The sequence below is a fragment of the Paraburkholderia sp. A1RI_3L genome (genome assembly GCF_048957895.1).
Classification (GTDB): Bacteria; Pseudomonadota; Gammaproteobacteria; order Burkholderiales; family Burkholderiaceae; genus Paraburkholderia; species Paraburkholderia kururiensis.
On the sequence record NZ_JARCHA010000001.1, the window covers coordinates 225405 to 340747 of the forward strand.

At 65.2% G+C, this 115343-nt stretch carries 101 protein-coding genes, 2 tRNA genes, 2 rRNA genes, 1 pseudogene and 1 riboswitch (2 of these 107 cut by a window edge); of the genes and pseudogenes, 47 read left to right on the forward strand and 59 right to left on the reverse strand.

The window, feature by feature from the left end; genetic code table 11:
- The 5 genes from PXJ20_RS01130 to PXJ20_RS01150 all read right to left on the reverse strand — a co-directional run.
- Positions 1-1699 (reverse strand): 23S ribosomal RNA (locus tag PXJ20_RS01130) (it extends 1182 nt beyond the left edge of the window).
- 292 nt (positions 1700-1991) lie between these two features.
- Positions 1992-2067: transfer RNA gene (locus PXJ20_RS01135), tRNA-Ala, on the reverse strand.
- Between the two features lie 41 nt (positions 2068-2108).
- Positions 2109-2185: transfer RNA gene (locus tag PXJ20_RS01140), tRNA-Ile, on the reverse strand.
- Positions 2186-2248: 63 nt separating this feature from the next.
- Positions 2249-3779, reverse strand: a 16S ribosomal RNA gene (locus tag PXJ20_RS01145).
- The 16S and 23S rRNA genes sit together here with 2 tRNA genes alongside, the layout of an rRNA operon.
- A gap of 447 nt (positions 3780-4226) precedes the next feature.
- On the reverse strand, positions 4227-5510 hold the full coding sequence (locus PXJ20_RS01150; protein WP_421029973.1) for an SGNH/GDSL hydrolase family protein: 1284 nt from the start codon (positions 5508-5510) through the stop codon (positions 4227-4229).
- A 241-nt stretch (positions 5511-5751) separates the two neighbouring features.
- Here PXJ20_RS01150 and paaA point away from each other — a divergent pair.
- The 7 genes and pseudogenes from paaA to PXJ20_RS01185 all read left to right on the forward strand — a co-directional run bounded on the left by paaA (position 5752) and on the right by PXJ20_RS01185 (position 11345).
- Positions 5752-6749: pseudogene (paaA, locus tag PXJ20_RS01155) on the forward strand (1,2-phenylacetyl-CoA epoxidase subunit PaaA).
- A gap of 120 nt (positions 6750-6869) precedes the next feature.
- Entirely contained in the window at positions 6870-7154 is a 285-nt protein-coding gene (gene paaB, locus PXJ20_RS01160) for a 1,2-phenylacetyl-CoA epoxidase subunit PaaB (protein WP_017772033.1), read from the forward strand.
- 8 nt (positions 7155-7162) lie between these two features.
- The gene (gene paaC / locus PXJ20_RS01165) at positions 7163-7966 is read left to right on the forward strand and encodes a 1,2-phenylacetyl-CoA epoxidase subunit PaaC (RefSeq protein ID WP_421029974.1); all 804 of its coding nucleotides are present in this window, start codon (positions 7163-7165) and stop codon (positions 7964-7966) included.
- Positions 7967-8012: 46 nt separating this feature from the next.
- A complete protein-coding gene (paaD, locus tag PXJ20_RS01170; protein ID WP_421029975.1) occupies positions 8013-8597 on the forward strand; it encodes a 1,2-phenylacetyl-CoA epoxidase subunit PaaD in 585 nt (194 codons plus the stop codon).
- A gap of 2 nt (positions 8598-8599) precedes the next feature.
- Positions 8600-9688 (forward strand): 1,2-phenylacetyl-CoA epoxidase subunit PaaE, encoded by a 1089-nt coding sequence (paaE, locus tag PXJ20_RS01175; protein WP_413212650.1) that lies wholly within the window; start codon positions 8600-8602, stop codon positions 9686-9688.
- Between the two features lie 145 nt (positions 9689-9833).
- Positions 9834-10436, forward strand: coding sequence for a TetR/AcrR family transcriptional regulator (locus PXJ20_RS01180; protein WP_126878193.1), 603 nt, complete (start codon positions 9834-9836; stop codon positions 10434-10436).
- Positions 10437-10679: 243 nt separating this feature from the next.
- Complete coding sequence (locus PXJ20_RS01185) at positions 10680-11345, forward strand: GNAT family N-acetyltransferase (protein WP_421029976.1); 666 nt, start codon at positions 10680-10682, stop codon at positions 11343-11345.
- A 166-nt stretch (positions 11346-11511) separates the two neighbouring features.
- Here PXJ20_RS01185 and PXJ20_RS01190 read toward each other — a convergent pair whose 3' ends face one another.
- Complete coding sequence (locus tag PXJ20_RS01190; protein WP_017772039.1) at positions 11512-12039, reverse strand: Lrp/AsnC family transcriptional regulator; 528 nt, start codon at positions 12037-12039, stop codon at positions 11512-11514.
- 159 nt (positions 12040-12198) lie between these two features.
- On the opposite strand from PXJ20_RS01190, the gene hppD reads away from it, so the two are divergent.
- Positions 12199-13296 (forward strand): 4-hydroxyphenylpyruvate dioxygenase, encoded by a 1098-nt coding sequence (hppD, locus tag PXJ20_RS01195; protein ID WP_017772040.1) that lies wholly within the window; start codon positions 12199-12201, stop codon positions 13294-13296.
- A 195-nt stretch (positions 13297-13491) separates the two neighbouring features.
- On the opposite strand, the gene PXJ20_RS01200 is transcribed toward hppD, so the two are convergent.
- On the reverse strand, positions 13492-13707 hold the full coding sequence (locus PXJ20_RS01200; protein ID WP_017772041.1) for a hypothetical protein: 216 nt from the start codon (positions 13705-13707) through the stop codon (positions 13492-13494).
- A 386-nt stretch (positions 13708-14093) separates the two neighbouring features.
- Here PXJ20_RS01200 and PXJ20_RS01205 point away from each other — a divergent pair, with 386 nt between their 5' ends.
- The gene (locus PXJ20_RS01205; protein WP_421029977.1) at positions 14094-17684 is read left to right on the forward strand and encodes an indolepyruvate ferredoxin oxidoreductase family protein; all 3591 of its coding nucleotides are present in this window, start codon (positions 14094-14096) and stop codon (positions 17682-17684) included.
- Between the two features lie 196 nt (positions 17685-17880).
- Here PXJ20_RS01205 and PXJ20_RS01210 read toward each other — a convergent pair whose 3' ends face one another.
- Together PXJ20_RS01210 and PXJ20_RS01215 are read right to left on the reverse strand one after the other, a co-directional pair.
- Positions 17881-20172, reverse strand: a complete 2292-nt coding sequence (locus tag PXJ20_RS01210; RefSeq protein WP_421029978.1) for an NADP-dependent malic enzyme — start codon at positions 20170-20172, stop codon at positions 17881-17883.
- Positions 20173-20445: 273 nt separating this feature from the next.
- Positions 20446-21735 (reverse strand): MFS transporter, encoded by a 1290-nt coding sequence (locus PXJ20_RS01215; protein ID WP_421029979.1) that lies wholly within the window; start codon positions 21733-21735, stop codon positions 20446-20448.
- Positions 21736-22090: 355 nt separating this feature from the next.
- Here PXJ20_RS01215 and PXJ20_RS01220 point away from each other — a divergent pair, with 355 nt between their 5' ends.
- From PXJ20_RS01220 to PXJ20_RS01250, 7 genes are all read left to right on the forward strand, one after another.
- Complete coding sequence (locus PXJ20_RS01220) at positions 22091-22777, forward strand: orotate phosphoribosyltransferase (RefSeq protein ID WP_017772045.1); 687 nt, start codon at positions 22091-22093, stop codon at positions 22775-22777.
- A 229-nt stretch (positions 22778-23006) separates the two neighbouring features.
- Entirely contained in the window at positions 23007-23603 is a 597-nt protein-coding gene (locus tag PXJ20_RS01225; RefSeq protein WP_421029980.1) for a YbhB/YbcL family Raf kinase inhibitor-like protein, read from the forward strand.
- Positions 23604-23834: 231 nt separating this feature from the next.
- Complete coding sequence (locus tag PXJ20_RS01230) at positions 23835-24416, forward strand: flavodoxin family protein (protein ID WP_413212654.1); 582 nt, start codon at positions 23835-23837, stop codon at positions 24414-24416.
- A gap of 360 nt (positions 24417-24776) precedes the next feature.
- Complete coding sequence (gene argC / locus PXJ20_RS01235) at positions 24777-25724, forward strand: N-acetyl-gamma-glutamyl-phosphate reductase (RefSeq protein WP_199544672.1); 948 nt, start codon at positions 24777-24779, stop codon at positions 25722-25724.
- Positions 25725-26250: 526 nt separating this feature from the next.
- Positions 26251-27594: a DUF2957 domain-containing protein gene (locus tag PXJ20_RS01240; RefSeq protein WP_421029981.1), complete on the forward strand. Its 1344-nt coding sequence runs from the start codon at positions 26251-26253 to the stop codon at positions 27592-27594.
- Between the two features lie 193 nt (positions 27595-27787).
- Complete coding sequence (locus PXJ20_RS01245; protein WP_421029982.1) at positions 27788-29035, forward strand: DUF2957 domain-containing protein; 1248 nt, start codon at positions 27788-27790, stop codon at positions 29033-29035.
- A 191-nt stretch (positions 29036-29226) separates the two neighbouring features.
- On the forward strand, positions 29227-30060 hold the full coding sequence (locus PXJ20_RS01250) for an OmpW/AlkL family protein (RefSeq protein ID WP_026120898.1): 834 nt from the start codon (positions 29227-29229) through the stop codon (positions 30058-30060).
- A gap of 300 nt (positions 30061-30360) precedes the next feature.
- On the opposite strand, the gene PXJ20_RS01255 is transcribed toward PXJ20_RS01250, so the two are convergent.
- Positions 30361-31275 carry a LysR family transcriptional regulator gene (locus PXJ20_RS01255; protein WP_421029983.1) on the reverse strand — a complete coding sequence of 305 codons (915 nt, stop codon included), beginning with the start codon at positions 31273-31275 and terminating at the stop codon, positions 30361-30363.
- A gap of 93 nt (positions 31276-31368) precedes the next feature.
- On the opposite strand from PXJ20_RS01255, the gene PXJ20_RS01260 reads away from it, so the two are divergent.
- Positions 31369-32658 carry an MFS transporter gene (locus tag PXJ20_RS01260; protein ID WP_421029984.1) on the forward strand — a complete coding sequence of 430 codons (1290 nt, stop codon included), beginning with the start codon at positions 31369-31371 and terminating at the stop codon, positions 32656-32658.
- A gap of 74 nt (positions 32659-32732) precedes the next feature.
- On the opposite strand, the gene PXJ20_RS01265 is transcribed toward PXJ20_RS01260, so the two are convergent.
- Positions 32733-33377, reverse strand: coding sequence for a LysE family translocator (locus PXJ20_RS01265; protein ID WP_017772054.1), 645 nt, complete (start codon positions 33375-33377; stop codon positions 32733-32735).
- 123 nt (positions 33378-33500) lie between these two features.
- Complete coding sequence (locus PXJ20_RS01270) at positions 33501-34370, reverse strand: NAD(P)-dependent oxidoreductase (protein WP_017772055.1); 870 nt, start codon at positions 34368-34370, stop codon at positions 33501-33503.
- Between the two features lie 91 nt (positions 34371-34461).
- Between PXJ20_RS01270 and PXJ20_RS01275 the strand changes: the two genes are divergently transcribed.
- Entirely contained in the window at positions 34462-35229 is a 768-nt protein-coding gene (locus PXJ20_RS01275) for a Mut7-C RNAse domain-containing protein (protein WP_017772056.1), read from the forward strand.
- Positions 35230-35367: 138 nt separating this feature from the next.
- On the opposite strand, the gene PXJ20_RS01280 is transcribed toward PXJ20_RS01275, so the two are convergent.
- Positions 35368-35580, reverse strand: a complete 213-nt coding sequence (locus PXJ20_RS01280; protein ID WP_017772057.1) for a hypothetical protein — start codon at positions 35578-35580, stop codon at positions 35368-35370.
- A gap of 242 nt (positions 35581-35822) precedes the next feature.
- Here PXJ20_RS01280 and PXJ20_RS01285 point away from each other — a divergent pair, with 242 nt between their 5' ends.
- The 3 genes from PXJ20_RS01285 (at position 35823) to PXJ20_RS01295 (ending at position 38271) form a co-directional block, all read left to right on the forward strand.
- Positions 35823-36776 carry a DMT family transporter gene (locus tag PXJ20_RS01285; protein ID WP_240659074.1) on the forward strand — a complete coding sequence of 318 codons (954 nt, stop codon included), beginning with the start codon at positions 35823-35825 and terminating at the stop codon, positions 36774-36776.
- A 205-nt stretch (positions 36777-36981) separates the two neighbouring features.
- Positions 36982-37470 carry a hypothetical protein gene (locus tag PXJ20_RS01290; protein ID WP_421029985.1) on the forward strand — a complete coding sequence of 163 codons (489 nt, stop codon included), beginning with the start codon at positions 36982-36984 and terminating at the stop codon, positions 37468-37470.
- A 135-nt stretch (positions 37471-37605) separates the two neighbouring features.
- Positions 37606-38271 (forward strand): DnaJ domain-containing protein, encoded by a 666-nt coding sequence (locus tag PXJ20_RS01295; RefSeq protein WP_421029986.1) that lies wholly within the window; start codon positions 37606-37608, stop codon positions 38269-38271.
- A gap of 38 nt (positions 38272-38309) precedes the next feature.
- Here PXJ20_RS01295 and PXJ20_RS01300 read toward each other — a convergent pair whose 3' ends face one another.
- A complete protein-coding gene (locus tag PXJ20_RS01300) occupies positions 38310-38615 on the reverse strand; it encodes a hypothetical protein (protein ID WP_017772061.1) in 306 nt (101 codons plus the stop codon).
- A 312-nt stretch (positions 38616-38927) separates the two neighbouring features.
- Between PXJ20_RS01300 and PXJ20_RS01305 the strand changes: the two genes are divergently transcribed.
- Positions 38928-39056: a hypothetical protein gene (locus tag PXJ20_RS01305; protein WP_017772062.1), complete on the forward strand. Its 129-nt coding sequence runs from the start codon at positions 38928-38930 to the stop codon at positions 39054-39056.
- 81 nt (positions 39057-39137) lie between these two features.
- Complete coding sequence (locus PXJ20_RS01310; RefSeq protein WP_421029987.1) at positions 39138-39485, forward strand: hypothetical protein; 348 nt, start codon at positions 39138-39140, stop codon at positions 39483-39485.
- 116 nt (positions 39486-39601) lie between these two features.
- Here the strand turns inward: PXJ20_RS01310 and PXJ20_RS01315 are convergent, their stop codons facing one another.
- From PXJ20_RS01315 to PXJ20_RS01325, 3 genes are all read right to left on the reverse strand, one after another.
- The gene (locus PXJ20_RS01315) at positions 39602-40021 is read right to left on the reverse strand and encodes a CopM family metallochaperone (protein ID WP_020480651.1); all 420 of its coding nucleotides are present in this window, start codon (positions 40019-40021) and stop codon (positions 39602-39604) included.
- A gap of 141 nt (positions 40022-40162) precedes the next feature.
- Positions 40163-42190, reverse strand: coding sequence for a VTT domain-containing protein (locus tag PXJ20_RS01320; protein WP_421029988.1), 2028 nt, complete (start codon positions 42188-42190; stop codon positions 40163-40165).
- A 90-nt stretch (positions 42191-42280) separates the two neighbouring features.
- Positions 42281-42697 (reverse strand): hypothetical protein, encoded by a 417-nt coding sequence (locus PXJ20_RS01325; protein ID WP_126878177.1) that lies wholly within the window; start codon positions 42695-42697, stop codon positions 42281-42283.
- A 344-nt stretch (positions 42698-43041) separates the two neighbouring features.
- Between PXJ20_RS01325 and PXJ20_RS01330 the strand changes: the two genes are divergently transcribed.
- The 5 genes from PXJ20_RS01330 to PXJ20_RS01350 all read left to right on the forward strand — a co-directional run bounded on the left by PXJ20_RS01330 (position 43042) and on the right by PXJ20_RS01350 (position 50164).
- Complete coding sequence (locus tag PXJ20_RS01330; protein ID WP_421029989.1) at positions 43042-45810, forward strand: type VI secretion system Vgr family protein; 2769 nt, start codon at positions 43042-43044, stop codon at positions 45808-45810.
- A gap of 2 nt (positions 45811-45812) precedes the next feature.
- Entirely contained in the window at positions 45813-47393 is a 1581-nt protein-coding gene (locus PXJ20_RS01335; RefSeq protein WP_421029990.1) for a hypothetical protein, read from the forward strand.
- Entirely contained in the window at positions 47393-48502 is a 1110-nt protein-coding gene (locus PXJ20_RS01340) for an Imm72 family immunity protein (protein ID WP_421030954.1), read from the forward strand. Before PXJ20_RS01335 ends, PXJ20_RS01340 begins: the two co-directional genes overlap by 1 nt.
- A complete protein-coding gene (locus PXJ20_RS01345) occupies positions 48453-49598 on the forward strand; it encodes an Imm72 family immunity protein (protein WP_421057404.1) in 1146 nt (381 codons plus the stop codon). Before PXJ20_RS01340 ends, PXJ20_RS01345 begins: the two co-directional genes overlap by 50 nt.
- Positions 49599-49879: 281 nt before the next feature.
- Entirely contained in the window at positions 49880-50164 is a 285-nt protein-coding gene (locus PXJ20_RS01350) for a PAAR domain-containing protein (RefSeq protein WP_421030955.1), read from the forward strand.
- 50 nt (positions 50165-50214) lie between these two features.
- On the opposite strand, the gene glmS is transcribed toward PXJ20_RS01350, so the two are convergent.
- From glmS to PXJ20_RS01375, 5 genes are all read right to left on the reverse strand, one after another.
- The gene (glmS, locus tag PXJ20_RS01355; RefSeq protein ID WP_421029992.1) at positions 50215-52032 is read right to left on the reverse strand and encodes a glutamine--fructose-6-phosphate transaminase (isomerizing); all 1818 of its coding nucleotides are present in this window, start codon (positions 52030-52032) and stop codon (positions 50215-50217) included.
- Between the two features lie 96 nt (positions 52033-52128).
- Positions 52129-53490, reverse strand: coding sequence for a bifunctional UDP-N-acetylglucosamine diphosphorylase/glucosamine-1-phosphate N-acetyltransferase GlmU (gene glmU / locus PXJ20_RS01360; protein ID WP_277596984.1), 1362 nt, complete (start codon positions 53488-53490; stop codon positions 52129-52131).
- A 168-nt stretch (positions 53491-53658) separates the two neighbouring features.
- On the reverse strand, positions 53659-54717 hold the full coding sequence (gene ttcA, locus PXJ20_RS01365; protein ID WP_421029993.1) for a tRNA 2-thiocytidine(32) synthetase TtcA: 1059 nt from the start codon (positions 54715-54717) through the stop codon (positions 53659-53661).
- 3 nt (positions 54718-54720) lie between these two features.
- Complete coding sequence (locus tag PXJ20_RS01370) at positions 54721-55122, reverse strand: dihydroneopterin aldolase (RefSeq protein ID WP_421029994.1); 402 nt, start codon at positions 55120-55122, stop codon at positions 54721-54723.
- A 110-nt stretch (positions 55123-55232) separates the two neighbouring features.
- Positions 55233-56090: an SDR family oxidoreductase gene (locus tag PXJ20_RS01375; protein WP_421029995.1), complete on the reverse strand. Its 858-nt coding sequence runs from the start codon at positions 56088-56090 to the stop codon at positions 55233-55235.
- A gap of 13 nt (positions 56091-56103) precedes the next feature.
- On the opposite strand from PXJ20_RS01375, the gene PXJ20_RS01380 reads away from it, so the two are divergent.
- Together PXJ20_RS01380 and PXJ20_RS01385 are read left to right on the forward strand one after the other, a co-directional pair.
- The gene (locus PXJ20_RS01380; RefSeq protein ID WP_421029996.1) at positions 56104-57381 is read left to right on the forward strand and encodes a class I SAM-dependent methyltransferase; all 1278 of its coding nucleotides are present in this window, start codon (positions 56104-56106) and stop codon (positions 57379-57381) included.
- Positions 57382-57411: 30 nt separating this feature from the next.
- On the forward strand, positions 57412-57606 hold the full coding sequence (locus tag PXJ20_RS01385; RefSeq protein ID WP_017772079.1) for a DUF2905 domain-containing protein: 195 nt from the start codon (positions 57412-57414) through the stop codon (positions 57604-57606).
- Positions 57607-57698: 92 nt separating this feature from the next.
- Here PXJ20_RS01385 and PXJ20_RS01390 read toward each other — a convergent pair whose 3' ends face one another.
- The 4 genes from PXJ20_RS01390 to PXJ20_RS01405 all read right to left on the reverse strand — a co-directional run bounded on the left by PXJ20_RS01390 (position 57699) and on the right by PXJ20_RS01405 (position 62725).
- On the reverse strand, positions 57699-58952 hold the full coding sequence (locus PXJ20_RS01390) for a multifunctional CCA addition/repair protein (RefSeq protein WP_421029997.1): 1254 nt from the start codon (positions 58950-58952) through the stop codon (positions 57699-57701).
- On the reverse strand, positions 58949-59590 hold the full coding sequence (locus PXJ20_RS01395; protein ID WP_017772081.1) for a glutathione S-transferase family protein: 642 nt from the start codon (positions 59588-59590) through the stop codon (positions 58949-58951). The genes PXJ20_RS01390 and PXJ20_RS01395 overlap by 4 nt, the downstream gene beginning before the upstream one ends.
- A 63-nt stretch (positions 59591-59653) precedes the next feature.
- Positions 59654-60610, reverse strand: a complete 957-nt coding sequence (locus PXJ20_RS01400; protein WP_277596988.1) for a complex I NDUFA9 subunit family protein — start codon at positions 60608-60610, stop codon at positions 59654-59656.
- A 147-nt stretch (positions 60611-60757) separates the two neighbouring features.
- Positions 60758-62725, reverse strand: a complete 1968-nt coding sequence (locus tag PXJ20_RS01405; RefSeq protein WP_421029998.1) for a transglycosylase SLT domain-containing protein — start codon at positions 62723-62725, stop codon at positions 60758-60760.
- 20 nt (positions 62726-62745) lie between these two features.
- On the opposite strand from PXJ20_RS01405, the gene PXJ20_RS01410 reads away from it, so the two are divergent.
- Positions 62746-63390, forward strand: a complete 645-nt coding sequence (locus PXJ20_RS01410; RefSeq protein ID WP_421029999.1) for a 5-formyltetrahydrofolate cyclo-ligase — start codon at positions 62746-62748, stop codon at positions 63388-63390.
- Between the two features lie 59 nt (positions 63391-63449).
- On the opposite strand, the gene PXJ20_RS01415 is transcribed toward PXJ20_RS01410, so the two are convergent.
- Positions 63450-63962 carry a winged helix DNA-binding protein gene (locus PXJ20_RS01415; protein WP_017772085.1) on the reverse strand — a complete coding sequence of 171 codons (513 nt, stop codon included), beginning with the start codon at positions 63960-63962 and terminating at the stop codon, positions 63450-63452.
- 267 nt (positions 63963-64229) lie between these two features.
- Here PXJ20_RS01415 and pxpB point away from each other — a divergent pair, with 267 nt between their 5' ends.
- The 5 genes from pxpB (at position 64230) to PXJ20_RS01440 (ending at position 68869) form a co-directional block, all read left to right on the forward strand.
- Positions 64230-64883 carry a 5-oxoprolinase subunit PxpB gene (pxpB, locus tag PXJ20_RS01420; RefSeq protein WP_421030000.1) on the forward strand — a complete coding sequence of 218 codons (654 nt, stop codon included), beginning with the start codon at positions 64230-64232 and terminating at the stop codon, positions 64881-64883.
- Positions 64880-65929 (forward strand): biotin-dependent carboxyltransferase family protein, encoded by a 1050-nt coding sequence (locus PXJ20_RS01425; protein WP_421030001.1) that lies wholly within the window; start codon positions 64880-64882, stop codon positions 65927-65929. Before pxpB ends, PXJ20_RS01425 begins: the two co-directional genes overlap by 4 nt.
- Before the next feature lie 46 nt (positions 65930-65975).
- Entirely contained in the window at positions 65976-66728 is a 753-nt protein-coding gene (gene pxpA / locus PXJ20_RS01430; RefSeq protein ID WP_017772088.1) for a 5-oxoprolinase subunit PxpA, read from the forward strand.
- Between the two features lie 420 nt (positions 66729-67148).
- On the forward strand, positions 67149-67919 hold the full coding sequence (locus PXJ20_RS01435; RefSeq protein WP_277596992.1) for a DUF969 domain-containing protein: 771 nt from the start codon (positions 67149-67151) through the stop codon (positions 67917-67919).
- Complete coding sequence (locus PXJ20_RS01440) at positions 67916-68869, forward strand: DUF979 domain-containing protein (protein WP_421030002.1); 954 nt, start codon at positions 67916-67918, stop codon at positions 68867-68869. Before PXJ20_RS01435 ends, PXJ20_RS01440 begins: the two co-directional genes overlap by 4 nt.
- A 128-nt stretch (positions 68870-68997) precedes the next feature.
- On the opposite strand, the gene PXJ20_RS01445 is transcribed toward PXJ20_RS01440, so the two are convergent.
- From PXJ20_RS01445 to PXJ20_RS01495, 11 genes are all read right to left on the reverse strand, one after another.
- Complete coding sequence (locus tag PXJ20_RS01445) at positions 68998-70173, reverse strand: TraB/GumN family protein (protein WP_421030003.1); 1176 nt, start codon at positions 70171-70173, stop codon at positions 68998-69000.
- Positions 70166-71191, reverse strand: coding sequence for a peptide ABC transporter ATP-binding protein (locus PXJ20_RS01450; RefSeq protein WP_421030004.1), 1026 nt, complete (start codon positions 71189-71191; stop codon positions 70166-70168). The genes PXJ20_RS01445 and PXJ20_RS01450 overlap by 8 nt, the downstream gene beginning before the upstream one ends.
- A complete protein-coding gene (locus tag PXJ20_RS01455; RefSeq protein WP_421030005.1) occupies positions 71188-72225 on the reverse strand; it encodes an ABC transporter ATP-binding protein in 1038 nt (345 codons plus the stop codon). Before PXJ20_RS01455 ends, PXJ20_RS01450 begins: the two co-directional genes overlap by 4 nt.
- Position 72226: 1 nt before the next feature.
- Positions 72227-73144, reverse strand: coding sequence for an ABC transporter permease subunit (locus PXJ20_RS01460; RefSeq protein ID WP_126878156.1), 918 nt, complete (start codon positions 73142-73144; stop codon positions 72227-72229).
- Positions 73145-73220: 76 nt separating this feature from the next.
- Entirely contained in the window at positions 73221-74231 is a 1011-nt protein-coding gene (locus PXJ20_RS01465; protein WP_421030006.1) for an ABC transporter permease subunit, read from the reverse strand.
- 131 nt (positions 74232-74362) lie between these two features.
- Positions 74363-75994: an ABC transporter substrate-binding protein gene (locus tag PXJ20_RS01470; RefSeq protein WP_421030007.1), complete on the reverse strand. Its 1632-nt coding sequence runs from the start codon at positions 75992-75994 to the stop codon at positions 74363-74365.
- 283 nt (positions 75995-76277) lie between these two features.
- A complete protein-coding gene (metF, locus tag PXJ20_RS01475) occupies positions 76278-77108 on the reverse strand; it encodes a methylenetetrahydrofolate reductase [NAD(P)H] (protein ID WP_017772097.1) in 831 nt (276 codons plus the stop codon).
- 15 nt (positions 77109-77123) lie between these two features.
- Positions 77124-77477 carry a phage holin family protein gene (locus PXJ20_RS01480; protein ID WP_017772098.1) on the reverse strand — a complete coding sequence of 118 codons (354 nt, stop codon included), beginning with the start codon at positions 77475-77477 and terminating at the stop codon, positions 77124-77126.
- Positions 77478-77628: 151 nt separating this feature from the next.
- A complete protein-coding gene (gene ahcY / locus PXJ20_RS01485) occupies positions 77629-79050 on the reverse strand; it encodes an adenosylhomocysteinase (RefSeq protein ID WP_017772099.1) in 1422 nt (473 codons plus the stop codon).
- A 32-nt stretch (positions 79051-79082) separates the two neighbouring features.
- A riboswitch (S-adenosyl-L-homocysteine riboswitch) is annotated at positions 79083-79231 on the reverse strand.
- A 106-nt stretch (positions 79232-79337) separates the two neighbouring features.
- Positions 79338-80072 (reverse strand): LrgB family protein, encoded by a 735-nt coding sequence (locus PXJ20_RS01490; RefSeq protein WP_017772100.1) that lies wholly within the window; start codon positions 80070-80072, stop codon positions 79338-79340.
- 46 nt (positions 80073-80118) lie between these two features.
- The gene (locus PXJ20_RS01495; RefSeq protein WP_026120904.1) at positions 80119-80577 is read right to left on the reverse strand and encodes a CidA/LrgA family protein; all 459 of its coding nucleotides are present in this window, start codon (positions 80575-80577) and stop codon (positions 80119-80121) included.
- A 113-nt stretch (positions 80578-80690) separates the two neighbouring features.
- Here PXJ20_RS01495 and PXJ20_RS01500 point away from each other — a divergent pair, with 113 nt between their 5' ends.
- Positions 80691-81635 (forward strand): LysR family transcriptional regulator, encoded by a 945-nt coding sequence (locus PXJ20_RS01500; protein ID WP_126878153.1) that lies wholly within the window; start codon positions 80691-80693, stop codon positions 81633-81635.
- Positions 81636-81714: 79 nt separating this feature from the next.
- Here the strand turns inward: PXJ20_RS01500 and PXJ20_RS01505 are convergent, their stop codons facing one another.
- Positions 81715-83343 (reverse strand): GMC family oxidoreductase, encoded by a 1629-nt coding sequence (locus tag PXJ20_RS01505; protein WP_421030008.1) that lies wholly within the window; start codon positions 83341-83343, stop codon positions 81715-81717.
- A 427-nt stretch (positions 83344-83770) separates the two neighbouring features.
- On the opposite strand from PXJ20_RS01505, the gene PXJ20_RS01510 reads away from it, so the two are divergent.
- Both PXJ20_RS01510 and PXJ20_RS01515 read left to right on the forward strand, forming a co-directional pair.
- A complete protein-coding gene (locus tag PXJ20_RS01510) occupies positions 83771-85462 on the forward strand; it encodes an isovaleryl-CoA dehydrogenase (RefSeq protein WP_421030009.1) in 1692 nt (563 codons plus the stop codon).
- 171 nt (positions 85463-85633) lie between these two features.
- Entirely contained in the window at positions 85634-87052 is a 1419-nt protein-coding gene (locus tag PXJ20_RS01515) for a coniferyl aldehyde dehydrogenase (RefSeq protein WP_421030010.1), read from the forward strand.
- A gap of 107 nt (positions 87053-87159) precedes the next feature.
- On the opposite strand, the gene PXJ20_RS01520 is transcribed toward PXJ20_RS01515, so the two are convergent.
- The 5 genes from PXJ20_RS01520 to fliE all read right to left on the reverse strand — a co-directional run bounded on the left by PXJ20_RS01520 (position 87160) and on the right by fliE (position 90753).
- The gene (locus tag PXJ20_RS01520; protein ID WP_199544745.1) at positions 87160-87579 is read right to left on the reverse strand and encodes an EscU/YscU/HrcU family type III secretion system export apparatus switch protein; all 420 of its coding nucleotides are present in this window, start codon (positions 87577-87579) and stop codon (positions 87160-87162) included.
- The gene (locus PXJ20_RS01525; protein WP_421030011.1) at positions 87579-89258 is read right to left on the reverse strand and encodes a flagellar hook-length control protein FliK; all 1680 of its coding nucleotides are present in this window, start codon (positions 89256-89258) and stop codon (positions 87579-87581) included. The genes PXJ20_RS01520 and PXJ20_RS01525 overlap by 1 nt, the downstream gene beginning before the upstream one ends.
- Before the next feature lie 166 nt (positions 89259-89424).
- Positions 89425-89757: a flagellar protein FliT gene (locus PXJ20_RS01530; protein ID WP_017772108.1), complete on the reverse strand. Its 333-nt coding sequence runs from the start codon at positions 89755-89757 to the stop codon at positions 89425-89427.
- Complete coding sequence (gene fliS / locus PXJ20_RS01535; protein WP_026120906.1) at positions 89754-90188, reverse strand: flagellar export chaperone FliS; 435 nt, start codon at positions 90186-90188, stop codon at positions 89754-89756. Before fliS ends, PXJ20_RS01530 begins: the two co-directional genes overlap by 4 nt.
- A gap of 229 nt (positions 90189-90417) precedes the next feature.
- Positions 90418-90753 (reverse strand): flagellar hook-basal body complex protein FliE, encoded by a 336-nt coding sequence (gene fliE / locus PXJ20_RS01540; RefSeq protein WP_126878147.1) that lies wholly within the window; start codon positions 90751-90753, stop codon positions 90418-90420.
- Between the two features lie 392 nt (positions 90754-91145).
- Here fliE and fliF point away from each other — a divergent pair, with 392 nt between their 5' ends.
- The 8 genes from fliF (at position 91146) to PXJ20_RS01580 (ending at position 101591) form a co-directional block, all read left to right on the forward strand.
- Complete coding sequence (fliF, locus tag PXJ20_RS01545) at positions 91146-92924, forward strand: flagellar basal-body MS-ring/collar protein FliF (RefSeq protein WP_277597005.1); 1779 nt, start codon at positions 91146-91148, stop codon at positions 92922-92924.
- A gap of 90 nt (positions 92925-93014) precedes the next feature.
- Positions 93015-94010: a flagellar motor switch protein FliG gene (gene fliG, locus PXJ20_RS01550; protein WP_026120907.1), complete on the forward strand. Its 996-nt coding sequence runs from the start codon at positions 93015-93017 to the stop codon at positions 94008-94010.
- Entirely contained in the window at positions 94003-94683 is a 681-nt protein-coding gene (gene fliH, locus PXJ20_RS01555) for a flagellar assembly protein FliH (protein ID WP_017772113.1), read from the forward strand. The genes fliG and fliH overlap by 8 nt, the downstream gene beginning before the upstream one ends.
- Entirely contained in the window at positions 94680-96173 is a 1494-nt protein-coding gene (fliI, locus tag PXJ20_RS01560) for a flagellar protein export ATPase FliI (protein WP_026120908.1), read from the forward strand. Before fliH ends, fliI begins: the two co-directional genes overlap by 4 nt.
- 2 nt (positions 96174-96175) lie before the next feature.
- The gene (gene fliJ, locus PXJ20_RS01565) at positions 96176-96625 is read left to right on the forward strand and encodes a flagellar export protein FliJ (protein ID WP_277597006.1); all 450 of its coding nucleotides are present in this window, start codon (positions 96176-96178) and stop codon (positions 96623-96625) included.
- A gap of 81 nt (positions 96626-96706) precedes the next feature.
- The gene (locus PXJ20_RS01570; protein ID WP_421030012.1) at positions 96707-98326 is read left to right on the forward strand and encodes a flagellar hook-length control protein FliK; all 1620 of its coding nucleotides are present in this window, start codon (positions 96707-96709) and stop codon (positions 98324-98326) included.
- Between the two features lie 394 nt (positions 98327-98720).
- Positions 98721-100970, forward strand: coding sequence for a peptidase M23 (locus PXJ20_RS01575; protein WP_421030013.1), 2250 nt, complete (start codon positions 98721-98723; stop codon positions 100968-100970).
- A gap of 9 nt (positions 100971-100979) precedes the next feature.
- The gene (locus PXJ20_RS01580) at positions 100980-101591 is read left to right on the forward strand and encodes a hypothetical protein (RefSeq protein WP_277597010.1); all 612 of its coding nucleotides are present in this window, start codon (positions 100980-100982) and stop codon (positions 101589-101591) included.
- Positions 101592-101677: 86 nt separating this feature from the next.
- Here PXJ20_RS01580 and fliR read toward each other — a convergent pair whose 3' ends face one another.
- The 15 genes from fliR to flgF form a co-directional block, all read right to left on the reverse strand.
- A complete protein-coding gene (gene fliR, locus PXJ20_RS01585; protein WP_017772119.1) occupies positions 101678-102460 on the reverse strand; it encodes a flagellar biosynthetic protein FliR in 783 nt (260 codons plus the stop codon).
- 78 nt (positions 102461-102538) lie between these two features.
- Entirely contained in the window at positions 102539-102808 is a 270-nt protein-coding gene (fliQ, locus tag PXJ20_RS01590; protein ID WP_017772120.1) for a flagellar biosynthesis protein FliQ, read from the reverse strand.
- A gap of 26 nt (positions 102809-102834) precedes the next feature.
- A complete protein-coding gene (fliP, locus tag PXJ20_RS01595; RefSeq protein WP_017772121.1) occupies positions 102835-103647 on the reverse strand; it encodes a flagellar type III secretion system pore protein FliP in 813 nt (270 codons plus the stop codon).
- Positions 103648-104208, reverse strand: a complete 561-nt coding sequence (fliO, locus tag PXJ20_RS01600) for a flagellar biosynthetic protein FliO (protein ID WP_421030014.1) — start codon at positions 104206-104208, stop codon at positions 103648-103650.
- Positions 104205-104651: a flagellar motor switch protein FliN gene (gene fliN / locus PXJ20_RS01605; RefSeq protein ID WP_017772123.1), complete on the reverse strand. Its 447-nt coding sequence runs from the start codon at positions 104649-104651 to the stop codon at positions 104205-104207. The genes fliO and fliN overlap by 4 nt, the downstream gene beginning before the upstream one ends.
- Positions 104644-105642 carry a flagellar motor switch protein FliM gene (gene fliM, locus PXJ20_RS01610; RefSeq protein ID WP_126878204.1) on the reverse strand — a complete coding sequence of 333 codons (999 nt, stop codon included), beginning with the start codon at positions 105640-105642 and terminating at the stop codon, positions 104644-104646. The genes fliN and fliM overlap by 8 nt, the downstream gene beginning before the upstream one ends.
- Positions 105643-105720: 78 nt before the next feature.
- Positions 105721-106221, reverse strand: coding sequence for a flagellar basal body-associated protein FliL (gene fliL, locus PXJ20_RS01615; RefSeq protein ID WP_026120910.1), 501 nt, complete (start codon positions 106219-106221; stop codon positions 105721-105723).
- A gap of 368 nt (positions 106222-106589) precedes the next feature.
- The gene (gene flgL / locus PXJ20_RS01620) at positions 106590-107810 is read right to left on the reverse strand and encodes a flagellar hook-associated protein FlgL (RefSeq protein ID WP_126878139.1); all 1221 of its coding nucleotides are present in this window, start codon (positions 107808-107810) and stop codon (positions 106590-106592) included.
- A gap of 11 nt (positions 107811-107821) precedes the next feature.
- Positions 107822-109786, reverse strand: coding sequence for a flagellar hook-associated protein FlgK (gene flgK / locus PXJ20_RS01625; RefSeq protein WP_199544500.1), 1965 nt, complete (start codon positions 109784-109786; stop codon positions 107822-107824).
- Between the two features lie 222 nt (positions 109787-110008).
- On the reverse strand, positions 110009-110779 hold the full coding sequence (locus PXJ20_RS01630; protein ID WP_421030015.1) for a flagellar brake protein: 771 nt from the start codon (positions 110777-110779) through the stop codon (positions 110009-110011).
- Positions 110780-111207: 428 nt separating this feature from the next.
- The gene (gene flgJ, locus PXJ20_RS01635) at positions 111208-112140 is read right to left on the reverse strand and encodes a flagellar assembly peptidoglycan hydrolase FlgJ (RefSeq protein ID WP_126878136.1); all 933 of its coding nucleotides are present in this window, start codon (positions 112138-112140) and stop codon (positions 111208-111210) included.
- Positions 112141-112152: 12 nt separating this feature from the next.
- Entirely contained in the window at positions 112153-113343 is a 1191-nt protein-coding gene (locus tag PXJ20_RS01640) for a flagellar basal body P-ring protein FlgI (protein ID WP_421030016.1), read from the reverse strand.
- A 2-nt stretch (positions 113344-113345) separates the two neighbouring features.
- A complete protein-coding gene (gene flgH, locus PXJ20_RS01645; RefSeq protein ID WP_017772132.1) occupies positions 113346-114032 on the reverse strand; it encodes a flagellar basal body L-ring protein FlgH in 687 nt (228 codons plus the stop codon).
- A gap of 71 nt (positions 114033-114103) precedes the next feature.
- Positions 114104-114892: a flagellar basal-body rod protein FlgG gene (gene flgG, locus PXJ20_RS01650; RefSeq protein ID WP_017772133.1), complete on the reverse strand. Its 789-nt coding sequence runs from the start codon at positions 114890-114892 to the stop codon at positions 114104-114106.
- A gap of 40 nt (positions 114893-114932) precedes the next feature.
- Positions 114933-115343, reverse strand: partial view of a flagellar basal-body rod protein FlgF gene (gene flgF, locus PXJ20_RS01655; protein ID WP_017772134.1) — the 3' portion only. The gene runs 348 nt beyond the window's last position; only the last 411 of its 759 coding nucleotides appear in the window; its start codon lies off the right edge, out of view; the stop codon is at positions 114933-114935.

Here is a 115343-nt window from a genome sequence, read left to right on the forward strand (position 1 = left end):
CAGGGCGTACCTTATCCCGAAGTTACGGTACCAGTTTGCCGAGTTCCTTCTCCCGAGTTCTCTCAAGCGCCTTAGAATACTCATCTCGCCCACCTGTGTCGGTTTGCGGTACGGTCAACGTGAAACTGAAGCTTAGAGGCTTTTCCTGGAACCCCTTCCAGTTGCTTCGCTTCCGAAGAAGCTCGCGCCACACCCTTGAATTGCGTGCCCGGATTTGCCAGGGCACCTTCTCCAATGCAGCGACCGGGACTTCCAACACCCGGACAACCTTCCGCGATCCGTCCCCCCATCGCATTTCACGCCGGTGCAGGAATCTTGACCTGCTTCCCATCAGCTACGCATTTCTGCCTCGCCTTAGGGGCCGACTCACCCTACGCCGATGAACGTTGCGTAGGAAACCTTGGGCTTACGGCGAGGGGGCCTTTCACCCCCTTTATCGCTACTCATGTCAGCATTCGCACTTCCGATACCTCCAGCACACCTTCCGGTGCACCTTCGCAGGCTTACGGAACGCTCTCCTACCATGCGAGCAAGCTCGCATCCGCAGCTTCGGTACATGGCTTAGCCCCGTTACATCTTCCGCGCAGGACGACTCGATCAGTGAGCTATTACGCTTTCTTTAAAGGGTGGCTGCTTCTAAGCCAACCTCCTGACTGTTTTAGCCTTCCCACTTCGTTTCCCACTTAGCCATGTTTGGGGACCTTAGCTGGCGGTCTGGGTTGTTTCCCTCTTGACACCGGACGTTAGCACCCGATGTCTGTCTCCCGTGATTGCACTCTTCGGTATTCGGAGTTTGCTATGGCGAGGTAATCCGCAATGGACCCCTCAACCATGACAGTGCTCTACCCCCGAAGGTGATACACGAGGCACTACCTAAATAGTTTTCGGAGAGAACCAGCTATTTCCAGGTTTGTTTAGCCTTTCACCCCTATCCACAGCTCATCCCCTGACTTTTCAACGTCAGTGGGTTCGGCCCTCCAGTACGTGTTACCGCACCTTCAGCCTGGCCATGGATAGATCACCTGGTTTCGGGTCTACACCCAGCGACTGGACGCCCTGTTCGGACTCGCTTTCGCTACGCCTGCCCTATACGGTTAAGCTCGCCACTGAATGTAAGTCGCTGACCCATTATACAAAAGGTACGCCGTCACCCCTTTCGAGGCTCCGACTGTTTGTATGCATGCGGTTTCAGGATCTGTTTCACTCCCCTCCCGGGGTTCTTTTCGCCTTTCCCTCACGGTACTGGTTCACTATCGGTCGATCACGAGTATTTAGCCTTGGAGGATGGTCCCCCCATCTTCAGACAGGATTTCACGTGTCCCGCCCTACTTGTCGTACACCCAGTTCTTCCAACCTGTTTTCGCCTACGGGGCTATCACCCGCTATGGCCGCACTTTCCAGAGCGTTTGGCTAACAGTTCAGATAAAGAGTACAGGCTGCTCCCATTTCGCTCGCCACTACTCTGGGAATCTCGGTTGATTTCTTTTCCTGCGGCTACTTAGATGTTTCAGTTCGCCGCGTTCGCTTCACATGGCCTATGTATTCAGCCACGGATACTCCAGAAGGAGTGGGTTTCCCCATTCGGACATCTCCGGATCAAAGCTTGTTTGCCAGCTCCCCGGAGCTTTTCGCAGGCTACCGCGTCCTTCATCGCCTGTGATCGCCAAGGCATCCACCACATGCACTTGTTCGCTTGACCCTATAACGGGTGTGTCTCTTCCCACACAGGGAACAGACCTCGACCGCTACAGGTTGAGTTTTAGCGTTGTGCCGTATTCCAATGCCATCCTTCGATGGCCCTGAGATACTTTCGATACAATCACAACCCTGACTGACCTACTCACGCCCATCTCACAAGGCGCTTTCGCATCAGTCAAATTACTGCTGCTTCCTGATTGTTAAAGAACGACAGCGACATCAACCTCATGCCGTCTGGCTGGCAGTCGCCAGGGCGCAGTACCCGTGTCTCACCGACACTGCGCGCTGGGGACTGGTGGAGGCAGACGGGATCGAACCGACGACCCCCTGCTTGCAAAGCAGGTGCTCTCCCAGCTGAGCTATGCCCCCCTCACCGACTCCTGCAGGGGACTGCCCGTCACAGACAAAGTTGGTGGGTCTGGTTGGATTCGAACCAACGACCCCCGCCTTATCAAGACGGTGCTCTAACCGACTGAGCTACAGACCCCTGAGTCTGTCATTCATACAGCCGACAAGTGTGAGCGCTCTGACTTTGGACGCGCTGCTCTGGAAAGGAGGTGATCCAGCCGCACCTTCCGATACGGCTACCTTGTTACGACTTCACCCCAGTCATGAATCCTGCCGTGGTGACCGTCCTCCTTGCGGTTAGACTAGCCACTTCTGGCAAAACCCACTCCCATGGTGTGACGGGCGGTGTGTACAAGACCCGGGAACGTATTCACCGCGGCATGCTGATCCGCGATTACTAGCGATTCCAGCTTCATGCAGTCGAGTTGCAGACTGCAATCCGGACTACGATCGGTTTTCTGGGATTGGCTCCACCTCGCGGCTTCGCAACCCTCTGTTCCGACCATTGTATGACGTGTGAAGCCCTACCCATAAGGGCCATGAGGACTTGACGTCATCCCCACCTTCCTCCGGTTTGTCACCGGCAGTCTCCCCGGAGTGCTCTTGCGTAGCAACTGGGGACAAGGGTTGCGCTCGTTGCGGGACTTAACCCAACATCTCACGACACGAGCTGACGACAGCCATGCAGCACCTGTGTTACGGCTCCCTTTCGGGCACCCCCACCTCTCGGCAGGGTTCCGTACATGTCAAGGGTAGGTAAGGTTTTTCGCGTTGCATCGAATTAATCCACATCATCCACCGCTTGTGCGGGTCCCCGTCAATTCCTTTGAGTTTTAATCTTGCGACCGTACTCCCCAGGCGGTCAACTTCACGCGTTAGCTACGTTACTAAGGAAATGAATCCCCAACAACCAGTTGACATCGTTTAGGGCGTGGACTACCAGGGTATCTAATCCTGTTTGCTCCCCACGCTTTCGTGCATGAGCGTCAGTATTGGCCCAGGGGGCTGCCTTCGCCATCGGTGTTCCTCCACATCTCTACGCATTTCACTGCTACACGTGGAATTCCACCCCCCTCTGCCATACTCCAGCGCTGCAGTCACCAATGCAGTTCCCAGGTTAAGCCCGGGGATTTCACATCGGTCTTACAGCACCGCCTGCGCACGCTTTACGCCCAGTAATTCCGATTAACGCTCGCACCCTACGTATTACCGCGGCTGCTGGCACGTAGTTAGCCGGTGCTTATTCTTCCGGTACCGTCATCCACCAGGGGTATTGGCCCCGATGATTTCTTTCCGGACAAAAGTGCTTTACAACCCGAAGGCCTTCTTCACACACGCGGCATTGCTGGATCAGGGTTGCCCCCATTGTCCAAAATTCCCCACTGCTGCCTCCCGTAGGAGTCTGGGCCGTGTCTCAGTCCCAGTGTGGCTGGTCGTCCTCTCAGACCAGCTACGGATCGTCGGCTTGGTAGGCCTTTACCCCACCAACTACCTAATCCGCCATCGGCCGCCCCTTGAGCGCGAGGCCCGAAGGTCCCCCGCTTTCCTCCTCAGAGCGTATGCGGTATTAATCCGGCTTTCGCCGGGCTATCCCCCACTCCAGGATACGTTCCGATGTATTACTCACCCGTTCGCCACTCGCCGCCAGGCCGAAGCCCGCGCTGCCGTCCGACTTGCATGTGTAAGGCATGCCGCCAGCGTTCAATCTGAGCCAGGATCAAACTCTTCAGTTCAAACCTGTTACTGTCTCTGTCCGTCTCCGGACAGGTCGCTCAACTCGGTACTGACAGGTCGTGAATTGCTTCACTTCCTATTCCTTACCGTGTGAGACTCTTGATACCTTTGCTTGCCCGGCAACATAACGTCACCGGGGCACGCCGCCATCAAGCGCCCACACTTATCGGCTGTAAGTTTTTAAAGATCGTTCGCACCGCCACCAGAGTCACTTCCCTCCAGCACCGCCTGCGTCGCTGCATCAGCAGCAGAGAAACGAGATTATGAAGACTCTTTGCCGCTTCGTCAACAGATAATTTCGCATCCGCTTAAAAATCTGCCGGCTTCGCGCCCCGCCGTTTCCCGCAGCGGCCCGTGTTCGCAACGGGGAGGCGAATAGTAGGCCAACACCGCCCACATGACAAGGGGATGACGGGGATTTTTTTCCAGACCCGCCTCCGCCGCGCTCAGTTCCCCGCCGCTGCGGCCACGACAGCATGCGGCACCGCCTGTGCCATAGCCGCGTAGCCTCGGTCGCCCGGATGGACGTGATCGCCGCTGTCGTACGCGGCCCGAAGCCGATCCGGCTGCGCGGGATCGCGGAGGGCGCCATCGAAATCCACTACGCCGTCGAAAGCGCCGCCGGTCCGGATCCAGTTGTTCACGGCAAGCCGGATCGCCTCCCTCTGGGACGGCAATGAGGCCGGCGTCAACGTCGCACCGTAGACTCGCACGCCGCGGCGGTGAGCCTCGGCGATCAGGCGCTTGTAGCCGTCGATCAGCGCTTGCGCCGTAACCTGGGTATGCGGGTAATCACAATCGAGCCCAGCGTGCGGCGGCATTGCGGCGAAATTGATGTCGTTAATGCCGATCAGCAGAACGACCGCCCTCACACCCGGCTGCGCGAGCGCGTCCCGCTCGAAACGTTTCTCGAGCGCTTCGCCGTAGCAGGGCGAGTCACTGAGCAAGCGGTTGCCGCTGATCCCCAGATTCACCACGCCGATCGACTGCTCCCGCTCGCCGGCGAGCCGCCGCGCCAGTTCATCCGGCCAGCGTTGATTGCGATTGATGGTCGAGCGCATACCATCTGTGATCGAGTCGCCGATCGCAACGATCGTCGTCGCGCCCGGCGCTTCCACCGAGAGCCCGCTCACCCACGCATACTGGGTGAACCGCTGGCGCCAGCCTGCGCCCGAAGCATCCGCGACGTGGTCCCCGGGCGACGAGACGTAATTGATCTGGCTGGCCACCCGGTGCCACGCGACCATCGTCTGCTCTTGCCCCATATAGGAGCTGATCGCGTAAGGCGTTCCCGCTGCGATCTCGATCGACACAGGGTCGCTTTCAACATCCGCCCCCGCGGGCACCGACACCCCCAGCTTGCCGCCGAACGTAATCGAAACGTCTCGCGCAGGGTCGATGCTCGCTCCGCCCATCGACCGCGCAATGCGCAGACCACGAATCACGAGCGCCGTCCGTCCATACTCATTGCTGACGCGAATCCGGACGACGTGCCCACTCACGGTTGGATAGACGATCTGCCGAACCGTACGCCCCGGCACCTCGGGCGCCCGATAGAGCGGCGGCAGCTCGGCCCGCTGGGGGATAGGCTGGAGCGCCGTCGCCCAGGCGGCGACCCAGTGCGCCTCGGTATCGGCAGGAGCGGCAGGAGCGGCGAGAGTGGCAGCAAGCGCCGGCGACGCGAGCGGCAACAGCAGTCCGAGCACACCAGCCAGAGTAAGAATTTTCATGCTGAAGCGATGTGGGGAATCTGGAAGAAGGAAGGCGGCCATTGTGCCTGATCGACGGACCGGACGAAGCGAGACAAGACAGGCCTGCGGCAAGCCCGACTCCCCGCGCCCGTGACGCTGCCTGCGCGCGCCGCCCCGCGCCGACCGGCACCTCCGCGCCGCTTTGGAAAATCAAACCAACCGACCGGTCGGTTGGTTTATACTGCGCCCTACGGACAAACTTCGCACGAGAGCGCCCGCCATGTACACGCAATCCCTCGACATTCCCGGCAACGTCGCACCGCTCGATGCCGGCGCCGGCTCGCCCGAGCAGGCCCACTTCGACGCCACGATCGCGGCCGACGGAAAAATCGAGCCACAGGACTGGATGCCCGACGCCTATCGCAAAACACTCGTGCGCCAGATCTCACAGCACGCGCACTCCGAGATCGTCGGCATGCTGCCCGAGGGCAACTGGATCACCCGCGCGCCCAGCCTCAAGCGCAAGGCAATCCTGCTGGCCAAGGTGCAGGACGAAGGCGGCCACGGCCTTTATCTCTATAGCGCCGCGGAAACGCTCGGCGTTTCGCGCGACCAGTTGATCGACGCACTGCACGCCGGCAAGGCCAAGTACTCGAGCATCTTCAATTACCCGACGCCCACCTGGGCCGACGTCGGCGTGATCGGCTGGCTCGTCGACGGCGCGGCGATCATGAACCAGATTCCGCTGTGCCGCTGCTCGTACGGTCCCTACGCGCGCGCCATGATCCGCATCTGCAAGGAAGAGTCGTTTCACCAGCGGCAAGGCTTCGACGCCCTCCTCGCCATGATGAAAGGCACCGAGGCGCAGCGCGAGTTGGTGCAACAGGCGGTGAACCGCTGGTGGTGGCCGGTCCTGATGATGTTCGGCCCGAGCGATGCCGATTCGATCCACAGCAACCAGTCGACGAAATGGGGCATCAAGCGCATTTCGAACGACGATCTGCGGCAGAAATTCGTCGATGCCACGGTCGAACAGGCCAAGGTTCTCGGCGTCACACTGCCCGACTCCGATCTGCGCTGGAACGAAGCGCGCGGCCACTATGACTACGGCGTGATCGACTGGGACGAGTTCTGGCGCGTCGTGAACGGCGACGGCCCGTGCAACCGCGAGCGGCTCGCCACCCGCGTCAAGGCACACGACGATGGCGCCTGGGTGCGCGAAGCCGCCATCGCTCACGCAGAAAAATACGCCTGCGCGCCGCCCAGCAAGCCGCCTGACGCCCACGCCGGCCGCCCGCACAAATCGCTTCACAGCGCCGCGGGCCCAGGAACTACACGGCACAACGGCACAAAACCAGGCCGAACGAACGATCAGCAAGAGACTCCAGGAGATTCACGATGAACAAGGAATGGCCCATCTGGGAAGTGTTCGTGCGCAGCAAGCAAGGGCTCGATCACAAGCATTGCGGCAGCCTGCACGCGGCGGACGCGTCGATGGCGCTGCGCATGGCCCGCGACGTCTACACGCGGCGCCAGGAAGGCGTGAGCATCTGGGTGGTGCCGTCGTCGGCGATCACCGCGTCGGACCCGAACGAGAAGGACGCGCTCTTCGAGCCTGCGGGCGACAAGATCTATCGTCACCCGACGTTCTACACGCTGCCCGACGAAGTCAACCACATGTAACGCGCACCATGACGCCCACGCAAGATCACCTCACCTACGTGCTGCGCCTCGCGGACACGGCGCTGATTCTCGGCCAGCGCAACGCCGAGTGGTGCGGCCACGGCCCGGTGCTCGAAGAGGACATCGCGCTCACCAACATGAGCCTCGACCTCATCGGCCAGGCGCGGCTGCTGTACACGCACGCGGCCACGCTGGAAGCCGCGCTGAACGGACGCTCGCGCACCGAAGACGATTACGCGTACTTCCGCGCCGAGCGCGAATTCGCCAACTACACGCTCGTCGAGCTGCCGCACTACGGCCCGCTCGCCGGCACGGCGCACGCGGAGAAGGACTACGCCGTCACGATCGTGCGCAATTTCCTGTATGCGACGCTAATGGCGCATCTCTGGACCGCGCTCACGGCGTCGTCCGACGAGGTGCTCGCCGCTATCGCCGCGAAGTCGCTCAAGGAAACGCGCTACCACCTGCATCACGCGCGCGATTGGCTGATCCGGTTCGGCGACGGCACAGCCGAATCGCATCGTCGCGCCCAGGCCGCGCTCGACTATCTGATGCCTTACACGCGCGAGCTGTTCGCGTCGGACGCCGTGGAAGACGCGATCGTCGCGGCAGGCATCGGTCCGAAAACGGCCGACCTCGAAGCCGCCTGGAATGAAGACATCCGCGCCGCGTTCGAAGAAGCCACGCTCGCGCTGCCGGTGCCGGTCAAGCACGTGACCACCGGCAAGCACGGCGAGCACTCCGAGCACATGGGCTATTTGCTCGCCGAGATGCAGAGCCTCGCGCGGCAACATCCCGGCGCGACGTGGTAGCCGTCCACCCGCGTCCCGATCACCAAGGCACTTGCGGAACTCAGCAATGACCACAGCTGCAGACACGTCCCGCGCGAGCACCGATTCGAGCGCCGAATCGATGCTCGAACGCGCCTGGGCCGCGCTCGAAGGGGTGCCGGATCCCGAGATCCCGGTCGTATCGATCCGCGAACTGGGCATTCTGCGCGACGTGCGCCGCGCCGCGGACGGCGTGCTCGAAGTCGTCATTACGCCGACGTACTCGGGCTGCCCCGCGATGGCGCAGATCGCGGAAGACATCGCTCACGCGCTCGAAGTCACAGGTCTTGGGCCCTGCCGGATCGAAACCGTACTGGCGCCTGCCTGGACCACTGACTGGATCACCGCCGAAGCGCGCGAAAAGCTGCGTACGTACGGCATCGCACCGCCCACCGGGCAGTGCGGCGGCGATGCCGCGACAGTCGCGGGTCAGAAGACCGCCACCGAAAAAGCGTTGCGCTTCGTGCCGCCTGCTGCGCTCGCGTCGCCTGCGTGCCCGCACTGCGGGTCGCTGCATACCGAGCGTCTCTCGCAATTCGGCTCCACGGCGTGCAAGGCGCTGTACCGCTGCCTCGATTGCCGCGAACCCTTCGACTATTTCAAACCCTATTGACTATGGCCACCCCGGAATTTCACCCGCTGCGCATCCGCGAAGTCCGGCCCGAGACCGCCGACGCCGTCTCAGTCGCGTTCGACGTGCCGCCCGAGCTGCGCGAAGCGTACCGTTTCACGCAAGGGCAATTCGTCACGCTCAAGGCCCACATCGACGGCGAAGAGACGCGCCGCTCGTATTCGATCTGCGTCGGCGTCACCGACTACGATCGCGACGGCGAATTGCGCATCGGCATCAAGCGCGTGCGCGGCGGCCGTTTCTCGAACTTTGCCTTCGACACGCTGCAACCCGGCCACACGATCGACGTGATGACGCCCGACGGCCGCTTCTTCACGCATCTGAACGCCGAGAACGGCAAGCAATACGTGGCGTTCGCCGGCGGCTCCGGCATTACGCCAGTGCTCGCCATCGTCAAGACGACGCTCGAAGCGGAGCCGCGCAGCACGTTTGCGCTGGTCTACGGCAATCGCAGCGTCGATTCGATCATGTTCGCCGAGACGCTCGAAGACCTGAAGAACCGGTTCATGAACCGGTTCGCGCTCTACCACGTGCTCTCCGACGATCTGCAGGAAGTCGAGCTTTTCAACGGCGTGCTCGACGAGGCCAAGTGCGCCGCGTTTCTTGAAACGCTGCTCCCGGCGAACAGCATCGACGAAGCGTTCATCTGCGGCCCCGCGCCGATGATGGACGCCGCCGAGCGCGCGTTGCGCGACGCCGGCCTTGCGCAGGAAAAGATCCATGTGGAACGCTTCGGCTCGCCGCTGCCCCAGGCCGGTGTGCCGCCCGTCGAGATTACCGGGAACACGCCCGCCGCCGACCTCGAAATCGTGCTCGACGGCAAGACGCGCCGGCTGCGTCTGCCGTACGAAGGCGTAAGTCTGCTCGACGTCGGCCTGCGCGCGGGGCTTGCGCTGCCCTACGCGTGCAAAGGCGGCGTTTGCTGCACCTGCCGCGCGAAGGTGCTGGAAGGCGAGGTGAAAATGGACCGCAACTACACGCTCGAAGAGCAGGAAATTCGCGACGGCTTCGTGCTGACGTGCCAGTGCCATCCGGTCAGCGAGCGCGTGGTGGTGAGCTACGACGAGCGCTAGAGCGGCTGGAACGCCGCGCACGATCCGCTTACACTAAGGCCGCTCGCGCGCCCGGTACGCTGGCGCGCGAGCGGCCTTTGCTACGTCATCGCCCGTCGCCGGGCTTGATCGCTTCGCTGTAGACAACCCGACCAGAACAACAACCATGGCCCGCACCCGCGCTCCCGATCACGATACTCAACGCGATCAGATTCTCGAACTCGCAGCCGGCAAGTTCGCGCAGACGAGCTATCCGAGCACGTCGATGGCCGACCTCGCGGCGGCAAGCGGAACCTCCAAGGCGCGGCTCTACCACTACTACGAGAGCAAGGAAGCCATCCTCTTCGACCTGCTCGACCGCTACACCAAGCGGCTGATGCTGATCATCGCGGAGGTGGAGGGCGCAAGCCAGCGGCGCGGCCTCGACGAGCGCGAAACCTTCGCCGAGTTGGTCCGCGCCTTTCTCGCCGAGTACGAGACGTCGCATAGCCGACACGTGGCGCTCCTCAACGACGTCAAATATCTGGAGGATGCGCAGCGCGAAATCATCCTGAACCGCCAGCGCGACGTGGTCGCGGCGTTCGCGCGGCAACTGTCGCGGGCCTATCCCGAACGGGTCACCCGCGAAAACCAGACGGCGCTCACGATGATGGTGTTCGGCATGATCAACTGGACGTTTACCTGGCTGAAGCCGGGCGGGCGCATGGGCTATCGCGATTTCGCGGAACAGGTGGTCGCGGTGATAGACCACGGTCTCATCAGCGCCTGAGCCGCCTGATTTTGCAAAGCAGCATGGGTGCGACGCTTTGTCCGTCGGCATGCCACAACAGTGTCATGCGCGAAGCATCAACAAAAAATCACATAAAAACAACAACTTAAAATTAGCGCCAAATTGCACTAGAGCGCGGACTCAGCCGGGAATCGGGGTTTTCCCTAGTTATTGGCACCCTTCTCCGATAGAATTCGTGTCGCGCCGCATCACGCGGTTGACGAACAGGAAGGAGAACCCGCCATGAACACGCCCACCGCCCTTACCGACGAGCCGATCGAAACGGTCGATCGCCTGTTGCCGGCCGGTCGCGCGCCTGCGCTGGTGCGGGAATTGACCTCCCTCGACCGTGAGCGGTTGCTCGGTCACTTTCTCGCGCTCGGCGAAGACGACCGGCTCCTGCGTTTCGGCCAGGTCGTTCCCGACCACGTGATCGAAAACTACGTTCGCACGCTCGACTTCTCGCGCGACACCGTGTTCGGCGTGTTCGACCAGCAGTTGCAGCTGGTGGGTGTCGGTCACCTCGCCTACCTGCCCGCCGAAGGCGACAAGCGCACAGCCGAGTTCGGCGTGTCCGTGACCGAAAGCGCGCGCGGCCAGGGCATCGGCACGCGCTTGTTCGAGCGCGCGGCCATCCGCAGCCGCAATACCCACGTCACCACGCTCTACATGCACTGCCTGTCGCGCAACAGCACGATGATGCACATCGCCAAGAAGGCCGGCATGAAGATCGAGTACGCCTACGGCGAAGCCGACGCCTACCTCACGCTGCCGCCTGCGGACCAGACGAGCATCATCGCGGAAATGCTTCAGGAACAAGCCGCGGCATTCGATTACGCGCTGAAGCGCCAGGCGCGTCAGGCATCGAAGATCATCGAGTCGATCCTGCCGCACGCTATCGCGGCTTGAGCGAACGCATCGCAGCGCGTGGCGCCGCGATGGCGCCTGTCGTAATGGCAACGACAAACGACGAAGGGCGGCCTTGGCCGCCCTTCTGCTTTTCTGCCCCCTTGCCGGCCTCGATGCCTTTGGCCGCAGCGCCTCACCCGAACATCCCCATTCCTCACCCTGCGCTTCAAGGAATCGGCAACGCCGTGGTCTCTTTGAACGTTTCCAGCGAAAAGCTCGTCTTCACGTCGATCACCGACGGATGATGCAGCAGTTGCTCCTGCATGAAGCGCGAGAAATGCGCCATGTCTTCCACCTGCACGCGCAGTAGATAGTCCATGTCGCCCGTCATCGCGTGGCACGCCACCACTTCGGGCCACGCCTGTACCGCCGCTCGAAACAGTTCCGCGTGGGTCGCGCCGGCGCGCGCCGGTGAACCCGGGCCGCCGGCTGCCGGCATCGACGGTAGCGGGCCGCCTCGCTTCTCCAGCCGCACGCTCACGTACGCAAGCAGATCGAGCCCGAGCTTCTGTGGCGCGAGCAACGCAACGTAGCCACGAATCACGCCGCTTTCCTCGAGCCGGCGAATGCGCCGCAGGCAAGGGCTAGGCGACAGATTCACCCGCTCGGCGATCTCCTGGTTCGAGAGTCGCCCGTTCTCCTGGAGGATGGCGAGAATCCGTCGGTCGATCGCATCAATCTCGATTTTGGTCATTTTCTGCCATATAAGCTGGAATGGGTGGCAATAAATAGCTCGATCGTATTCACTCACAACCCAAATCGCAAGTTTTCGTCTCACCGTCGCGGATAAACTTTTCGCTCATACCGGCCTACGGCCCATCAGCCAAACAGCACCCGCAATCAGGAGAGAGACATGCAGGTTCCCGTCTGGGAGAATCCCGTCGGCACCGACGGCTTCGAGTTCATCGAATACACCGCCCCCGACCCGAAAGCACTCGGCCAGCTGTTCGAGCGCATGGGCTTCACCGCCGTGGCGCGCCACCGCCACAAGGACGTCACGCTCTACCGCCAGGGCGACATCAACTTCATCGTCAACGCCGAGCCGGATTCGTTCGCGCAACGCTTCGCGCGCCTGCACGGCCCGTCTATCTGCGCCATCGCCTTCCGTGTGCAGGACGCCGCGAAGGCCTACCGCCACGCGCTGGAACGCGGTGCCTGGGGCTTCGACAACAAGACCGGCCCAATGGAGCTCAACATTCCGGCCATCAAGGGTATCGGCGACTCGCTCATCTACTTCGTCGACCGCTGGCGCGGCAAGAACGGCGCGGCGCCGGGCAGCATCGGCGACATCAGCATCTACGACGTCGACTTCGAGCCGATTGCGGGCGCGAACCCGAACCCTGCCGGCCACGGCCTCACCTACATCGACCACCTGACCCACAACGTCCACCGCGGACGCATGCGCGAATGGGCCGAGTTCTACGAGCGCCTCTTCAACTTCCGCGAGATCCGCTACTTCGACATCGAGGGCAAGGTGACGGGCGTGAAGTCGAAGGCCATGACGTCGCCGTGCGGCAAGATCCGCATTCCGATCAACGAGGAAGGCTCGGAGACCGCAGGCCAGATCCAGGAGTATCTGGACGCCTACCACGGCGAGGGCATCCAGCACATTGCGCTCGGCACCAACGACATCTATGGCACCGTCGACGGCTTGCGCGCCTCGAACATCGCGCTGCTCGACACGCCGGCCACTTACTACGAACTGGTCGATCGCCGCATTCCCGGCCATGGCGAACCGCTCGATGAACTGAAGAAGCGGAAGATTCTCCTGGACGGCGCACCGGACGACCTGCTGCTGCAGATCTTCACCGAAAACCAGATCGGCCCGATCTTCTTCGAGATCATCCAGCGCAAGGGCAATCAGGGCTTTGGCGAGGGCAACTTCAAGGCGCTGTTCGAATCGATCGAACTCGACCAGATTCGCCGCGGCGTGGTGCAAGACAAGGCGTAAGCGTCGGGCCGCGCCCGGCACAGCCGGGTAGCGGCATAACGCGCGCACAAAAAAGGGCGAGGATCCGCAGATCTTCGCCCTTTGCTCCTTTGGAACCGCCGCGTCCTGACAGGCCGCGGCACTAAAACGGACGATGCCGTATCGCGCTACCCGCTATCTGCCTTCAGGTAGAGGCAAGCGGCGCGCGACGTCGCATCACGATTGCTCGCTCTCGTCGCTGGACTGAGCGGATGCGCCAAAGCGACGCGTACCGACCTGAGCCGGCGCACAGCGGGTTGTCATACGGGCGGTTGCATTGGCAAACGCATTGTTGCCGCCCTCGTTGCTGGATGCGTTCGAACGCAGCGGCGCGCTCATGGCGAAAAATGCGGCCGAGACCATCAGGAAGGTCTGGATGTTTCGATGGTTCATGCGTACTCCTTTTTCTGAACTACCTGCGCGGGAGGTGCCCCACAACGTGCGGGGGAACAGGACGCGGTCCGCACAGGTGGGGGATTAGACCGGCTTTTCAAGAGCGGTTCCCATCCGGAGCAGGCTTTTACAGGCCGTTACATCGCGATTCATTCGGACACATCGCCTGTCATACGCAGGCCACAATGGGCGCGACGATTCGCACCGCAATCACAGCCGAAAGGCCGCTGCAATCGGGATTTCTGGCTTCCTGCGGCGGGTTTTCACCAGTGCTACCATCGCGAAAAAGACGCCAATATGGCGACCCCGGCCGAAGCATTCACGAGATGCCGAGGCACAGCAGTTCTGGCGATCCAAACGGATTGGTAGATGGAGGAGTACACATAATGAATGCCCCGCTAGACGCAGGTCAGCGAGCGTCGCTCGAAGCCGCGCTAACGTCCGTCACACTCGACGACAAATACACCCTCGAACGCGGCCGCGCGTACATGAGCGGCATCCAGGCGCTGGTTCGCCTGCCGATGCTCCAGCAGGAACGCGACAAGACGGCCGGTCTCAATACAGCAGGGTTCATCTCCGGATATCGCGGCTCGCCGCTCGGCGGCCTCGATCAGTCGCTCTGGAAGGCAAAGCAGCATCTCGCCGCGCACCAGATCGTGTTCCAGCCGGGCGTCAACGAAGACCTCGCCGCCACCGCCGTGTGGGGCTCGCAGCAGGTCAACCTGTACCCCAGCGCGAAGTACGACGGCGTGTTTTCCATGTGGTACGGCAAAGGCCCCGGCGTGGACCGTTGTGGCGACGTCTTCAAGCACGGCAACTCGGCCGGCTCGTCGCGTCACGGTGGCGTGCTCGTGCTGGCCGGTGACGATCACGCCGCCAAGTCGTCCACGCTCGCGCATCAATCCGAGCACATCTTCAAGGCGTGCGGCCTGCCGGTGCTGTTCCCCTCGAACGTTCAGGAATATCTCGACTTCGGTCTGCACGGCTGGGCCATGAGCCGCTACTCGGGTCTCTGGGTCGCAATGAAGTGCGTGACGGACGTGGTGGAGTCGTCGGCGTCGGTGGAGATCGATCCGCATCGCGTGAATATCGTGCTGCCTGGCGACTTCGCGATGCCCGAAGGCGGTCTCAACATCCGCTGGCCCGATCCGCCGCTCGTGCAGGAAGCCCGGCTGCTCGACTACAAGTGGTACGCGGCGCTCGCCTACGTGCGCGCCAACAAACTGGACCGCGTCGAGATCGAATCGCCCAATGCGCGCTTCGGCATCATCACCGGCGGCAAGGCGTATCTCGACGTGCGGCAGGCGCTCACCGACCTCGGGCTCGACGACGCCACCTGCGCGCGCATCGGCATTCGCCTGTACAAGGTGGGCTGCGTGTGGCCGCTCGAAGCGCAGGGCGCGCAGGCGTTCGCACGCGGGCTCGAAGAGATTCTGGTGGTGGAAGAGAAGCGCCAGATTCTCGAATACGCCATCAAGGAAGAGCTGTACAACTGGCCCGACGCCCAGCGTCCGCGCGTCTACGGCAAGTTCGACGAGAAGGGCGGCGCCGGCGGCGAATGGTCGGTGCCGATGGGCAACTGGCTCCTGCCCGCGCACTACGAACTTTCGCCCGCCATCATCGCCAAGGCCATCGCCACGCGGCTCGACAAGTTCGACCTGCCCGCCGAGGTGCGCGCGCGCATCGCCACCCGCATCGCGGTAATCGAAGCGAAGGAGAAAGCGCTCGCCAAGCCGCGCGTGCAGGTGGAACGCAAGCCCTGGTTCTGCTCGGGCTGCCCGCACAACACGTCGACCAACGTGCCCGAAGGTTCGCGCGCCATGGCCGGCATCGGCTGCCACTACATGACTGTGTGGATGGACCGCAGCACGAGCACCTTCAGCCAGATGGGCGGCGAAGGCGTGGCGTGGGTCGGCCAGGCACCGTTCACGAACGACCAGCACGTGTTCGCGAATCTGGGCGACGGCACCTACTTCCACTCCGGCCTGATCGCGATTCGCCAGGCGATCGCGTCGAAGGCGAACATCACCTACAAGATTCTCTACAACGACGCGGTCGCGATGACGGGCGGCCAGCCCGTGGACGGCGTGCTCACCGTGCCGCAGATCACGCACCAGCTCGCCGCCGAAGGCGCGAAGAAGATCGTGATCGTCACCGACGAGCCGCAGAAATACGAAGGCCACCCCGGCACGCTGCTCGCGCCGGGCGTGACGATCCATCATCGCGACCAGCTTGACGCCATTCAGCGCGAACTGCGCGAGATCGCCGGCACGACGATCCTGATCTACGACCAGACCTGCGCCACCGAAAAGCGCCGCCGCCGCAAGCGCGGCGCGTACCCCGATCCGGCACGCCGCGTCGTCATCAACGAAGCGGTGTGCGAAGGCTGCGGCGACTGTTCGGTGCAGTCGAACTGCCTTTCCGTCGAGCCGCTCGAAACCGAGTTCGGCACGAAGCGCCAGATCAACCAGTCCACCTGCAACAAGGACTTCTCGTGTCTGAAGGGCTTCTGCCCGAGCTTCGTTTCCGTGGAAGGCGACCAGGTGCGCAAGCCGGCCGTGGCGGGCGTGAAGAACGACGCCATGCCGCCCGTGCCTGCGCCGCAAACGCCCGACATCGCGCAACCCTACGGCGTGCTGGTCACGGGCGTGGGCGGCACCGGCGTGGTGACGATCGGCGCGCTGCTCGGCATGGCTGCGCACCTGGAGAACAAGGGCGTGACGGTGCTCGACGTCACGGGTCTCGCGCAGAAAGGCGGCGCCGTGATGAGCCACGTGCAGATCGCCAACCGCCCCGACGACATCCACGCAACCCGCATCGCGATGGGTGAAGCGAGCCTCGTGATCGGCTGCGACGAGATCGTGACCGCCAGCGACGAGTGCATCTCGCGCATGCAAAACGGCAGCACGCGCGTGGTGCTCAACAGCGCGGCAACACCGACCGCTGAGTTCATCAAGAACCCGAACTGGCGCTTTCCGGGCTCGAGCACGGAAGCGGACGTCCGCGCCGCCGCGGGCGAAGACGGCGTCGCGGTGGTGGATGCGAACCACTATGCGGTGGCCCTGCTGGGTGATGCCATCTACACGAATCCGTTCATGCTGGGCTTTGCGTGGCAGCGCGGGTGGCTGCCGCTCACGCACGAGTCGCTGATTCGCGCCATCGAACTGAACGGCGTGCAGGTCGAGAAGAATCGCGCCGCCTTCGAATGGGGCCGCCTCGCCGCGCACGATCTGGCGACGGTGCGCAAGCTGGCGGGCGAGACAGCGGCAGATGCGTCGGCGGCCAAGGTCGTCACGCTGCACACGCCGAAGTCGCTCGACACGCTGATCGAACGCCGTACCGCGTTCCTCACCGCCTACCAGAACGCCGCTTACGCCGCGCGCTATCGCCGGCTCGTGGACGAAGTGCGCGCCGCGGAAACCACGCTCGACGCGGGCGACGCGCAGATGCCGCTCACCGAGGCCGTCGCGAAGAACCTGCACAAGCTGATGGCCTACAAGGACGAGTACGAGGTCGCACGCCTCTACGCCGACCCCGCGTTCGTCGAGAAGCTGAAGCAAAACTTCGAGGGCGACTGGAAGCTCAACTTCTACCTCGCGCCGCCGTCGTTCTCGAAGAAGGACGCTTCGGGTCATCTCGTGAAGAAGCAGTACGGACCGTGGGTGCTGCCCGCCATGCGCATGCTCGCGAAGCTGCGCGTACTGCGCGGCACGGCGCTCGATCCGTTCGGCCGCACGGAAGAACGCCGCACGGAACGCGCGTTGATCGGCGAATACGAGGCGCTTGTGTGCGAACTGCTGCGCGGGCTGAATGCGCAGAACCGTGCACTCGCCGTGGAACTGGCCAGCCTGCCCGACGGCATTCGTGGCTACGGTCACGTGAAGGAGCACAACCTCAAGGCCGTGCGCACGAAATGGGCGACGCTGCTCGCGAAGTGGCGCGCGCCGCAGGGTGGTGACGCGCGGCACGCGGCTTAAGCGGCACGGCACACCGCAGCCGCTGTTGAACCGCTGTTGCACTGTAAGCGTCGCGCTTTTACGGCGTATCAGCAAAAAAAAGGCGCCCCGTGAAAAACGGGGCGCCCTTTTCATTTGCTTCTTTCGGTCGTGCGAGGTCGTTTCATCAAGGCTCGCGAACCTCGCGAGCCCCGCGCCGACAACGCACGCCGGCGTGTTACCGCGCTGCCTGCTGCGCCTTGCCGACAGCGGCCTTGGCCGACGCCACCGCAGTCATGTTGATGATCCGGCGCACGGTCGCGGCCGGCGTCAGGATGTGCACGGGCCGGTTCGCACCCAGCAGGAACGGCCCCACCGTCACGCCTTCGCCGCCAATCATCTTCAGCAGGTTGTACGTGATGTTCGCGGCTTCCACGTTCGGCATGATGAGCAGGTTCGCCTCGCCGGTGAGCGTCGTGCCCGGGAACGCCTGCTTGCGGATGACTTCGGAGAGCGCCGCGTCACCGTGCATTTCGCCGTCCACCTCCAGTTGCGGCGCCCGCGCGGCGATCAGCTGACGCGCCTTCGCCATACGCTGCGACGACGCCGACGGAATGCTGCCGAAGTTCGAGTTCGAGAGCAGCGCGACCTTCGGCACGATGCCGAACTTTTCGATCTCGCGCGCAGCGAGGATCGTCATGTCGGCGAGCTGTTCCGCGCTCGGCACTTCGTTCACGTAGGTGTCGCAGATGAAGAGGTTGCGGCCCGGCAGCATCAGCAGGTTCATCGCGGCGAAGTTCTCGGCGTCCGTCGCCTTGCCCAGCACCTGGTCGATGTACTTGAGGTGGCTGTCGAAGCTGTCGATCAGGCCGCAGATCATGCCGTCCGCGTCGCCGAGGCGCACCAGCATCGCGCCGATCAGCGTGTTGAACTTGCGCAGCGCAGCCTTGGCGCCTTCGGGCGTCACGCCGTCGCGCGCGCCGATCTCGTGGTAGGCCTGCCAGCACTGCTGGTAGCGCGGATCGTCTTCCGGATTCACGATCTCGAAGTCCTGGCCGGCCTTGAGCTTCGAGCCCATCTTCTGCAGGCGCATCTCCACCACGGCCGGACGGCCGACGATGATCGGCTTCGCGATCTTCTCGGTCAGCGCGAATTGCGCGGCGCGCAACACGCGCTCGTCCTCGCCCTCGGAGAACACGATGCGCGCCTGGCTCGCCTTCGCAGCGGCGAACACGGGGCGCATCACCATGCCCGTGCGGTAGACGGTGGTGCCCAATTCCTCGCGGTAGGCATCCATGTCGGCGATGGGACGCGTCGCCACGCCCGAATCCATCGCGGCCTGTGCCACGGCCGGCGCGATCTTGATGATGAGGCGCGGATCGAACGGCTTCGGAATCAGGTACTCCGGACCGAATTCGAGCGAGTGGCCTTCGTAGGCCTTCGCCACTTCGTCGCCCTGATCGGTCTCTTCGGCCAGTTCCGCGATGGCGCGCACGCACGCCAGCTTCATCTCTTCGGTGATGGTCGTGGCGCCCACGTCCAGCGCACCGCGGAAGATGAACGGGAAGCACAGCACGTTGTTGACCTGGTTCGGATAGTCCGAACGGCCCGTCGCGATGATCGCGTCCGGGCGCACCTTCTTCGCTTCTTCGGGGCGGATTTCCGGCTCGGGGTTCGCGAGCGCGAGAATCAGCGGCTGGTTCGCCATGTCCTTGACCATCTCCGGCTTCAGCACGCCGGCGCTCGAACAGCCGAGGAACACGTCGGCCGACTTGATGGCGTCGGCCAGCGTGCGCGCGTCCGTGGTAGCCGCGTAGCGCGCCTTGGACGGGTCGAGGTTGCCGCGCCCTTCGTAGATCACGCCCTTCGAGTCCGCCACCAGCACGTTCTTCTTCGAAAGACCGAGCTTCACGAGCAGGTCCAGGCACGCAATGGCCGCCGCACCCGCGCCCGAGCACACCAGCTTCACTTCGTCGAGCTTCTTGCCTACCACCTTGAGCCCGTTCAGGATCGCGGCGGACGCGATGATGGCCGTGCCGTGCTGGTCATCGTGGAAGACGGGGATCTTCATGCGCTCGCGCAGCTTCTGCTCGATGTAGAAGCACTCGGGCGCCTTGATGTCTTCGAGGTTGATGCCGCCCAGCGTCGGTTCCAGCATCGCGATGGCCTCAACGAGCTTGTCCGGGTCGGACTCGGAAAGTTCGATGTCGAACACGTCGATGCCGGCGAACTTCTTGAAGAGGCAGCCCTTGCCTTCCATCACCGGCTTCGCGGCGAGCGGTCCGATGTTGCCAAGACCCAGCACGGCCGTGCCGTTCGTGATCACGCCCACCAGATTGCCGCGCGAGGTGTACTTCTGCGCGTCGAGCGGATCGGCGTGGATCGCCTCGCACGCGGCCGCGACACCCGGCGAGTACGCGAGCGAGAGGTCCAGCTGGTTGGACAGCGGCTTCGTCGGCGTGACGGAGATCTTGCCGGGCTTCGGATTCTGGTGGTATGCGAGAGCGCTTTGCTTCAGTTGTTCGTCCATGTTTGACCTGACAGGCATTTTGAATTGGAACCGGCATCACGCGGCGCGTGCGTCTTCGTGGGCGATCGAAGGGTAGATCGATGGCGGCGGTTCTTGCCTGCGCCGGTTAGGCGGGACAACGAACCTCGACGCAAAACAAGGCACCGGGGATTTCAACGGGGCAGTTAGTGTACACCCCGCACGTTGAGCGACGAGGCCCTGCCCAAGCCCCGCAGACGAAGCGCCGCAGCCTTCCGCATGCTGCGGCGCGGCATCCTGCGCACTCGCGCGCGCTCACTCCAGCGCAGCGCCCCGGCGTTCGGGAATCAGGAAAAGCGTGGCGAGAATGTCGAGCACGTAGATGGACGCGAGTACGCCGAGCGCAGCCGTGAACGAATAGCGCGCCGCGAGCGCGCCCACTGTCACGGGACCGAAGCCGCCCACCGCGCGGCCGATGTTGAACAGCACGTTCTGGGCGGTGGCGCGCGCCTCGGTGGGGTACAGCTCGGAAATCAGCGCCCCATAGCCGCCGATCATCCCGTTCACGAACGCGCCCATCACCATGCCGCCGACAAGCAGCGCGAACGGCGTCGCAAGCTGCGAGTAGACGAACACCATCACCACGGCGCCAGCCTGATAGAACAGGAACGCGGGCTTGCGGCCGAAGCGGTCCGCGGCCACGCCGAAGAGCCAGATGCCCGCGGCCATGCCGGCCACCGTCGCCGCGGTCCAGAGGCCGGACTTCGTGAGCGAATAGCCGAACGCTTTCGAGAGATAGCCGGGCAGCCAGATCATGAGCCCGTAGTAACCGAAGTTCTGCACCGAGCAGAGGATCACCACGCCGAGGCTCGTGCGGGCGGTGCGGGCGTCGGCGACGAGACGCCGGATCGGTGCGCGTGGCGCCGAGGCAGCGTCATGTCCGGCACATTCGGCACATTCGGCACCTTTGGCACGTTGAGCATCTTTGGCACGTGCCGCGCGCTCGGTGAAGAGCAGCGGTTCCTCGACACGTCGGCGCACGAAGAACGACACCAGGGCGGGCAACAGGCCGACGGCGAACATCCCGCGCCAGCCGATCACAGGCAAGAGCAGTGGCGTGAGCAGCGCCGCGGCCAGCACGCCAAGCTGCCAGCCCAGCCCCACATACGACGACACGCGCGCCCGCTGTGCGGCAGGCCAGGCCTCGGCGACCAGCGTCATGCCGATACCGAACTCGCCGCCGAGGCCAATGCCGGCCATCGTCCGGTAGACGAGCAGGTCCGCGTAGCCTTGCGCGAGCGCGCACAGCCCCGTGAAGACAGCGAACACGAGGATCGTCCATGCGAGCACGCGCACGCGGCCAAAGTGATCGCCCAGCATGCCGAAGATCACGCCGCCCGCCACTGCGCCTACGAGCGTCCACGTGACAAGCGAGCCGGCCTGGGTCGAACTCAGGTGCAGATCCATGGCGATGGCGGGCAGCATGAAGCCGAGGATCAGCAGGTCGAAGCCGTCCATGGCGTAGCCGAGCACCGAGGCAAGCAGCGCGCGGCCCGCGTAGCCGCGCCGCTGCACGGTTTCGGGAGGAGAGGAAACAGCGTTCATGTTGGCGCGCTCGCGGCGTTCGTTAGAGGGCTTGGCGGGATTTCGCAGGGTTCGGCGGGGCGATCCCGAAATTCGCGTGAGTGTAAGGGCGTAGGGCGAGCGCTACAACGGGCCGCGCTCGTCGGCGCCACCCAAGTCGGGTAAAATGCCGGGCTACGCGCGCAGCAGGCTGGCCGGTGGCTCGCGGCCCCACTGTGCGCTCCGCCGTGGTGCCGGCGAACCCCGTCCTGACGGCAACGTCAGGAACGCCGAAGCCGCCGGAGTCCGCCGCCTGGTGAAGCTCCGCCGCCCGGGTCCCGCTGATCGCCGCCCGGCCACGCGCATCATCTCCCGCTCACACCCAAGGATTCGCCCCATGACAGGCTACGATCGTCAGACGATCTCCGACACGACCGCGAAAATACTGCTCGAAGTGCAGGCCGTGCACTTCAACGCCGAAAAGCCGTTCATCTTCACGTCCGGCTGGGCGAGCCCGGTGTACATCGACTGCCGCAAGCTGATCTCGTATCCGCGCGTGCGCCGTGCCCTCATGGAGATGGCCGAAACCACCATCCTGCGCGACGTTGGCTTCGAGCAGATCGACGCCGTGGCCGGCGGCGAAACCGCCGGCATCCCGTTCGCCGCCTGGATCGCCGACCGCCTGATGCTGCCCATGCAGTACGTGCGCAAGAAGCCGAAGGGCTTCGGGCGCAACGCGCAGATCGAAGGCTTCCTGGAAGAAGGTTCGCGCGTGCTGCTGGTGGAAGACCTGACCACCGACAGCCGCAGCAAGATCAACTTCATCAACGCGCTGCGCACGGCCGGCGCGAAGGTGAATCACTGCTTCGTGCTGTTCCACTACAACATCTTCAAGGAAAGCGTTTCGGTGCTGAAGGACATCGACGTCGACCTGCACGCGCTCGCCACGTGGTGGGACGTGCTGCGCGTCGCGAAGGAGTCCGGCTACTTCGAAACGAAGACGCTCGACGAAGTGGAGAAATTCCTGCACGCGCCGGCCGAGTGGTCGGCGGCGCACGGTGGCGCGACCGCGGCGCCGCAGTAATGCCCGCCACGCCGGGCGCGTGAGGGCCTGAGCGCCTAAGCGCCCCGCCCGTCCGCAGCGTAAAGAAAGCCATCTGTCCGCAGATGGCTTTTTTCTTTGGCCGATCTTCGCCTGAGCATGCCCGGCATATCGAACGGATTTCCCGCTTCGAGCGCAATCAAGCACAATCGGGCACAAAATAGGGAGATAGCGCAGCAGTACCCTCGCCTGTCAAAAGGAGAATCGGCTCATGCGTTGTCCCGACGTGTCGATGGCTTCGTTCCCTGTGCGAATCGCGCGGCATACCATGCTCGCCGCCACCCTCGCGCTCATGGGCGCCGCCGCGCCGCCGCTCCATGCCGCGGGCGCCTTCACCGTGACGAGCACGGACCTGCAGGACGGCGGCAAGGTGAGCGACCCGCAGGTCTACGATCAGGACGACTGCAAGGGCGGCAACCGGTCGCCGCAGCTGTCGTGGCGCAATGCGCCGTCCGGCACGCGCAGCTTCGCCATCACGATGTTCGACGTCGATGCGCCGGGCCGCGGCTGGTGGCATTGGGCGGTGGCCGGCATTCCGGCCGGCATCGACCACGTGCCGGCGAACGCCAGCGCGTCCGGCTATCTGAAGAAGCTGGGCGCCGTCGAGGCGCGCAACGACTACGACACGGACGGCTACGGCGGCCCCTGCCCGCCGGCCGGCAAGCCGCACCGCTACGTGGTGTCGGTCTACGCGCTCGGCACCACGAACCTGCGGCTCGCCACCGGCCGCCCCGCGATCATGTTCGATCACGAGATCGGCACGGCAACGCTGGGAGTGGCGAAGATGACGGTCACCTACGGGCGATAGGGCGTCCACGCCGGCGCGGACAGCAAGCAGGCGCGGCACGTGCGGCACGCCTGCGCCCATTACCCCCTGAACGGAAATTCAGTCCTTCCCGCGCGCACCGTGCATCGTGCACAGCCGCTACACGAGAAAGTGCTTAAATGTCGGCGGCGCCGCAACGCACGATCCACGCGGCAAGCCTTCATCCCCGGACAGCCGGATTCCCCCGTTTCCCTTTGAAAAATGGAGCGCTCCATGTCGAAGATTGTCATCGTTTATCACAGCGGCTACGGCCACACGAAGAAGCTCGCCGAAGCGGTTCTGGCCGGCATGACGGACGCGGGCGCGGACGCGAAGCTGTTCGCGGTCGGCGAGCTGGACGACGCGGCGTGGGGCGAACTGGATGCCGCCGACGCCATCGTCTTCGGCGCGCCCACCTACATGGGCGGCCCCTCGGCGGACTTCAAGAAGTTCGCGGACGCCACGTCGAAGCCGTGGTTCACGCAGAAGTGGAAGGACAAGATCGCCGCCGGCTTCACCAACTCCGCCACGATGAACGGCGACAAGTTCTCGACCATCCAGTACTTCGTCACGCTCGCCATGCAGCACAGCATGATCTGGACGGGCACGGGCATCATGCCGTCGAACACGAAGGCCGCCACGCGCAACGACCTCAACTACGTGGGCGGCTTCACCGGGCTGCTCGGGCAGTCGCCGGCCGACGCGTCGCCCGAAGAGGCACCGCCCCAGGGCGATCTCGAAACGGCGAAGGTGTTCGGCGCCCGCGTGGCCGCCGTGACGGCGCGCTGGAACGCGGGACGCGAAGGGGCGGCGTAAGGTTTTTCCGCTGAGTCTCGCTGTGCCACGCAGCGTCGCGGCGTCTCGCGTCGAAGCGTGAGCGGGGCGTCGGGGTGCCCCACGGCGGGGCGCCCCGCTTTGCCCTCTGAGCCCAGCGCACTCTTCGCGCCCTTGCGCGCCCTCTCCGCCCACCCTCCGCGCCTCGCCCACGTCATCCTCCCGTCACCATCGTCGCGCAAGGTGCGGAAAATGCGGGCTTTTCTCCTGCAACGCCGCACGCTCGCCGCCATGAGGTCTTAAAATGGCGTTCCGGCGCGAAACCGGCGCCGCACCGAACCGGCGCCTTCGGTTCGCGGACCGGCTCCACAGCACCGAATCACCCGTTTCAGCGAGACAGCGATGAGCACCAAAGTTTTTGTCGACGGCCAGGAAGGCACCACCGGCCTGAAGATCTTCGAATACCTGTCGCAACGTAGCGACGTGGAAGTCCTGCGCATCGAAGAAGCGAAGCGCAAAGACGTCGAAGAGCGCCGTCGTCTCATCAATGCCTCGGATGTCACGTTCCTGTGCCTGCCCGACGCGGCCTCGCGCGAGTCGGTCACGCTTGTGGATAACAGCCGCACTGTCGTGATCGACGCGAGCACGGCGTTTCGCACGAGCCCCGACTGGGTCTATGGCGTGCCCGAACTCACGCGCGGCCAGCGCGAGCGTGTGCGCGGCGCGAAGCGCATCGCGGTGCCGGGCTGCCACGCGTCGGCATTCGTGCTGGCCATGCGGCCCCTCGTCGAGGCGGGCGTGGTCGCGCCCGAGTTCGCGGCGCACAGCTACTCCATCACGGGCTACAGCGGCGGCGGCAAGAAGATGATTGCCGACTACGAAGCGGGCAACAACGCGAAGCTGAACAGCCCGCGGCCCTACGCGCTCGGCCTCGGCCACAAGCATCTGCCGGAGATGGCGGCGCACACCGGCCTGAAGTCGGCACCCGTGTTCACGCCGATAGTGGGCAACTTCTTCAAGGGCCTCGCCGTCACGACGTACTTCTCGCCGCAGCATCTGGCCAAGCACGCCACCCCGCAGGACGTGCAGGCGCTGTTCGCGGAGTTCTACGCGGGCGAAGCGTTCGTGCGCGTGGCGCCGTTCAACGCGGACGAGAACCTCGACGCCGGCTTCTTCGACGTGCAGGCCACCAACGACACCAATCGCGTGGACCTCTTCGTGTTCGGTACCGAAGAGCGGTTCGTGACCGTCGCGCGGCTCGACAACCTGGGCAAGGGCGCGTCAGGCGCCGCCATCCAGTGCATGAACCTCGCCATCGGCGCGCCGGAAGACACCGGATTGAAACGCTGATAGCACAGGCGCTCCATCCCACGAAGCCGGCTTTCATCCAGCCGGCTTCTTTTTTTCAAACGCCTGTACGTGCGATGACACGGCAGCACCTCACCAGAAATGCGAGCCCCCCGCACCGCCCGTTGCACCCTTTAAAAGCCGCCCGAATAACGAGAAAAGCGCGCAGCTATTGGGAATTTCCATATAGACGGGAAATTTTTCTTGCTTCTATTGCTAAAACGGCATTGATTTCCGCATAGGGAATTCACGTATTTTTGTGCGAACGACCGTTCCGGCAGGATGACGCGATTTGGCCGCCGGCGCCGCACAGCAAGGCCTTGGCGATGTTGCGCCGCACGCGCAACACAATCTGTGTCCTGCCGTAAACCCGTGTTCCGTTTAAAAGGGCGGCGAGCCTCGCCACAAGGCGGCATCGGCGAATAAAACGCTGTTTGAATCGACTTTTTTAGACGGTTCTTTCAATTGACAGCCATAAAGAGCCCGGCGAAATTACACCGCACAATTAAACGAGATCAGGGAGACAACAATGTCGCACACCGTTTCGGTGGGACTGGCGCTGGCCATCGCCACTGCACCCTTGCTGATTGCTTGCGGCGGCGGAAAGGCTGATGCACCAGGCGCCATCAACGTTCCTCAATGCTCGGGCGCCAGTTGCGGCGTTCAGGGCCCGCCCGCGCAAGGCGCCGGCGCCGCGGCGCTGTGCCCGGCCACTGGCGACATCGGCAGCTCGACGTATCTGGGCGGCGCCGGCAGCGGTGAGATCGTGAGCCTCAACATCAACGCCACCGCGATGACCTACACGCTCAAGTGGTGGGAGTCGCCCATTCCGCTCACCACCGGTACCGTGTCGCCCACGCGCGCAGGCGTGACGATCACCGGCAACGTTGCGCATCCGCCCACCGGCACGCTGCCTACCGCCGAACAAACGCGTTGCGCCTTCATTCTCGAACCCGGCAGCGGCACGGCGCCTGGCGGCGGTACCTACAGCACCGCGGCGAGTTTCAACACGAGCAATCCGCCGATGGTGCTGGTGGGCCTCGGCGTGGCGGGTGGCGGCATTCCGGGCGCGACGGTGCAGTTCAGCGGCGTGAGCATCCTTGGGCTGGGCACGGGCGTCGGCCAGGTGCCGAATCGCCAGTTCGACTTCTATCCGTTCCTCGGTTTCGCGAGCACGACGACGGACATCTCGAAACTGCCCGGCACGTATAACGGGCTGCTCTATCACATCACGCCGTCGGGCAATTACCTCACGGCGGGCGCGAACTCGACCGAAACGTTCGACGCCAACGGCGCCTGCACGTCGACCACCCGCTGCCTCACCACAGGCAACCCGTGGACCGCGGGCAGCAACGGCTACTTCACCAGCACGCAGGCTCCGCAGATCAGCGCGCAGACGCTGCCGCTCGGCATTTCGGCGAGCGCGCACATGGTGCTCGGCCAGGTCAACGGCGCCACCGTGCCGCTCGTCGTGCGCACCGGCAACGTGAACCTCAGCGCGCTGCAGGCCGACGACGAATCGGGCATCGCGCTGCTCGCGAAGAACACGGCGATTGCATCGGGCGGCTTCGACGGCGGCTACGTAGGCGCCGACTCGAACTTCAAGTACACGGCCACCCTCATCCAGGGCGGCGTGGGCACGTTCATCAATCCGACCACGGCAGCCAACGAAGATGGTTTCGCGCTCAACTACGGTCTCTCGACGCCCGGCCTCATCGGCGTGACGGACACGCGCGGCCAGAGCGGTTTCGCGATCGCCTCGGGCGGTTTATACGCCATCCTGATCAACGACACCATGAACGGCGGCCTCGCCTCAGGCGGCACGTGGTCGAGCAATCCGTACTTCGGTGTGGGCGCACAGATCAGCAAGTGAGTTGAGGAGGAACGGCAGCATCGAAAAAAAGCACACACCTCGCGCCCCCGCGAGACGCACGACGCACCCCGGCAGCACAGCCATAAAAGCAGCACAAAAAAACGCAGCACCGGCAACACCGTTAGAGAACGAGACGAAGCGCGGCTGGACAGGGAGCTGGCCGCTCACAACGAAAAGATCATGGAGGGGCGGTATGAACTGGAAGACCTTTGCGGCGGCCGTTATCGCGGCGCCGATACTCGCGGCATGCGGCGGCGGTGGCGGCACGTCGGCGCCGCCGCCGGAAGTGCGGCTGTGTCCCGCATCGCTCGACTACAACACGGTCTACACGGGCGGTGGCGGCGACGGCGAACTCGTCAAGCTGCAACTCGACACGACGAAGATGACCTGGCAGGTGACCTACGTCGAATCGCCGATCCCGCAGACTACGGGCACCGTTTCGCCCACGCGCGCCGGCACGTCGCAAAGCGGCACGATCACGCAGGAGACGGCGCTGCCCACGCAGAAGCTCAACCAGTGTGCGTTCCGCCTGAACGGCGCGAGTCTCGACCCGAACCGACCGGCGCGCATCTTCGTCGGCTTCGGCGTGGCGGGCGGCACGATTCCGGGCAAAGAGATCCAGTTCGGCGGCATCCTCGGCGAAGGGGCCGTGCCCGACACGACGTTCCCGTACTACCCGTTCATCGGTTTCTCGTCGCTCGAGACGAACATCGCGAACGTGGCCGGCACCTATAACCAGTTGGGCTATCACCAGGTGCCGTCGCAGAACTTCCTGCCGGTGGCGGTGGATTCGAAGATCACCATCAACGCGGACGGCACGTGGACCGAGTGCGACAACACCGGCGTCAACGCCGGCAAGTGTCAGCAGCCGGGAACGAACTTCGTGCAGTCGGCCGACGGCAGCGGCGCGTTCGAAACGGACAAGTTCCAGGGCCAGGCCAAGCCGACGCTCGCCACGACGCCGTACGCCAAGGGCTTCATGATCGTCGGCAAGCTGCGCAATCAGTTGGTGCCGATTCTCGTGCGCACGGGCGTGGCCAACTCCACGCTCACGCCGAATCCGCAGAACGGCATCTCCGGCCCCGTCGCCGACGACGAATCGGGCATCTCGATTCTCGCGCCGCAAACGGCCATCGCGCAGGGCTCGCAGGACGGCGAATACATCGGCGTGGATAGCGCGTTCAACTACCGCACCACGGCGATCGCCGGCGCGCAGGCCACGCTGCTCGATCCGTTCCAGCCGTCGCAGGCGTCGCTCGCCACTGCGCTCAACCTGAGCTACGCGGAAGCGGTGCCGGGCGTCGTGACCTCGGTGCATGCAGATGCCGCGGCGGGCACTGCGCCCACCGGCAAGTTCATCTTCTCGGGCGGCGTGTTCGGCTTCCTCGACATGACGAACGCGTCGTCGCCGTACTTCACCATCGGCGCCTTCGTCCAGTAATGGACGAGGCGCACACCGAGACAACGGAACGAGGCGGCCGCTTCCGCCCTCGCCCCTCAGCCGCGCAGCAGGTACCTCCGGTACCCGCGGCGAGGGGTGTGGGCGCGACGCGCGACGCAGCGGGCGGCCACGCCCGTTGCGCCGTAGCGCGAAGCAGGCTTGCCCGCTGAAGGGAAGCAGGGAGAGAAAACATGCACAGCACCTTGAGACCCGCGTTGGCGGCGCTCGCGCTTTGCGCGTGTGCCAGCGCGTACGCACAGAAGGCCGGCGACGACGTCGTGTCGCTCGGCTGGTTCCACATCATGCCGCAGCAGTCGAGCCAGCCGCTCACCACGCACGTGGCGCCCACGCCGATCAACACGCCGTTGCGGCTGCCGTCGTCGTTCACGTCGTCGGGCACAGGGCTCGCCTCGAACAAGGCGGATACCCTCGGACTCGTCTTCAGCCACTTCCTCACGGACAACATCGCGATCACGAGCGTGGCCGGCGTGCCGCCGACGTTCAAGATCTACGGCCACGGCACCATCAAGCCGCCGGGGCCGGCGGGCGCACTCGGCAGCCAGGACATCGGGCAGGCGGGCGTCAATCCGATCGTGAAGAGCGTGCGGCAGTGGAGCCCGGCGCTGTTGTTCCAGTACTACTTCGCGTCGTCGACGTCGAAGTTCCGGCCGTTCATCGGCGTGGGCGTGTCGTACAACTTCTTCACCAACCTCGAGCTGAATCCGAACTTCGTGCAGTCGACGCAGCAGAATCTGGGCGCCATTCTCGCCGCGGGCGCGGGCAAGCCGGGGCAGACGCGAGTGGAGGCGAAGGCGTCGTCGTCCTGGGCGCCGGTGTTCAACGCGGGCGCCGTGTACAACATCAACGAACACTGGGGCGTGACGGCCTCGGTGACTTACATCCCGTTGAAGACGACGTCGTCGGTGATCATCAAGGCGGCGGACGGCACGCAACTGGCCGTGACGCAATCGGAGCTGAAGGCCGATCCGATCATCACGTATCTGGCGCTGTCGTATCGGTTCTGAGATTGGGTGCGAGACGCTGAAGCGTTGGGAACGGCATGCGTCTGCGATGCTGGCCGGGATTGCCAGGGCAAAAAAAAGCCCGCCTTGTTTGGCGGGCTGAATCCATATCAGAGGAGACATGGAGGAGACAGTTCCAACTATAGCAAAACGCTTGGTGCGACGCAACATGAAAATGCGGGCAATCCCCAATTGTTGTCGTCGAGCAACAGCGAATCGAACGGTTTGAGCGACAGCCAACCTCTCCCGCCTTTATGCCGCCCGGAGGATTCGCCGGATGGCCGCCCACCTTGATCGCACCGCCTACTTCGCGGCCGCAATGCCGTTGGCCACGAGCGTCTCGACCAGCGCCTCGCGCAGCAGACCGACCGCACGCGCGAGGCGCCCCGGCAGCGCGCCATGCACCAGCCACACGTTGACGTCGGACCGGAAGTCCGTGGCCTCCACCACCCTGAGCCGATCTCGGTGCGGCGACCGCTCCAGCCGGTCCGGCGGCACGATGCCGATGCCCAGCCCGCGCGCCACCAACGAAAGCTGCAGGTCCGAGCCGAACGCCTCAACGGCCACATTGAACGGCAGTCCGCCCGCCGCCAGGGCCCGCGAGAGCGCGGATCGCATGCCGCAGCCGTCCTGATTCAGCACCCAAGCGTAGCGCGACAGTTCGGCCAGCGACACCGGCGTATCCGGCAAGTCCAGCGAGCGCGGCGCCACCACGACGGTGGACAGGCACGCAAGCCGTGTCGACACCACGGTGTCCGGCAGCGCCACGTTGGACGGCATCAGCACGACGGCGGCGTCTGCCGACGCCCGCTCCACGCTCTGCAACAGCCCGGGCGACCATGCCGCCGTGACCCGCAAGGTGAGTTTCGGGAACGCGCTGCGCAACCGGTCCACGGGCTCTTCCAGCGCAAATTCCGAGAGAAACGGGGGCACGCCGAGCCTCAACTCGCCAGCCGGCTCGCTGTCGGGTGAAGTGAGCGCTAACAGGTCGTCGACGGCGCCCAGCACGTTGCGCGCGAGCGCATACACCTCACGCCCAGCGGCCGTCGGCTTGAGCGGCTTCGCCTGACGATCGAGCAACGGCATACCTAGCGTAGTCTCCAGGTTCTGCACGCGGCGCGTGAGACCGGGCTGCGTCAGATGCAACGTCTGCGCGGCACGCACCATCGAGCCGCTATCCACCACCGCCACGAAAGCCTGAAGGTCACGGGTATTCAAAACAATCTCGCATAAAGATTATCGACATATTTCAATTGTCGCATAGCACCGCGGTTCGTACGATGAGCGGACATTGCTTCTGGAGCCATCTGGATGAATTCTTCCGCCAACGTCGGCACAAACGCCAACGCCTCCTGCGCCGCCGCCGTCCCATGCGAGGCCGACGTCGCACAAAGCGCCGCCGCGCCCACGGGCCTTTCCACGCCGCTCATGCTGTTCTTCTCGGCGGCGGTAGGCATCATCGTGGTCGATCTGTTTGCGGCGCAGCCGCTCACCGGCACGATCGCCGATTCGCTGCGTCTGCCGGCCTCGCTCGCGGGGCTCGTCGCCATGCTGCCGCAGCTCGGGTACGCCGCCGGGCTCGTGCTGCTCGTTCCGTTGTGCGACCTCGTGGAAAACCGGCGCCTGATCGTGCGCACGCTCGCTGCCTGCGCCGCGTTCCTCGCCGTGCCCATGTTCACGCGCTCCGGCCCGCTCTTTCTCGTCGCCATTTTCCTGGCCGGCGCGGCATCGAGCGTGATCCAGATGCTCGTACCGATGGCCGCGTCGATGGCGCCCGAGCATCAACGCGGCCGGGCGGTGGGCAACGTGATGAGCGGACTGATGGTGGGGATTCTGCTGTCGCGGCCGCTGGCCAGCGTAATAGCCGGTTCGGTGAGCTGGCGCGGCTTCTACGGCGTCGCGGCGGCCGCCGACGCGCTGCTCGCCCTGCTGCTGAGCCTGCGGCTGCCGGTGCGCCGTCCGCAGGCCGCCACCCGTTATGTCGCTCTGCTGGGCTCGCTCTGGACGCTGCTGCGCACGGAGCCGGTCCTGCAACGGCGGTCGCTCTCCGCCTCGCTGGTGATGGGCGCGTTCAGCGCGTTCTGGACCGCCATCGGCCTGCGGCTCGCGCAACCGCCTTTCAGCCTCGGCCTGCACGGCATCGCGCTTTTCGCGCTGGCGGGCGCGACTGGCGCGATCGTCACGCCGCTCGCCGGTCGGGCGGGCGACCGTGGCATCGGCAATGCCGTGCTTTTGCGCGGCCACCTCGCCATGCTCGTGGCGATCCTTGCAATGGGCATAGCGGGCGCGGGCTGGCTCGGCTTCGCGCCGGCCGCGCATCCCGGGCTTGCCCTGACCTTGCTGGTGGCGAGCGCCGCGACGCTGGACGCCGGCGTGGTCATCGATCAGACGTTGGGCCGGCGCTCGATCAATCTCATGAATCCGGCCGCGCGCGGACGTCTGAACGGAATCTTCGTGGGGATGTTCTTCGTGGGTGGCGCGCTGGGCGCTGTGCTCTCAGGGGCGGCCTGGAGCCTCGCCGGGTGGGACGGCGTCTGCGCGGTGTGCTTCGTCTTCACGGACGCCGCATTTCTGCTCGGCGTGGTGAGGGGCGCGGACTAAGCCGACGCGGGAGCAAGGCGCAACGCGGGATGGCGCGCGGCGGCTGGCACCACGCGTGCGATGCCCGTGGTCGTTCAATGCCGCACGAGCGCCATCATCGCGCCGAATCCGACGAATACGCCGCCCGTCAGCCGGTTGAACGCCTTCGCCACGCTCTTGCTGCGCAGCCGCTCGCCGATGCGCGTACCGAAGCCGGCGTAGATCAGATACCAGCCCACCTCGATCACGGCGATCGTCGCGACGAGAACGACGAACTGCGGCAGTGCGGGCCGGCTCGCGTCGATGAATTGCGGCAGCAGCGCCGCCGCAAACAGAATCGCCTTCGGATTGCTGCTCGCCACCAGAAAGCCGTTGCGAAAGAGCGAAAACGCCGAGCGGCGCAGCAGCGCCGACGAAGCCTCGGCGTCCGCTGCGGCCATTTCACGCACCTCGGCCGCCGGCGCACGCCACGCCTTGATGCCGAGCCAGACCAGGTAGGCCGCGCCCGCGAGCCGCAGCGCGTTGAACATGGTGGGCCACGCCTGCAGGAACACGCCAAGACCTGCCGCCGATATCGACGCCATCAGCATGATGCCCGTGAGGCACCCCGCCATCGTCGCGCTCGAACGGCGCAGTCCATAACGCGCGCCGTGCGTCATCACGAGCAGCATATTCGGACCGGGAATGGCGGAAACGACGAAGACTGTGGCAACCAGCAGCCACCAGGTGTGCAGGCTCATTCGAACTTCCTCAGGGGCGGGGCGCCAGCCGTGAACGCAAAAACCGACACAGAACCGGTGCAGAACAGGGAAGCCATTATGCCCGCCCGCATACTCCTTTTGCGAGTAGCGGCGCCCGTCGAGTCAGCGTCCCGCTCGGCGTGCCGCCACCTTGCCCAGCACGGCGAAGTCACGCTCGCCGTCGCCGTGCGCAACGGCTTCGATCAGGCTGTCGCGCAGCACGCTCGCCATCGGCAAGGGGGTGGACGTGGCATCGGCCGCAGCCAGCGCGAGCCGCACGTCCTTGAGGCCGAGTCGCGCCTTGAAGAGCGCCGGCTCATAGCGCTGCTCCGCAATCATCCGGCCGTAGCCCTGATACACGGGACCGGGAAACGGCCCGCTCGTCACGACGTCGAGAAAGTCCTGCATCGAGACGCCATGCCCGCCCAGCAGCGCCGACGCCTCACCCAGCGCCTCCACTGCCGAAGCCAGCATGAAGTTGGCCGCGAGCTTCATCACGTTCGCCTGCTGCGGCAGCGAGCCGATGCGCCACGTCTTCTGACCCACCGCATCGAGCACCGGCTGCACGCGATCGACTGCCTCCGCCGCACCGGCCGCCATGATCGTGAGCTTGCCGGCCGCGGCGACGTCCGGGCGACCGAGCACCGGCGCCGCCACGTAATGCAGGCCGCGCTCTTCGTGCATGCGCGCCACCGTCTGCGCGAGGGCTACGGAAATCGTCGCCATGTTGACGTGCACGAGGCCGCGCGGTGCGCGCTCGATCAATGCGGCATCGAAGACTTCGGCCACTGCCGCATCGTCGGCGAGCATGGAAAACACGGCGTCGCCGGCCATGGCGTCGGCGGGCGTTTCGACGATGCGCGCGCCGGCATCCGCAAGCGGCAACGCGCGCTCGCGGGTACGGTTCCACACGCGCACGCTGTGGCCCGCTTTCAGAATGTTTGCAACCATCGCGGCGCCCATTTCGCCGAGACCGATAAAGCCGATATCCATCCTTGCTCTCCTCGTGCAGCCAAACCGGCAGTAAAGCACAGCCTCGTGACAGGCGCAGGCATGCCGGCAGCGCCGGTGCCATACTTGCCGCATGGTCACGGCGACATTCCGCTTCTATGAAGAGCTGAACGACTTTCTCGCGCCGTCGCTGCGGCGGCACGAGTTCAGCTGTGCGTGCGCACGGGCCGCCACGGCCAAGCACATGATCGAGGCACTGGGCGTGCCGCATACGGAAGTCGAGCTGATTCTGGTGAACGGCGAGTCCGTGGGCTTCGATTACCCGCTCGCCGAGGGCGACCGCGTGGCGGTCTATCCGAAGTTCGAGTCCGTCGACATCCAGCCGCTGCTGCGCGTGCGCGCGGCACCGCTACGCGTGACGCGTTTCATCGCCGATGCACACCTGGGCGGCCTCGCCCAACTGCTGCGGCTCGCGGGCTTCGACACGCTTTACGACAACGGCTTTCCGGACGACGAAATCGAAGCGCTCGCCGCAAGCGAGAACCGCATCGTGCTCACGCGCGACCGCGAGTTGCTGAAGCGGCGCACCATCACGCACGGCTGCTACGTACGCGCGCTCAAGCCGAAGGACCAGTTGCGCGAAGTGTTCGACCGGCTCGACCTCGCCGCGAGTGCACATCCGTTCCGGCTCTGTCTCACGTGCAACGCGCCGCTGCGGCGCATCGCGAAACACGAAGTGGGCGAACGCGCGCCGCCGGGCGTGCTTGCGCGCCACACGCAGTTCGTGACCTGCGATGTCTGTCGGCGCGTGTTCTGGGAAGGCACGCACTGGCAGCGCATGCGCGCGCTCATGGACAGCGTGACGAGGCCATCGGCGGATAGTGGCCTTACGGCGGACTGAATGCCGGCTGGAATGCCAGCGTGGCGGCCCAAACCCCGAACCGATGGAGCGGGCAAAAGAAAAAGGCCAAAGCGTTGCCGCTCTGGCCTTCCTGCTGCTGCGGGCGCTGCATGCGTCCGCACAGGCGCGCCGGGCAGCTTACTGCTGCGTGCCCTTGTCGGCGGTGCCGGCAGCCGATGCGGCTTCCTGAACCTTGGCACGCTTGCCGTGGTGCTTCAGCACCTTGTGGTGCTTCTTCGCCGGTGCGCTGGCAGCCGTGGCGGGCGCGGCACCCGATGCGTCCTGAGCAAAAGCCTGAACGGAGATGAGCGCGACGGAGGCGGTAACGAGCGAGGCAATAATCTTCTTCATATTGGTGTTCCCCAAACCGGAAATGATTTGATAAATCGACGTAAAAAGAATAACTGCTTCAATTGGACAACTGCACAACCGGCAAAGCGACACGCGGTATTGCGGCGCTCGCTTCCCGCGGGGCAGTATCACGCAGCGTAGGGCGTTTGTCATCCGGCAACAGGGATGATGTATTTTTCCGTCCACACCGTGCCTTTCTGTCGCCTTACAGAATAACTCGTACTTAAAAGAGAAACTTTCGCGTGAATTCTCCTGCCCGTAAACATCTGCGCGCGAACCTCCTGATGCTCGGCGCCGCGATGATCTGGGGTTCGGCGTTCGTCGCCCAGCGCATCAGCCTCGACGCCGTCGGTCCCTTCCTCTTTACAGGACTGCGTTTCCTGCTGGGCGCAGGCGTAGTGCTCGCGCTCGTCGGCATGCTGCACCTTTCGCCAGCCGGCCCGCGCGCCACATGGGGTGCCGATCGCCCGGCGCTCGTGCGCGACGGCGCATTGCTCGGCCTCACGCTCGCGGTGGCGATCTCGCTGCAACAGATCGGCCTGCGCTACACGAAGGTAGCCAACGCCGGCTTCATCAGTTCGCTCTACGTCGTGATCGTGCCGATGATGGGTGTGCTGTTTCGTCATCGCACGGGCATGGGCACGTGGCTGGGCGCGACGCTCGCGGCCGTTGGCCTTTACTTGCTCAGCATCAACGAACACTTCGAGGTGATGACGGGCGACTGGTATCAGTTGGGCGGAGCGCTCGCTATCTCCGCGCAGGTCATGCTGGTGGGCCGCTTCGCGCGACGGCACGATCCGCTCATGCTCGCGCTCGTGCAGTTCGTCACGTGCGGCGTGCTATGCCTTGCTGTCGCGTTCGCATACGAGCCCGTGCGTTTAGCCGATATCGCGCGCGCCGCGCCGACCATTCTGTATGGCGGCGCCCTTTCAGTGGGCATCGCGTACACGATCCAGGTGATCGCACAAAAAGATGCCGCGCCCGCGCACGCCGCCGTGATCTTCAGCATGGAAGGCGTGTTCGCCGCGCTCGCGGGCTGGATCGTGCTGGGCGAGACGCTCGGCGCCCGCGCGCTCACGGGCTGCGCGCTGATGCTCGCGGGGCTGATCGTGTGTCAGGTGATGCCCGCGCGATGGCCGCGGTCATCCGGCCGGCGCGGCTCCGGACTCGGACGCGAATCCCGATCCGAGGCCTGACTCGAACGCGGTTGAGCGGGTGCAGCGACGTACCGCGCTTACCCATGCTTACCCACGCGTGTCCACGCTTACCCGCGCTCGCGCCAGCGCCACACCGTGTAAGAAACGGGGAGATGAGGTAATCCATCGTGCGCGGGCGTTCGTCTATCGTGCTTCTCAAGCCGGCGGGCCACGTGCCGGCGTCGAACGACGGGAGAACACGAAAGTGAAGAAACGCCTGATTTCCGCGGCTGCAATTGCGACACTGGTGCTCGCATTGCCGGCCGCCTTCGCGCAAGACAGCTCACCGGATACAGCTCAACACGCGGACGCGGGTACGCAGGGCGTACCGGGTTGGTCGGCGCGCCTCCCCGCGCATTTGGCGCCCCATCCGGCCGGCGCCGACTTCGCGGTCGTCAACGATCTCGAGCAACTGCATCGCCTTTACGCGATGTCGGGACGCGAGAGCCAGATCGTGGCCGTCTACCACGAAGTGTTGAACCGTACTCAGGACCCGATACTGCGCCACTACGTCTACGACTCGCTCGCGCGCATCCAGCTGAAGCCGGCCAACGTCGATCAGGCGATCGCAACGCTTCATACGAGCCTGAACGAAGATCTCGTCGCCTTGAACCGGGTGCCCCACGTCGCCACGCTGCCGGGCATGCCCGGCGCTCCCGGCGGGCGGGAACAGGCGCCCGCCTCGCCCGAATAAATTCGCCTCGCATCGGCTGCTTGCCGCGGGTTACAGCGTGCACCACCGCCGCTGCGCGACCATAAGTGCGCCGCCGAACTGCTGTCGTCTTCCTGTGCCAGGATAGTGCTCAAACCGGCACGGAATGGAAGCAGGATGGCGACCTTATACGAACTGCTGGGCGTTGCCGACAACGCCTCCGAAGACGAGATCAAGCGCGCGTACCGCAAGGCCGCGATGAAGTGGCACCCCGACCGCAACGCCGGTCGAGAGGACGCTGCGCGCGCCGCATTCCAGGAGATCAAGGACGCGTACGCGATTCTCTCGGACGCGCATCAACGCGCCGTCTACGATGCCGTGTTTGCCGAAGAAATGCGCCGCTGGCAGAGCGAGCAAGAGAAACGCGAGCAGGAGCGCGCGGAACGTGAAGCCGCCGAGCAGGCAGCGGCCGAAGCCCGATACAGGGAGAACGTCGCGCTCGCGATGCGCTTCGCCGACGCGGGATACAACCGTGACGTCCTGCTCGGCGTACTACTGGGTCGAGACTGCGACGAAGAAGTCGCCGGCCGTATCGCCGATAGTGTCTACGCGTTGCAGCAGGCGCGTCGCGCCGAAACGGCAACCGAAGAAGACGTGAGCGCCTCGGACAAGGCCATGCCGCACGACAAGGCAAGTCGCGGCCGCAACGACAAAGACCACGATAAAGACCACGACAACGCCGCTACACCCGCCCACGACGCGCCTTCAGCCGAGCCACACGAAGAACGTCACACCCGCATCTTCGATACGCTGTGGCGCGGCTTCTTTGGTCTGCGATCCTGACGAATCACGAAGGATCACGACCGCTGTCCATCCGGCGCTCAGTCGCCGCCCCACCCGCGGCGTTCGCGCCATTCACGCTCGCGCCACTGATGCTCCCGCCATTCGTGGCGACGCCATTCGCGTTCGCGCCAGTCGTCGCCGTACATGACCGCCACAGGCGGCGCGCCATAGACCACGGGCGGCGGCGCATACGCCACCGGCGGTGGTGCCACATACACCGGTTCTGCGGGCACGTAGGCCGGCACGCCAAGCCCGATCGCCACGTCGACGTGAGCCGACGCCACCGACGATGCCACCAGCGCCGCTACACCTAACGCCGCACCGACAACGAATTTGCTATTCATGATCTTCTCCGTGGCTGCCTGTGGTGACTGGCGCCGCCGCTGCTGCCAGCTAATTGCCTGTTGTTGATTGATACGTCCGCGTTCGAACGGACCATGACCGTGGGGAACACGGCTCGAAGTGTAGAAGCGCCGCGGGACGCGAGGTGAAACAGCTCTATGAGATAGGTAACACCGCGTAACCGCACGCGCGGCTCCGTACTCGCACGACGGCATTTATGCGACACGTTTGGTTACACACAAACACACGAGTAATGTCGCCGCTCAATAAAGTGCGCTCACGACCAACCACTCAGACCCACGAAGAGGTGTGTCATGAAGAAGATCATCGCACTCGCACTACTCGCTCTCACGCTCGGCAGCCTGCTTGGCGGCTGCATCGTCGTGCCCGCGGGCGACGGCTACTACTACCACCATCACCACGACTACTACGACCGCTACTGACGTGAGGCGCCCGCTCGCGTGCACATGCACTGAAGCGAGCGGAACGATCAATGGCTCTGCGCGAAAGAAGGGAGAAAGAACATGAACGCGACATACAAACGACTGATTGTTGCCACGCTCGTTGCAGGTACCAGCGTCGGTCTATCGACCGCGGCGGTGGCAGGCGTCGACATCGGCGTGAACATCGGCACGCCCGCGCCCATCTACGCGCCACCGCCTCCGCCGCCCGTGTATGAGCCACCTCCGCCCGCCGTCGTCATCGCACCGGGCTGGTACGGCGACCGCTATTACGACGGGCATCGCTACTGGGAACGCCGCGAGTGGGAAGAGCGGCATCACGAATGGCGCGACGCCGGCGACCGCCACCGGCCCGACGAATGGCATCGCGGCGACGACGGGCATGGCCGCGACTGGCATCACGATCATTGATTCGCCCGCACCGAATGATCCGGCGAACGGCGGGCCGGCACGCGTGAGGCAACGCCATCACGGCGCCGTCCGACGCTTACTGTGCGGAGTCACTGCGCGGGAATCACTGTGCAGAATCACTGCGCAGGATGCTTCGCCTGCCAGCGCCTCATGAATGCGATCTCTTCGCGCTGCGCCTTCACGATGTTGCTCGCCAGCCGCTTCAACTCCGGATCTTTGCCGTACTTGAGTTCGACCTTCGCCATGTCGATGGCGCCCTGGTGGTGCGGGATCATGTGGGCCACGAAGTCCCTGTCGGCGTCGCCTGTGTAGGGGGCGTCCATGTCCTTCATCATTTTCTGGTCGGCGCCTTTGAAGGCCTGCGTCGACGCGCCCCCATCCGCCTGCATGCCCGACATACCCGCCGTACCCGACGAGGGCGACATGCTCATGCCCGGCATCGAAGCACTGTTCTGCGCCAGCGCAGGCGCAGCCGCGAGACCGAGCGCCAGGCCAAGACACACGACCGAGGAACAGACACCGAAGAACTTGCGCATAGCGAATCTCCTTTCCTTTGAATGAGTACTTCGAGAACCCGATTGCGATAGGCAGACTACCTGCGCGAACCGCGTGCCCGCTATCGTGAGGCTTCCCACGACGGGAAGGTCAAACGCGCTGATGAGCCAACGGCGAACGCACTAGCGGGAAGCGGTAGCGAGAAGCGTGACCGTAACGCCATCGCACGAACGGCGGCCAATCACCGCAACGGCCGGCGCCCCAACCAGCGTACTGCTCACGTCGGCCATCGCGCCGTGGCGGTCCACGCGCAGCACGTTGACCGGCCACGTTGGGCGAAGCAGCTGCTCGCGCACCACCATGCCGGTCCAAAGCGGCGCGGGTGGACCGCTCTGCGGATCGCCAATGGCGTACCCCGCGGGCCACAGCCGCAGCACGAAGCGCTCCGCCGGCACGGCGCCCGCTCGCGCGAATACGAGTGGCGAAGGCGTGCCGTTGTCGAGCTTGGGCAAAACCGGAAGCGCCATGGCCGACACGTTGGGCGCCACGAGCGAGAAAATCGTGCGCGCCGACAACTGCACACCCGGCAACCAGCCCTGAGCGCGCAGCGCAGTGTCGATCTGGGCGGCGCTCGCGGACCACTGCACCGACAGCGGCTCCTTCCGGTCGCCTTCCAGGTCGGTGCGCCAGCAAGGCAACTGGCGCCAGGCGGTATCCATCCACGTCCGCTGCGAAATGACGGTGGACGGCTGAGCGAGGCCCTCCCTTGTGGGCAGCGCGGGCTCGCCCCCACCTCCACCGCCGGCTGCGAGCTGCAGCGCCACCGCCGCGCCGGTCACACCGAGCACCGCCGCGGGATAGGGCGGTGGCAGCTTCGGCGGCATGGGGTTTCGCCAGGTCAATTCAAGCGCCAGCGCCACGAGCCAGGCCGAAGCGAGCGCCGCGCCCGCAATCGCGTCCGAGAACCAGAACCGCCCCAGGTACAAGCCCGCCAGTGCGATCAGCACGACGATCACCATGCTCGACGTCACGGCAATGGCCCGCGTCGCACCCCGCGCACGGCGCGCAAACAGAAACGCAAGAAAGCCATAGACGATTACGGACGCCGCGACGTGATCGCTCGGAAACGCGTACGCCTGCGCCCCGGCCGCAGCAGGCGCCGCGCGGTGAATGGCGAGCCGCACCACGAGAATCACCGCCTGCGAAAACACCGCTGCGGCAAGCCAGTAGCCGAGCGCGCGCCAGCGCCTCTCCCAGGCAAGCAGCACGGCGACAACGGCAACCAGTGCGCCGAGCGTCACGACGCTACCGAGCGTCGCGATCCCCGCGAACGCCGCATCGCTCCACGGCGTACGCACCGACGCCAGAAAACGGTAGACCGCTCCGTCGACATGAACGAGCGGGTCGCCTTGCAGCACGTCCTGCATCACGGCGAGAAACACCCAGCCCGCGCCAAGCACCACCGCCGACATCGCCACGGTGATGCGCGCCGCAGGCTCCGCCGGATCGAGTATCCGGCGCGCGACGCGGCCCGCGCGGCCCGGATGCCGGCTCGCCCAGCGCGTGAGCGACTCCCGCCCTTCGTCCACGAGGCTCCCTGCGTGCAGGAACAGCAAACGCGCGAAGCGATACCCCAGCCAGCCGATACCCACCAGCAACACGATGACGACCACGAGCCGGAACGACACTGCGCCCGCGAGCTGCACCGAGGCCCCGAACACGGCGCCCGGCAGGATGTGCGCCGGCGCCCAGAGCAGCGCGGAGAGCACGTTCATCAGATAGAAACGGCCCGCGGACATGCCGAGCATGCCCGCCACCACCGGCACCACCGCGCGGATCGGCCCGACGAAGCGCGCAAGCAGAATGCTCTTCGCCCCGTGTCGCGAGAGAAAGTCCCGCCCCTTCTCCAGCAGTTGCGGATGACGGCGGAACGGCCACACGCGAGGCATCTGTTCGCGGAAGCGGGCGCCGAGCCAATAGCTGATGCCGTCGCCTGCAACCGCGCCCACCACCGCGCAGGCCAGTACCGCGGCCAGGTTCAGCGAACCCGCGCCGGCGAGCGCGCCCGCGAGGAAGATCACGGTGCTGCCGGGCACGAAGGTGCCCACCACGGCGACCGCCTCGAGAAACGCCGCCAGAAAGACGATAGTGAGCGTCCAGCCGGGATGGCTGGCAAGGTGAGCCCAAAGGTGGAGAAAGAGGTGCTCCATGGGCCGTCATGATGCCCGAGATCGAGGGCACGCATGGCTAGCCGGGGGCGCATCAGGACACGGTGCGCCGTGTGGCGCAAAGGATTCCAGTCACCCCGACGCCGCGGCCCGCTCGTCCTTCTGCCAGGGCGTACGCCTGTCGCTGCGGGCGAAATGGGCAAGCCGTTTCTGGACTTCCAGCATCGCCTTGATGGGGGCCTGCTGAAGTTGCTCGTCGTGCAGGGCGAGCAGTTTCTCCACGGCGGCACACTCTCGCGGCTCCAGATGCCAGGCATCGTCGCGCGTGGCTCGCGACGCGCTGCGGTCGAGCGCCGCTTCGGCGTCGGCGAAAAGCCCGGCGGCAGGTTGGCCATACCCTACCTCGTGCAGATACCAGGCAACGTAGAGCACGCGAATCAACTCGCTGAGCAGATAACCGTTTCCCTCGCCCGAGCGTAGCGCGGCCAGCGCCAGGTGATAGCGCAGCGACAGCTCGCGCACCGAACCCGCCGTGGGTGGCAGCAGCATGGCGCGCGTCGACGTTTTGCCGGATTTACCCCGCTTATTCATCTTGCATTTAGCCCCGCATTTCTTTCGAGAGGTGTGGCCGCTCTTTATCGCTACGGCGAGATGTTACGCACTAAACGAATGAAATTCGCAGGGATTGCAATGTTTAACAATCGCGGCGTCTTTGCCGCAATATCATGCGTTTGCGCGAGAGAAATTCAGCCTCCGTGCAACGTAATTATTTCCTGTCACATTGCGGTAAAGCGAAATAAATACCGAATGCATTTCCGCATTGTGTGACGCTTTCTTTCCCTTTACTATTCGCATCGCAAACCAGAAGTAAAAATCCAGGCGGGGCAGCGACTATGGGTGCACAAGACCTCATCTCAATAATCAATGCGGGCATTAGCCAGCAAGACCGGTTACTCAAACTCGACTCACCCCTCGGCTCCGACGTGCTATTGCCTCAGCGCGCCGTCGGGCAGTCACGAATCGGTCGCCATTTCGAATTTGTGGTCGACGTTGTGTCGTTGAAAGATTCGGTCGAGCTGAAAAGCCTGATTGCTCAACCGGTCACGCTGTGGATTCAGCAATCCGACCGGTCGTATCTACCGCATCACGGTTATGTGCATACCGTGCGGCGACTCGGCTCGGACGGCAGGCTGACCAGCTATCAGCTCGCGTTCTCGTCCTGGCTGCATTTCCTGAAGTTCCGTAAGGACGCGCGCATTTTTCAGGAAATGACGGTCGAGTCCATTCTGGAAGCCGTATTCGACAACCATCCGCAGGCGCGTGGCGCCTACCGCTTTGCGTTGCGAAATCCCACACCGAACCGCTCGTTCTGCGTGCAATACGAGGACGACTGGAATTTTGCGCATCGGCTGATGGAATCCGAAGGGCTGTTCGGCTTCTTCGAACAGGCGGCGGACGGCAAGTCGCACACGCTAGTGGTCACCGACGACCTTTATATGTGCAAGCCAGTGGAGCCGGAGCAGGTGCAGTTCTACCGCTCCGGCGTGAATAGCGAAACGGACGCGTTCGTGCAATGGTCGGGTACGCGGACGCTGCAAAGCGCGGCGTATGCGACGGCGACGTTTGATTACAAGTCGCCCGCCGAAGACAAGTCAAAAACGTTTCCGACCGTCGGCAATCAGGGGGCTCTTCCCGAGCAAGCCGAAGTCTACGAATACACAGGCTCATACACTTATCTGGACAGCGGCCGCGGCGATCACCTGACGAAGCTGAGGCTCGAAGAATGGGAATCGCGCGCAAAGCGCTTTCATGGCGTGGGCAGCGTACGGCGCATCGATGCGGGCAGGTTGTTCCAGCTCCAAGGCCACCCTGAGCATGAGCGGGACAAGGCACAGGACCGGGAATTCGTCGCCATCGCGGTCCATTGGCATGTAGCGAACAACGTACCGATAGGGAACAGCTGCCCCTTCCCGCACAGTCTCGAGCCTGTTCTGGCCAACGTACGCGCCGCGCACCAGGAAACCGCCTCGACCTACCAGCTCACCGACGGTGGAGGCAATAGCGGGTTCTTCCTCGCAGAGATCGAGGCGCAACGCAGGTCCGTAGCGTTCCGCAGCCCGTTCGAGCACAGGAAGCCGGTCATGCGTTTGCAGACCGCGACTGTCGTGGGCCCTGCCGGCGAAGAGGTGTACACGGACAGCCTGAATCGCATCAAGGTGCGACTGCACTGGGACCGCATCAATACCGGCGACGAAAAGGCGTCGTGCTGGGTGCGTGTGGCGCACTCGGACACGGGTAGCCGCTATGGCGGCGTCCATGTGCCGCGGATAGGTGAAGAGGTCATCATCAACTGGATGGATGGCGACTGCGACCGCCCCGTCGTGACCGGACGACTGTACAACGCAGGCAAGGCGCCCCACTGGCATACCAACGGTCTCCTCTCCGGCTATAAATCGAAGGAGTACGGGGGTAGCGGATACAATCAGTTGGTGCTTGACGACTCCACCGGCCAAAACCGCGTGCAGTTCTACACCACGAGTACGAACGCTCACCTGCACCTGGGTTATCTCGTGGACCAAAGCGGCAATGACCGAGGCTCGTACGTGGGTAGCGGATTCGACCTCAAGTCAGATGCGTACGGTGCGATTCGGGCCGCGCGCGGCCTGTACGTTTCGACTCATCCGGTGTCCGGAACGTCGAGCCAGCCTCTCGATGCAAGCGCCGCGCGAGAGCAACTGACCAACTCCGCAGACGCCATGGGCGCCATGTCGGATGCGAGCACAACGCATCAAGCTGAAAGCCTCAAGGACGGGCAAGACGCACTTAAGGCACTCGCCGATGCAACGAAGGACAGCGTGCGGGGTTCGGCCTCGGGTGGCAGAACGGCGGGCGGCGGAACAGGAAGCGCAAACGCCTTCAAAGACCCGGTCATGGTGCTGGCCAGCCCGTCGGGCATCGCTCTGTCCACGCCGAACTCCACACACATTGCCGCCGACCAGCACCTCAACGTTTTCAGCGGACAAAGCACGCACCTCGCCACAGGCAAGTCATTGGTGGCGAGCGTGGCACAGCGCATCAGCTTCTTCGTGCAAAACGCCGGCATGAAACTCTTTGCGGCGAAGGGCAAAGTAGAAGTGCAGGCGCACTCGGACAACATCGAGTTCACCGCACAAAAGACGGTCAAGGTCCTGTCGACCACGGAGAAAATCGAGGTCGCTGCATCCACTGAAATTCTGCTCACGTCAGGCGGTGCCTACATACGCATCGCAAACGGTGACATCGAAATTCACGCCCCCGGCGCAGTCGACGTGAAGGGCTCGCAACATTCGTTCAACGGGCCGGCGCAGCAGGACTACCCGCTCCCTCCGTTGCCGACGTCGAAGTACGACGCCGCCATACAGTACCTCTATCACGACAACGAGCCCGTGCAGGGCGCGAAGTACGTCGCCACACTGGCGGACGGCAGCACACGCGAAGGGGTGCTCGACGGCCAGGGACGAATGAACCTGAAAGACGTTCCGGTAGGTTCGGTTCAAGTTGCCCTTGGGCCGGACGGGCGACCCTACGCGCGCAAGGACGTGACGCGCAATGCCGATTACAAGGGCGAACAGCTCACCGAGGCCGACATCGATTCGCTCATCAGCAAGCACGGGGGAGCCTGAGGGTGGACTGGTCGATCGAGGATTTCAAGACCACCTCGCTGGAGGTGGGGCAATGGTGCTGGGGTACGCTGGAAGGTGCATTCAACGAGAAGCAGACCATCAGCCAGGTGATTGTCGATGCCGTCATCGGCATGATTCCGCTCATCGGGGACGTGACAGCCGTGCGGGACTTGCTGGCGGTAGGTATCGACATGAGCAAGGACCCGACGAAGCGGCAACAGGTCATGCAGTGGGTGTTACTTGTCGTGCTGGTATTCGCGCTGATTCCCGTGGTGGGAGGCGTCATCAAAGGCGTCGGCCGGCTCGCGTTGAGGGTGGCAGGAGATGCAGCGAGGGACGCGGAACTGCTCGACGAAGTCATTCGGTTTCTCAACCGCATGGGTCACGGCGATGCTCCCCAGTGGTTGAAGGCGTTGGACATCAGCACGTACCAGTCGCAGGTTCTGTCGAAGTTCAAGGACTTTTGTGCCACCGTCCGCCTTGCCATAGAGCGTTCACTGAAGTCGCGTGTTGGCAACCTGCTGCCGGAAATGTGGCGAGGCCGGATAGAACGCGTTCGCGACGGCTTTCGTGCTTTGCAGGACCTGGCGGACCAGATGATTCCGCAAGCCATCAAGGAACTGGACGCGAAGCTCAAGGCGCTCCAGAACATGGTGTACCGCGGAGAGATTCACGAGATTGCCACCGGCGGCATGCCAAAGGTGAAGCGCGAGGCGGAGGCGTATCTCGAGGAGCGCAAGCTGGCGCGGGAGATACGGCAGGGGCGCTACCCGTCAGCAACATGTGCAGCAGACGGCAGCGAGACAGCAACGCACGTCCGGGCAACATATCAGCCCAAGATCGATGAGGGATGGCCGAACCTGCTGGATAAGACGGGAACGATGCCTGTCTTTGGTAAACGCCCGGTATATCTCGACGTTGCGTCCTTCCATGGGAAGGTTGAGGCCATTGATGCAAAACAGCTTGCCGGCAAAAAACTGTACCGCGCATTCGGCAACCCCACACCTCTGGCGTCAAGCGAACGTGGGACCTATGCTGGCGGCCGCCGGATCTCGTACTGGGGCGTGGGCCTCCCTCCTAAGGACGCGAAGGAATGGCGAACGAAGTCGGCGGTCCTGGATAGCTGGAACGGAAATGGTTTCCTCGTGATCGTGCATCTTCCAGACGACCTCGCAACACGCATCCCGGAAGCCAAAGCATGGTATGGCAAGATTGCCGAGCAGTTCGGGACGAAAAGTCCAGTTCAATACCTTGAGGGAGGTGGCGACCAGGTGATTGCCGATCTTGGGGATTTGTCCGAGAAGATATCCGCGATCGGACAGGAAATTAAATCCGAAAACAAGGGTGTGACCGGTTACAAGGAGGTCCACCGAACAGAAATAATCGACGGAATTCGCGTTGACTTTTACAAGACAAATTGGGAAAACGTCGAAGGCGTTTACGGTTACAGCCGTTACGAAGACGACTTCGCTTATGCTACAAAGACACGGCGACTGGCCAATGAAGAGGTTCAAACAAAGGTGACGAACAGCAAAACGACAGCCGCGTTAAGAACTGAGGCCAATCTGGAGACACAACCGTGATCGTCAATGCGGCGAAGTACGACATGCATGACAACGCAATACGACGCAAGGTCTTCTGGTTACTCCGCAGATTGACCAGCTACGAGCTTTGGCGCAGGAAACGCGAGCGATTTGCTAATTTCACCGTGCAATATGAAGCGGCAGTGAAAACGCCGCCTCGCGAAGAAACAGACCGTGTTCCGGCAGATAACCTGCCGATCATTTATGAGATCCTGGGCTTGTACGACAAAGGGTTGAGGGAACTGGCACAAGGACATCGTCATATCTGGCAAAGCGGTGAGCCTTTTGACGCCGCGATCGATCGTTACAGTCACCTCTGCCAATACTTCTACACCGATCCGGAGTACTGGGAGAGGGGCGCGCAAATAAAAGCGTACCCGCCAAAAGTAAGCGCCCTGGCCCGGTTGATGCGCATGTCGGAGTTCCATGGAGACTACGCACCCTGCGAGGTCGTCGCCTCGAGCGGAGATGTGGCGAACCTTCAATCAGCCACATTTCTTCTCGCCCCAGAGAATTACAGGCATCGATTCTACGAACTCGAATATCCGGTGTTCCCGGAGTCGCTTCCCGAACCGCCAGATCCGCCTGACGTTGTCATCCGATCTGGCCAGACCGTTCCTTTCGATGGCATATGGGAGCCGGTTACGACGACCCAAACAAAGCTTCTGGGAATCGTCCCGGTAGGCGACAAGACATTCGAGAACAACGGCTGTTTCAACTATCTCGTCCAGGGAACAAGGGCACCGACCCTCGATGGCCCATTCGACCCACAGACATTCAGTTCCTCGGCCATAAGCACGCATTGGCGTCTGCTATGGGAAGACACGCGGTACAACGACGGCGTCATTCCAGACGAGTCAGAGTACTTTCTCGACCCGGAGACAGTCGAATCAACGACCTCGACCAATCTGCCCGCCGGTATGGAAATGCAAACCGGCGAGATATGTCCCATATCTGGCACCTGGGAAGCCATCGGACTTGGCGTAGCGCCGATCCAGGTTCTTAAGGGGCAGACAATGCCAGATGTCCTTCTCCCTTCTCCGGGTTCGGGAGAACGTCGTGTTCATTGGGCAAGATGGCGCTTGCTTGCAGCGGCTGTCGATATTTGACTGCACCGTGATGATGGGGGCGTGCCGTCTCGCACGCGCCAGCCTGCTAGCGATGAAATACCAAGGTGGCGAACAGCAAAACCGTTGCTGCGTCACGTACTCCAGCAAGCGGTCAGAAGTAGATTTGATGGACCACGCCGCAAAAGAATACGACATGCACGATCCCTCCACCCGGCGCCGCGTGTTTTGGCTATTGAAGCGCCTGACCAGCTTTTCGCTGTGGGCAAAGAAAAGAGATGCCTGGGAGGTGTTCGCCCGGGCATATGAAAATGCCGTCCGGACCTGGCCGAAGAATGCCGCGGAGCGCGTGGACGCCGATTTGCTACCTCGCATCTATGAAACGCTGAGCTCGTACACCAAAGGGGTGGAAGAACTGGGAAAGGGGCACCGATTTGTGTGGCGCACGGGCCAGGCTCTTGAAGCTGCGCTCGACACGAGCGGAACCGTCCATAACTTTCTGTACGCGCATCCCGACTACTGGGAGCACGGCACCCAGACGGCGCCTTACCCGGATAACGTCGAAGCGCTCAACAGGCTGCTGCTTGCCAGCACATACGAGGGAGACTACGCCCCCATCGAGGTTCCCGTCGGGCCGCAGAAGTCAGCGCGGTATTCCAGCCCTGGTGCATTGCTCGACCCCGAACGATACACATACCGGTTCTATCAATTGGCCTATCCTGTCTTTCCCGCCGAGATTCCGGAAGTGCCCGGCGGTACGGACCTCATCATCAGTTCCGGGCAGCGCGTACCGGTGGATGGAATCTGGGAACCAGTCAGCATCGGGCGAGAAAAGGCGTTGGACGTCCTGCCTTTAGGCATAAGAAGTGTCGAAAACAACGGATGCTTCAACTATCTGGTGAGCGATACGAAGGCCCCCAGCATCATGGGCCAATGGAGCGGAGTCAACTCTCGTACGACGCGCACAACCACCCGTTGGCGCCTGCTGTGGGGGGACACCCGCTACAAGGATGGTGTGATTCCTGACGAAACGGAATACTTCCTTGAACCCATGAACATCGACTCCGCGACTGCGACCCAATCAGTTAAGGGACTCGAGGCACGAACCGGTGACGTCTGCCCCGTATCGGGCACGTAGATGCCCACACCGCGTTTTCCATGAACGACACGGTGCTCGAAGTCTGCGATAGAGCCTATTCGCAACACGGGGCGCGGCCTCGATTCCCGCTATTCAGCACTACCTGCCCAAAGGGCCATCGCTGCGCGCGTCCCTTAGCGCGTGGTTTTTTGCATCGCCCAGTTAACGAGCCGCGAACCCGTCTGGCCCGCCGAGATCGAAGCCGCCTGCGGCAACGCGCAGCCAACGATTGCCACAGTGGCCTGATTGTCCGATTTCAAACGCCGAAGCAGACGCCCCTCATGCCCCGAAAATTCATCCTGAAAAACGACGCAACGGACCACAACGGAATCGTGCTCGACGGCATCGCGGAATCATCGTTCGATGGTCGGCCGCTCGCGTATCTCGGCGCGCCGGTGCATTGCCGGACGTGTAACGCCGATGGAACCATCGTCAGCGATGGCTCGCCTCACACGATGTCGGTCAGCGGCAAAGTGGTCGCGCTGGAGGGCGACCTGTGCCAATGCAACTGCGAACCGCTGCCGCGTCTCGTTGCATCGCAGACCAGCGGAACGCTGTCGAGCTAACGATCGGCGACCGGCGCGAACATCTACGCAGTTCGCACCGCCCCCGTTACTCACTCAACAGTGACCGATTTCGCCAGATTCCGCGGCTTGTCCACATCCGTGCCCCGCGCACACGCCGTGTGATACGCCAGCAATTGCAGCGGCACGACGTGCAGAATCGGCGACAGCAGCCCGTAGTGCTCAGGCATGCGAATCACGTGGATGCCTTCGTCGTTCACGATGCGTGTGTCCGCATCCGCGAACACGTAGAGCTGGCCGCCGCGTGCGCGCACTTCCTGGATGTTCGACTTCAGCTTCTCCAGCAGCGCGTCGTTCGGTGCCACCGTCACCACGGGCATCGCCTCTGTCACGAGCGCAAGCGGTCCGTGCTTCAGTTCGCCTGCGGGGTACGCTTCCGCGTGGATGTACGAAATTTCCTTGAGCTTCAGCGCGCCTTCCAGCGCGATGGGGTAATGCAGCCCGCGGCCCAGGAACAGCGCGTTCTCCTTGCGCGAGAATTCTTCCGACCACGCGATGATCTGCGGCTCCAGCGCCAGCACGCTGTTGAGCGCGGCGGGGAGGTGGCGCAGCAGCTTCACATAGTTCTGCTCGTCGGCTGCCGATACGTGACCGCTCAGCTTGCCGAGCGTCACCGCCAGAATGAAGAGCGCGACCAGTTGCGTCGTGAATGCCTTCGTCGATGCCACGCCAATTTCGCGGCCCGCGTGCGTCAGGAACGCGAGTTCGGTGAGCCGCACCATCGCGCTCGTCGCGACGTTGCAGATGGCGAGCGTATGCTCGTGGCCCAGCGACTGCGCGTGCTTGAGCGCGGCCAGCGTGTCCGCGGTTTCGCCGGACTGCGAAATCACCACGACGAGCGAGCGCGGATTCGGCACGGATTCGCGGTAGCGGTACTCGCTCGCAATCTCTACCTGCGTCGGGATTTTCGCCACAGATTCGAGCCAGTACTTCGCCGTGAGCCCCGAGTAGTAGCTCGTGCCGCAAGCCAGGATCAACACGCTGTCGATACCCGCGAACGCCTTGCCGGCGGCGTCGCCGAACAACGCGGCGTCGAACATTTCGCCGGCGGGAATGGTGTCGGCAATCGCGCGCGGCTGCTCGAAGATTTCCTTCTGCATGAAATGCCGATACGGACCGAGTTCGACTGCGCCGCCGTACGCCTGCACCTGGCGCACGTCGCGCTTCGCCTCGTGGCCGTCGCGGTCGGCAATGCGCACGCCTTCCAGCGTGATTTCGCACACGTCGCCTTCTTCGAGGAACATGAAGCGGTCGGTGCTGCCGGCCAGCGCGAGCGCGTCGGAGGCAAGGAAGTTTTCGTGCTCGCCCACGCCCACCACGAGCGGCGAGCCTGCGCGCGCGCCCACCACCGTATGCGGCTGGGCCTTGTGCAGAACGGCAATCGCGTAGGCGCCGTGCAGTTGCTGCACGGCTTCGCGCACGGCGAGGAACAGGTCGCCGCGATAGAGGCTGTGAATCAGATGCGCGATGACTTCGGTGTCGGTCTGCGAGACGAATTCGTAACCCTTGCCGCGCAGCGTCTCGCGCAGCGACTCGTAGTTTTCGATGATGCCGTTGTGCACGAGCGCGAGTTCGTCGCGCGAAAAGATGGGATGCGCGTTGTCGGTAACGGGCGCGCCGTGCGTGGCCCAGCGCGTGTGCGCGATGCCCGTTACGCCATCGAGATGCGTCTCGCGCACCTGCTCGTCGAGGTCGGCCACACGCGCGACGCTGCGCGCGCGGCGCGGTCCTTCGCTCGACACCACGGCCACGCCGCACGAATCGTAGCCGCGATATTCGAGGCGACGCAGTCCTTCAATCAGTACGGGGACGATGTTACGTTGCGCAACCGCGCCGACAATGCCGCACATGGATTTCGGTCCTTATTCCGGTCCTTGCAGGTTGAATTCGAAGACAGCCGCGCGGTGGTCATGCCCTCGCGTTGCGCCACCGCCTTCGCCGTAGCTTCAGTTTTTCTTCTTGACGGGACGCACGTAGCCGGACTTCGCCGTCTGCGTTTTGTCGTTCAGCACGAGGGCGCCGGCTTCCGCGTCCTTCCAGACGGTCGTGCCCGCCGCGATCGTCACGCCGCGGCCGATGCGCACCGGCGCCACGAGCTGCGTGTCCGAGCCCACGAACACATCGTCTTCGATAATCGTTCGGTGCTTGTTCGCGCCATCGTAATTGCACGTGATGGTGCCCGCGCCAATATTCACGCGCGCGCCGATGTCGGCGTCGCCGATATAGGTCAGGTGGTTCGCCTTCGAGCCATGGCCAATCGCGGCGTTCTTCACCTCGACGAAGTTGCCCACGTGCGCTTCGTCGGCGAGCGCCGCGCCCGGACGCAGCCGCGCGTACGGACCCAGCACGACCTGCGCGCCCACCTGCGCGCCTTCGATATGCGTGAAGGCGTCCACACGCGTGCCGGCGCCAATCGTCGCGTTGCGGATCACGCAGTTCGGGCCGATGGCGACGTTGTCCGCGAGCGTCACGCGTCCTTCGAACACGCAGTTCACGTCGATCGAGACGTCGCGCCCGCATTCCAGCGTGCCGCGCACGTCGATACGCGCGGGGTCCGCCAGCGTCACGCCTTCGGCGAGCAGCGTATCGGCCACGTTGCCCTGGTGGATGCGCTCCAGTTCCGCAAGCTGCTGCTTGCTGTTCACACCGAGCGTTTCCCACTCTTCGTCGGGCTGCGTGGTGACGACTTCGAGCCCCGCTTCGATCGCAAGCTCGACCACGTCGGTGAGGTAGAACTCGCCCTGCACGTTATCGTTCTTGAGCGACGCGAGCCAGTCGGCGAGCGGCGCCGTCGGCGTCACGATGATGCCGGTATTGATTTCGCGAATGCGGCGTTGCTCTTCCGACGCGTCTTTCTGCTCCACGATGCGCAGCACCCCGCCATCGGCATCGCGCACGATGCGCCCGTACCCGGTGGGGTCGTCGAGCGTCACGGTCAGCACGCCGTAGCCGTTCTGGCCCGCGGCGTCGGTGAGGCGCCGCAGCGTGCTGGCCCGCGTGAGCGGCACGTCGCCGTAAAGCACCAGCGTGGGATGCGCGGGATCGAGCAGCGGCAGCGCCTGTTGCACGGCATGCCCGGTGCCTAGCTGCTGCTCCTGCACGGCGAACTGCACGTCCGGCGCCGCAACGGCGCTGCGAACGGCCTCGGCGCCATGGCCGATCACCACCACGAGCCGCGCGGGCTTGAGCGTGCGGGCAGTATCGATGACGTGTGAGAGAAGCGGCCGGCCGGCCAGAGGATGAAGCACCTTGGGCAGCGCGGACCGCATGCGCTTGCCGGTGCCTGCCGCCAAAATGACGATATTCATGGCGTCGGCGAGAAGACGGGATTGGAAGCCGGGCATTCTAGCATGGGCATATGTACCGATCGGCTGGGGCGGAAACGCTGAAACCACGGCTGGCGCGGGCACCTCGGAACGTGCCTCATCGCGCGCAGCGGCGACGGCGGCCGTTCGTCGCGGCTGCGCCCTGCCCGCTCAAAGATCGTCGAACTGCACGATGGAAATGGGCTTCGTGGCTCCGTTCGCGAGCGTCTCATCACCGCTCGTCGTGGAGCACGGATCGTCGTCGAACGCGATGTCGCCTTGCGGGTCGGCCTCGCCCGTGGCTCGCAATCCGGCGAACGGAAACAGCTTCGAGTCCATCAGGTGCGACGGCACCACGTTCGCGAGCGCGTTGAACATGTTGTCCACGCGGCCCGGGAAGCGCTTGTCCCACTCGCGGATCAACGCCTTCATCTCGGCGCGCTTCAGGTTCGGCTGGCTGCCGCAGAGGTTGCACGGAATGATCGGGAACTCGCGCAGCTCGGCGTACTTTTCGAGGTCCGTTTCCTTCACGTAGGCAAGCGGGCGGATCACGACGTTCTTGCCGTCGTCGGACTGCAGCTTGGGCGGCATGCCCTTTAGCTTGCCGCCGTAGAACAGGTTGAGCAGCAGCGTCTGCAGGATGTCGTCGCGATGGTGGCCCAGCGCGATTTTCGTCGCACCCAGTTCGCCCGCCACGCGGTACAGAATGCCGCGGCGCAGCCGCGAGCACAGCGAACACGTGGTCTTGCCCTCAGGCACGAGGCGCTTGACGATGCTGTAGGTGTCCTGGTTTTCGATATGGAACGGCACGCCGCGCTGCGTGAGGTACTCGGGCAGCACGTGCTCGGGGAAGCCCGGCTGCTTCTGGTCGAGATTCACGGCCACGATGTCGAAGTCGATGGGCGCGCGCTCGCGCAGGCGCAGCAGCACGTCGAGCAGCGCGTAGCTGTCTTTGCCGCCCGACAGGCAGACCATCACCTTGTCGCCGTCCTCGATCATGTTGTAGTCGCCAATGGCCTGGCCCACGAGGCGCGCCAGCCGCTTGAAGAGCTTGTTGTTCTCGTACGCCTCTTTCTGCTCGCGGCGCGTAAGGGCGTGGCGGCTGGCTTGCTGGCCAGTGGCCTCGTCGGCTTCCTGGCTGCGTTCCTGGCCAGCTTCCCGGCTCTGCAGCGCGACGGCATCGGCCGGCGTGGCGGCAGCTACACCGCCGGCAATCTCGGGAGCATTCATGAATCAGTCCTCTTTGATGCGAAAGACTTCGACGCCCACGGCATCGCAGTCCGGATAAACGTCGGGCTTTTCGGTCGACACGCGGGCCGCCAGCACGTGCGGATGCTCGAGCATGGCGCGCGCGAGGTCGTCGCACAGCGTCTCCTGCAAATGGATGTGCCCCAGCGAGACGCGCTTCGCGACTGTCGCGCGCATGAAGTCGTAATCCACCACTTCGCGCAGCTTGTCTTCCTTCGGCGTGGAAAGCGCGAACGGCACGAACAGGTCGATATTGATCACGACGCGCTGTTCGCCGCGTTTTTCGAAGTCGTGCACGCCGATGTTGATGTACACCTCGTAATTGCGCAGGAAAAGCCTGCGGCACGCGGCGAGTTTCGGATGCGCAAAGGCGGAGGCGGCTAGCATGGTCGTTCCAGTTCAGGCGGGCGTGGCGGAGGGCACATTGGCGTGCCGTTCCGTTTCGGCGTTTCGGCGGTTCAGTCTTCAGTTCAACTCGGTCCGGGCGGGGCGGTTCGTCAGGCGCCCGGCGTCAGAAACATCACATCGCGCGGCAGCGGCACCAGGTGCTGGCCGCCGTCCACGAGAAGCGTCGTGCCCGTTACGGCGCGCGCGTCGGCCAGATACAGCGCCGCCGCCACCAGATCTTCGGGACGCGAGGCGCGGCCAAGCGGCGTCACGCGATGCGCGGCGGCAAACGCTTCCGGCGTCTGCCATGCCGAGGGCAAAGTGAGCCCCGGCGCGAGGCCCACCACACGGACTTTCGGTGCGAGAGCCTGCGCGAGCGCCACCGTGGCGTTTTCGAGCGCGGCCTTCGTCAGCGTGTAAGAGAGGTAGTCCGGATTCATGTTGTACAGCTTCTGGTCCAGCACGTTGATCACCACGGTGCGCAAGGCCTCGTCGGCGGCGGCAGCATCGGGCGTGGCCTCGTACAGCGTGCGCGCCAGCACGAGCGGCGCACCCAGGTTGATCGCCGTGTGCTTGAGCAACCCTTCGTAGCCGACGTTGCGCGCGGTGTCCTCGTCGAAGCGCGACGCGTTGTTCACCACGCAGACCGGCAGCCCCAGCGCCGCGGTGCACGCGGGCACCAGTCCGGCGACCTGCGCTTCCACGGCGAGGTCCGCGTGCAGCGGCACGGCGCGGCGGCCCAGTTTGCGGATCTGCTCGACCACGTCGGCCGCCTCGTCGCGCGACGTGCCGTAGTGCACGCCCACGTCCCAGCCGCTTTCGGCAAAACCGAGCGCCAGTGCACGGCCCACGCGCTGCGCCGCGCCCGTCACGAGCACGACGCGCGCCGGCGCGCGGCCCGCCGTGGATGCACGGGACGACGCGTTTTCAAGGCTGGCTGGGCCGAAAGTGCCGGAAGAAGCGCTCATTTACAATGCGGGAATGAATCCGAAAGCTCTCGAACCCGATAGTTTACCTGCTCCGGGCCCTGCCGCGCTGGCGCAGTCCGAAGCGCTGGCCGATCTCGTGCGCGGCGAAATCGCCGCGGCCGGCGGCTGGTTGCCGTTCAACCGCTACATGGAGCGTGCGCTGTACGCGCCAGGCCTCGGCTATTACAGCGGCGGCGCGGTCAAATTCGGATGGCGCGCCGAAGACGGCAGCGACTTCGTCACGGCGCCCGAGTTGTCCCCGCTGTTCGCGGCCACGCTCGCGCGGCCCATTGTCGAAGCGCTCGCGGCCAGCGGCACGCGGCACGTCATGGAGTTCGGCGCGGGCACGGGCAAGCTCGCGGCCGGGCTGCTGAATGCGCTGGCCACGCTGGACGCAGCGTTCGAGACCTATTCCATCGTCGAACTCTCCGGCGAGTTGCGCGAGCGCCAGCGCGAAACGATCGAAGCGCAAGCGCCCGCGCTGGCGAACCGCGTGCGCTGGCTCGATGCGTTGCCTGAGCACTTCGAAGGCGTCGTAGTGGGCAACGAGGTGCTGGACGCGATGCCGGTGCGGCTCTTCGTGCGCGCTGACCATGGCGCTGACGCTGTCGCTCACGATTCGCGGGAGTCAGCGTCGGCGCTCAACGGCCACACGCTCAATGGCCACCGCACGCACGGCGCCGTCTGGTACGAACGCGGCGTCACGGTGGCCGCGGACGGCCGCTTCACCTTCGCCGACCGCCCGCTCGCCTCGCCGGCCGATGCGTCGCTGCTGGCCGGCATCGACGCCGACGGCGGCTACGTCGCCGAAACGCACGAAGCGGCCCTCGCCTTCACGCGCACGGTGTGCGCGATGCTCACGCGCGGCGCGGCGTTCTTCATCGACTACGGTTTTCCGCGCCACGAGTACTACCACGCGCAGCGCGCCCAAGGCACGCTGATGTGCCACTACCGGCACCGCGCGCACGGCGATCCGTTTCTCTACCCGGGCCTCACCGACATCACGGCGCACGTCGAATTCACGGGCATCGCCGAGGCCGGCGTGGAGGCCGGAGCCGATCTGCTCGGCTACACCTCGCAGGCGCGCTTCCTGATGAACGCGGGTATCACCGATGCGCTCGCCGAAATCGATCCGCAGGACATCGAGCACTTCCTGCCCGCGGCCAACGCGGTCCAGAAGCTGCTCTCCGAAGCAGAGATGGGCGAGCTCTTCAAGGTGATCGCGTTTTCACGCGGCATCAGCGAGACCCTCACCGCTTTCTCGCGCGGCGACCGCTCGCACACGCTTTAAACCACCTTCAGGCCCGGGACCCGACACGACATGCTGCGCTGGCTGCTCACCACGTTCATCGCTGTGGCGATTCTCTCGGGGTCGCTGCCGTGGCTGCGCAAGATCGGCATTGGCCGGCTGCCTGGCGACTTCACGCTGCGGCTTTTCGGGCGCGAGTATCCGTTCCCGTTCATGTCAACGCTCGTGATCTCGATGGTGTTGTCGCTCATCGTGCGGATGCTTTGAGCGCGGTGGCTCGCTGCCGCGTTAGCGCGGCAACGGCGTTCGGCTCGGGATGCTCGACGCCCGGAGCCGCGACTCCGCCGCACCTGCATCGCCTACTCCGCCGCTTCTTCCCCATCGCCGATCGCCCACGCCACCGCCTTCACCCGCGCGCGGTGCACGGCGTCCTTGATCTGCTCCGGGCGCTCCGCGTGCTCCTTCGCAATCGCGCCGGCATCCACGGATCGCGCTGCCACCAGCGCCTCGCGTAACCGCTCCGCCTGCGGATACTCGCGCGCCTCGAAGCCAAGGCGCCCGCGCGCGTCGGCCTCGCAGGCCTGCAAAGCTTCGGCGAAACGCGCCGGCTTGCGCAGCGCGTCGCAGCGCTCGAAGAGGCGCACCAGCGCCGCCGCGCCCATCTCCATCACGCGATGGATGTTGCCGTGTTCGCGCGCCACCAGAATGGCGAGGTCGCGGCAGTCGTTCGGCACACGCAGGCGCTCGCAGAGCGGCTTCAACAGATCGACGCTGCGGCCCTCGTGGCCGATGTGACGCGGCAGCACGTCGTCGGGCGTGGTCGCCTTGCCGAGGTCGTGCGTGAGCGCCGCAAAGCGCGCGGGCAGCGCGTAACGCTGCTGCGCGGCGTGGTCGACCACCATCATCACGTGCACGCCGGTGTCGACCTCGGGATGGTAGTCGGCGCGCTGTGGCACGCCGAACAGCGCATCCACCTCGGGCAGCACGCGGGCGAGCGCCCCGCACTCGCGCAGCACCTCGAACATGCGCGAAGGCTTCTGCTCCATGAGCCCGCGCGACACCTCCTGCCACACGCGTTCGGGCACGAGCGCGTCCACTTCGCCCGCCTCCACCATCTTTTTCATGAGCGCCACCGTTTCGGGCGCCACGATGAAGTCCGCGAAGCGCGCGGCAAAGCGCGCCACGCGCAGAATGCGCACCGGGTCTTCCAGGAACGCGTCGCTCACGTGCCGGAACACGCGCGCGCGCAGATCGGCCTCGCCGTGAAATGGGTCGATCACCGGACCAGTCAGCTCGCCGTCGGGCCGCACCTCGCGGGCCATCGCATTGATGGTGAGGTCGCGACGCGCGAGGTCTTCTTCGAGTGTGACGTCGGCCGCGTAGTAGAACTGGAAGCCGTGATAACCGGCCGCGGTCTTGCGCTCGGTGCGCGCGAGCGCGTATTCCTCCTTCGTGTCGGGATGGAGGAACACCGGGAAGTCTTTGCCGACGGGACGAAACCCTTGCGCGATCATCTGCTCGGGCGTCGCCCCAACCACCACGTAATCGCGGTCCTGCACCGGCACGCCGAGCAGTTCGTCGCGAATGGCACCGCCTACTGCGTAGATATTCATACGTCGTAGCTGGCGATGCGATGGGTCTCGCGACGCGCGTCTTCCACCCACTGCGCCACCGCGGGATGCGCGTTGACGCGCGCCACGTAGCCTTGCGCCACGGCCGAAATCTCGGGCTGGTAGGTGTTGAAGCGCATGACCACGGGCGCGTACATCGCGTCGGCAATGCCGAACTCGCCAAACAGGAACGGACCGCCGCTCGCTGCAAGACAGTCGCGCCAGAGGGTATCGACGCGCGCGACGTCTGCGAGCGCGCCCGGCGTCGCGCCGCGGCCGGGCCACGACGCACGAATGTTCATCGACATCTGCGAGCGCAGGTCGCCGAAGCTCGAATGCATTTCCGCGCTCACGCAGCGGGCCCGCACGCGAGCCGTGGCATCGCGCGGCCACATCGCGTGCTGCGGGAAGCGCTCGGCGAGCGTCTCGGCAATGGCGAGCGAGTCCCACACGGGCACGCCGTCGTCGCCGATCAGGCACGGCACTTTCCCCGACGCCGAGTACTGCAGGATCGAGGCTTTCGTGTCGGGCTGAAGCAGTTCGATCACGACCTCTTCGAACGGAATGCCGAAGTGCTTGAGCAGCACCCAGGGCCGCATGGACCAAGACGAATAGTTCTTGTCGCCGATAACGAGTTTCATGTTGTGTGATGGGGGCAAGGAACGAATGAACCGGATGGACTGGACGCAGCGGACGCCCCCCGCTCAGCGCCCGGCGCTGGCGCGAAACGTGTCGAAGCGCGAGCGCGCCGAGGCGCCGGTCAGATACAGCGGCGCGATGTTTTCGATGCTCGCCGGCTCGATGCCGAGTTCGGGCGCAAGCGGGCCGCTCATCACGCTGTCCACCTTCATGGAGTCCAGATTGTCGCGTGAAATAAGCGGCTCGCCAGGGCCGAACTCGAACGAAAGCGCCTGCAGGCGCGCGAGCGCATCCGGCAAACGCACGATGCGTGCGTGCCGGCCAATCACCTCGCCGCAATAGCGCACCAGTTGCTCGAGCGTATAGACCGTCGGCCCGCCCAGTTCGTAAGTACGCCCGACGGAGGCGTCCAGATCGAGCACGTTGACGATGGCCTTCGCCACGTCGCCCACGAAGACGGGTTGGAACTTCGCGTCGGGCATCGCGAGCGGAATGACGGGAAAGAGCTTCTGCAGGAACGCGAAGCGGTTCAGGAAGGTGTCCTCAGGACCGAACACGACCGACGGCCGGAAGATCGTGGTGGCCAGTTCCGCCGCCGAATGCACGGCGCGCTCGCCGTCGCCCTTCGAGCGCAGGTACATGCTCGGGCCGGCCGGATCGGCGCCTATCGCGCTCACATGCACGAGCCGACGCACGCCCTTGCCCTCGCACGCCGCCACGATCTTCGTAGGCAACTCCACGTGCGCCTTTGCGAACTCGGGACCATAAGGCGTGCCGCGGCTGCCGTGCAGCGTGCCCACCAGATTGATGACCGCGTCGGCGTTCTCGACGAAGCTCGCGAGCTTCACGGGATCGAACACGTCGGTTTCGATCACGTCGATGGGCAGCAGGGTGAGATGACGCGCGTTGTAGCGGCGTCGGGTGGCGATGCGCACGTTCTTGCCGGCTTCCACGAGCGCATTGACGAGATGGCTGCCGATGAATCCGGAGCCGCCGATGACTGCGATGACCTGATGTCGCATGTTCGACTCCCTCGTTCGTGCGCGGGCGGCGGTCGCGGCGACTGCCTCCGCGCGGTGCAGGCGATGAACGCTGCTGGCGGACCGCCGCGCTTGGGGCCTGGTGTACGCCTCGTGTACGGGCCTTAAGCGCGGCGGCAATGCTGCCGCTTACGGAGCGATGTAGCTGAGCCGCTCTTTCAGCGATTGCGGGCGCCCTTCGAAGAGCGCCGCGTAGTAGACCGTGTTGGACAACACATTCTTGACGTAGTCGCGCGTTTCCGTGAACGGAATGGTCTCGGCGAAAATCGCGCCTTCCACACCGTGCGGCAGCGCCTGGCGCCACGCGCGCGGACGGCCCGGCCCGGCGTTGTAGCCGGCTGTGGCCAGCACGGCCAGACCATCGAACTGATTGTAGATCATCGAAAGGTAGTTCGTGCCGAGCAGGATGTTGGTGTTGATGTCGTTCATCTGCTCGCGCGAGAGCGGCCCAAGCCCGATCTTCTTCGCCACCAGTTGCGCCGTGCCCGGCATCAGTTGCATCAGGCCGCTCGCACCCACGTCGGAACGCGCGTTGAGAATGAAGCGCGACTCCTGGCGGATGAGCCCGTAGGCCCATTCGACGTCGAGCCCTGTGGACTGCGCGTCGCGCTCCACGACGTCGCGGAACGGCGCGAGGTAGCGTAGCGAAAAGTCGTGGTCGGTTTTCGTACGGTCTGCCGTGTTCACGGTGCGGTCGTAGAGTTCGATACCGCGTGCGTACTCGGCCACGGCGAGCAACTGGCGGTCCGTCATGCCCCGCAGCGGCCAGTTCCATTCGCGGTTGCCTTCCAGCCGCAGATTCAGCGCATAGAAGCGCCGCGCCAGTGCAAAGCCCGGCGTGTTGGCGGCCTTGTCGATCTCGGCGTCGGTGACCTGGGTCTTTGGCGGAATGGTGATCTTGCGACCCAGCTCTTCGGTTGCGAGCTGACCGTAGAAGTTGTAGCCCGGCGCGATCTGCTCGAACTCGGCATTGGCCTGCGCCGTGTCGCCGGCCTGCTTGAGCGCGCGTGCATGCCAGTACACCCAGGCCGGCTGCGCACGCAGTGTGGCCGGCATCTGCTCGATCGACCAGCGCACCATGGTCCAGTCGCCGTTGAGCAGCGCCTCGCGCGTGCGCCATTCGTAGGCCGGGTTCGACAGCGGCGCGTTGGCCGAAAGCCGATACCAATCCACGGCAGCGGGCATCTGCTTGAGCGCGCCCTGATAGCCGATGGTGCCCCAGCCGATGGCGCGCTCCGGTGAACTCAGCTGCGGCGCCACGGCCGCGTAGGTGGCGGCCGCCATCGCGGGGTCGTTGCGCGCCATCGTCGTGACGGCGAGCAGCGCAAGCTGGTGCGAGGTGTTGTCGGGGCCCACACCGCGCGCGAGCAGCAGCGGCGGCGTACTCACGGCGCGGCTGAACGTGGCGGCGTCGGGTGCCTGCGAGCCCAGCGCATCGAGAAGGCGCGTACCCACGCTCTGCTGATTCTGCTCGTAGGCAAGGCGGATCTGCTGCCACACGTCGTTCGTGCTGAACTGGCCTTTCACGGCGAGCGCCGTGACGAGATCGACGCAGCCGTCGCCGTACCAGCGCGGCTCCACGAGCAACGCGCGCGCCGCGTCGGCCACGTTCTCGCCGCGCGACGCACGCGATTCGAGCGCATAGCACTTCACCTGCGTGTCGTCGTTGAGAACGAAGCGGGCGTACTGGTCGTCGAAATTGCGCCAGTCGTGACGCGCGCCGAGCACGGCGAGGTAGTCGTTGCGTAGCCGGTCAGCGATGGCCTGCCCGTCGTACTTCTGGAGGAACGCGAGCACCGGCTGGTCGGGCGCATCAACGCGCGCATGGCCTTGCGAGTCGAACAGTTGCGGCTTGAGCTGGAAATACTCGAGGTACGAGGGCGCCGGATAGTCGGGAATCATCGCCGCGAGCTGCGCCGCGCGCGCCGCGTCGTTGTTGCGCGCCGCTTCGCGCAACTGCACGAAAATCTGGTCGTCGTTATTGAGCTGGGAAACCGGAACAGGACGCACGGCCGACGCCGTGCTGCATGCGACGAGTGCCGCAGCGGCAAGCATGAGACCGGCCGCGCGATATACTCGAAGAAGGCGTGTTGACATCGTTGTTTCTGGAGCGCGAAGTGAACCCAAGCATAGCACGCAACCCCAGCGCGGAATCGAAAAACGACCTGCGTGCAAGGCTGCTGGAAGCGCGTCTTTTGGCCGCTCGCGAACCCGCGCGAGAGAAGGCGTTGAAGCGTCGCCTGTTCGAGATGCTGGAGCGCTACGAGCCCGCTTGCGTGGGCTTCTACTGGCCCGTGAGAGGTGAAGTCGACGCGCGCGATGTCATTGCTACGTGGCTCGCGGTCAAGAGCCATCGCACCGCGGCGTTGCCGGTGATCCGCCATCGCCATGCGCCGCTCGAATTCCACGCGTGGGCACCCGATACGCCGATGCGCGAAGGCCACCACAAGATTCCCGAGCCCGCGTCGAACCGCGTGGTGATTCCCGACCTGCTCTTCGTGCCGTGCGTCGGCTTCGACGACGACGGCTATCGCCTCGGGTACGGAGGCGGCTACTACGACCGCACGCTGGCAGCGTGGCCCGGCGAGTCGCGGCCGGTGACGGTGGGCATCGCGTATGAAAACTGCCGCACGCCCGCCTTCGTGCGCGAGGCGCACGACATTCCGCTCGACGCTATCGTTACTGACGCGGCGTGCTATCCGGCCGCGGCCACCGCCATGACCGACACCGCTGCAGCAACCGGCCACAAAGCCAGCCGTTAACAATCACCGTTAGCAATCATCGAGGCCAACACGCCTCACCCCTTCATCGGAACCCTTCCTCAAAGCGACGCCGCCGCCCGCGCCGCCGTGTCGTAGAGCCCCGAGACGTTGCGCATCAGCTGTGCCGCGTCGCCGATCTGCTCGTTGGTGAGCCCGCTTTCCTTCAACGTGGCGATGAGGCAGCTCTCGCGCACCTCGCGATACTTGAGGCACAGCTCGCGTCCTTCCGGCGTTGCCGAAAAGAACACCTCCTTACCCGACTTCTCGCTTGCCACGTAGCCGCGCGCCATCAGCTTCTTGAGCGCGTAGGTGGCTACGTGCGTGTCTTCGATGTTGAGCACGAAGCAGATGTCCGCGAGCTTCTTGCGGCGCTCGCGATGGCTCACGTGATGCAGCAGCGACACCTCGATCGCGGTCATGTCCTTCACGCCCGCCGCCGACATGCAGCGCACCATCCACCGATTGAAAGCGTTGCCTGCCATGATCAGCGCGTACTCGAACTCCGAGAGTTCAGCGCTTGCTTCAGAAACGAGGTGCTCGGAGGAAACGATTTTCGTGGGATTGCGCGACATGGCGGGTGCCCGGAATGGCGGTTTGGAGTCGTGGCGAGAGTGTACGACGCCGCAGCAGGCGGCGGCCCTGGCAAAAACGCTTATTGATAATTTGTAGATAAATTATTGAGAATGTACGCTACACGACGAATCGGACGATAACGGTCGGACGAACTTCGGCGAGCGCCTTGCAGTTGCGCCCGCCCCTGCGCCGTCCTACCGTTTGAACGGTCGAGCGCACCGAAACCGCAGGCCGACCGCCGTCGTCCACACCGAACCCATGTACTTATGAGCTCACCCCGCATCTATCCGCTCGGCGACAGCGCCCTCGTCTGCGAAGCGCCGCCGCACGCCACGCTGGACGTGCAGCGCCGCGTCTGGGCGGCCGCCGAAGCGGCGCACACGTGGCCGCACGTGCTCGAAGTCGTGCCCGGCATGAACAATCTCACCGTCGTGTTCGACCCGCTCGAAGCAGACGCCGCCCAGCTCGGCGAACAGCTGGCGGCCGCCTGGCACGCCGCGCCGCGCGCGCATGCCGAAGGGCGCGAGGTGGAAATTCCCGTGGAATACGGCGGCGAAGCCGGCCCGGATCTGCGCACGGTTGCCGAGCACACCGGCCTTTCGCCCGAAGACGTGGCACGCCGTCACGCGGCCGGCGACTACGTGGTGTTCTTCCTCGGCTTCCAGCCGGGCTTTGCCTACATGGGCGGACTGGAGGCGGCGCTGCACACTCCCCGCCGCGCCGAGCCGCGCCTCGAAGTGCCTGCGGGCACCATCGGCATTGGTGGCGAGCAGACGGGCATCTATCCGGCCGTCTCGCCGGGCGGCTGGCAACTCATCGGACGCACGCCGCTGCGGCTCTTCGATCCCTCGCGCAACCCGCCCACGCTGCTCCAGCCGGGCGACCGGGTTCGCTTCACCATCGCGGGGATCAGCCTATGATCGAAGTGATCCGCGCGGGGCTTCTGACCACGGTGCAAGACCAGGGCCGCCACGGCTACCGCCACCTCGGCGTGGCGACGGCCGGCGCGCTCGACCGCCTCGCGCTCGAAGTGGGCAACCGGCTGGTGGGCAACCGGCCTCACGCCGCGGCGCTCGAAGTGACCTTCGGCCCGCTCGTGCTGCGCTTTCCGCGCGCCACGCGCGTCGCCATCACGGGCACGGACTTCAGCGCAACGCTCGACGGCAAGCCCGTGTGGTCGTGGTGGAGCCTGCCCGTGCAGGCGGGCCAGGAACTCGCACTGCAGGCGGCGAAGCGCGGCATGCGCGGCTACGTCTGCGTGGCGGGCGGCATCGACGTGCTGCCCATGCTCGGCTCGCGCAGCACCGACCTCGCCGCGCAGTTCGGCGGCCTGGGCGGTCGCGCGCTGAAGGATGGCGACCGCCTGCCGCTTGGGGTGCCCACGCGCACCACGCCCGGCTTCAGCCCGGCGACGCGCGAGTTCGGCGTGGCCGCGCCCGCCTGGTGCAGGTTCGCGCAGGTGGACGAGCCGCACCGGCGCGGCCGGCATCCTTCGGGCCTGCCGTGGGCCGTGCCGGTCCGCGTGCTGCCCGGCCCCGAATACGACGGCTTCACGCGCGAGGCGCAGCAGGCATTCTGGTCGGACGAATGGCTCGTCACGCCCAACAGCAATCGCATGGGCTATCGCCTTGCAGGCACGCAGCTCGCGCGCAGCCGCAAAACCGAGTTGCTCTCGCATGCCGTGCTGCCCGGCACGATCCAGGTGCCGCCGGGCGGCCAGCCCATCGTGCTGATGGGCGACGCGCAGACCACGGGCGGCTACCCGAAGATCGGCTCGGTGATTCGCGCGGACCTCTGGAAACTCGCGCAGGTGCGCCTGAACGGCGGCGTGCGCTTCATCGAAACCACACCCGACGAAGCGCGCGCCGCGCTCGCCGAAGAACACGCGTATCTGCGGCAGATCGATGCCGCAATCGCCATGCACGAAGAACGCTGCACGGCGGGCATCGCCGCGCGCGCAGCGTAAGCAACATGACGGACGCCGACGGCGTCCAGCACCAACAGGACAGGCCATGGAAATCGATTTGAACGCCGATCTCGGCGAAGGCTGCGGCTCCGACGAAGCGCTGCTCGACCTCGTCAGCTCCGCCAACATCGCGTGCGGCTGGCACGCAGGCGGCGCCAATGCCATGCGCGACTGCGTGCGCTGGGCCGTAAAAAAGGGCGTGTCGATCGGCGCGCATCCCAGCTTCAACGACCCGGAGAACTTCGGCCGCAAGGAGATGGACCTGCCTGCCAGTGAAATCTACGCGGGCGTGCTGTACCAGCTCGGCGCGCTCTCGGCGATCGCGCAGGCCGAAGGTGGACGCATCGCCCACGTGAAGCCGCACGGCGCGCTCTACAACCAGGCCGCGCGCGACCCGAAGATCGCCGATGCGATCGTCTCCGCGGTGCACGACTTCGATCCGTCGGTGGCGGTATTCGCGCTCGCGAACAGCGGACTGGTCACGGCCGCGCGCGCCGCCGGTCTCGTTGCCATCGAAGAAGTGTTCGCCGACCGCGGCTACCGCGCCGACGGCTCGCTCGTGCCGCGCTCGCAGCCGGGCGCTCTGCTCGACGACGAAGACGCCGTGCTCGAACGCACGCTGGGCATGATCCGCGAGCAACGCGTGCAATCCGTGGAGGGCGAGTGGGTACCGCTCAATGCACAGACCATCTGCCTGCACGGCGACGGCCCGCACGCGCTCGCGTTCGCGCAGCGCATTCGGGCGGCGCTCGACGCGGCCGGCATCGAAGTGCATGCGGCGGGTGCGGCGCGGGTTTGAAGGGGCTGAGGCGGTTCGGTGCGGTTCGGTGCCGTGAGATGTGCTGAGGCGAAGCGCGGCGACGCGTGAAGCAACGCGCGGGCCGCGCGAGGCACGCGAATGCATCGGGACACATTCGTCACGCAGCCGCATCGAGCGGCAAGCGCCGCAACGGCAATCGGCAGTGGCAACAGGCAGTGGTAATCGGCAGTGGCAATCGGTAGCAACAGCAGCCAGCAGCAACAACCGGCAGCAACCAACAGCATTAGAAAAGCAGCACGCAGCAGCACTAAAAGCATCACCCGCATCAAGCATTACCCCGATGTCCAAGCGGCCGCCCAGAGCCGCGCAGCACCTCAAGAGCCGTCACGCGCCATCCCAAACCGCCACCAGCGGCCAACGAGGCAAGGCGGCCCAATCACACCCCGTTTGGAGATCCTGATGCAGACAACCGTCAGCTTATGGCCGCTCATTGGAGTGGCCGTCATCATCGTTGGCTTCGTATTGCGGTTCAATCCGATGCTGATCGTCGCCGTGGCCGCCATCGCCACCGGCGCCGCGGCGCACTTCCCGCCCGAGAAGATTCTCGCGGCCATCGGTACCGGCTTCATCAAGACGCGCAACATCCCGCTCATCATCCTGCTGCCGCTCGCCGTGATCGGTCTGCTGGAACGCCACGGCCTGCGCGAGCGCGCGCAGATGTGGATTGCCGGCATCAAGGCGGCCACGGCGGGGCGTCTGCTGATCGTCTATCTGCTCGTGCGCGAACTCACGGCGGCCGTCGGTCTGACAGGTCTGGGTGGGCATCCGCAGATGGTGCGTCCGCTGATTGCGCCAATGGCCGAAGGCGCCACCGAAAACCGCTTCGGCAAACTCACCGACGCCGTGCGCCAGCGTCTGCGCGCGTTCTCCGCCGCAACGGACAACGTGGGCCTCTTCTTCGGCGAAGACATCTTCGTCGCGTTCGGCGCCATCGTGCTCATGACCACCTTCCTCAAGGAAGCCGGCGTCTCTGTCGAACCGATGCACGTCGCGGTGTGGGGTATCCCCACGGCAATCTGCGCGTTCCTGATTCACGGCTTCCGGCTGTATCTGCTTGACCGCAAGCTGGAGCGCGAACTCGGCGGCCAGCGCAAGGCGCATGCGAATGCATCCGCCGCAGCCGCCACACCCGCCGCCCACACGAACGCCACCACGGGAGACGAAGCATGACGCTCACCATCAACTATCTGTTCTGGCTGCTGGGCATCGTGCTGCTCGTGATCGGCGGCATGATCGTGACGGACCGCGAGCATCCGCGCCGCTTCACCGCGGGGGGCTTCTGGATTGTCTACGCCGTGATCTTTCTCGTGGGCGACCGCCTGCCGCCCGAAGTGGTGGGCGTGCTCGTGATCGCGATGGCGCTCATTGCCGGCTTCGGCGGCGTGACCGCGGCCAGGCCGAAAGTGCTCTCCGACGAAGTGCGCCGCGCCAGTGCCGTGCGCCTCGGCAACAAGCTCTTCGTGCCCGCGCTCACCATTCCGCTCGTTACCGTGGTGCTGACGCTTTCGGCAAGCCACCTCGTGTTCGGCGGCACGCCGCTCATCGAGGCGAAGAACGTGACGCTGATCGGCTTCGGCGTGGGCTGCGTGATCGCGCTCGGCATTGCCTGCATGCTGACGCGCGACAGCGTGGGCCAGTCGGTGAAGGAAGCGCGGCGTCTCGTGGACGCGCTCTCGTGGGCCGCCGTGCTGCCGCAGATGCTGGGCATGCTGGGCCTCGTGTTCTCGGATGCCGGCGTGGGCAAGGCCGTGGCGCACGTCACCACGTCGTACATCGACATGGACCTGCGCGTGGTCGCCGTGATCGTCTACTGCGTGGGCATGGCGCTCTTCACGGTCATCATGGGCAACGGCTTCGCGGCGTTTCCGGTGATGACGGGCGGCGTCGGCGTGCCGGTGCTGGTGGGCATGTTCCACGCGAACCCGGCCGTGATGGCCGCCATCGGCATGTTCTCGGGCTACTGCGGCACGCTGATGACGCCGATGGCAGCGAACTTCAACATCGTGCCCGCCGCGCTGCTGGAACTGCCGGACAAGAATGCGGTGATCCGCGTGCAGGTGCCCACGGCGCTTGGCATTCTGGCGGCCAACATCGTGCTGCTGAACGTGTTCGGGTTCTGATTCGAGGGACCGGCCGTTTCGGCGGAGTTTCGGCGGAGTTTCGGCGAGCTTCGGCGGCCTTCAGCGGCGTTTCGGCAAGGCTTGAGCCTGATTCAACCCAGGCTCAGCGCGGCTTCAACCCGGCCTCTTCAACCCGGATCGACGACAAACCCGTGCTGGCGCAGCAGCGCCAGCACGCCGCGTTGTCCGCCCAGATGCAGCGCGCCGATCGCCACGAAGAGCGGCCGGTTCGGCGCCGCGATCGCCAGCATGCGGGTCACGAACCGGCGATTGCGCTCGTAGACGATCTTGTTGTCCACGGCGTCGGAGACGCGCCGGTCGCGCGCGAGCCGCTCCGATTTCGCGGCCTGCCAGGCGGCGATCGCATCCGCATCGCCCACGCGCCACAGGCGCAACAGCGTCTGCACGTCCGCCGCGTTCTGCGCGGGCGTCTGCACCAGGTCTTGAGCGAGCATCTCGCGCTGCTGCGCGAGCGTGAGACTCGTGAACGCGCGCATCTGCTCAGCCAGCGTTTCGAGGCCCACGATCTTGCGTCCCTTCAGCTTCAGGAACACGTTCTGCAACTGCGCCTCGGTGCCGTACTCGGTCTGCAGGCCCGCGGAGAGCGAATCGTAAGTCTCCACCAGCAGCGAGGCCAGCCAGGGCCGCATCTTGCGGATCTCGTCGAGCGCGGCGGGGTTGCCGCGCAGACGCATCTCGAGCCGGTGCCACAGAGGCTCGGGCAACAGCCGCGGCAGACACGGCCGCGAACAGACGCCGTATTTCGTGACGTCGTCCTGCGAGACGAGCAGGTCGTCGGGCGAGAGTTCGAGTGCGAGCGTGGGCGACGCCGTGAGCGCGGCGAGGATGCTGGGGCGAAACGGCTGGCCGGGCGGATAGTCGGCGGGATCGCCCACGTGGAGCGTGCCGAGCACATAGATGGTGGTGGTGCCGTGCGTCGCCACGTAGAACGGCATGCGCGCCGGCTGGGTCCGTACGGGACCGCCCGCCACGGTGCCCGACGCGGAACTGAATGCGCCGGGCGGCGGATTGAAGCCCGGCAAGGTGGCGCGCGGCTGATTCGCGGCGCCCGGCGGCGGGACCGGCGGCCTGACGCCGCCCGTGCCCGCGACGGCGCCCCGCCCCGACCCGGCGAGCATCAGCGCCACGAGCAGCGCCGCGCTCACCAGCCTGCGCCCGCGCGCGCGCCGGACGAAGACGCGGCCCGGGAAAACCGAACGCACAGAGACCAAGCGTGAAGCAGCACGCGCGCCGCTTTCACACAAGCGGCGCGTAAAACGACGCGCCGCCGTCGCTTCAGGCATCCGATTCCCCCACCTCCTCTGCACGGTGGCAGGATACCTGACGGCCATCCACTTCGCGAAGCTTCGGCTCCTCCGTGCGGCACCGCTCGATCGCATACGGACAGCGCTGGTGGAACGTGCAGCCCGAGGGCGGATTAAGCGGCGACGGCAACTCGCCCTGCAGCTTGATCTTGATGCGGCGGTCCGCCTCGAAGATGGAGGGCGTGGCCGACATCAGCGAGCGCGTGTACGGATGCCGCGGACGCTCGAACACCGTCTTCTTGTCGCCCAGTTCGGCCACGCCGCCGAAGTACATCACCATCACGTCATCGGCGATGTGCTCCACCACCGAGAGGTTGTGCGAGATGAACACGTAGCTCGTCTTGAACTCGTCCTGCAGGTCCATGAAGAGGTTGAGGATCTGCGCCTGGATGGAGACGTCGAGCGCGGACACCGGCTCGTCGGCCACCACGATCTGCGGGTCGAGAATCATCGCGCGCGCAATCGCCACGCGCTGACGCTGCCCGCCCGAGAACATGTGCGGATAGCGCTTGGCGTGCTCGGGCCGCAGGCCGACGGTACGCATCATGTGCGCGATGCGCTCCGCGCGTTCGGCGGCGCTCGTCTGCGCATTGATGACGAGCGGCTCGGCCAGCGTCTGCTCCACCGTCTTGCGCGGATTGAGCGAGGCAAACGGATTCTGGAACACCATCTGCACGCGGCGGCGCAGTTGGGCGATGGTCGCGTGGTCGGCGCCGGCTACGTCCACGCCGTCGATCACGAGGCGCCCCGAGGTAGGCGGCTCGATCATGGTGAGCTGGCGCGCGAGCGTGGATTTGCCGCAGCCCGATTCGCCCACCACGGCGAGCGTCTTGCCGCGTTCCAGCGCGAACGACACGCCGTTGAGCGCCTTCACCGTGCCATGCCCGAACATGCCGCGCCGCACGGTGTAGTGCTTCGCGAGGTGGTCGGCCACGAGCACGTGGTCGGCGCCCGAAGCGTGGGTGTCGCGCGGAGGCACCTGAGGGACTGCGTTCATCGTGCGCCTCCCGGTTGAGTCGATTGCGTGGAAGACGGAGCGTGCGTCGCGTGCGAAGCACCGCCGCTCGTCACGTTCAGCGGCTTGATGCAGCGCACGCGCGCGAACTCGCCCACGCCCGGCACGGGGTCCAGCGACGGACGCGCCTTCATGCAGTCGTCCACCACGTACTTGCAGCGCGGCGCGAAGAGGCAACCGCGCGGACGGTCGTCGCGGCCCGGCACCATGCCCGGCAGCGCCGCGAGCCGCACCGCGCCCACGTTGTGCTCGGGAATCGCGGCGAGCAGCGCCTCGGTGTACGGATGATGCGGCGCTTCGAAAATATCGGGCACGCGGTTCGTTTCGATGATCTCGCCCGCGTACATCACGGCCACGCGCTGCGCGACTTCGGACACCACCGCGAGGTCGTGCGAAATGAGCACGAGCGCCATGCCGCGTTCCTTCTGCAAGCGCACGAGCAGTTCCATGATCTGCGCCTGGATGGTCACGTCGAGCGCCGTGGTGGGCTCGTCGGCAATCAGCAGCTTCGGGTTGCAGGCCACGGCCATCGCGATCATCACGCGCTGGTTCATGCCGCCCGACATCTGGTGCGGATACGCCGTGATGCGGTTCTTCGCATCGGGAATGCCCACCTGGTCGAGCAGTTCCAGCGCGCGCCGTTCCAGCGCGTCGCCGCGCAGCCCTTCGTGCAGCTTCAGCACCTCCTTGATCTGATAGCCGACGGTGTAGCTCGGGTTCAGGCTCGAGAGCGCGTCCTGAAACACCATCGCCACGTCTTTGCCGATGATCTTGCGCCGCGCTTTCGGCGACGCGTTGAGCAGGTCTTTGCCGTCGAACGTGACTTCGTCGGCGGTGACTTTGCCGGGCGCGTCGATCAGGCCCATCAGCGCCATCATCGTCACGCTCTTGCCTGAGCCCGATTCGCCCACCACGCCCACCACTTCGCCAGGCGCGACCGAAAGATTGATGCGGTCCACCGCCGGCAGGCCGCTGAAATTCACCGCGAGATTGCGGATGGTCAATAGGTCTGCCATGTCAGGCCATCCGTTTGAGTTTGGGGTCCAGTGCGTCGCGCAGCCCGTCGCCGAGCAGATTGATGGCGAGCACCGAAATCAGAATGGACAGGCCGGGCATCGTCACGATCCACCAGGCGCTGTCGATGTAGTCGCGCGCCGAGGCGAGCATCGCGCCCCACTCGGCCGCGGGCGGCTGCACGCCGAGGCCGAGAAAGCCGAGCGCCGCGGCATCCAGAATGGCCGACGAAAAACCGAGCGTGGCCTGCACGATGAGCGGCGCCGTGCAGTTGGGCAGCACCTGCGAGAACATCAGCCGCAGCGTGCCCGCGCCCGCCACGCGCGACGCGGTGACGTACTCCTTCTGCAATTCGCCGAGCGCCGAGGCGCGCGTCAACCGCACGTACCCGGGCAACGCGACGATCGCGATGGCGAGCATCGTGTTCGTGAGCCCCGGACCGATGATCGCAACCACCGCCACCGCGAGCAGCAGCGAAGGCAGCGCGAGCAGGATGTCCATGAGCCGCATGATGGGCGTGTCGGCCCACTTCTCGAAGAACGCGGCCACGAGCCCGAGCACGACGCCCGGAATCAGCGCGAGCACGACCGAAACGCAGCCAATCCAGAACGACAGCCGCGCGCCGTACATGAGACGCGAGAGGATGTCGCGGCCCGCTTCGTCGGTGCCCAGAATGAACTTCCAGTTGCCGCCTTCGAGCCACGCGGGCGGAATCTTCACGAAGTCGCGGTATTGCTCGATGGGACTGTGCGGCGCGATGAGCGGCGCGAAGATCGCGACGAACACGAGCAGCAGCACGATCGCGCCGGCGCCCACGGCCCCGCGGTTGCGCGAGAAGTTGGCCCAGAACTCGCGCGCGGCGAGCGCGCGGCCGCTGGGCGGCGTCACCGCCTGGGGCACGGTGTTTTGAATGTCGGCCATGCGTCAGGCCTCCCTCGGAACGATGCGGGCCGCCTGCACAGGCGCCCGCCGGATACGGTTGGTTGCTTGCACGGCGTTACCTCGTGTGGCGAATGCGCGGATTCAACACGCCGTACAGCAGATCGACGACGAGGTTCACCACGATCACGAGCGTCGCGATGAGCAGAATGCCGCCCTGCACGACGGGATAATCGCGGCGCGAAATCGCGTCGATCAGCCACTTGCCCACGCCGGGCCACGAAAAGAGCGTTTCGGTCAGCACCGCGCCCGCGAGCAGCGTGCCCACCTGCAGACCGATCACCGTGACGACCGGAATGAGCGCATTGCGCAGCGCATGCACCACCACCACGCGCACGGGCGACAGACCCTTGGCGCGCGCCGTGCGGATGTAGTCCTCGCGCAGCACTTCGAGCATGGACGAGCGCGTCATGCGCGCCACCACCGCGAGCGGAATGGTGCCGAGCACGATGGACGGCAGGATCAGATGGCTCACCGCGGAGCGGAACGCACCTTCGTCGGTGGAAAGCAGCGCGTCGATCAGCATGAAGCCCGTGACGTGCGGAATGTCGAACTCCACGGCAATGCGGCCGGACACCGGCGTCCAGCCCAGATTCGACGAGAACACCATGATGAGAATGAGGCCCCACCAGAAGATCGGCATCGAATAGCCGGTGAGCGCCGTGCCCATCACGCCGTGGTCCACCACGGTGCCGCGCCTCAGTGCCGCGAACACGCCGGCAGGCAGGCCCACCACGAGCGCGAACAGCATCGCGCAGATGGACAGTTCGACGGTGGCCGGAAAGCGCGCGAGGAATTCGCTCATCACGCTCGTGTTGGTGACCACGGACGTGCCCAGGTTGCCCTGCAACGCGTGCTCGACGTAATGGAGGTACTGCATGGGCAGCGGCTCGTCGAGCCCCAGGCGATGCATCGCTTCGGCGTGCATCTGCGGGTCGACGCCGCGCTCGCCCATCATCACCTCGATCGGGTCGCCCGGAATCAGGTGGATGAGCGCAAACGCCAGAATGGTGATGCCGATGAAGGTCGGTATCACCATCCCGATGCGGCGCAAGACGAATCGGAACATGGTTCGTTCCCTTGATTGGGGGAGATGAAAACGCAACCGGCGACAAGGGGCTCATGCCCCCGTCGCCGGACCTTTTTCGACCTGTTTTCTAGTTGCTATGCAAACGGTGCGAAAAGCGTAGTGCTTGCGCCTTACTGCACGCCGACACCGTCGAAGCGCGCGTAGCCGAGCGGATCGATGCGCATGTCGGTCACCTTCTTGCTCACGGGCTGATAGACCGTGGAGTGCGCAATGGGCGAGAACGGCAGTTGCTGCGCGAAGATCTGCTGCGCCTGCGTGTAGAGCTTCGTGCGCTCGGCCGGGCTATTCGTTTCGCGGCCCTTTTGCACGAGTTCGTCGAACGGCTTGTAGCACCACCGCGAGAAGTTGTTGCCGTTGATCGCGGAACAGCCCAGCAGCGTGCCGAGCCAGTTGTCGGGGTCGCCGTTGTCGCCCGTCCAGCCGATCAGCATGCTGTCCTGTTCGCCCGCGTGTGCGCGCTTGATGTACTCGCCCCATTCATACGTGACGATCTTCGCCTTCACGCCGATCTTCGCCCAGTCGGCCTGGATCATCTCGCCCATCAGCTTGCCGTTGGGGTTGTACGGACGCTGCACCGGCATGGCCCACAGCGTGATCTCGAAGCCGTTCGGGTAGCCGGCCTTCGCGAGCAGCGCCTTCGCCTTCTCGGGATCGTAGGCGGCGGCCTTCAGGTTCTTGTCGTAGGACCACTGCGTGGGCGGCATCGGGTTCGTGGCCGCCTGGCCGGCGCCCTGGTAGACCGAATCGATGATCGCCTTCTTGTTGATCGCCATGTCCAGCGCCTCGCGCACTTCCACCTTGTCGAGCGGCTTGTGCTCGACGTTGTAGGCGAGGTAGCCCAAGTTGAAGCCCGGCTGCGACGGCATCGCGATGCCCGACTCGGCCTTCAGCGGCGCGATGTCGGCGGGGCGCGGATAGCTCATCACCTGGCATTCGTTGCGCTTGAGCTTCTGCACGCGCACGCTCGCGTCGGGCGTAATCGAGAAGATCAGCTTCGAGATCTTCACCGCGCCCGGCTTCCAGTAGTCGGGGTTGCCGTCGAAGCGGATGGTCGCGTCCTTCGTGTAGCTGCGGAAGATAAACGGACCCGTGCCCACCGGATACTGGTTGATGTCCGCGGCCTTGCCGGCCTTGAGCAGCTGGTCACCGTATTCGGCCGAGAGGATCGAGGCGAATTCCATCGCCAGATTCTGGATGAACGGCGCGTTCACCTCGTTGAGCGTGAAGCGCACCGTGTACGGGTCAACCTTCTCGACCTTCGCGATCAGCTTGTCGAGGCCCATGTCGGTGAAGTACGGGAACTGCACCGGGTAGGCCTTGTGGAACGGCTGGTTCGGATCGAGCATGCGCTCGAAGGTGAAGACAACGTCGTCGGCGTTGAATTCGCGCGTCGGCTTGAAGAACGACGTGGTCTGGAACTTCACGCCCTTGCGCAGGTGGAACGTGTAGGTCTTGCCGTCCGGCGAGACGTCCCATTTTTCGGCGAGGCCCGGCTCGACCTTCGTGCCGCCGCGCTCGAATTCCACGAGACGGTTGTAGACGGTGAAGGTGTTCGCCGTGAAGTCGACGCCCGTGGTGTACTGCGCCGGATCGAAGCCCGCGGGACTGCCTTCTGAGCAGTAGACGAGGGTCTTGTTGGGAATATCGGCGGCGTTCGCCAGTTGGGCGCCTGCCATCGATGCCGCTGCGACGGTTGCCAGCATGGTGAGCCGCGCCGTGCGCAACAGGTTGTTTTGCTTCATGTTTCCTCCAGGATCGGAGCCGGCCGGAGCCAGCGTAGCGCGATATTACTGACCTTCGCCGCCCGTCACAAGCAGACGAAAATCCGCATGGCGGGGCTGCAACAAGGCGTTTTGCCGCGTGTCGCGGCCAGCGGAGAACGATGCGGGAAAGTGCCGCGGAGGAATCCGGCTGCGGCAGGCCGTGCCGCGAAAGCACGATGGAGCCGAGGGGACAACAAAAAGCGTCCGCCGCAGGCAGACGAGGAACGGGCACCCGCCGTGCGGCGGGTGCCCGATGAAGCGATTACAGACCCAGCCGCTCGCAGATCGCCTTGCTGGCGGTCGCGGCGTTGAGCGTATAGAAATGCAGGCCGGGCACGCCCGCATCCACGAGGCGCCGACACAGGTCCGTCACCACGTCGAGACCGAACGCGCGAATCGCTTCGCGGTCGTCGCCGAAGCTTTCCAGACGCCGCGCCACCCAGCGCGGAATCTCGGCGCCGCACATTTCCGAAAAACGCGTGAGCTGCGAGAAGTTCGTGATGGGCATGATGCCGGGCACGATGGGCACGTCCACGCCGAGCTTGCGCACATCGTCCACGAAACGGAAATAGGCGTCCGCGTTGTAGAAGTACTGCGTGATCGCCGAATTCGCGCCGGCCTTCACCTTGTGCGCGAAATTTTCCATGTCCTTGCGCGGCGAGCGCGACTGCGGATGGTATTCGGGATACGCGGCCACTTCGATGCGGAACCAGTCGCCGGTTTCGTTGCGGATGAAGCTCACCAGCTCGGAGGCATAGCGCAGCTCGCCCACTTCGCCCATGCCCGAAGGCAGGTCGCCGCGCAGCGCCACGATGTGACGGATGCCGCTTTCGCGGTAGCGGTTGAGAATGGCGCGCAGGCTCTCTTTCGAAGAGCCGATGCACGACAGGTGCGGGGCGGCTTCAATGCCGTCCTTCGCAATGTCGAGCACGGTGTCGAGCGTGCCCTGCTGCGTGGAGCCGCCCGCGCCGAACGTCACGGAGACGAATTTCGGCTTCAGCGGCGCAAGCTGCGCGCGCGTGGCGCGCAGCTTTTCCACGCCTTCCTGCGTCTTCGGCGGGAAGAATTCAAATGAAAGTTCGATCGGGTTCATGGCGGAAAACAGGCATCAGCCGAGGCTGCGATTGCCGAAAACGAGCGCCGAGAGCAACCACGAAATGATGCTGTAGAGAATCGAGCCGAAGAACGCGGACCAGAACCCCGAGACCTCGAAACCCTTCAACAGCGACGCCGCGAGCCAGAAGCACAGCGCATTCACGACGAGGATGAAGAGGCCGAGCGTCAGGATGGTGACGGGCAGCGTGAGCAGGATCAGCACCGGACGCAGCAGCGCGTTGATGAGGCCCAGCACGATCGCGACGATCAGCGCCGTGCCGAAGCTGCGGATATGAATCGACGGCACGAGCCACGTAATGATCAGCAGCGCGAGCGCGTTGATCAGCCAGGTCAGCAGCACGGTCATGGAAGGCTCCTTACGCTTGTTGCCTTGTTGCGTCGTTATCGTGATCGCGCTCGAGAGGCGATGGGCGCGCGATCAGGGTTCGGTTGGAGGCTCGCCGCGCGTCCGTGCGGGCCGCGCGCAGGCGGGCCGCACGGAACACGCCGCACGGGACTTAGTAGCGGTAGTGGTTCGGCTTGAACGGACCGGTCTTCTCGACGCCGATGTACTTCGCCTGGTCGTCGGAAAGCTCGGTGAGGTGCGCACCGATACGCGCCAGATGCAGGCGCGCCACCTTCTCGTCCAGATGCTTCGGCAGCACGTAGACCTTGTTCCCGTACTCGGCACCGCGCGTGAACAGTTCGATCTGCGCGAGCGTCTGGTTCGTGAACGAGTTCGACATCACGAACGACGGGTGGCCCGTCGCGCAGCCCAGGTTCACGAGGCGGCCTTCGGCCAGCAGAATCACGCGCTTGCCGTCCGGGAAGATGATGTGATCGACCTGCGGCTTGATGTTTTCCCACTGGTACTGGCGCGTGGAAGCAACGTCGATTTCCGAGTCGAAGTGGCCGATGTTGCAGACGATCGCGTTATGGCGCATCGCCTTCATGTGGTCGTGGTTGATGACGTGGTAGTTGCCGGTGGCGGTGACGAAGATGTCGGCCTTGTCGGCGGCGTATTCCATCGTCACGACGCGGTAGCCTTCCATCGCGGCCTGCAGCGCGCAGATCGGATCGATTTCCGTGACCCACACCGTGGCGCCCAGTCCGCGCAGCGATTGCGCGCAGCCCTTGCCCACGTCGCCGTAGCCCGCGACCACGGCGATCTTGCCGGCGATCATCACGTCCGTTGCGCGCTTGATGCCGTCCACGAGCGACTCGCGGCAGCCGTACAGGTTGTCGAACTTCGACTTGGTGACCGAGTCGTTGACGTTGATGGCCGGGAACGGCAGACGGCCTTCCTTCTCCATCTGGTACAGGCGGTGCACGCCGGTCGTGGTCTCTTCGGTCACGCCCTTGATCTGCGCGAGGCGCGTGGAGTACCACGTCGCATCGGCGTCGAGGTGCCGCGCAATCGCCTTGTACAGCGCGACTTCTTCCTCGTTGGTGGGCGTGGCGATGACCGAACGGTCCTTCTCGGCCTTCGAGCCCAGAATCAGCAGCAGCGTGGCATCGCCGCCGTCATCCAGGATCATGTTGGCGAACTCGCCGTTCGGCCATTCGAAGATGCGGTGCGTGAACTCCCAGTATTCGTCGAGCGATTCGCCCTTGAACGCGAACACCGGCGTGCCGCCTTCGGCGATGGCCGCGGCGGCGTGATCCTGGGTCGAGAAGATGTTGCACGAGGCCCAGCGCACGTCGGCGCCCAGTGCCTTGAGCGTCTCGATCAGCACGCCGGTCTGGATGGTCATGTGCAGCGAGCCCGCAATGCGCGCGCCCTTCAGCGGCTGCTGCGCCTTGTACTCGTCGCGAATCTGCACGAGGCCGGGCATTTCGGTCTCGGCAATGTTGAGTTCCTTGCGGCCCCACGCGGCAAGCGAGAGGTCGGCAACGAGGTAATCCTGGGACGGGTTCGATTCGAAAACTGCGGCGTTCATCACGCCCTCCTTTCTAAAAAGACTAGAAATTAATGACGTGAGCGCCGTTCGATGCGGCTTCCTGCCCGCGCGCGAAACGCGCTGCATATGGAAAGGAAGACCGGATTGAAAGCCTCCGAGCCTGGCGGGCCGTGAATACCATCAGGGGGATGGCAGGTCCGTCGCAGCGCTCCTCGGAGACAAGGCGCGATTGTAGCAAATGTTTGACGGCGCGAAAGCGAGAAACGGTGGACGTAAGCGGTGGGCGTAAGCGCGCCGGGAGCGGTACCAGACGCGGATGTGAAGGGTCAGATGGGCAGCAGTTCGAGCAGCGGCACGAGCAGCACCATCGTCACGCCCGCGATCATCATCGTGAGGCTCGCCACCACGCCTTCCTCGCTGCCCAATTCGCGCGCCTTCGCCGTGCCCACACCATGCGCGGCCGCGCCGAACAGCGCGCCGCGCGCAAGGCGCGTTCTGAGCGGCACGAGCGCCAGCACGAGTTCGCCGAACAGCATCCCGCAGACGCCCGTGGCGATCACGAAGAGCGCGGTCAGATCCTTCGGCGCGTGAATCTTGTCGGACACAGCGAGCGCAAACGGCGTGGAGACCGAGCGCGTCATCAGACTGCGCTGCAGTTCGGGCGACAGATGCAGCAGCTTCGCGAGCGTAAGCGACCCGCCCACCGCCACGACGATTCCCACCGTCACGCCCACCGCGAGTGAAATCCAGTGGCGCTTCAACAGTTCGCGGTACTCGTAGATCGGCACGGCGAACGCCACCGTGGCGGGGCCCAGCAGCCACATCAGCCAGCGCGTGTCCTGAAAGTACACGGGGTAAGGAATGTGCAGCACCAGCACGATGGCGGCAAGCACGGCCGGCACCGTGAGGAGCGGCGTGAGCCACGGCTTCGGAAAGCGCGCGTAGAGCCACTTCGAAGCGAAATAGAGCACCACCGTCAGCACGAAGCAGCCCGCCGCGATGAGCCGCGAGGCGTCGTCCGCGAAAAGGGAGGCGTAGAACGTGCCCGAAAGGGTGCTCATGAGTCAGTCCTTGCTTACCGCGCCATATCGATTCGGACCCGCCCGCTCAGACGCGGGCCACGGCGCGCGCCGTGAGCACGCGCCGCAGCGCGAGGCGCCGTTCGAAGCGCGCGGCCAGATCCACTGCGACGGCCACTGCCACCATCACCATCAGCGTGCCCGCCATCACCACGAGCGCGAGGCGCCAGCCGTCCTCGCGAAAGAGCCCGCCGTACTGGACGGCAGCCACCGCGGCTGGAATGAAGAACAGCAGCATGTCGCCGAGCAGCCAGTCCGCGCCCGCCTTCACCCAGCGCGGCGCGATACCGCCGGAGAACAGCAGCGCGAGCAGCACGACGAGGCCCACCACGCCGCCAGGCACCGGCAGGTCAAGCGCGCGCACCGTGAAATCAGCCGCGAACCACATGCCCGCCAGCGCGGCCGACTGCACGGCGATGCGCGCGACGCGCATCAAGCCAGCCGAACGCGCCGGGGAGACAACAGCGGAGAAACGGTGAGCAGTCATGGCAAACCCTTAGTGACTTCGTATGCGAACGAGTATAGGTTGCGACGCAGCATAAATATAATGACTTAGAATCATCCAAATCATTCCAAACTGGAATTCCGGAGCCTCTCATCGTGGAACTGCGTGCCCTTCGCTACTTCGTCGAGGTTGTCCGCCAGCAAAGCTTCACGGCCGCCGCGGAACTCATGTTCGTGACGCAGCCCACCATCAGCAAAATGGTGAAGTCGCTGGAGGACGAGATCGGCTCGCCGCTGCTCCTGCGCGACGGCCGCCAGATGGTGCTCACCGACGCCGGCCGCATCGTCTACCAGCGCGGCCAGGACGTGCTCGCCGCGCACGCGCAGCTTCAGGCCGAACTCAAGGACCTGGGCACGCTGGGGCGCGGCCAGCTCACCATCGGCATTCCGCCAATGGGCGGCTCGCTCTTCACGCCCGCCATCGCGGCATTCCGGCAGCGTTACCCGAAGGTGGAACTGAAACTGTTCGAACAGGGCTCGCGCGCCATCGAGGCCGCGCTGATGGCCGGTGAGCTGGAACTGGGCGGCGTGCTGCAACCCGTGAACCCCGAAGTCTTCGACGTGCTGCCGCTCACCCGCGAACTGCTCTGGCTCGTGGCGCGCCGCGGCTCGCGCTGGGACGACGCGCAGGCGGTGCCGCTGGCCGATCTGGCGGGCGAGTCGTTCGTGTTCTACGGCGAGAGCCTCGCGCTCAACGACGTCGTGCTGAACGCGTGCGCCAAGGCGGGCTTCACGCCGGCCATCGTCGGACGCAGCGGGCATTGGGACTTCATGGCCGCGCTCGTGCTGGCGGGCGTGGGCGTGGCGCTGCTGCCGGCGCCTTACTGCCGGCGGCTGGACGCCACGCGCTTCACGTGCCTGCCCGTCACCGACCCGCAGATTCCCTGGGACATGGCCGTGGGCTGGCGGCGCAACGGCTATCTATCGAATGCGGCGCGCGCCTGGCTCGACGTGGCGCGCGAAACGCTGCCCGGCGTGGCGGGCAGCGACTTCATGCAGATTCACGGACTGGACCCGACGGGCAGCATCGCGGGAGGCTGACTCGGGCGTCTGGCTTGGGCGTCTGACTCCAACGCTTAACCCGGATGCCTGACCCAGACCCCCGAGCCAAGCGCGCACATCAAGCCGCCACGTCCAGCACCGTCGCGGGCTGCGCGCGGCGCGCCGCCGCGATGAATTCGGCAGCGCGCTCGCCCACCATGACCGTCGGCGCATTCGTATTGCCGCCAATCAGCGTCGGCATCACGGAGGCGTCCACCACGCGCAGCCCTTGCACGCCGCGCACACGCAGTTGCGGGTCCACGACCGAGCGGGCGTCGCCGCCCATCCGGCACGTGGCCACCGGGTGATAGATGGTGTCCGCCCGGCGCGCGATGGTCTCGCGCAACTCGGCGTCGGTCTGGCCCGGCTTCGTGTAAAGCTCCTTGCCGCCTGCACTCGCGAGCGACGGCGCCTCCACGATGCGCCGCGCCAGCTTCGCCCCTTCCACGAGCAGATCGAGATCGCGCGGGTCCGAGAGGAATTGCGGATCGATCACCGGCGCCACGCGCGCATCCGGGCTCGCCAGCGTCACGGTGCCGCGGCTCGCGGGACGCAGCACACAGACGTGCAGCGAATAGCCGTGCCCCCAATGCATGTGCCGGTTGTGATCGTCCACGATGGCGGTGCAGAAATGCAGTTGCAGGTCCGGACGATCCAGCCCCGGCCGGCTCTTGATGAAGCCGCCCGCCTCGGCCACGTTGCTCGTCAGCATGCCGCGCCCGTCGCGCATGAAGGTGAAGAACGCGGGCACCATCTTCGCGAAGCCGCGCAGCGAGAAGCCCGTCGTCTCGCTGGACCACACGCGCTTGTTGAGCGTGAAGTCGATGTGGTCGATCAGATTGCGGCCCACCTCCGGCGCGTCGTAGAGCACGGGCAGCCCGAGCGCCTGAAGCTGGGCGCCCGGCCCGATACCCGAGCACATCAGCAGTTGCGGCGAATTGAACGCGCCCGCCGCGAGCACGACCTCGGCGCGCGCCGTGAGTTGCCCGATGCGGCCGGCGCGTGCCACTTCGATGCCGGTCGCGCGGCGCCCGTCGAAGGTGACGCGCAGCACCGCGGCATCCGCGATGGTGGTGAGGTTCGGCTGCGCACGATCGTAGAGGTAGGCACGCGCCACGCTGCAACGCCGGCCGTCGCGCTGCGTCACCTGATAGAAGCCGACGCCTTCCTGCAGCGGGCCGTTGAAGTCGTCGTTCGGCGTGAAGCCCGCCTCGACGGCAGCCTGCAAAAAGCGCTCCGAAAACGGATTGCGAAAGCGTAGGTCGGACACGGTGAGCGGCCCATCGGCGCCATGCCACGCGTTCGCGCCGCGCTCGTTGCCCTCGGCACGGCGAAAGTACGGCAGCACGTCGCCCCACGACCAGCCCTCGCAACCCAGTTGGGCCCATTCGTCGTAATCGAGCGGATGCCCGCGCGTGTAGATCATCGCGTTGATCGCGCTCGATCCGCCGAAGCCCCGGCCACGCGGCTGGTAGCCGCGGCGCCCGGCGAGTCCGGGCTGCGGCGCCGTCTCATAGCCGTAGTTGGTCTTCATGCGGAACGGCACCGCGGCCGCCACGCCCACCGGCATGTTGACGAAGAGGTTGTGCTCCGTGTGCGGGCCGGCCTCGACGAGGGCGATGGTGGCGTCGGGACAGAGATCCGCGAGGCGGCTCGCCAGTGCACAGCCGCCGGAACCCGCCCCGGCGATGATGTAGTCGAACTCCATGTGCTCCTCCTGATTTTCGCCCGCGTTTTGTCGCCTGGCGGTGTCTCGTGCACACTTGTCTACGTGTGTTTTTTGCGCATTGTAGGGACCGTTACCGTGGCACGGCGCGTTCGTGCCAGAGCGATCCCTCTAAACGTGGGACGGTCGGCGCACCTATGATGAAGCACCGCGCGCGGGCGCCCCGGCGCCTCGGCGCAGACTTCAGCGGCCGCTGAACGACGTGTTCAAACGCACGCGAATCGCATGAACAACGCGCCGCGCGCCACCGCGCGAGACAATCAAACAGAGGCGAGCCGGCGGTGCGCGGAACGCCTCACCGGCGCCCCAAGCAAGCAACGAAAACACCAGACAACCGCCGTCTAGATCACGGCTCGCGCCGGCTGACGAATTCGAGCTCACCAGCCGACGGACACATGGAGACAGCAACATGGACGCGCATGCCTTCGGCAAGACGCACGACGTGACCAACCAGGTGCCGCCGCTAGCGGACTACAACCTGTTCACGCGCGACGCGGCGCTGGCAGCCGCCGTGGAGCGCGAAGGCGCCGGCTGGCACACCGAAGCGCTCACGCGCGATGGCGCCGCGCTAACCACGCCAGACGTAATCGCCCTCGCCGACCTCGCGAACCGTCACACGCCCGAACTCGCCACGCACAACCCGCGCGGCGAACGCATCGACGCGCTCGAATTCCATCCGTCCTGGCACACGCTGCTCGCGCTGCTGCGTCGCGAGGGTCTGCACGCACTGCCGTTCTCGGACCCTCAACGCGGCGCCATGGCCGCGCGCTGCGCGGGCTACTTTCTGCACGCGCAGCTCGAATCCGGCTCGCTGTGCCCGCTCACCATGACCTTCGCGAGCATCCCCGTCCTGCAACGCGAGCCCGCGCTTTTCGAAACGCTGCGCGCGCCGCTCTATTCGCGCGATCACGACGCCCGCGACCTGCCCTACACGCAGAAGCGTTCGATGATGATCGGCATGGGCATGACCGAAAAACAGGGCGGCTCGGACGTGCGCACGAACCGCACCGAAGCGCATGCACTCGACAGCAGCGGACGCGGCGGCGAGTACCGGCTCGTCGGCCACAAGTGGTTCTTTTCCGCGCCGCAGTGCGACGCGCATCTGGTGCTCGCGCGCACGGGTGAGCACGAAGGGCTCTCGTGCTTCTTCGTGCCGCGCTTCGCGCCGGATGGCTCGAAGAACGCCGTGCAGGTGCAGCGGCTCAAGAACAAGCTCGGCAACCGGTCGAATGCGAGCAGCGAAGTCGAATTCCTGAACGCGTGGGGCGTGATGGTGGGCGACGAAGGGCGCGGCGTACCCACCATCATCGAGATGGCGAACTACACGCGGCTCGATTGCGTGATAGGCAGCGCGGCGCTCATGCGCGCGGCGCTCGTGCAGGCCATTCACCACGCGCGGCACCGCACCGCATTCGGCCGCCACCTGGCGGACCAGCCGCTGATGCAGAACGTGCTGGCCGACCTCGCGCTCGAATCCGAAGCGGCCACCGTGTTGTTCATGCGCCTCGCGCGTGCCTTCGAAGATGCCGCGAGCACGCCCGAAGCGCGCGCGTGGCGCCGCATCGTGACGCCCGCCGCGAAGTTCTGGGTCTGCAAGCGCGCGCTCGAATTCACGGGCGAGGCGATGGAAGTGTGGGGCGGCAACGGCTACGTGGAAGAAGGTCCGATGGCGCGCTTCTACCGCGAGGCGCCGGTGAACTCGATCTGGGAAGGCTCGGGCAACGTGATGTGCCTCGACGTGCTGCGCGCCATGGAGCGCGAAGCCGATGCAGCTCAGGCGCTCTTCGCCGCATGGCGCGACGACGCGCAGGGACACCCGGCGCTGGGCGCGGCGCTCGTCAACCTGCTTGCCACGCTGCAGGGCGACCCCGCCACGCGCGAAGCCAGCGCGCGCCGCATCGCCCAGCAGCTCGTGCTGATCGCGCAGGCCGTACTGCTCGTGCGCCATGCGCCGGCGCACGTGGCCGATGCGTTCATCGCGACGCGCCTTGCCGGCGAAGGCAACGGCGCATCGGGCGGGACAACAGGCGGCCGTGTCTACGGCACGCTGCCGGCCGCGTTCGATCACGCGGCGCTCGTCGCGCGCGCGTTTCCAGCCTGAGGCGTGAAGCCTCGTCCACGCTTTGAAAGAGCCAAACGGGCCAACCAACGCCAACCAACGCCAACCAACTACGGCAACACCCGAACACAACGCGGCGACTCAAAACCACAGACCGCGCATCGCCGCTGCCAAAAGGAGCGGCATCACCAGCACCACCAGGGAGAGCACAGCATGAAGAACGACTTGCCGGATCTAGCCGCACTCGACGCCCTGCTGCGCGAGCAGCGCGAAGCGTATCTGCGCGCGCCGTATCCGTCGTGGGAGCAGCGTGCACGCCATCTCAAGGCGTTGCGCGCCATGCTGCTCGACAACCGCGACGCGCTGGCGGAGGCCATGAGCGCCGACTTCGGCAATCGCGCGAAACAGGAAGTGCTGCTCGCCGAATTTCTGCTGGCGAAGAGCGAAATCGACGAAGCGCTGAAGCACGGCAATCGCTGGATGAAGCCGCAGCGGCGCAGCCCCAACCGCTGGCTGCGTCCCGCGCGCGTGAAGGTGGTGCCGCAGCCGCTCGGCGTGGTGGGCATCGTGGTGCCGTGGAACTATCCCGTGCTGCTCGCGGCAGGCCCGCTCATCTGCGCGCTCGCCGCAGGCAATCGCGCCATGATCAAGATGTCCGAGTTCACGCCGCGCACCTCGGCACTGTTCGAGACGCTTATCACGAAGACCTTCTCGCGCGACCACGTGGCCGTGGTGAATGGCGACGCGAACATTGGCGCCGCCTTCACCGGCATGCCGTTCGATCACCTGCTCTTCACGGGCTCCACGCGCGTGGGTCACGAGGTGATGCGCGCCGCCGCGGCGAACCTCACGCCGGTCACGCTGGAACTGGGCGGCAAGTCGCCCGCCGTCATCGGGCCGCATGCGCGCTTCGACTACGCCGTGGACAGCCTGCTGCTCGGCAAGACGCTGAACGCAGGGCAAACGTGCGTCGCGCCCGACTACGTGCTCGTGCCGCGCGGCCGCGAAGACGCGTTCATCGCGCGCGCCCGCGCCCGCATCGCGAAGCTGTATCCGGATTTCGCACGCAACCGCGATTACACGACGATCATCTCGGAGCGGCATTACGCCAGGCTGCAACGCCTCGCCGACGAAGCGCAGGCCGCGGGCGCACAACTGCACGCGCTGGCCGACACGCCGTCCGACGCCGCAAGCCGGCGCTTCGCGCCCACCGCCGTCACGGGTGCGCCGGACCACGTCGCGCTGATGCAGGAGGAAATCTTCGGGCCGCTCCTGCCCGTGGTGCCCTACGACACCATCGACGACGCCATCCGCTACATCAACGCGCGGCCGCGGCCGCTCGCGCTCTACCTCTACGACGACGACGCGGCCACGGTGGAGCGCGTGACGCGCGAAACCATCGCGGGCGGCATGGCCGTCAACGAGACGCTGATGCACCTTGCCTGCGAGAGCCTGCCCTTCGGCGGCGTGGGCGCAAGCGGCATGGGTGCGTACCACGGCTACGACGGCTTCGTGACGTTTTCGAAGATGAAGCCCGTGTTCACGCAGGCGCGCCTCAACACGCGCAACCTCGTGGCACCGCCTTACGGCAAGGTGTTCGAGCAATTGATCAAGACGATGCTGCGGTTTTAGGAAAGCGTAGAGGTCGGGCTCGGACGACGGCGGGAAAGCGCTCGAAAGACCGCTACGGCGCGGCGGGGAAGCCGGGAGGGGACAAGGCGAAGGACTGGTTTGCCGACCTAGCTGCCCGGCAAACGCGGGAACCCGCCGGGCGGCGGACCGCCGAGCAAGGGCGTAGAAGGCCCGGCACCGGGGCCGCCCGGCCCGCCGGACCCGCCGCCCGCTGCGGCCCCGTTCGCCTCACTTCCCGCCTCGGCCGCAGCACGATCATCCACCCCGCTTTCAAGCCGATGCAGCCACGCGAGCAGTTCGGCCACGGCCTGATAGAGCTTGGGCGGAATGCGCGCGTCGAGGTCCACCTGCATCAGGAGCGAAACCATCTCCGGCGCTTCGTGCACGTAGAGCCCGGCTTCCTTCGCGCGCTGCACGATCATCTCGGCAACGAGCCCGTAGCCCTTCGCCACCACGCGCGGCGCAGCGGCGTCGTTCTGGGCGTCGTAGAGCAGCGCAGCCGCGCTCTTGCGTTGCGTGCGGCTCATCAGATGTCCCAGTCGAAGTCGAGGTGGGTCGTGCGGGAGGCCACGGGAAGCGGCCCTTCGGTGACCGGTGACGCGGGATGTGCGGCGTCTGCCCGTGCGCCGGCTTCGTCCGCTGAATCGGCGGCATCGGCGGGCACAGCGCCGGGGATCTGGATCTGCGCATCGGCGGCGGTTCGCGCATAGGCGCTCGCGGCTTCGGCGGCCGGTCTCGGCTGGCGGGCCTGGTCCGGCTGGAACGGCCGCGGCCCCAAGCCCGCCGCCAGCGGTTCAGCGTCTTCGGCAAGCGTGCTGCCGCCAATCTCCCGAATCGACAGCCCGTGCAGCGCAATGCCCGCCGCCGCGAGCGCGCGCCGGAACGTCTCGCTTTGCGCCGCCAGCCGCGACGCGCCACCCGGGCTCGCCTGCACGCGCGCGACGAGCCCGTCGCCCGTCAGCGTGAGTTCGGCATCCACGGTGCCGAGCGTGGGCAGCGAAAGCGTGACGCGCGTACGCCACGGCAACTCGCCCGCCTCCATGCCCGCGCTGCGCGAGCGCTCGCCGCCCTCTTCCTCGATGGTCCAGTCGAGCCGCACGCCCGGCCACGCCTCGCCGGTCCAGCGAAACTGGCCGGTCGCGAGCAGATCGAGCTGCTGTCGCACCACGGGAATCGTCGCCGGATGCACGGCAGCGGCATTGGCTTGCGCGGAATCGGCCGAAGCAGACGCCTGCGTTTGCGAGGCGCCGCCGCCGTGCAGCAGCGCGCGCAAGGTCTGCGCCGAGGGCGGCGTGAACGCCGCCGCGTAGGCGCCCGGCTCGCCATGAAACGGGCCGACCGCGCCCGCCGCCTGAGGCGGCGCGCCGAATGCGCGGCCAGCGCCGGCGGAAGCGGCGTTCGCGTCGCTGGAGGCGGCAAAGCGCTGCCCGAACGCGACGGCGGAACCGGGGCCGGTCCACGGAGCGTCGAGGTCGTCGGAGGCGCCCGTCCAGTCGGACGGCATGGCGGCCGCCGCGGCGACAAGCTGGTTCTGCGGCTCGCCCGCGAGCTGCGCGGGCGTGCGCATGCCGGCCAGCCATTGAGCAAGGTGCGCTTCGTAGAAGAGGCCGCTTTCGGAGACGGTCTGGGCAAGCGCAGCCGCCAGCGCGGTAACAGGCACCTGAACCGGTGCGACGATGGCGCTTGCCGTGCCCGTCGCCTGGGCGCTGGCGCCAGAGGCCGACGCAGTTGTTCCCGCCGTGCCAGCAGCAGCCGCGCCGCCCGCCTGGGCAGCAGTAGAAGCAGTAGACACGGCCGAGCCGGCAGCGCCCTCCCCCGTCCCGTCCAGCAGATCCGCAACCGCCGACCCCGCCACAAAAGCGGACCACGCCGCGCTATCCGCGGTCTGGGCGGTCTGAATGGTATGGACGTCGAGTGCCGGCGCCGCAGGCCAGATGGGCGCGGTGCCGATCACGGCGGGCGTGGCGTCGCCGCCCGAGCGCACGATGGCGTCGAGCGTAAGGGCCACGGCGGAAAGTGCGGTCTGGGCCGATGCGGGAGGCGGCGGCGGTGGCGCCGGAACCGCGCCGGGCTGCGCAGCGGTGCCGGCCGCAAGCGCCGACGCGCCAGCTTGCGTGGCACCCGCGGCGCCTGTCGGGCCGGTCGTGAGCAGGCTGTCGAGGCGGCTCGCGGCGAGCGCAGCCGCTACCGGTTCGATTCCGTTCATGCGCTCCCCAAGATGCGTCGCCCCGCGCCGCCGGCCCGTGCCGCAGCCAGCGGTTCAAGACCGGGCGTCGCGGCGGCGCGGGCCTCGCGCCGGTTCCTGCCGGCCTAAGTCGTTGGTTACTCGTTGGTTGCCCCGAAAACGTCCGCCGCGCCCGTCTGTGGCAACTTCAGGGGGCGCCGTATAACTCCTGCAACACGCGCGCCGGATGCGACGCGCCGGAAAAAAGCCGCGAAAGCCGCGCCATGCGCGGGCTCGCGAGGTCGCGAATGGCCGCGTCGTCGGCGAGAATCCGGCGAATCAGGTCGTACTTGCGCATCCGTTCGGCGTCGCTCAGCTTCACGCCCTGCTCGGCCTCCTTGAGCGCCTCCACGAGACGCCGGTACTCGTCCTGCAGTCCGATCAGATCGTGCCAGAGCGCTTCGCGAGCCGCCGTGAGCATCCGCCCGGAAAGCGCTGCAATCGCCTCGTAACGGGCGAAATATTCTGCTTTCGAATTCATCTCATCGTTTCCGCGGATGGCTGTCCCGCCATCCGCGCGATCTCCGGGGCTATGCCCAACCAGGCTTCTTCGAGCGTCGCGATAAGACCGTCCACTTCGATCAGCATCGCTTCGCTCTCTTTTAGGTTTGCTTCCACGAGGCGCCGCCCGATGTACGTATAAAGCGCATCGAGCCGTTGCGCGATCTCGCCGCCCGCCTCCTGGTTCAGCGACACCTGCAGGCCGTTCTGCACGATGTTGATCGCCTTGCCGATCGCCTCGCCGCGCGCCGCGACGTTGCCTTGCTGAAGGTGCATGCGAGCCTGCGCGATCGCCTTGCGTGCGCCTTCGTACAACATGGCGATCAGACGATGCGGACTGGCACCCATCACCCCAGTTTCGACGCCTACGCGTGCGTACGCATTGGCTCCTGAATGGGCTGGGGAAAACATGGGGCGCTCCTCTTCTAGGGTCGGTGGGTACGGTGAGACCGCCTCGCATGCGCACATGCAAGGCGACCTCTGTAGCCGTGTTATCGGAAGAACGCGGGGAAGCTTTAGCCTGCTTCAGGGGAGTCCATGGCGCCCGAACGCACGCGCGCAGCACCTGCGCCTCGCCGTTCGGGACGGCTGCAAGCCGCCGCGGACATTGGGGGTCGAATCGACGCGGGACAGCCTGACGTCAGACCGACATCTGCATGATGTCGTTGTAGGCCGACACGAGCCGGTTGCGCACCTGCAGGCCGAACTGGAAGCCGACGTTGGCCTTCTGCATGTCCACCATCACGTCGTTGAGGGACACGTTGGAGGCGCCGAGTTCGAACGCCTGGGCTTCGCCCACGGCGCTTTTCTGGTCCGAACTGATCTTGTCGAGCGACGCCTTGAGGGCCGAGGCGAAACCGCCGGGCGTCGCGGCGCCCGAACTTTCCTCGGCCTTCTGCGAGCCGCCGGCGGCCTGCGCCGCCATCGACTGGATTTGCGAGAGCGCCGACGAAAGCGCGTTCACGGGCAAAGTCATGATGTCTCCAGGAGCATGGGAAGGCCGGTCCGGCGCTGCCCGTTACAGGGGAATGACCGGGCAACAGCGCGGGGCGGATGCGGCACGCGAACAACGCCTATGCGGCACACCTGCGGCCCGTGCGACACCTGGTCCAGCCTTGACGAAAAGCATAGCAGTGGGGTCTTTCCGAAAGACCGGAAAGAAGGGGGAAAACCCGGCTCTATTCGGACAATAGGGTTGCGGGGTCATGCGGATAATCGGTGGCATGAAAGTCTGCGTCCGTACGCCCCCGGGGTAGTTGACGCGAGGTATTCCGGAACGCGCCCAGGCCGGCGCGGCAAGGAAATGGCCTCCGCAGCCCCGGCACCCACCGGCTCGCCAGACGCCCGCATTCCGGAGATACCCGAAGCATGGATTCGTCTGCCAACTCGTTGATCAACCCCGACGCCCGCATGGGCCTCGCCGGCGCAGGCCAGCCGGGCGCGGGCACGCCCGCCGCCGGCGGCCAGCCGGGCGCCGCGGACGACCTGGGCGGCGGTTTCGCGCAACGGCTGTCGTCGCTGCAAGGCCTGCGGCAGATGCGCGGCAACCCGCGCGCGCCGCTCATTTTCGCGGTGGCCCTGCTCGTGGCCGTGGTGGCCGGCCTGATCCTGTGGTCGCGCGCGCCGGACTACAAGGTGCTCTACAGCAACCTGTCGGACCGTGACGGCGGCTCCATCATTACTGCGCTGCAACAAGCAAACGTTCCCTACCGCTTCAGCGACGGCGGCGGCGCCATTCTCGTGCCGGCCGACCAGGTCCACGAACTGCGCCTGCGGCTTGCCTCCCAGGGGCTGCCCAAGGGCGGCGCAGTGGGCTTCGAGCTGATGGACAACCAGAAATTCGGCATCAGCCAGTTTGCCGAGCAGGTGAACTACCAGCGCGCGCTGGAAGGCGAACTCCAGCAGACCATCGAATCCATTTCCAGCGTGCACTCGGCGCGCGTGCATCTGGCCATTCCGAAGCCCTCGGTGTTCGTGCGCGACAAGGAAGCGCCGTCGGCCTCCGTGCTCGTGAACCTGTACCCGGGCCGCGTGCTCGACGAAGGCCAGGTGTCGGCGGTCACGCACATGGTGTCGTCCGCGGTGCCGGACCTGCCCGTGCGCAACGTCACGATCGTGGACCAGGACGGCAACCTGCTCACCCAGTCGTCTTCGGGCGCCGGGCTCGATGCCTCGCAGCTCAAGTACGTGCAGCAGGTGGAGCGCACCACGCAGCAGCGCATCGACGCGATCCTCGCCCCGCTCTTCGGCGCCGGCAACGCGCGCTCGCAGGTGAGCGCCGACCTGAATTTCTCGAAGATGGAGCAGACGGCCGAAACCTACGGGCCGAACGGCACGCCGCAGCAGGCCGCCATTCGCAGCCAGCAGACCAGCACGGCGACCGAGATGTCGCAGGGCGGTGCCTCCGGCGTGCCCGGCGCGCTCTCGAACCAGCCGCCGCAACCGGCTTCCGCGCCCGTCGTCGCGCCGAACGGTGCGAGCGGCGCGGCCCCCGCCACGCCGGTGAGCGACCGCAAGGACCAGACAACGAACTACGAACTGGACCGCACCGTGCGCCACGTGCAGGGCGCCATGGGCGACATCAAGCGGCTTTCCGTGGCGGTGGTGGTGAACTACCAGCCGCTCGTGGACGCCAAGGGTCACGCCACCATGCAGCCGCTCTCCGCCGAAAAGCTCGCCCAGGTCGAGCAGCTCGTGAAGGACGCCATGGGCTACGACGCCAAGCGCGGCGACTCCGTGAACGTGGTGAACGCCGCGTTCACCACGGACGTGGACCCGAACGCCAACCTGCCGTGGTGGCGCCAGCCCGACATGATCGCGCTCGCCAAGCAGATCGGCACGTGGGTGGGCATCGCGGCAGTGGCGCTGTTCCTGTACTTCGCAATGGTGAAGCCCGCCATGCGGCGCGCGTTCCCGCCGCCGGAGGCGCCCGCGGCCGCCGCGCTGGCCGGCCCCGACGAGCCGCTGCTGCTCGATGGCGTGACGCCGGTCGAGAAGCTGGGCGAAGACGAATCGGAACTCGCGCAGCTGGCCTTCGAAAACCAGAAGCACAAGTTCGAACGCAATCTCGAGTACGCCCGCACGATCGCGCGCCAGGATCCGAAGATCGTGGCCACCGTGGTCAAGAGCTGGGTAAGTGACGAATAACCCAGTGACGAATGACCCAGTGACGAATGACCCAGTGACGAATGACCCAGCGATGAATAACCCGGCGACGAACACTGACAGGCAATGGCCATGAACAACGAAGGCGTGATGCGCAGCGCACTGCTGCTGATGTCCATCGGCGAGGAAGAAGCCGCGCAGGTGTTCAAGTTCCTCGGCCCGCGCGAGGTGCAGAAGATCGGCCTCGCCATGGCGTCGCTCAAGAACGTGACGCGCGAGCAGGTGGACGACGTGCTGCAGGAATTCGTGCGCGAAGCGGAACAGCACACGGCGCTTTCGCTCGATTCGAGCGAATACATTCGCAGCGTGCTCACCAAGGCGCTGGGCGAAGACAAGGCGGGCGTGATTATCGACCGCATCCTGCAGGGCAGCGACACGAGCGGCATCGAAGGGCTCAAGTGGATGGACTCGGCCGCGGTGGCCGAACTCATCAAGAACGAGCACCCGCAGATCATCGCGACGATTCTCGTGCACCTCGACCGCGACCAGGCCTCGGAGATCGCCGCCTGCTTCAGCGACCGCCTGCGCAACGACGTGCTGCTGCGCATCGCGACGCTCGACGGCATTCAGCCCGCCGCGCTGCGCGAACTGGACGACGTGCTGACCACGCTGCTCTCGGGCAGCGACAACCTGAAGCGCAGCCCGATGGGCGGCATCCGCACCGCGGCGGAAATTCTCAACTTCATGCCGAGCCAGTTCGAGGAATCGATTCTCGAAAACGTGCGCCAGTACGACGCGGAACTCGCACAGAAGATCGTCGATCAGATGTTCGTGTTCGAGAACCTGCTCGACCTGGAAGACCGCGCGATCCAGCTGCTGTTGAAGGAAGTGGAGTCCGAGGCGCTCATCATCGCGCTCAAGGGCGCGCCGCCCGCGCTGCGCCAGAAGTTCCTCTCGAACATGTCGCAGCGTGCAGCCGAGCTGCTCGCCGAAGATCTGGATGCGCGCGGCCCGGTGCGCGTGTCCGAAGTGGAAACGCAGCAACGCCGCATCCTGCAGGTCGTCCGCAATCTCGCCGAGAGCGGGCAGATCGTGATTGGCGGCAAGGCAGAAGACGCATATGTCTGAGCACGACACCCGGCACGAGGCGGCCCGCCGCCGCGATGCCACGGCCTACCAGCGCTGGGAGATGGCGTCGTTCGACCCGCCGCCTCCCGAAGAGCCCATCGACGACGGCGCATTCGAAGCCGAACTCCAACGGCTGCGCGACGCCGCGCATGCCGAAGGCGTGGCCTCGGGCCACGTCGCGGGCCAGGCGCTGGGTTACCAGGCCGGCTACGAGCAGGGCCATGCGCAAGGCTTCGAGCAGGGCTTGACTGAAGCGCGCGCCCAGGCCGCGCAGATCGGCGCGCTCGCGGAGACGTTCCGTCAGGCGCTGGAAGGCGCGCAGGCCGACGTGGCCGAAGCGCTCGTCACGCTCGCGCTCGACATCGCGCAGCAAGTGGTGCGCCAGCACGTGCAGCACGACCCCACCGCACTCATCGCGGCGGCGCGCGAAGTGCTCGCCACGGAACCCGCGCTCGCGGGCGCCCCGCAACTCGTGGTGAGTCCTGCCGACCTGCCCGTGGTGGAAGCGTATCTGCTGGAAGAACTGCAAACGCGCGGCTGGACCGTGCGCACCGACCCGGCCATGGAACGCGGCGGCTGCCGCGCCCAGGCGGCGACCGGTGAAGTGGACGCGGCGATCAGCACGCGCTGGGAGCGCGTGGCGGCCGCCCTTGGAAAAGTGAGCACGTGGTGAAGCAACCGACCATCGACGCCATTCGCGCAAGCGACCTCACGCCGCTCGAACAGGAGCTGGCGCTGGCGTCGTTCGGTCCGCAGGCGCCCGTGCACGACGCCGCGCTCGCGGCCAATCCGTATCTCGAGGCGTGGCGCGGCCGGCTCGACGGCCTGCGCGAGCGCAATGCGCGCGCGTTGCCGCTGCGCGCCTGCGGGCGCCTCACGCGCGCCGCGGGCCTCGTGCTCGAAGCGGTGGGCCTGCGTCTTTCGGTAGGCGCCGAGGTGATGATCGAGCTGCCCGCAGGCAGTTCGTTGCCGATGGCCGAAGCCGAAGTGGTGGGCTTCTCGGGCGACAAGCTGTTCCTCATGCCCACCACCGAAGTGGCGGGCCTGCTGCCCGGCGCGCGCGTCTATCCGCTGGAAACGGTGCCGATCGCCGACCCGATGGCGGGCGCCAAGCGCCTGCCCGTGGGCTGGGAACTGCTGGGCCGCGTGGTGGACGCCTCGGGTCGCCCGCTCGACGGCTTCGGTCCGCTCGGTTCGAAGAACGACGCGCCGCTCACCGCGCCCTCCATCAATCCGCTGAACCGCGAGCCCATCCACAAGGTGCTCGACGTGGGCGTGCGCGCCATCAACGCCCTCCTCACCGTGGGGCGCGGCCAGCGCATGGGTTTGTTCGCGGGCTCGGGCGTCGGTAAATCGGTGCTGCTCGGCACGATGGCGCGCTATACGAGCGCCGAGGTGATCGTGATCGGTCTGATCGGTGAACGGGGCCGCGAAGTGAAGGAATTCATCGAGCAGATCCTGGGCGAAGACGGCCTCGCGCGATCCGTCGTGGTGGCCGCGCCCGCGGACGTGTCGCCGCTGCTGCGTATGCAGGGTGCGGCGTACGCGACCTCGCTCGCCGAATATTTCCGCGACCAGGGCAAGCACGTGCTGCTGCTCATGGATTCGCTCACGCGCTACGCCATGGCCCAGCGCGAAATCGCGCTCGCCATCGGCGAGCCGCCTGCCACGAAGGGCTATCCGCCTTCGGTGTTCGCGAAGCTGCCGGCGCTCGTGGAGCGCACCGGCAACGGCCCCGCGGGCGGCGGATCGATCACGGCGTTCTACACCGTGCTCACCGAAGGCGACGACCAGCAAGACCCGATTGCCGACTCGGCGCGCGCCATTCTGGACGGCCACATCGTGCTTTCCCGCGCGTTGGCTGAGGCGGGCCACTATCCCGCCATCGATATCGAAGCCTCGATCAGCCGCGCGATGACGGCGCTGATCGACGACGCGCATCTCGACAAGACGCGCATGTTCAAACAGATGCTGTCGCGCTATCAACGTAACCGCGACCTCATCAACGTGGGCGCCTATTCGAGCGGGCGCGACCCGGTACTCGACCGCGCCATCTCGCTGTACCCGCGCATCGAGGCATTCCTGCAGCAAGGCTTTCGCGAGAGCGCGAGCTTCGAGTCGAGCGTTGCGATGCTCGGCGCCCTCTTCGGTGAAGGAGCATGACCATGACCCCGCAAACTCCGCTGCAAACGCTGATCGGCCTCGCGCAGGACGACGTGGATGCAGCCGCCCAACGGCTCGGACGCGTGCAGCGCGAACGCGGCGAGATCGAGGCGCAGTTGCAGTCGCTGCTCCAGTACCGCGACGAGTACCACGCGCGCTTCACGAACTCCGCGCAGAACGGCATGCCTGCGGGCAACATGCGCAACTTCCAGGCGTTCATCGATACGCTCGACACCGCCATCGACCAGCAGCGGCGCCTGCTCGCGGCCGCCACGGCGCGCGTGGAAGCCGCGAAGCCCGAATGGCAGCGCTCGAAGCAGAAGCTGGGCTCGTATGAAGTGCTGCAGGCGCGCAGCGACGCGACCGAAGCCAAACGCACGGCGCGGCGCGAACAGCGCGACTCCGACGAGCACGCCGCACGTGCGCTGCGCATGCGCACGCAAGGCCTGTGAGCCGGATGTCGCCCTCGATGCCATTCGCCACGCCCAACCACCAGTAACCACGACCGGATACACGCACTCACGGAATCCAGCATGTCGCCACTTTCATTGATCAGCTCCCTGCTCGGCGGGTCGAGCAGTGACAACACCAGCCGCCAGGCCGCCAACGCCGCCGCGAACAGCGCGCAGTCGTTCGCGCAGACGCTGCAGCAAAGCATCGGCGCGCAGTCGTCGGACTCGAGCACGCCCAGCGCGCCCAGCAGAACGCAGCAGAACGCGGGCAACGCGTCGAGCAGCGCTGCTTCGGCGTCGTCGTCTTCGACCGCTTCTTCGTCGGGTTCCTCGTCCGCGCAGGCGGCGTCGAATGCATCGAACGCGGCGCAGTCGTCTTCGTCGGACAGCAGCCAGTCGACCACGGATGCGCAAACGGGCGCCGCCACGGACACCACGACGGCCGGCACCGGCAAGTCGTCGAGCGGCACGAAGAGCGCGAGCGACGGCAATTCGCACACGCAAGGCGACGGCACGCAAAGCGCAACCGACGCAGCCACGCAAGCCGCCGCAGCGGTCGCGGCACAGCTTCAGGCGCAGGCCCAGGCCGCCCAGGCGCAGGCTCAAGCTCAAGCGAACGCGGGCAACGACACCGCGTCGAGCAGCGACACGAACAGCCCCACGGCGACGCTCGCAGGCATCGCTGCGACAGCCGCGGCCGGCGCGGCGGGCAATGCAGGCAACGCGAGCGCAGGCGCAGCGGGCACCGCGAGCGCAGGCAAAACCACGGCAACGGCAAGCGATCCGAAGTCGGTACGCGATGCCCTGCAAGCCGCCCTTGCCTCGATCACCAACGGCCAGGGCGCAGCGCTCCAGGCGTCGGGCGCGGGCACCGCGGGCGCCGGCACGGCCGACAGCGGCAACGGGTCCGCAGCCAACGGCTTCGGACTCGCGAGCGGCCACGGCAACGCCAAGGGCGCTGCGTGGACCAACGCTTTCACCGACGCGCACAACGCAGCCAAGGACGCGCAGACGAATGCCGGCGGCACGAGCGCCGCAACGACGGCAGTCACAGCCGACGCCACCGCGAAGACCATGGCCGACGCGCTGGCCTCGAATTCGAGCGCGGCGCAAACCAACGCCACCCAGGCCGCGAGCGGCACCGACGCCGCGCATGCGGCCCAGGCGCTGGCAGCAGCCCAGGCCGCCGCCACGGCGCCGGCCCAGGTGGTGCAGCAGCCGGGCATGGCTGCGGCAGCCAACGCCGCCGCGCTCGCCCCGCAGGTGGGCACGCCCGACTGGGAAGACGCACTGAGCCAGAAGGTGGTGTTCCTCACCAACGCGCACCAACAGACCGCGGAACTCACGCTCAATCCGAAGGACCTGGGCCCGTTGCAGGTCGTGCTCCAGGTGGCCGACAACCACGCGCACGCGCTCTTCGTCTCACAGCACCAGCAAGTGCGCGAGGCCGTGGAAGCCGCGCTGCCGAAGCTGCGGGAAGCGATGGAGGCTGGCGGCATCGGCTTGGGCAGCGCCAGCGTGAGCGACGGCTTTGCGCGCCAGAGCGGCCAGCAGGCGCAGCAGAACGGACAAGGCTCGTCGGGCAGCAGCCGCGGCAACGGCGGCGTGACGGCCACAGCGGGAATCGACGACGGTTCGGTGAGCGGAGCCGCAACGGCAACGGTCAGGCGGACGGTGGGGATGGTCGATACGTTTGTTTGAGCGGTAAATAAAGCAGTGCCGTGATCCCGGGCCGCTTCGGTTCGGGATCACCGGATCTTTCTCTTCTTCGCAGCGTCGTCGTTATCGCTGCCACGTCTCCCGTCTCGTCCTCCAATGACGCCGCGCAATGCGCGCGGGCTGCCTCTCGCCTCTCGCCTATCAAGCATCGCGGTCACATTTGTTCGATTAAGGGGCGCGCTTAACAGCATGCGTTGGGTATGACATCCGCCAGCAATGATCGCGCGAGGTAAAGGCTGGCTGGACTTTGACCATTAGTGACAATGTCCCACCCCGTCACTGCTACGGTTAGCCGGCTTAATCCGGCCCGTTGCCCGTCTTGCCGAAAAGCGACCTCAAGGTCAACGAGCGTCCTCCCCATACGAACTGACACGTCATGATCATCAGCCCACCCTTTCTGCCCGCATCGGGACTCACCTCCACCGGTGGCTCGAAGCCGGACCCGATGATGGATGCCCTCGACAGGTTCGAGCTGGCGCACGGCATCTATCCGGTCGCAGCCGACCGGAGCTGGCATTGCGGCGCCCATCTTGCGCCGGACATGCACGGCCCGGTCCATGCCATCGCCGACGGCGAGGTGGTGGCATACCGCGTCTGCCAGCACGCGATGGATGACGGCAACGGCAATGCGGGTTTCGTGCTGCTCAAACACTCGACCGAAACCGGCGACGGACGCACGCTGACGTTCTATTCGCTCTACATGCACCTGCTGCCGCTTGCGGAATACCACACGTTCGGACACGACGGAGCCCGGCTACCGGCGTTCCTGCACAAGCCGTCCGGCCCGGATACCCGCGGGAAGGTCACGCCTGCGGCGAAGGGGAATGGCCAGAAGGTGCGGCGCAAGGATGTGCTGGGTTTTCTCGGCCGCTATCAGGGCGTCACCTACCTGCACTTCGAGATCTTCATGACGCCGGGCGATTTCGATGCGTATTTCGGGCACACGCAACTCGGAGTGGCCTCGCCGGGAACGGCGACAACGTCGGACTGCTGGGGGCATACCTGTCTCACCATTCCAGCAGGGCAGCAGTTTTACGCATTGCCGCCGGGAGCGGACGCGCACGGCAAACTCCACGGCATCGCTTTCAAGGCCGGCCTCGCAGGCACGAACGCCCTGCCCCTTGTCGTCGAGATGTACTTCAGCAAGGGGGCGAAGTACATCAACGTCTGGAGCGTTGCTGCGGACGGCTCGCGCACACTTCTGACGCCAGAGCCGGTCGAGGAAAAGGACTACGAATACGATCTGTACCATCGTGCAACGGCGCTCTACGAAGCCTGCCCGAGCGACGGATACGAGATGCTGCGCTTCGGGCGCATTCTGTCCACGCCTGCGACCCTCCCGGAGGCAGTCCGTGCGACGTGGGTGCAGATACCCTACGACACGGGGAAGCAGGGTTACATCGATATCAGCAAGGAAGAGGTCAGGAAACTTTCTGACGCGGATTTCCCGTCCTTCATGGGCTGGCAGAAGATCAGCGACGGCAATACACCTTTTGGCAGTGACGGCCTGTGCGATGTCGACCTGTTGAAGAAGCTCGTCAGGGACGCTGCGGCCAGCGAGCAGCCCACAGTCGTGAAGGAAGCCACTGAAGTCCAGAAGGCAGACGCGCTTTCGTACTATGTGAAGGGCCATGAGGAGGTACGTCGGGCCCTGCGCGGATTCATCTGCAACGCGCCAAGCGAATGGGATAGCACGCACAACGAGACGCGCTTCGCGAGGCTGCTCGACGAAGGCGGGTTCTATCACGGCAACCAGAAGGGCTACGAGGATTTTCTGAAGTACCTCAAGGAACTCCAGTTCTGGGACGTGACGGGATTGCCTGCGGGGCAGAAGCTCTGGTTCTTTCATCCGCTCGCGTTTATCCGGCATTTCAGGAAGTGTGGGTGGTTGAGTAAGGGGGAGACGGTTCGCTGTATCCGTAAGACGATTAGAGACCACAACCGTGAGGTCGTCCCTCTTTCGAAGTCTGAGGTGATCAAGCGACTTACCGAGACAGCAGAACGGCGCCCGGCAAATCTACATCCTAATTTTCAGATCGTTGCGCGGAAATACGGAATATCGTCCAGCAGCCTGCGTCTTGCTCATCTTTTCGGTCAGCTGACAGCGGAAACAGGCCGCCTGGAATTTATGGTCGAAGGGGGCAGGCCGGAATATTTTGATAAATATGAGCCCGGTCATCCGGAGGGAGATGCGGTCGGCAATACCGTAAGAGGCGACGGCATTCGATTCAAGGGGCGCGGCATTATTCAGATTACCGGGAGATCAAATTACGAGAGCTATGGCTCGTATCGCCGCATGACATTTAACAATGATGAAACTAGCTCTCTAATCTCAACGGATCCATACTGCACATGTGATGCGTCAGGTTGGTACTGGGTGCAGAAACAAAGGCTCCAGCTAGTTAAAGATCCGGAGACCCATAGAAAGAAGTTTATGCCATTGGGTAAACTGAGTATTAATTACTGGTCAGATCAAGGGGCGGACAACAAGGCAATACTTCAGGTGACGAAATGTGTTAACCCGGCGGGGCTTTCCTTGGAATGGCGAAGCCAGGGATTTAGAAATGCTTTTTACGAACTGAATGATGAAGTCGCTCAGAATTCTGACTACAAACCGACAATTTGATGGCATCATATGAAAATAACGATTTTTACCGCTCTTGGCATTTCTGCACTTGCAGTTGCAATCACTGTTGCGAATGGCAAGGAGCCTGAGCGTATCTCGCGGGATGACTGCCATGCAACTTTCCTGGTGCCGAATGGCTTGGAATATGTCGAGATAAATGGCGCAAAAATTTCTGGCAACAACGAGTGCTATATCGCGTTTCGTTATACCGGAGATTTAAAAATAAAACGTAGACCCAATCCTCCTTCCACGGCGGACGATTGGCGTTGGCTGACGGATTTCGTGCTTGCAGTTAAAGGCAAGTCTTTGGGAGATAGTCTTGCTCAAATTAAGACAAGCGAGGGGCTAGAGCGACCGGGGATGTTTAATTTGGTATCAAATGAGCATTTTCAAATTCCAGGGGGCGAGGTGTATGTGTTGCGTTATTCGGCATTAAAGCCGACGAAAAATATGCTTCGACTAAATGAGACCGAAGAGACAATTTTTGCGGCCGGAAATGATTCCCGCTCAGTATCTTACATTCAATATACAGGAGCGAGGATGACTAAAAATGATAAGGCTGCATTGTATAGAAGCTTGTTTTTATCATTTAGTTTCGAAAGCTCAACCACGACCCCGTAAACCGATGATTGACGCGGTGACGCTACAGTATCGTTTTTGGAGTTACCAGCGATCTCACGGCATCGTTGAAAAGATGCAAGCCCCCCCTACCTAAACCCCACCGCCACCCTCCCCATCTGCTCGACCCCACTATCGAACAGGCGCCCGAAGAACGGGATCATGTTCGGCAGCATCAATTGCACGAGCAGCAGGCCCACCAGCAAGGTCACCGCGAACCCGATCTGGAAAATACCGATTTGCGGTGCAGCGCGGTTCAGGATGCCAAGCGAAAGGTTCGCAATGAGCAGCGCCGCCACCACGGGCAAGGCCAGCAGCAGCCCTGCCGAGAACACCATCGAGCCCCATCCGGCCAACGCGCGCCAGCCCGGCGCCCCGAGCACGTTCGCCGATACCGGCATGGACTGGAACGTCGCGATGAGCGCATTGACCACCTGGAGGTGCCCGTCGAAGGCGAGGAAAGCGAGCAACGCGATGGCGTTGAGGTAGCGCGAAAGCACTTCGGACGCGCCGCTCGAGTGCGGATCGAAGAACGTCGCAAAGCCGAGGCCCATGCTGAGCCCCATGATGCCGCCCGCCATTTCGATAGTCGAAAAGATGAGCTGCATCGCAAAGCCGAGCGAAATGCCGATCAGAAACTGGTTCACCAGAATCCAGATGCCTGCGGCGGAGAAGACCGTGTCCTGCGGCATGGCGCCCAGCGCGGGCGCCACGATCAGCGTGATGAACGCCCCGAGCCCCACCTTCACCCGCACCGGCACCGCCGCGTTGCCCACCACCGGCGCCGTGGCCACGAACGCGAGAATGCGCACGAACGGCCACAGGAACGCGGTGAGCCACGTGTTCAGCTGGGCATAGGTGACGGAAAACATCGGTTACGCACGCGGCGACAGAATGGGCGGCAAAAAAAGAAAAGGACCGGCGAAAGGAGGCAACAAGCGCCGCGCGACTCAGCCGGCAATGGCCGGCACGCTCGTGAACATGTGGCGCATGTAGTCGAGCATGGTGGAGAGCATCCACGGCCCGGCGATCACAAGCGTAATCACAATGGCGATCAGCTTCGGAATGAACGAGAGCGTGGTTTCGTTGATCTGCGTGGCGGCCTGGAAAAGGCTCACCACGAGACCCACCACGAGCGACACGAGCAAGAGCGGCGACGCGAGCAGCAGCGCGACGTACATCGCCTCGTGCGCGAGTGTCATGACGGATTCGGGTGTCATCGTCGTGTTCCTTGAAATGCCTGTCTTCAGGTGAAGCTCTGCGCGAGCGACCCGATGAGCAGTTGCCACCCGTCCACCAGCACGAACAGCATGAGCTTGAACGGCAGCGAGATCGTGGAAGGCGACACCATCATCATGCCCATGGACATCAGCACGCTCGCCACCACGATGTCGATGATGAGAAACGGAATGAAGATCGTGAAGCCGATCTGGAAGCCCGTCTTCAACTCGCTCGTCACGAAGGCGGGGACGAGGAGCGACAGCGGCACGTCCTCGGGGCCTTGCATGGGCGCGGCGTGCGAGATCTTCGCGAAGAGCGCGAGGTCGGTTTCGCGGGTCTGGCGCAGCATGAAGGTCTTGAACGGCGCCACGCCGCGCGACACGGCCTGCTCCATGGGCAGCGTGCCGTCGGAGAACGGCTTGTAGCCGTCGGTATAAGCCTTGTCGAGTACCGGCGACATCACGAACATCGTGAGGAAGAGCGCGAGACCCACCAACACCTGGTTGGGCGGCGTGGTCGCCGTGCCCAGCGCCTGGCGCAGCAGCGAAAGCACGATGATGATGCGCGTGAAGCTCGTCATCATCAGCACCATCGCCGGCAGGAACGACAGCATCGTGAGCAGCAGCATGGTCTGCACGCTCAGCGAATACGTGGTGCCGCCGTTCGGCCCCGGGCTCGTGGTGAAGGCCGGCAAACCCGTGGCCTGCGCGAAGGAACGCGAGGGAAGCGCCAGCATGACGGCCAGCAGCAGCGCCGGCAGGAGGCCAGGCACAAGCGCAGGCGCGGCGCGGCGGATCAGCGTGGCTGCGCCGCGCAGGGGAAATCGGTTGAACTGCATTTACTGCTCTCCGCCGTCGCGCCGGCTGAAACGTTTGCCCACTTCGCCTTTCAAGGCATCGCGAAAGCGCTGTCCGAAGGTGCCGGGAAGTTCGCCGGCCGCGCCGGGTTGCATACCTGATTGAGCACTGCCTGCGGCAACGGAGCCCGCCACACCCGCACTGCCCGCAGGCATCGCATGAAGCAGCCGCACGTTGCCGGGCGCGGCGCCCAGTACGAGCCACGTGTCGCCCACTTCCACCACAGCCACACGTTCCTTGCCGCCCAGCGACGCGCCGCCAATCGTCTTCACGAGCCCGCCGCGCTGCGAGGGCTGAAGGCCGAAGCGTCGCGCGAGCCACGCGCAGCCGAACACCAGCGCCACCACCACCACGAGCCCGACGATGGTCTGCAACACGGCGCCCACGCCAAGCGACGGCACCGCACTGCCCGCACCCACGCTGGACGCAATCTTCGCGGCGTTGTTCACCGCGTTCATGTCCGCGGCGAGAAGCGCGTGCGGCATGGCGGCCGCGAGAACCACCGCCGCGCCCAACGCGCGGCGGACTGCTGCGTACTTCATCGGTTCAGCTTCCGGATGCGCTCGGACGGCGTGATGATGTCGGTCAGGCGAATGCCGAACTTGTCGTTCACCACCACCACTTCGCCCTGGGCGATCAGGCAGCCGTTCACGAGCACGTCCATCGGTTCGCCGGCGAGGCCGTCCAGCTCCACCACCGACCCCTGCGCGAGTTGCAGCAGGTTGCGAATGGCAATCTTCGTGCGGCCCAGCTCGACGGTCATCTGGACGGGAATGTCCAGAATCATGTCGATGTCGTTGCGCGTGGTGCTGGGCTCCACCTTCGAAAGCGGCTGGAACACGCCCGCTGCGGCCGGGTTCACTTCGTTGCCGTTCTGTTCGGCCAGCGCGCTCGCCCAATCGTCGAGCGAGGCCTCTTCGGCTTCCACGCCCGGCGTCGTAAGCGGCGGCTCGACGGGAGCCGGCGTTGCGTTGAGGTCACTCATATCCACCTTCCTTCATCGTATCCGCCGCGCTGATCATCTTCTGGACGCGCAGCGAATATTGACCATTGAAAATTCCGTAACCGCATTCCATCACCGGCACGCCGTCCACCTTCGCGACGATGTGCTCGGGAATGTTGATGGGCAGCACGTCGCCCGCGCGCATGTTGAGAATCTGCTCGAACGTCACGGGAATCTGCGCGAGGTCCGCCGTGAGCTCCACTTCCGCCGACTGCACCTGCTGCGAGAGCACGCGCACCCAGCGGCGGTCCACTTCGAGCGCCTCACCCTGGATGGGCGAAGAGAGCACGTCGCGAATCGGCTCGATCATCGAATACGGCATGCAGATGTGCAGCGTGCCGCCCGTCGGGCCGAACTCGATCGAAAACTGCGTGACGATCACGATTTCGTTGGGCGTGGCGACGTTGGCGAACTGCGTGTGCATTTCCGCGCGCACGAATTCGAACTGCAGCGGGCGCACGCTCTTCCACGCGGTCGTGTAGTGCTCGAACACGAGATGCAGCAGCTTGCTGATGATGCGCTGTTCGGTCTGCGTGAAGTCGCGGCCTTCCACGCGCGTGTGAAAGCGCCCGTCGCCGCCGAACAGGTTGTCCACCACGAAGAACACGAGGTTCGGGTCGAACACGAACAGCGACGTGCCGCGCAGCGGCTTCACGTGCACGAGGTTCAGGTTGGTCGGAATGGGCAGGTTGCGGGTGAACTCGCTGTACTTCTGCACCTTCACCGGGCCTACCGAAATCTCGGCGCTGCGTCGCATGAAGTTGAAAATGCCGACGCGCAGCAGCCGCGCGAAACGGTCGTTGATGATTTCGAGGCCGGGCATCCGGCCGCGAACGATGCGTTCCTGCGTCGCGATGTTGTAAGGGCGAACGCCCTTGTTCTCGGCCTGGCTAGCATCCTGGTCGGTCTCGCCTGTGACGCCTTTGAGGAGGGCATCCACCTCCTCCTGCGACATGAATTCGTCGTGACCCATAGTCATGATGCGTGCGACTCCTCGCGATAGAGGCGTGAACCGGCTGGATCTGCGCAGAACGTCATGATTCGCCCGTCTTTATTGCACGACGAATTCGGTGAACAGCACGTCCTGCACGTGCACGGGTGCACTGCCGGCCTCGGTGGGCTGTGCGATCAGCGTCTTGAGTTCCTCGGCAAGCGCGCGCTTGCCTTCGAGCGGCGCGAGATCCTGCGGATGCTTGTTCGACAGCGCGAGCAGCACACGGCTGCGAATCTCGGGCATGTGCTCGGTGAGCTTGTCCTGGGTCTTCTGGTCCGCGAGCTTCAGCGTGAGGCCGATGCGCAGGTAATGCGTTTCGCCGTCGTCGGACTGCAGGTTCACCGTCATCGGCTCGAGCGGGAAGAACACGGGCGCGGGCGGCGGCACAGGCGTAGCCGCAGCGGGCGCAGCCGGATGCCGCGACATGAAGAACCAGGTCGCGCCGCCCGCCACACCGGCGGCCAGTATCGCGATCACGGCGATCACGAGAATGCGCTTCATCTTGCCGGATTTCGCCGACGGGACTGCTGCTGCCTGGGATGCGGGTGTGGTGGCCATTTCGCTCAAGGTGTTGCATTAGTGCTGGTACCTTGCATTGTTCTGGCTTTTAGCCTTCCGCGATGAGGGGAAAAGAAGGGGGATTTGCGGTTAGCTCGTGGTTTTGTCGAGAACAGTGCCAGGCGGGGCGCCGCGCGGTTGGCCGGTTCCCGCGGGTAGCGGGAGCCGGCCGGGGTCGGACCGGAAAGCAGGTCGAAAAGCCCCCGAAGCGGCGGTGGAATACGACAGGTGGCGGCCGGTAGAGACCAACCAGCCAAAGATCTGATACGGGCCGCACGGTGCGCTGGGCGGGCTGCGTGGTGCGCTGGGCGGGCTGCTCGGCGCGCCGGGCGGCCGGCTTCGGCTCACCCGGCCCCGCGCCCGCGACTTCAGTTGATGTAGTTGAAGAGCGACATGCCCTGAATCTTCACGAAGCCCTGCTGGGCCGCCTGCAGCGCGTACTGGGTCATCGTGTACTTGCTGATGGTGCTCGTGAGATTGATCTGCGTGAGGTCGGACAGGTTGCTCTGCGTCTGCAGCGAACTGTTCTGCGTCACGGTCTGCAGTGCCTGCAGCTCCTGCTCCCGCCCGCCCACGGACGCCTGCACGGTCACCACGTTGTTCATGGCGTTCTGCACTTTCTGCATCGCGGTGGAAAGCGAGTTGCTGAGGTTCGCCGAGCCGGCCGTGCCCACCACCGGCGTCTGCAACGCGGCGATGGCGGCGTCGATGGACGAGAAGATGTCCGTGCCCGCCTGGGTGGCCGGCGTCACGGTGAACGTGTCGCCCGCAGCGGGCGCGCCCGTGATCGAGACGCTCTGGCCGCCCAGCGTGATCGCCGAGCCCGCCGAGTACGGTTGCGCCGCACCCGTCGTGCCGGTGGTGTTGTCCGTGATCGTGTAGGTGCTCGAAGCGCCGGAGCCCGCGAACGTGATCGTGTACTTGTCCTGGTTCGCCGGATTCGAGGCGTTGAGCGTGCTCACCGTGCCGACCACACCCGTGCCCGTGTTGCTGGCCGAGCCCGCCGAGATGGAGGTCGTGCCCACCGCCGCGACGGAAAGGAACACGGAAGCGCCGCTGTCGCTCACGGCGACCTGGTGGCTGCTCGTCACCTGGATGGAGCGCACGCCGGTATCGCCGTTGTAGCTCACCGTGCCCGCCGCGTTGGTGCTGAACGGCTGCGAGGTGGTCTGGAAGCCCGCGAACAGGTAGTTGCCCTGCCCGTCGTTGGCGTTCGCGAGACCGAGCAGCTGGTTCTTCAGGCCGATCAGGTCCTGCGCGATGGCGCCGCGGTTCGAGTCGCTGAGCGAGGCGTCGCCCGCGTGCACGAGCTGCGTGTTGACGCTCTGCAAGACGGTGCTCACGCTGGAGAGCGTGGAATCTTCCGCATGCAGCGAGGTGAGCGCGGTGCTCTGGTTGCTCGTGTACTGCGAGAGCTCCGAAGCCTGCATGGAGAGCTGCACGGCCTGGGACGCGCCAAGCGGGTTGTCCGACGGCGTGGTGATCGCCTGGCCGCTCGCGATCTGCTGGTACAGCTGCGCGAGTTCGCTTTGCTGATCGTTCATCTGCTGAACGTTCAGGCCGAAAAGCTGGGTCGTCGAGATGCGCATGGCCTATTGCCTCACTGGAAAATGCCGAGCAGCGTCTGGAACAGCGTGGAAGCCGTCTGGATCACCTTGCTGTTCGCCTGGTAGAGCTGCTGGTACTGCAACAGGTTGGCTGCTTCTTCGTTGATGTTCACGCCCGAGACCGACTGCTGCGCCGAGCTGATCTGCGTGACGAGCGTGGTCTGCGCCGTGTTCGCCGCCTGCACCTGGTTCGTCTGGTTGCCGATCGTGTTCACGTAGCCCGAATAGGCGTCCGTGAGCGTCGAGGTGCCGCCGTTCAGCTGCTTGGCCGACACGAGATTCGACAGCAGCAGGGCGTTGCGTCCGTCGTTGCCGCCGCCCGTGTTCTTCGCGATGGTGAACGTGTCGCCATTGGCGGGCGTGCCGGAAATCGAGAAGCTCACCGCGTTCATGGTGCTGCCGCTCACGGAGATCGAAGCGCCCGTGGACGACGAATACGGCACCACGGTGGCGGCGCTGGCAATCGTGTAGTTGGTGCCGTTCACGTTCACCGTGGAGCCCGCCGGGAAGCCCGAGATGCCGCCCGAGGCCGAGCTGTAGGTGAGCGTGGTCGACGTGGACGGCAGCACGTAGCCCGCGCTGACTGCGCCTTGCGTGATCGTCCCCGTGCCCGTGTTGGTGGTGGGCGCGGAGGCCAGCACGGGCGAAGCCGCTGCAATCGCGGTCGAGTTCGTGGTGGCGAGCGCGAAGCCGTTAAGCGCGCCGCGCGTGGGCTGCACGTCGAACGAATCGCCGGCGTTCATGGTGCCCGTAAGCGAGAACTGCAAGCCGCCGATGGGGCTCGCAAGGCTCGTGGCCGAGCCGATCATGGCGCCCGTGGCGTTGTCCGTGAGCTTGTACGCGCTGCCGTCGTACGAGAGCGTGTAGTCGCCCGTCGTGGGCTGCGAAGCGTTGGCGAGCGTCACGCCCAGCGTGGCGCTGCCGGTGTTGTTCTGGTTCGCGTAGATCGTCGGGCTGCCCACCGTGAAGAGCGCCGTGCCCGGGTTGCCGTTCATGTCGAGGCCGAGCGCGTTTTGCGCGTTCACCTGCGCCGAGAAGCTGGTCGCAATGGCGCCCAGTTGCGCTTCGGCCGGGTCCAGCGTCTGGCTGCGGAACGCAAGCAGGCCACCCAGCGTGCCGCCGCTCACGAGGTTATCGGGCAGCAAGGTGGCGGGGTTGGACGCGCCCGAGCTGGAAGCGGCCTGAATGGAGATGGAAAGCTCGCTCGGGTCCGACGGCGACGTGACCGCGGAGAGGTTGTACGTACCCGTGCCGACGACGAGCGGCTGGCCGCTCGCCATGAAGACGCTGTAGCCGCTCGAGTTCTGCACCACCTGAACGCCGACCAGTTGCGAGAGGCTCGACACTGCCTGGTCGCGCTGGTCGAGCAGCTGGTTGGGCGGCTGGCCCGAGCCGTTGGCGGCCTGGATCTGCTGGTTGAGGTCGGCGATCTGCTTCGTGTACGTGTTGATCTGCGAGACGACGTCGGTCAACTGCGTGTTCACGCTCTGGCGCATCTGGTCGTACTGGGCGCCCGCCGCGTTGATCTGCGCGGCAAGCGACTGCGCCGAACTCATCGCGGTCTGCCGCGCCGACAGCGACGACGCGCTGTTGGCCACGCCTTGCAGGCCCGTGAAATACGACGTGATCGCGCTCGAAATACCCGTGGTCGGGCTGCCGACCAGGTTGTTGAGCTGCGCGATCATGTTGTAGTAAGCCGTGAGCGAACCGCTTTGCGACTGCGCGCTGTTGAGTTCCGTGCTCAGGTACTGGCTGTACTGGCGCTGCACCGTAACCGTGGAGACGCCCTGCGGCAGGAATCCCGACGACGTGTACTGCCCCGCGGTTTCCTCGTAGACAGGCCGCTCCACCGAATAGCCCGGCGTGGACGCGTTGCTGATGTTCTGGCCCGTGGTGGTGAGGCCCCATTGAGCGGCATTCAGACCGCTCAAGCCGATATTGAAGAGGTTGCTGGACATTGTTCCGTGGTCCCTCGGCGCTTTCGCGCGTACTCGTCCTGTTATGGCGATAACAGCGTGTTTATCGGCCTTGGCGCGGAAAGTTTTAGGGCGCCGGCAGAATTTTCGGAAAGGAATGGCGACACGCGCGGCGGTCATGCGGCGGGCATGACCGCGCGGGAAAGACGATAAGGTTGAAACCGGTACTGCCGGGTACGGCTATCTGCGCGTTCAGGCGGAGTTTCAGGCCCGCACGAGCGAACGGCGTTTCATTTCCAGCTGCGTAATGAGCCGCTGCAGCGTGTTCTCGGCACTGCCGGGCAGCGTCACGAAACGGAAACCGAGCTGATAGCGCTGCGAGCCGTTGGGCAGGTCGAACATGCGGTGCGAAACAAGCTGCAAGTCGAGCGAGAGCGTGCCCTGCGGACCGAGCGCGAGTTCGCAGTCCATCAGGGTCACGCCCATGGGCAGGCCCACGACGCGTTCGTCCGTGGTGCGCATGCCCACGCCGCCCAGCGAGATGTCGTGCACCTCGAAGCGGAACGGCTCGCCTTCGGGGAACCGGCCGTGGCACAGGTACGGTTCCAGCAACGGCGTCTCCACGCGGAAATACTCGCGCCGCTGCACGTAATAGAGCACTTCGGGAAAGTCGGCTTCGAAGGCAGGCAGGCCTTCGAAACGCGTCTGGCGCGGCGTGGGCGTGGAAAACTCCATGCGCACGCCGTCGGGCGAGGCGTGGAACTGGGAGCGCGGCGCCGCGAGCAGACCGTTGTTGTGCGCCTCCACGGCGCCCCAGTCGAAGGTGAAGACGCGGCCGCGCACGTCCACGTCGAGCAGCCGCGTGACGAGCTGGCCGCCCTTGTACTGCACGGTGAGAAAGTCGCCGCGGTTCACGAGGTTGCGCAACTGCACGCCGATTTCCAGCGGGTTGCGCCGCCCGAAGTCGTGAGCGTCGTCTGCCTCCGAAGCGCCGTTCGCTTCGGCGTTTTCTCCATTTGACTGGGTGGTATCCATGGCCTTGCCGATGTGCATGTTCGTGCGACGCGGGAGGTCTGAGCCGGGCGCCCGCCCCGGGAGCCGTGCCCCCTCGGCGCCGGTCTCCGCGGTCTTTCGGCACGCGTCCGACCATGCGGAGACACTCCGCGCGGTCGCTGGTTTGTCTGATTAGCGGCAGGATAAGGCCAAAGTTTAGGGCCTGTGTGGCAAATATTTGGCGCAAACGTTAAAGCGTCCGGCGGCGCGCGGAGAACAGTCCCTTATGCCCTGAAACCTATGCCTTGCGGATGCGGCTCGGCCCGCCGTCGCCCGCCGCCTTTCGGCGTCGAGCAACGACGGGCCTGCACCGTCTTCTTCTCACGACATGGCCCCGTCGCGTGTTTTCGTGTGGCCTGACTGCGGCCTTGCGCTGCTGGCCGTTTCTTTCCGGTCGTTCCTGCGCTCGCTCAGGCAGTCATCTTCTGCATGATCGAGATGAGCTTTTTCGCGTAGTGCGGGTCCGTTGCGTAGCCCGCGCGCTGCATGCCTTGCGCAAAGCCGTTCACGTCGTGCGACGAGTTCAGCACCTGTGCGTAGCGCGGGTTGTCCTTCAGGAGGCTCGCGTAGTCGGTCATCGCCTGCTCGTAGGAGTCGTAGGCGCGGAACTTCTCCACCACGCGCTGCGGGCGGCCGTTCACATATTCGGTGGTGACCGTGGAGACGGTTTTGCCCGTCCAGTCCTTGGTGGCTTTGATGCCGAACACGTTGTGGCTCGAGGTGCCGTCGCGGTTCATGATCTCGCGCTTGCCCCAGCCCGATTCGAGCGCCGCCTGGCCGATGATGAAACGCGCCGGAATACCGGTCGCCGCGCTCGCCGCCTGAGCCGGCGCGGCCAGCTTGTCGACGAAGGCGTCGATCTTCGGCGACGAGCCGTCGCCGCGCACCGGCGGCGTGAGCGCGCTGTTGCCCGTGTAGCCCTTGCCCGTGGCAAGCGCGCCGTTGGAGGACGGATTGGCGAACGCCTTCGAAAGCGCGGAAAGCGCCGCGGTGTTGCCCGCGTTGGCGTCGCCGCCCTGCAAGCCGGCGTTGCGCGAAAGCTGCTTGAAAAGCGCGTCGGCCACGCCAATGCCCTTCGACGACATCTGCTGCGAAAGCTGCTGGTCGAGCATCGACGTGAACGTGGCGCCGTCGTGCGAATCGAGCGGGCCGTCGGAGGGCGTCGCATCGCGCATGCTCTTCAGCATCATCTGCGTGAAGACAGCGTCGAACTGCTGCGCGGCCATTTTGAGGCTGGCCTGCGGCGAGTTCTTCGCCTGGGCACGCAGGGCGTCGAAGCCCTGCACGTCGAGCGCGAAGCGCTGGCTAAGGTCGTTGGCCTTCAGAGACGGATCGGAATTCAACTCATGCTCCCGTCAAATGATCTCGAGGTCGGCGCGCAGCGCGCCCGCAGCCTTCATGGCCTGCAAGATCGACATCAGGTCGGCCGGCGTCGCGCCCAGCGCGTTGAGCGCCTTCACCACGTCGGCCAGGTTCGCGCCCGCAGTCACGAGCCGCAACGCCCCGTTGTCCTGCTTGAGCTGGATCTGCGACTGCTGCGCCACCACGGTCTGACCGTTCGAGAACGGCCCCGGCTGGCTTACCACCGGCTGCGTGTTCACGACCACCGAAAGGTTGCCGTGCGCCACCGCGCAGCTTTGCAGCGTGACCATCTGGTTCATCACGATGGAGCCCGTGCGCGCGTTGAGAATCACCTTCGCCGCAGCCTTGGCCGGCGTCACGTCGAGGTTCTGCAACTGGGCCATGAAGGCGACCTGCTGCGCACTGTCCGTCGGCGCGCGCAGCTGGATCGTGCGGCCGTCCAGCGCCACGGCGGTGTCGCCGCCGAACGCGTTGTTGACGGCGGCCACGATGCGCTGCGTGGTGTCGTAGTCCATGTCGTTGAGTTCGAGCTGCATGGTGCCCGCCTGCGAAACGGACGTGGGCACCGAACGCTCCACGATGGCGCCCGCCGCAATGCGGCCCGCGGCCAGCTGGTTCACCTGCACGCGGCTGCCGTTGGCGCTCGCGCCGGCGCCGCCCACGGCCACGTTGCCTTGCGAGAGCGCATAGACCTGGCCGTCCGCGCCCTTGAGCGGCGTGAGCAGCAGCGTGCCGCCGCGCAGGCTCTTGGCATTGCCGAGCGACGACACGGTCACGTCGATGGCCTCGCCCGGCCGGGCGAACGGCGGCAGCGTCGCCGTCACCATCACGGCGGCAACGTTCTTCAGCTGCATGTTCGACAGCGACGACGAACCGGAACTGCCCGAGCCCGCCGACTGGTTGTTGATCGAGATGCCCAGGTTCGCGAGCATGTTCGCGAGCGTCTGCGTCGTGAACGGCGTCTGCGAAGTCTGGTCGCCCGTGCCGTCCAGACCCACCACGAGGCCGTAGCCGATCAGCGGGTTGTCGCGTACGCCCTGGATCTGCACGAGGTCCTTGAGGCGCTCGGCGTGCGCTGCCGGCGCAGTGGCGCCCAGGCCAAGCCCGACCGCGAGCACAAGCGCCGCGCCGGCAAAAGCGGCGGCACCCAGACGGCGGCAGGCGGAAAAGAGAGTGAAGCTCATGATCACCACGGCGCCACGTTCAGGAAGAAACGCTGCAGCCAGCCCATGTTTTCCGCCTCGTTGATGTAGCCCTTGGCGGAGTATTCGATCTTCGCGTCCGCCACCTGGGTGGAATACACGGAGTTGAGGCCCGAAATCGTGTTCGGATTCACGACGCCGGAAAAACGCACGAATTCGTTGCCCTGGTTGATGAGCATCTGCTTCTCGCCGCTCACTACCAGGTTGCCGTTCGGCAGCACGTTCGTGACGGTCACGGTGATCGTGCCGTTGAACGTGTTCGACGCGTTCGCGCCGCCCGTTGCCTTGAACGTGTTGTCGCCCGTGGCGGAAAGCTTGGCCTTGCCGAAGATGCCACCCATGAAGCCGACCGTGGGCACGTTGAAGTCGGTCGCGCTGTTGCGGCCGGTGCCCGTGCCCGACGACTTCGTGGCGTTGATGTTTTCCGAAATGACGATGGTGAGGATGTCGCCGATATTGCGCGGACGCTGGTCTTCGAAGAGCGGCCGCCCCGCGTAGCCCGGGTTGTAGATCGAGCCCGGGCTCTGCGACTGCGGCGGCATCGGCGGCACAGCCGTCATGGGCTGCTGCACGATGGGCTGCTTCGGCACGAGCGCGCAGCCCGCGAGCGCGGCCAGCAACACCGCGCCCGAGAGGGCCTTCACCCGCGTAGTTTCAATGAATTGCGACATCCTTCGTCCTTCCTGCACTTTCAGCCGGACCCGGGCCACGATCAGGCCCGAATCAGACCCGAATCAGACCATTACACCGGCATCTGCGAGAGCGTCTGCAGCATCTGGTCGGACGTGGTCACGGCCTTGCTGTTGATCTCGTACGCGCGCTGGGTCTGGATCATGTTGACCAGTTCCTGCACCACGTTCACGTTCGACGCTTCCACGTAGCCCTGGTTGAGCGAGCCCGCGCCGTTCAGGCCCGGCGTGGTCACGTTGGGCGCGCCCGACGACGCCGTTTCGGCGAACAGGTTTTCGCCCTTGGCTTCGAGGCCCGTCGGGTTGATGAACGTGGCGAGCTGGATGGAGCCGATCTGCTGCGTATTGTTCGAGCCCGCCGTCGTGACCGACACCACACCGTCGCTGCCGATAGTCATCGACGTGGCGTTCTGCGGAATCGTGATGGCCGGAATGATCTGGTAGCCGCTCGAGGTCACGAGCTGGCCCTGCGCGTTGGTCTGGAACGAGCCGTCGCGCGTGTAGGCGTTCGTGCCGTCGGGCATCTGCACCTGGAAGAAGCCCGCGCCGTTGATGGCGACGTCCTTCGAGTTGCCGGTCTGCTGCAGGTTGCCCTGCGTGTAGAGGCGTTCCGTGGCGACCTGCTGCACGCCGGTGCCGAGTTGGATGCCCGAGGGCAGCTCGGTCTGCTGCGTGGAGTTCGCACCCGGCTGGCGGATGGTCTGGTAAAGCAGGTCTTCGAACACCGCGCGCGAGCCCTTGAAGCCATTGGTGCTGACGTTCGCGAGGTTGTTCGAGATGACATCCATCTGCGCCTGCTGCGCATTCATGCCGGTAGCGGCGATATAGAGTGAGCGGTTCACTTTGAATCTTCTCCTGTGGGCTGGCTTGCGGGCGAGCCCGTCAGCTGAAGTTGAGCAACTGGTTGGCGGACTGTTCGTTCTGGCTGGCCGATTCGAGCAGCTTGGTCTGCATCTGGAACTGCCGCGCGTTCGTGATCATCGCCACCATGGCGGAGACCGGGTTCACGTTGCTGCCTTCCAGCGACTGCGGCGCGAGCACGACGTTCTGGTCCGCGTCGGCGGGATTGCCGTCCGCCGTGCGGTAGAGGCCGTCGTCGCCGTGCTTGAGCGAGGCCGGGTCCGGGTTCACGAGCTTCAGCTGATCCACGTTGACGATGGTCGTGGGCGGGTCGCCCGGAATCAGCGCGGACACCGTGCCGTCCTTGCCGATGGTGACTTCCGAGCCCGGCGGCACCGAAATCGGGCCTCCGCCGCCCACCACCGGCTGGTTCATCGCGTTGACGATCTGGCC

Coding starts and splice junctions, on each gene's coding strand:
- PXJ20_RS01150 (WP_421029973.1), bottom strand. CDS start 5,510: ATGAAAATTCTTACTCTGGCTGGTGTGCTCGGACTGCTGTTGCCGCTC.
- paaB (WP_017772033.1), top strand. CDS start 6,870: ATGAACAAGGAATGGCCCATCTGGGAAGTGTTCGTGCGCAGCAAGCAA.
- paaC (WP_421029974.1), top strand. CDS start 7,163: ATGACGCCCACGCAAGATCACCTCACCTACGTGCTGCGCCTCGCGGAC.
- paaD (WP_421029975.1), top strand. CDS start 8,013: ATGACCACAGCTGCAGACACGTCCCGCGCGAGCACCGATTCGAGCGCC.
- paaE (WP_413212650.1), top strand. CDS start 8,600: ATGGCCACCCCGGAATTTCACCCGCTGCGCATCCGCGAAGTCCGGCCC.
- PXJ20_RS01180 (WP_126878193.1), top strand. CDS start 9,834: ATGGCCCGCACCCGCGCTCCCGATCACGATACTCAACGCGATCAGATT.
- PXJ20_RS01185 (WP_421029976.1), top strand. CDS start 10,680: ATGAACACGCCCACCGCCCTTACCGACGAGCCGATCGAAACGGTCGAT.
- PXJ20_RS01190 (WP_017772039.1), bottom strand. CDS start 12,039: ATGACCAAAATCGAGATTGATGCGATCGACCGACGGATTCTCGCCATC.
- hppD (WP_017772040.1), top strand. CDS start 12,199: ATGCAGGTTCCCGTCTGGGAGAATCCCGTCGGCACCGACGGCTTCGAG.
- PXJ20_RS01200 (WP_017772041.1), bottom strand. CDS start 13,707: ATGAACCATCGAAACATCCAGACCTTCCTGATGGTCTCGGCCGCATTT.
- PXJ20_RS01205 (WP_421029977.1), top strand. CDS start 14,094: ATGAATGCCCCGCTAGACGCAGGTCAGCGAGCGTCGCTCGAAGCCGCG.
- PXJ20_RS01210 (WP_421029978.1), bottom strand. CDS start 20,172: ATGGACGAACAACTGAAGCAAAGCGCTCTCGCATACCACCAGAATCCG.
- PXJ20_RS01215 (WP_421029979.1), bottom strand. CDS start 21,735: ATGAACGCTGTTTCCTCTCCTCCCGAAACCGTGCAGCGGCGCGGCTAC.
- PXJ20_RS01220 (WP_017772045.1), top strand. CDS start 22,091: ATGACAGGCTACGATCGTCAGACGATCTCCGACACGACCGCGAAAATA.
- PXJ20_RS01225 (WP_421029980.1), top strand. CDS start 23,007: ATGCGTTGTCCCGACGTGTCGATGGCTTCGTTCCCTGTGCGAATCGCG.
- PXJ20_RS01230 (WP_413212654.1), top strand. CDS start 23,835: ATGTCGAAGATTGTCATCGTTTATCACAGCGGCTACGGCCACACGAAG.
- argC (WP_199544672.1), top strand. CDS start 24,777: ATGAGCACCAAAGTTTTTGTCGACGGCCAGGAAGGCACCACCGGCCTG.
- PXJ20_RS01240 (WP_421029981.1), top strand. CDS start 26,251: ATGTCGCACACCGTTTCGGTGGGACTGGCGCTGGCCATCGCCACTGCA.
- PXJ20_RS01245 (WP_421029982.1), top strand. CDS start 27,788: ATGAACTGGAAGACCTTTGCGGCGGCCGTTATCGCGGCGCCGATACTC.
- PXJ20_RS01250 (WP_026120898.1), top strand. CDS start 29,227: ATGCACAGCACCTTGAGACCCGCGTTGGCGGCGCTCGCGCTTTGCGCG.
- PXJ20_RS01260 (WP_421029984.1), top strand. CDS start 31,369: ATGAATTCTTCCGCCAACGTCGGCACAAACGCCAACGCCTCCTGCGCC.
- PXJ20_RS01265 (WP_017772054.1), bottom strand. CDS start 33,377: ATGAGCCTGCACACCTGGTGGCTGCTGGTTGCCACAGTCTTCGTCGTT.
- PXJ20_RS01270 (WP_017772055.1), bottom strand. CDS start 34,370: ATGGATATCGGCTTTATCGGTCTCGGCGAAATGGGCGCCGCGATGGTT.
- PXJ20_RS01275 (WP_017772056.1), top strand. CDS start 34,462: ATGGTCACGGCGACATTCCGCTTCTATGAAGAGCTGAACGACTTTCTC.
- PXJ20_RS01280 (WP_017772057.1), bottom strand. CDS start 35,580: ATGAAGAAGATTATTGCCTCGCTCGTTACCGCCTCCGTCGCGCTCATC.
- PXJ20_RS01295 (WP_421029986.1), top strand. CDS start 37,606: ATGGCGACCTTATACGAACTGCTGGGCGTTGCCGACAACGCCTCCGAA.
- PXJ20_RS01300 (WP_017772061.1), bottom strand. CDS start 38,615: ATGAATAGCAAATTCGTTGTCGGTGCGGCGTTAGGTGTAGCGGCGCTG.
- PXJ20_RS01305 (WP_017772062.1), top strand. CDS start 38,928: ATGAAGAAGATCATCGCACTCGCACTACTCGCTCTCACGCTCGGCAGC.
- PXJ20_RS01310 (WP_421029987.1), top strand. CDS start 39,138: ATGAACGCGACATACAAACGACTGATTGTTGCCACGCTCGTTGCAGGT.
- PXJ20_RS01315 (WP_020480651.1), bottom strand. CDS start 40,021: ATGCGCAAGTTCTTCGGTGTCTGTTCCTCGGTCGTGTGTCTTGGCCTG.
- PXJ20_RS01320 (WP_421029988.1), bottom strand. CDS start 42,190: ATGGAGCACCTCTTTCTCCACCTTTGGGCTCACCTTGCCAGCCATCCC.
- PXJ20_RS01325 (WP_126878177.1), bottom strand. CDS start 42,697: ATGCTGCTGCCACCCACGGCGGGTTCGGTGCGCGAGCTGTCGCTGCGC.
- PXJ20_RS01330 (WP_421029989.1), top strand. CDS start 43,042: ATGGGTGCACAAGACCTCATCTCAATAATCAATGCGGGCATTAGCCAG.
- PXJ20_RS01350 (WP_421030955.1), top strand. CDS start 49,880: ATGCCCCGAAAATTCATCCTGAAAAACGACGCAACGGACCACAACGGA.
- glmS (WP_421029992.1), bottom strand. CDS start 52,032: ATGTGCGGCATTGTCGGCGCGGTTGCGCAACGTAACATCGTCCCCGTA.
- glmU (WP_277596984.1), bottom strand. CDS start 53,490: ATGAATATCGTCATTTTGGCGGCAGGCACCGGCAAGCGCATGCGGTCC.
- ttcA (WP_421029993.1), bottom strand. CDS start 54,717: ATGAATGCTCCCGAGATTGCCGGCGGTGTAGCTGCCGCCACGCCGGCC.
- PXJ20_RS01370 (WP_421029994.1), bottom strand. CDS start 55,122: ATGCTAGCCGCCTCCGCCTTTGCGCATCCGAAACTCGCCGCGTGCCGC.
- PXJ20_RS01375 (WP_421029995.1), bottom strand. CDS start 56,090: ATGAGCGCTTCTTCCGGCACTTTCGGCCCAGCCAGCCTTGAAAACGCG.
- PXJ20_RS01380 (WP_421029996.1), top strand. CDS start 56,104: ATGAATCCGAAAGCTCTCGAACCCGATAGTTTACCTGCTCCGGGCCCT.
- PXJ20_RS01385 (WP_017772079.1), top strand. CDS start 57,412: ATGCTGCGCTGGCTGCTCACCACGTTCATCGCTGTGGCGATTCTCTCG.
- PXJ20_RS01390 (WP_421029997.1), bottom strand. CDS start 58,952: ATGAATATCTACGCAGTAGGCGGTGCCATTCGCGACGAACTGCTCGGC.
- PXJ20_RS01395 (WP_017772081.1), bottom strand. CDS start 59,590: ATGAAACTCGTTATCGGCGACAAGAACTATTCGTCTTGGTCCATGCGG.
- PXJ20_RS01400 (WP_277596988.1), bottom strand. CDS start 60,610: ATGCGACATCAGGTCATCGCAGTCATCGGCGGCTCCGGATTCATCGGC.
- PXJ20_RS01405 (WP_421029998.1), bottom strand. CDS start 62,725: ATGTCAACACGCCTTCTTCGAGTATATCGCGCGGCCGGTCTCATGCTT.
- PXJ20_RS01415 (WP_017772085.1), bottom strand. CDS start 63,962: ATGTCGCGCAATCCCACGAAAATCGTTTCCTCCGAGCACCTCGTTTCT.
- pxpB (WP_421030000.1), top strand. CDS start 64,230: ATGAGCTCACCCCGCATCTATCCGCTCGGCGACAGCGCCCTCGTCTGC.
- PXJ20_RS01425 (WP_421030001.1), top strand. CDS start 64,880: ATGATCGAAGTGATCCGCGCGGGGCTTCTGACCACGGTGCAAGACCAG.
- pxpA (WP_017772088.1), top strand. CDS start 65,976: ATGGAAATCGATTTGAACGCCGATCTCGGCGAAGGCTGCGGCTCCGAC.
- PXJ20_RS01435 (WP_277596992.1), top strand. CDS start 67,149: ATGCAGACAACCGTCAGCTTATGGCCGCTCATTGGAGTGGCCGTCATC.
- PXJ20_RS01440 (WP_421030002.1), top strand. CDS start 67,916: ATGACGCTCACCATCAACTATCTGTTCTGGCTGCTGGGCATCGTGCTG.
- PXJ20_RS01445 (WP_421030003.1), bottom strand. CDS start 70,173: ATGCCTGAAGCGACGGCGGCGCGTCGTTTTACGCGCCGCTTGTGTGAA.
- PXJ20_RS01450 (WP_421030004.1), bottom strand. CDS start 71,191: ATGAACGCAGTCCCTCAGGTGCCTCCGCGCGACACCCACGCTTCGGGC.
- PXJ20_RS01455 (WP_421030005.1), bottom strand. CDS start 72,225: ATGGCAGACCTATTGACCATCCGCAATCTCGCGGTGAATTTCAGCGGC.
- PXJ20_RS01460 (WP_126878156.1), bottom strand. CDS start 73,144: ATGGCCGACATTCAAAACACCGTGCCCCAGGCGGTGACGCCGCCCAGC.
- PXJ20_RS01465 (WP_421030006.1), bottom strand. CDS start 74,231: ATGTTCCGATTCGTCTTGCGCCGCATCGGGATGGTGATACCGACCTTC.
- PXJ20_RS01470 (WP_421030007.1), bottom strand. CDS start 75,994: ATGAAGCAAAACAACCTGTTGCGCACGGCGCGGCTCACCATGCTGGCA.
- metF (WP_017772097.1), bottom strand. CDS start 77,108: ATGAACCCGATCGAACTTTCATTTGAATTCTTCCCGCCGAAGACGCAG.
- PXJ20_RS01480 (WP_017772098.1), bottom strand. CDS start 77,477: ATGACCGTGCTGCTGACCTGGCTGATCAACGCGCTCGCGCTGCTGATC.
- ahcY (WP_017772099.1), bottom strand. CDS start 79,050: ATGAACGCCGCAGTTTTCGAATCGAACCCGTCCCAGGATTACCTCGTT.
- PXJ20_RS01490 (WP_017772100.1), bottom strand. CDS start 80,072: ATGAGCACCCTTTCGGGCACGTTCTACGCCTCCCTTTTCGCGGACGAC.
- PXJ20_RS01495 (WP_026120904.1), bottom strand. CDS start 80,577: ATGACTGCTCACCGTTTCTCCGCTGTTGTCTCCCCGGCGCGTTCGGCT.
- PXJ20_RS01505 (WP_421030008.1), bottom strand. CDS start 83,343: ATGGAGTTCGACTACATCATCGCCGGGGCGGGTTCCGGCGGCTGTGCA.
- PXJ20_RS01510 (WP_421030009.1), top strand. CDS start 83,771: ATGGACGCGCATGCCTTCGGCAAGACGCACGACGTGACCAACCAGGTG.
- PXJ20_RS01515 (WP_421030010.1), top strand. CDS start 85,634: ATGAAGAACGACTTGCCGGATCTAGCCGCACTCGACGCCCTGCTGCGC.
- PXJ20_RS01520 (WP_199544745.1), bottom strand. CDS start 87,579: ATGAGCCGCACGCAACGCAAGAGCGCGGCTGCGCTGCTCTACGACGCC.
- PXJ20_RS01525 (WP_421030011.1), bottom strand. CDS start 89,258: ATGAACGGAATCGAACCGGTAGCGGCTGCGCTCGCCGCGAGCCGCCTC.
- PXJ20_RS01530 (WP_017772108.1), bottom strand. CDS start 89,757: ATGAATTCGAAAGCAGAATATTTCGCCCGTTACGAGGCGATTGCAGCG.
- fliS (WP_026120906.1), bottom strand. CDS start 90,188: ATGTTTTCCCCAGCCCATTCAGGAGCCAATGCGTACGCACGCGTAGGC.
- fliE (WP_126878147.1), bottom strand. CDS start 90,753: ATGACTTTGCCCGTGAACGCGCTTTCGTCGGCGCTCTCGCAAATCCAG.
- fliF (WP_277597005.1), top strand. CDS start 91,146: ATGGATTCGTCTGCCAACTCGTTGATCAACCCCGACGCCCGCATGGGC.
- fliG (WP_026120907.1), top strand. CDS start 93,015: ATGAACAACGAAGGCGTGATGCGCAGCGCACTGCTGCTGATGTCCATC.
- fliH (WP_017772113.1), top strand. CDS start 94,003: ATGTCTGAGCACGACACCCGGCACGAGGCGGCCCGCCGCCGCGATGCC.
- fliJ (WP_277597006.1), top strand. CDS start 96,176: ATGACCCCGCAAACTCCGCTGCAAACGCTGATCGGCCTCGCGCAGGAC.
- PXJ20_RS01570 (WP_421030012.1), top strand. CDS start 96,707: ATGTCGCCACTTTCATTGATCAGCTCCCTGCTCGGCGGGTCGAGCAGT.
- PXJ20_RS01575 (WP_421030013.1), top strand. CDS start 98,721: ATGATCATCAGCCCACCCTTTCTGCCCGCATCGGGACTCACCTCCACC.
- PXJ20_RS01580 (WP_277597010.1), top strand. CDS start 100,980: ATGAAAATAACGATTTTTACCGCTCTTGGCATTTCTGCACTTGCAGTT.
- fliR (WP_017772119.1), bottom strand. CDS start 102,460: ATGTTTTCCGTCACCTATGCCCAGCTGAACACGTGGCTCACCGCGTTC.
- fliQ (WP_017772120.1), bottom strand. CDS start 102,808: ATGACACCCGAATCCGTCATGACACTCGCGCACGAGGCGATGTACGTC.
- fliP (WP_017772121.1), bottom strand. CDS start 103,647: ATGCAGTTCAACCGATTTCCCCTGCGCGGCGCAGCCACGCTGATCCGC.
- fliO (WP_421030014.1), bottom strand. CDS start 104,208: ATGAAGTACGCAGCAGTCCGCCGCGCGTTGGGCGCGGCGGTGGTTCTC.
- fliN (WP_017772123.1), bottom strand. CDS start 104,651: ATGAGTGACCTCAACGCAACGCCGGCTCCCGTCGAGCCGCCGCTTACG.
- fliM (WP_126878204.1), bottom strand. CDS start 105,642: ATGGGTCACGACGAATTCATGTCGCAGGAGGAGGTGGATGCCCTCCTC.
- fliL (WP_026120910.1), bottom strand. CDS start 106,221: ATGGCCACCACACCCGCATCCCAGGCAGCAGCAGTCCCGTCGGCGAAA.
- flgL (WP_126878139.1), bottom strand. CDS start 107,810: ATGCGCATCTCGACGACCCAGCTTTTCGGCCTGAACGTTCAGCAGATG.
- flgK (WP_199544500.1), bottom strand. CDS start 109,786: ATGTCCAGCAACCTCTTCAATATCGGCTTGAGCGGTCTGAATGCCGCT.
- PXJ20_RS01630 (WP_421030015.1), bottom strand. CDS start 110,779: ATGGATACCACCCAGTCAAATGGAGAAAACGCCGAAGCGAACGGCGCT.
- PXJ20_RS01640 (WP_421030016.1), bottom strand. CDS start 113,343: ATGAGCTTCACTCTCTTTTCCGCCTGCCGCCGTCTGGGTGCCGCCGCT.
- flgH (WP_017772132.1), bottom strand. CDS start 114,032: ATGTCGCAATTCATTGAAACTACGCGGGTGAAGGCCCTCTCGGGCGCG.